Origin of the sequence: Lyngbya confervoides BDU141951 (genome assembly GCF_000817775.3) — a bacterium.
Taxonomy (GTDB): domain Bacteria; phylum Cyanobacteriota; class Cyanobacteriia; order Thermosynechococcales; family Thermosynechococcaceae; genus Lyngbya; species Lyngbya confervoides.
Window position 1 is genome coordinate 1 of the sequence record NZ_JTHE03000103.1, and the last position, 115,343, is coordinate 115,343.

The 115,343-nt window shown below is 54.2% G+C and carries 94 protein-coding genes, 3 tRNA genes and 1 pseudogene (1 of these 98 running past the window's edge); 42 read left to right on the forward strand and 56 right to left on the reverse strand.

The window, feature by feature from the left end; all coding sequences use genetic code 11:
* The 4 genes from QQ91_RS17605 to pglW form a co-directional block, all read right to left on the reverse strand.
* On the reverse strand, nucleotides 1-297 hold a 297-nt coding region (locus tag QQ91_RS17605), incomplete at its 3' end, for a hypothetical protein (RefSeq protein WP_250833390.1).
* A complete protein-coding gene (gene pglX / locus QQ91_RS17610) occupies nucleotides 294-2,324 on the reverse strand; it encodes a BREX-2 system adenine-specific DNA-methyltransferase PglX (protein ID WP_236095939.1) in 2,031 nt (676 codons plus the stop codon). The genes QQ91_RS17605 and pglX, both read right to left, overlap by 4 nt.
* Nucleotides 2,325-2,357: 33 nt before the next feature.
* The gene (locus QQ91_RS17615) at nucleotides 2,358-3,026 is read right to left on the reverse strand and encodes a Uma2 family endonuclease (protein WP_166276666.1); all 669 of its coding nucleotides are present in this window, start codon (nucleotides 3,024-3,026) and stop codon (nucleotides 2,358-2,360) included.
* A 47-nt stretch (nucleotides 3,027-3,073) separates the two neighbouring features.
* Complete coding sequence (gene pglW / locus QQ91_RS17620) at nucleotides 3,074-7,297, reverse strand: BREX system serine/threonine kinase PglW (protein ID WP_166276669.1); 4,224 nt, start codon at nucleotides 7,295-7,297, stop codon at nucleotides 3,074-3,076.
* 418 nt (nucleotides 7,298-7,715) lie between these two features.
* Here pglW and QQ91_RS17625 point away from each other — a divergent pair, with 418 nt between their 5' ends.
* The 6 genes from QQ91_RS17625 to QQ91_RS17650 all read left to right on the forward strand — a co-directional run bounded on the left by QQ91_RS17625 (nucleotide 7,716) and on the right by QQ91_RS17650 (nucleotide 13,553).
* Nucleotides 7,716-8,225, forward strand: a complete 510-nt coding sequence (locus tag QQ91_RS17625; protein WP_166276672.1) for a GNAT family N-acetyltransferase — start codon at nucleotides 7,716-7,718, stop codon at nucleotides 8,223-8,225.
* Nucleotides 8,215-9,345 (forward strand): GUN4 domain-containing protein, encoded by a 1,131-nt coding sequence (locus QQ91_RS17630; RefSeq protein ID WP_166276675.1) that lies wholly within the window; start codon nucleotides 8,215-8,217, stop codon nucleotides 9,343-9,345. Before QQ91_RS17625 ends, QQ91_RS17630 begins: the two co-directional genes overlap by 11 nt.
* 122 nt (nucleotides 9,346-9,467) lie before the next feature.
* Nucleotides 9,468-10,289, forward strand: coding sequence for a basic amino acid ABC transporter substrate-binding protein (locus QQ91_RS17635; RefSeq protein WP_201277169.1), 822 nt, complete (start codon nucleotides 9,468-9,470; stop codon nucleotides 10,287-10,289).
* Nucleotides 10,290-10,294: 5 nt separating this feature from the next.
* Nucleotides 10,295-10,996, forward strand: coding sequence for an amino acid ABC transporter permease (locus QQ91_RS17640; RefSeq protein ID WP_250833391.1), 702 nt, complete (start codon nucleotides 10,295-10,297; stop codon nucleotides 10,994-10,996).
* A gap of 344 nt (nucleotides 10,997-11,340) precedes the next feature.
* On the forward strand, nucleotides 11,341-13,254 hold the full coding sequence (locus QQ91_RS17645; protein ID WP_166276678.1) for a vanadium-dependent haloperoxidase: 1,914 nt from the start codon (nucleotides 11,341-11,343) through the stop codon (nucleotides 13,252-13,254).
* The gene (locus tag QQ91_RS17650) at nucleotides 13,251-13,553 is read left to right on the forward strand and encodes a hypothetical protein (protein ID WP_166276681.1); all 303 of its coding nucleotides are present in this window, start codon (nucleotides 13,251-13,253) and stop codon (nucleotides 13,551-13,553) included. Before QQ91_RS17645 ends, QQ91_RS17650 begins: the two co-directional genes overlap by 4 nt.
* Nucleotides 13,554-13,606: 53 nt before the next feature.
* Here the strand turns inward: QQ91_RS17650 and QQ91_RS17655 are convergent, their stop codons facing one another.
* Together QQ91_RS17655 and radA are read right to left on the reverse strand one after the other, a co-directional pair.
* The gene (locus QQ91_RS17655; RefSeq protein WP_166276684.1) at nucleotides 13,607-14,164 is read right to left on the reverse strand and encodes a CBS domain-containing protein; all 558 of its coding nucleotides are present in this window, start codon (nucleotides 14,162-14,164) and stop codon (nucleotides 13,607-13,609) included.
* 246 nt (nucleotides 14,165-14,410) lie between these two features.
* On the reverse strand, nucleotides 14,411-15,844 hold the full coding sequence (gene radA / locus QQ91_RS17660) for a DNA repair protein RadA (protein ID WP_166276687.1): 1,434 nt from the start codon (nucleotides 15,842-15,844) through the stop codon (nucleotides 14,411-14,413).
* Between the two features lie 335 nt (nucleotides 15,845-16,179).
* Here radA and rpaB point away from each other — a divergent pair, with 335 nt between their 5' ends.
* Together rpaB and QQ91_RS17670 are read left to right on the forward strand one after the other, a co-directional pair.
* The gene (gene rpaB / locus QQ91_RS17665; protein WP_166276690.1) at nucleotides 16,180-16,914 is read left to right on the forward strand and encodes a response regulator transcription factor RpaB; all 735 of its coding nucleotides are present in this window, start codon (nucleotides 16,180-16,182) and stop codon (nucleotides 16,912-16,914) included.
* Nucleotides 16,915-17,006: 92 nt separating this feature from the next.
* Nucleotides 17,007-17,079, forward strand: a tRNA-His gene (locus tag QQ91_RS17670).
* A gap of 91 nt (nucleotides 17,080-17,170) precedes the next feature.
* On the opposite strand, the gene QQ91_RS17675 is transcribed toward QQ91_RS17670, so the two are convergent.
* The 3 genes from QQ91_RS17675 to QQ91_RS17685 all read right to left on the reverse strand — a co-directional run bounded on the left by QQ91_RS17675 (nucleotide 17,171) and on the right by QQ91_RS17685 (nucleotide 20,704).
* Nucleotides 17,171-17,644, reverse strand: coding sequence for a low molecular weight protein-tyrosine-phosphatase (locus QQ91_RS17675; RefSeq protein ID WP_166276693.1), 474 nt, complete (start codon nucleotides 17,642-17,644; stop codon nucleotides 17,171-17,173).
* Nucleotides 17,645-17,722: 78 nt separating this feature from the next.
* Nucleotides 17,723-19,219: a carotenoid oxygenase family protein gene (locus QQ91_RS17680; RefSeq protein ID WP_166276696.1), complete on the reverse strand. Its 1,497-nt coding sequence runs from the start codon at nucleotides 19,217-19,219 to the stop codon at nucleotides 17,723-17,725.
* A 78-nt stretch (nucleotides 19,220-19,297) separates the two neighbouring features.
* Entirely contained in the window at nucleotides 19,298-20,704 is a 1,407-nt protein-coding gene (locus QQ91_RS17685; RefSeq protein WP_166276699.1) for a folate/biopterin family MFS transporter, read from the reverse strand.
* A gap of 163 nt (nucleotides 20,705-20,867) precedes the next feature.
* On the opposite strand from QQ91_RS17685, the gene QQ91_RS17690 reads away from it, so the two are divergent.
* From QQ91_RS17690 to QQ91_RS17710, 5 genes are all read left to right on the forward strand, one after another.
* Nucleotides 20,868-21,431, forward strand: a complete 564-nt coding sequence (locus tag QQ91_RS17690; RefSeq protein ID WP_166276703.1) for a hypothetical protein — start codon at nucleotides 20,868-20,870, stop codon at nucleotides 21,429-21,431.
* 105 nt (nucleotides 21,432-21,536) lie between these two features.
* Nucleotides 21,537-22,181 carry a transcription antitermination factor NusB gene (nusB, locus tag QQ91_RS17695; protein WP_166276706.1) on the forward strand — a complete coding sequence of 215 codons (645 nt, stop codon included), beginning with the start codon at nucleotides 21,537-21,539 and terminating at the stop codon, nucleotides 22,179-22,181.
* A 49-nt stretch (nucleotides 22,182-22,230) separates the two neighbouring features.
* A complete protein-coding gene (ftsY, locus tag QQ91_RS17700) occupies nucleotides 22,231-23,796 on the forward strand; it encodes a signal recognition particle-docking protein FtsY (RefSeq protein ID WP_166276709.1) in 1,566 nt (521 codons plus the stop codon).
* A 333-nt stretch (nucleotides 23,797-24,129) separates the two neighbouring features.
* The gene (locus QQ91_RS17705; protein WP_166276712.1) at nucleotides 24,130-25,584 is read left to right on the forward strand and encodes a PP2C family protein-serine/threonine phosphatase; all 1,455 of its coding nucleotides are present in this window, start codon (nucleotides 24,130-24,132) and stop codon (nucleotides 25,582-25,584) included.
* A gap of 258 nt (nucleotides 25,585-25,842) precedes the next feature.
* Entirely contained in the window at nucleotides 25,843-27,129 is a 1,287-nt protein-coding gene (locus QQ91_RS17710) for an FAD-dependent hydroxylase (RefSeq protein WP_166276715.1), read from the forward strand.
* Between the two features lie 120 nt (nucleotides 27,130-27,249).
* On the opposite strand, the gene QQ91_RS17715 is transcribed toward QQ91_RS17710, so the two are convergent.
* The 3 genes from QQ91_RS17715 to QQ91_RS17725 all read right to left on the reverse strand — a co-directional run bounded on the left by QQ91_RS17715 (nucleotide 27,250) and on the right by QQ91_RS17725 (nucleotide 29,943).
* A complete protein-coding gene (locus tag QQ91_RS17715) occupies nucleotides 27,250-28,158 on the reverse strand; it encodes a M23 family metallopeptidase (protein WP_250833392.1) in 909 nt (302 codons plus the stop codon).
* Between the two features lie 384 nt (nucleotides 28,159-28,542).
* The gene (locus tag QQ91_RS17720; protein ID WP_166276718.1) at nucleotides 28,543-29,157 is read right to left on the reverse strand and encodes a hypothetical protein; all 615 of its coding nucleotides are present in this window, start codon (nucleotides 29,155-29,157) and stop codon (nucleotides 28,543-28,545) included.
* Between the two features lie 138 nt (nucleotides 29,158-29,295).
* Entirely contained in the window at nucleotides 29,296-29,943 is a 648-nt protein-coding gene (locus QQ91_RS17725; protein WP_166276721.1) for a hypothetical protein, read from the reverse strand.
* Between the two features lie 365 nt (nucleotides 29,944-30,308).
* Here QQ91_RS17725 and QQ91_RS17730 point away from each other — a divergent pair, with 365 nt between their 5' ends.
* On the forward strand, nucleotides 30,309-32,639 hold the full coding sequence (locus QQ91_RS17730; RefSeq protein ID WP_201277171.1) for a GumC family protein: 2,331 nt from the start codon (nucleotides 30,309-30,311) through the stop codon (nucleotides 32,637-32,639).
* 48 nt (nucleotides 32,640-32,687) lie between these two features.
* On the opposite strand, the gene QQ91_RS17735 is transcribed toward QQ91_RS17730, so the two are convergent.
* The 4 genes from QQ91_RS17735 to hpf form a co-directional block, all read right to left on the reverse strand.
* On the reverse strand, nucleotides 32,688-33,179 hold the full coding sequence (locus QQ91_RS17735) for a hypothetical protein (protein WP_201277172.1): 492 nt from the start codon (nucleotides 33,177-33,179) through the stop codon (nucleotides 32,688-32,690).
* An 86-nt stretch (nucleotides 33,180-33,265) separates the two neighbouring features.
* Entirely contained in the window at nucleotides 33,266-35,071 is a 1,806-nt protein-coding gene (ilvB, locus tag QQ91_RS17740; protein ID WP_166276727.1) for a biosynthetic-type acetolactate synthase large subunit, read from the reverse strand.
* 146 nt (nucleotides 35,072-35,217) lie between these two features.
* Nucleotides 35,218-36,474: an MFS transporter gene (locus tag QQ91_RS17745; protein WP_166276730.1), complete on the reverse strand. Its 1,257-nt coding sequence runs from the start codon at nucleotides 36,472-36,474 to the stop codon at nucleotides 35,218-35,220.
* A 339-nt stretch (nucleotides 36,475-36,813) separates the two neighbouring features.
* Nucleotides 36,814-37,431 (reverse strand): ribosome hibernation-promoting factor, HPF/YfiA family, encoded by a 618-nt coding sequence (hpf, locus tag QQ91_RS17750; protein WP_166276733.1) that lies wholly within the window; start codon nucleotides 37,429-37,431, stop codon nucleotides 36,814-36,816.
* Nucleotides 37,432-37,557: 126 nt separating this feature from the next.
* Between hpf and lipB the strand changes: the two genes are divergently transcribed.
* Nucleotides 37,558-38,283, forward strand: coding sequence for a lipoyl(octanoyl) transferase LipB (lipB, locus tag QQ91_RS17755; RefSeq protein WP_166276736.1), 726 nt, complete (start codon nucleotides 37,558-37,560; stop codon nucleotides 38,281-38,283).
* A gap of 50 nt (nucleotides 38,284-38,333) precedes the next feature.
* On the opposite strand, the gene QQ91_RS17760 is transcribed toward lipB, so the two are convergent.
* Entirely contained in the window at nucleotides 38,334-39,329 is a 996-nt protein-coding gene (locus tag QQ91_RS17760) for a beta-ketoacyl-ACP synthase 3 (RefSeq protein ID WP_166276739.1), read from the reverse strand.
* A complete protein-coding gene (gene plsX, locus QQ91_RS17765; protein ID WP_166276742.1) occupies nucleotides 39,326-40,360 on the reverse strand; it encodes a phosphate acyltransferase PlsX in 1,035 nt (344 codons plus the stop codon). Before plsX ends, QQ91_RS17760 begins: the two co-directional genes overlap by 4 nt.
* A 90-nt stretch (nucleotides 40,361-40,450) precedes the next feature.
* Here plsX and QQ91_RS17770 point away from each other — a divergent pair, with 90 nt between their 5' ends.
* Nucleotides 40,451-41,734: a D-alanyl-D-alanine carboxypeptidase gene (locus tag QQ91_RS17770; protein ID WP_250833393.1), complete on the forward strand. Its 1,284-nt coding sequence runs from the start codon at nucleotides 40,451-40,453 to the stop codon at nucleotides 41,732-41,734.
* On the opposite strand, the gene QQ91_RS17775 is transcribed toward QQ91_RS17770, so the two are convergent.
* Nucleotides 41,698-42,402, reverse strand: a complete 705-nt coding sequence (locus tag QQ91_RS17775) for a tetratricopeptide repeat protein (protein WP_166276748.1) — start codon at nucleotides 42,400-42,402, stop codon at nucleotides 41,698-41,700. The genes QQ91_RS17770 and QQ91_RS17775 overlap by 37 nt on opposite strands.
* Nucleotides 42,403-42,780: 378 nt before the next feature.
* On the opposite strand from QQ91_RS17775, the gene lepA reads away from it, so the two are divergent.
* Both lepA and QQ91_RS17785 read left to right on the forward strand, forming a co-directional pair.
* A complete protein-coding gene (gene lepA, locus QQ91_RS17780; RefSeq protein ID WP_166276751.1) occupies nucleotides 42,781-44,592 on the forward strand; it encodes a translation elongation factor 4 in 1,812 nt (603 codons plus the stop codon).
* A 36-nt stretch (nucleotides 44,593-44,628) separates the two neighbouring features.
* Nucleotides 44,629-45,894: a glycosyltransferase family 4 protein gene (locus QQ91_RS17785; protein WP_236095940.1), complete on the forward strand. Its 1,266-nt coding sequence runs from the start codon at nucleotides 44,629-44,631 to the stop codon at nucleotides 45,892-45,894.
* On the opposite strand, the gene QQ91_RS17790 is transcribed toward QQ91_RS17785, so the two are convergent.
* The gene (locus QQ91_RS17790) at nucleotides 45,876-47,132 is read right to left on the reverse strand and encodes a lipopolysaccharide biosynthesis protein (protein WP_166276754.1); all 1,257 of its coding nucleotides are present in this window, start codon (nucleotides 47,130-47,132) and stop codon (nucleotides 45,876-45,878) included. The two genes, QQ91_RS17785 and QQ91_RS17790, sit on opposite strands and share 19 nt — an antisense overlap.
* Nucleotides 47,133-47,360: 228 nt before the next feature.
* Between QQ91_RS17790 and QQ91_RS17795 the strand changes: the two genes are divergently transcribed.
* Nucleotides 47,361-48,383, forward strand: a complete 1,023-nt coding sequence (locus QQ91_RS17795) for a glycosyltransferase family 2 protein (protein ID WP_166276757.1) — start codon at nucleotides 47,361-47,363, stop codon at nucleotides 48,381-48,383.
* On the opposite strand, the gene galE is transcribed toward QQ91_RS17795, so the two are convergent.
* Together galE and QQ91_RS17805 are read right to left on the reverse strand one after the other, a co-directional pair.
* Nucleotides 48,318-49,334 carry a UDP-glucose 4-epimerase GalE gene (gene galE, locus QQ91_RS17800; protein WP_166276760.1) on the reverse strand — a complete coding sequence of 339 codons (1,017 nt, stop codon included), beginning with the start codon at nucleotides 49,332-49,334 and terminating at the stop codon, nucleotides 48,318-48,320. The two genes, QQ91_RS17795 and galE, sit on opposite strands and share 66 nt — an antisense overlap.
* Before the next feature lie 125 nt (nucleotides 49,335-49,459).
* Entirely contained in the window at nucleotides 49,460-52,228 is a 2,769-nt protein-coding gene (locus QQ91_RS17805) for an amino acid adenylation domain-containing protein (RefSeq protein ID WP_166276763.1), read from the reverse strand.
* Nucleotides 52,229-52,534: 306 nt separating this feature from the next.
* Here QQ91_RS17805 and QQ91_RS17810 point away from each other — a divergent pair, with 306 nt between their 5' ends.
* From QQ91_RS17810 to QQ91_RS17835, 6 genes are all read left to right on the forward strand, one after another.
* The gene (locus tag QQ91_RS17810; RefSeq protein ID WP_166276766.1) at nucleotides 52,535-53,812 is read left to right on the forward strand and encodes a lipopolysaccharide biosynthesis protein; all 1,278 of its coding nucleotides are present in this window, start codon (nucleotides 52,535-52,537) and stop codon (nucleotides 53,810-53,812) included.
* 9 nt (nucleotides 53,813-53,821) lie between these two features.
* Entirely contained in the window at nucleotides 53,822-54,757 is a 936-nt protein-coding gene (locus tag QQ91_RS17815) for a glycosyltransferase family 2 protein (RefSeq protein ID WP_166276769.1), read from the forward strand.
* 114 nt (nucleotides 54,758-54,871) lie between these two features.
* Nucleotides 54,872-56,101, forward strand: coding sequence for an RNA-guided endonuclease InsQ/TnpB family protein (locus QQ91_RS17820; protein WP_166276773.1), 1,230 nt, complete (start codon nucleotides 54,872-54,874; stop codon nucleotides 56,099-56,101).
* The gene (locus QQ91_RS17825) at nucleotides 56,098-57,117 is read left to right on the forward strand and encodes a polysaccharide deacetylase family protein (RefSeq protein WP_166276776.1); all 1,020 of its coding nucleotides are present in this window, start codon (nucleotides 56,098-56,100) and stop codon (nucleotides 57,115-57,117) included. Before QQ91_RS17820 ends, QQ91_RS17825 begins: the two co-directional genes overlap by 4 nt.
* A complete protein-coding gene (locus QQ91_RS17830; RefSeq protein ID WP_166276779.1) occupies nucleotides 57,114-58,037 on the forward strand; it encodes a glycosyltransferase family 2 protein in 924 nt (307 codons plus the stop codon). Before QQ91_RS17825 ends, QQ91_RS17830 begins: the two co-directional genes overlap by 4 nt.
* Nucleotides 58,038-58,228: 191 nt before the next feature.
* Nucleotides 58,229-58,957 carry a DUF8692 domain-containing protein gene (locus tag QQ91_RS17835; protein ID WP_166276782.1) on the forward strand — a complete coding sequence of 243 codons (729 nt, stop codon included), beginning with the start codon at nucleotides 58,229-58,231 and terminating at the stop codon, nucleotides 58,955-58,957.
* Between the two features lie 53 nt (nucleotides 58,958-59,010).
* Here the strand turns inward: QQ91_RS17835 and QQ91_RS17840 are convergent, their stop codons facing one another.
* Genes QQ91_RS17840 through QQ91_RS17860 form a run of 5 tightly spaced genes read right to left on the reverse strand, consistent with a single transcriptional unit; the run spans nucleotide 59,011 to nucleotide 64,823 of the window.
* The gene (locus QQ91_RS17840; RefSeq protein WP_166276785.1) at nucleotides 59,011-59,982 is read right to left on the reverse strand and encodes a glycosyltransferase family 2 protein; all 972 of its coding nucleotides are present in this window, start codon (nucleotides 59,980-59,982) and stop codon (nucleotides 59,011-59,013) included.
* A 2-nt stretch (nucleotides 59,983-59,984) separates the two neighbouring features.
* Nucleotides 59,985-61,709: a DUF6798 domain-containing protein gene (locus QQ91_RS17845; RefSeq protein ID WP_166276788.1), complete on the reverse strand. Its 1,725-nt coding sequence runs from the start codon at nucleotides 61,707-61,709 to the stop codon at nucleotides 59,985-59,987.
* A gap of 40 nt (nucleotides 61,710-61,749) precedes the next feature.
* The gene (locus QQ91_RS17850) at nucleotides 61,750-62,757 is read right to left on the reverse strand and encodes a lysylphosphatidylglycerol synthase transmembrane domain-containing protein (RefSeq protein WP_166276791.1); all 1,008 of its coding nucleotides are present in this window, start codon (nucleotides 62,755-62,757) and stop codon (nucleotides 61,750-61,752) included.
* Between the two features lie 11 nt (nucleotides 62,758-62,768).
* Nucleotides 62,769-64,052, reverse strand: coding sequence for an FAD-dependent oxidoreductase (locus QQ91_RS17855; protein WP_166276794.1), 1,284 nt, complete (start codon nucleotides 64,050-64,052; stop codon nucleotides 62,769-62,771).
* Nucleotides 64,053-64,064: 12 nt separating this feature from the next.
* Nucleotides 64,065-64,823: a glycosyltransferase gene (locus QQ91_RS17860; RefSeq protein ID WP_166276797.1), complete on the reverse strand. Its 759-nt coding sequence runs from the start codon at nucleotides 64,821-64,823 to the stop codon at nucleotides 64,065-64,067.
* A gap of 456 nt (nucleotides 64,824-65,279) precedes the next feature.
* On the opposite strand from QQ91_RS17860, the gene QQ91_RS17865 reads away from it, so the two are divergent.
* On the forward strand, nucleotides 65,280-66,227 hold the full coding sequence (locus QQ91_RS17865; protein WP_166276800.1) for a polysaccharide deacetylase family protein: 948 nt from the start codon (nucleotides 65,280-65,282) through the stop codon (nucleotides 66,225-66,227).
* Between the two features lie 14 nt (nucleotides 66,228-66,241).
* Here QQ91_RS17865 and QQ91_RS17870 read toward each other — a convergent pair whose 3' ends face one another.
* The 5 genes from QQ91_RS17870 to QQ91_RS17890 all read right to left on the reverse strand — a co-directional run bounded on the left by QQ91_RS17870 (nucleotide 66,242) and on the right by QQ91_RS17890 (nucleotide 74,177).
* Nucleotides 66,242-67,522: an O-antigen ligase domain-containing protein gene (locus QQ91_RS17870; RefSeq protein WP_166276803.1), complete on the reverse strand. Its 1,281-nt coding sequence runs from the start codon at nucleotides 67,520-67,522 to the stop codon at nucleotides 66,242-66,244.
* Nucleotides 67,519-69,588 (reverse strand): response regulator, encoded by a 2,070-nt coding sequence (locus QQ91_RS17875; RefSeq protein ID WP_166276806.1) that lies wholly within the window; start codon nucleotides 69,586-69,588, stop codon nucleotides 67,519-67,521. The genes QQ91_RS17870 and QQ91_RS17875 overlap by 4 nt, the downstream gene beginning before the upstream one ends.
* Nucleotides 69,589-69,601: 13 nt before the next feature.
* Nucleotides 69,602-71,719, reverse strand: a complete 2,118-nt coding sequence (locus QQ91_RS17880) for a hypothetical protein (RefSeq protein ID WP_166276809.1) — start codon at nucleotides 71,717-71,719, stop codon at nucleotides 69,602-69,604.
* A gap of 65 nt (nucleotides 71,720-71,784) precedes the next feature.
* Nucleotides 71,785-72,951: a glycosyltransferase family 4 protein gene (locus QQ91_RS17885; RefSeq protein ID WP_166276812.1), complete on the reverse strand. Its 1,167-nt coding sequence runs from the start codon at nucleotides 72,949-72,951 to the stop codon at nucleotides 71,785-71,787.
* Between the two features lie 350 nt (nucleotides 72,952-73,301).
* Nucleotides 73,302-74,177, reverse strand: a complete 876-nt coding sequence (locus QQ91_RS17890; RefSeq protein ID WP_166276814.1) for an inositol monophosphatase family protein — start codon at nucleotides 74,175-74,177, stop codon at nucleotides 73,302-73,304.
* Nucleotides 74,178-74,457: 280 nt separating this feature from the next.
* Here QQ91_RS17890 and QQ91_RS17895 point away from each other — a divergent pair, with 280 nt between their 5' ends.
* From QQ91_RS17895 to QQ91_RS17905, 3 genes are all read left to right on the forward strand, one after another.
* The gene (locus QQ91_RS17895; RefSeq protein WP_166276817.1) at nucleotides 74,458-75,888 is read left to right on the forward strand and encodes a circularly permuted type 2 ATP-grasp protein; all 1,431 of its coding nucleotides are present in this window, start codon (nucleotides 74,458-74,460) and stop codon (nucleotides 75,886-75,888) included.
* Between the two features lie 73 nt (nucleotides 75,889-75,961).
* Nucleotides 75,962-76,948 carry an alpha-E domain-containing protein gene (locus tag QQ91_RS17900; protein WP_166276820.1) on the forward strand — a complete coding sequence of 329 codons (987 nt, stop codon included), beginning with the start codon at nucleotides 75,962-75,964 and terminating at the stop codon, nucleotides 76,946-76,948.
* Nucleotides 76,948-77,811 carry a transglutaminase family protein gene (locus QQ91_RS17905; protein WP_166276823.1) on the forward strand — a complete coding sequence of 288 codons (864 nt, stop codon included), beginning with the start codon at nucleotides 76,948-76,950 and terminating at the stop codon, nucleotides 77,809-77,811. The genes QQ91_RS17900 and QQ91_RS17905 overlap by 1 nt, the downstream gene beginning before the upstream one ends.
* A 26-nt stretch (nucleotides 77,812-77,837) precedes the next feature.
* Here QQ91_RS17905 and QQ91_RS17910 read toward each other — a convergent pair whose 3' ends face one another.
* The gene (locus tag QQ91_RS17910; protein WP_166276826.1) at nucleotides 77,838-78,632 is read right to left on the reverse strand and encodes a proteasome-type protease; all 795 of its coding nucleotides are present in this window, start codon (nucleotides 78,630-78,632) and stop codon (nucleotides 77,838-77,840) included.
* Nucleotides 78,633-78,763: 131 nt separating this feature from the next.
* Nucleotides 78,764-80,686, reverse strand: a complete 1,923-nt coding sequence (gene shc, locus QQ91_RS17915; RefSeq protein WP_166276829.1) for a squalene--hopene cyclase — start codon at nucleotides 80,684-80,686, stop codon at nucleotides 78,764-78,766.
* Nucleotides 80,687-81,174: 488 nt separating this feature from the next.
* On the opposite strand from shc, the gene QQ91_RS17920 reads away from it, so the two are divergent.
* Complete coding sequence (locus tag QQ91_RS17920; RefSeq protein WP_166276832.1) at nucleotides 81,175-81,930, forward strand: DUF928 domain-containing protein; 756 nt, start codon at nucleotides 81,175-81,177, stop codon at nucleotides 81,928-81,930.
* A gap of 17 nt (nucleotides 81,931-81,947) precedes the next feature.
* On the opposite strand, the gene QQ91_RS17925 is transcribed toward QQ91_RS17920, so the two are convergent.
* The 4 genes from QQ91_RS17925 to QQ91_RS17940 all read right to left on the reverse strand — a co-directional run bounded on the left by QQ91_RS17925 (nucleotide 81,948) and on the right by QQ91_RS17940 (nucleotide 84,805).
* Nucleotides 81,948-82,622, reverse strand: coding sequence for an energy-coupling factor ABC transporter ATP-binding protein (locus QQ91_RS17925; RefSeq protein WP_166276835.1), 675 nt, complete (start codon nucleotides 82,620-82,622; stop codon nucleotides 81,948-81,950).
* Entirely contained in the window at nucleotides 82,615-82,899 is a 285-nt protein-coding gene (locus QQ91_RS17930; protein ID WP_166276838.1) for a UPF0367 protein family, read from the reverse strand. Before QQ91_RS17930 ends, QQ91_RS17925 begins: the two co-directional genes overlap by 8 nt.
* 110 nt (nucleotides 82,900-83,009) lie before the next feature.
* A complete protein-coding gene (locus QQ91_RS17935; protein ID WP_166276841.1) occupies nucleotides 83,010-83,993 on the reverse strand; it encodes an aspartate carbamoyltransferase catalytic subunit in 984 nt (327 codons plus the stop codon).
* Nucleotides 83,994-84,097: 104 nt separating this feature from the next.
* Nucleotides 84,098-84,805 (reverse strand): TetR/AcrR family transcriptional regulator, encoded by a 708-nt coding sequence (locus QQ91_RS17940; protein WP_236095942.1) that lies wholly within the window; start codon nucleotides 84,803-84,805, stop codon nucleotides 84,098-84,100.
* A 256-nt stretch (nucleotides 84,806-85,061) separates the two neighbouring features.
* On the opposite strand from QQ91_RS17940, the gene QQ91_RS17945 reads away from it, so the two are divergent.
* Together QQ91_RS17945 and QQ91_RS17950 are read left to right on the forward strand one after the other, a co-directional pair.
* A complete protein-coding gene (locus tag QQ91_RS17945) occupies nucleotides 85,062-85,676 on the forward strand; it encodes a helix-turn-helix domain-containing protein (protein ID WP_166276845.1) in 615 nt (204 codons plus the stop codon).
* Complete coding sequence (locus QQ91_RS17950) at nucleotides 85,673-87,997, forward strand: single-stranded-DNA-specific exonuclease RecJ (protein WP_166276848.1); 2,325 nt, start codon at nucleotides 85,673-85,675, stop codon at nucleotides 87,995-87,997. Before QQ91_RS17945 ends, QQ91_RS17950 begins: the two co-directional genes overlap by 4 nt.
* A gap of 79 nt (nucleotides 87,998-88,076) precedes the next feature.
* Here QQ91_RS17950 and QQ91_RS17955 read toward each other — a convergent pair whose 3' ends face one another.
* Nucleotides 88,077-88,580, reverse strand: coding sequence for a COP23 domain-containing protein (locus tag QQ91_RS17955; RefSeq protein WP_166276851.1), 504 nt, complete (start codon nucleotides 88,578-88,580; stop codon nucleotides 88,077-88,079).
* 342 nt (nucleotides 88,581-88,922) lie between these two features.
* Between QQ91_RS17955 and QQ91_RS17960 the strand changes: the two genes are divergently transcribed.
* Nucleotides 88,923-89,813 carry a D-hexose-6-phosphate mutarotase gene (locus tag QQ91_RS17960; protein WP_166276854.1) on the forward strand — a complete coding sequence of 297 codons (891 nt, stop codon included), beginning with the start codon at nucleotides 88,923-88,925 and terminating at the stop codon, nucleotides 89,811-89,813.
* Nucleotides 89,814-89,943: 130 nt separating this feature from the next.
* On the opposite strand, the gene QQ91_RS21925 is transcribed toward QQ91_RS17960, so the two are convergent.
* The 5 genes and pseudogenes from QQ91_RS21925 to QQ91_RS17980 form a co-directional block, all read right to left on the reverse strand.
* Nucleotides 89,944-90,159 (reverse strand): zinc ribbon domain-containing protein, encoded by a 216-nt coding sequence (locus QQ91_RS21925; RefSeq protein WP_445974545.1) that lies wholly within the window; start codon nucleotides 90,157-90,159, stop codon nucleotides 89,944-89,946.
* Nucleotides 90,092-90,403, reverse strand: a pseudogene (locus QQ91_RS17965) (helix-turn-helix domain-containing protein); the annotation flags it as partial. The gene QQ91_RS21925 and the pseudogene QQ91_RS17965, both read right to left, overlap by 68 nt.
* A 144-nt stretch (nucleotides 90,404-90,547) precedes the next feature.
* Nucleotides 90,548-90,901: a DUF1257 domain-containing protein gene (locus QQ91_RS17970; RefSeq protein ID WP_166276857.1), complete on the reverse strand. Its 354-nt coding sequence runs from the start codon at nucleotides 90,899-90,901 to the stop codon at nucleotides 90,548-90,550.
* Nucleotides 90,902-91,031: 130 nt separating this feature from the next.
* A complete protein-coding gene (gene ycf46 / locus QQ91_RS17975) occupies nucleotides 91,032-92,555 on the reverse strand; it encodes a stress-responsive protein Ycf46 (RefSeq protein ID WP_166276860.1) in 1,524 nt (507 codons plus the stop codon).
* A 109-nt stretch (nucleotides 92,556-92,664) separates the two neighbouring features.
* Complete coding sequence (locus QQ91_RS17980; protein ID WP_166276863.1) at nucleotides 92,665-92,994, reverse strand: slr0373 family blue light stress response protein; 330 nt, start codon at nucleotides 92,992-92,994, stop codon at nucleotides 92,665-92,667.
* 227 nt (nucleotides 92,995-93,221) lie between these two features.
* On the opposite strand from QQ91_RS17980, the gene era reads away from it, so the two are divergent.
* The gene (era, locus tag QQ91_RS17985; protein ID WP_250833394.1) at nucleotides 93,222-94,157 is read left to right on the forward strand and encodes a GTPase Era; all 936 of its coding nucleotides are present in this window, start codon (nucleotides 93,222-93,224) and stop codon (nucleotides 94,155-94,157) included.
* A gap of 318 nt (nucleotides 94,158-94,475) precedes the next feature.
* Here the strand turns inward: era and cimA are convergent, their stop codons facing one another.
* From cimA to QQ91_RS18000, 3 genes are all read right to left on the reverse strand, one after another.
* Nucleotides 94,476-96,146: a citramalate synthase gene (gene cimA, locus QQ91_RS17990; RefSeq protein ID WP_166276869.1), complete on the reverse strand. Its 1,671-nt coding sequence runs from the start codon at nucleotides 96,144-96,146 to the stop codon at nucleotides 94,476-94,478.
* Nucleotides 96,147-96,245: 99 nt separating this feature from the next.
* On the reverse strand, nucleotides 96,246-96,797 hold the full coding sequence (locus tag QQ91_RS17995) for a late competence development ComFB family protein (protein ID WP_166276872.1): 552 nt from the start codon (nucleotides 96,795-96,797) through the stop codon (nucleotides 96,246-96,248).
* A 79-nt stretch (nucleotides 96,798-96,876) separates the two neighbouring features.
* Nucleotides 96,877-97,749, reverse strand: coding sequence for a M23 family metallopeptidase (locus QQ91_RS18000; RefSeq protein WP_166276875.1), 873 nt, complete (start codon nucleotides 97,747-97,749; stop codon nucleotides 96,877-96,879).
* A 627-nt stretch (nucleotides 97,750-98,376) separates the two neighbouring features.
* Here QQ91_RS18000 and QQ91_RS18005 point away from each other — a divergent pair.
* A complete protein-coding gene (locus tag QQ91_RS18005) occupies nucleotides 98,377-98,895 on the forward strand; it encodes a LabA-like NYN domain-containing protein (RefSeq protein ID WP_166276878.1) in 519 nt (172 codons plus the stop codon).
* Between the two features lie 14 nt (nucleotides 98,896-98,909).
* Here the strand turns inward: QQ91_RS18005 and QQ91_RS18010 are convergent, their stop codons facing one another.
* On the reverse strand, nucleotides 98,910-101,591 hold the full coding sequence (locus QQ91_RS18010; RefSeq protein WP_250833395.1) for a tetratricopeptide repeat protein: 2,682 nt from the start codon (nucleotides 101,589-101,591) through the stop codon (nucleotides 98,910-98,912).
* Nucleotides 101,592-101,859: 268 nt separating this feature from the next.
* Here QQ91_RS18010 and QQ91_RS18015 point away from each other — a divergent pair, with 268 nt between their 5' ends.
* The 3 genes from QQ91_RS18015 to QQ91_RS18025 all read left to right on the forward strand — a co-directional run bounded on the left by QQ91_RS18015 (nucleotide 101,860) and on the right by QQ91_RS18025 (nucleotide 104,211).
* Nucleotides 101,860-102,621, forward strand: coding sequence for a response regulator transcription factor (locus tag QQ91_RS18015; RefSeq protein ID WP_166276884.1), 762 nt, complete (start codon nucleotides 101,860-101,862; stop codon nucleotides 102,619-102,621).
* A 40-nt stretch (nucleotides 102,622-102,661) separates the two neighbouring features.
* The gene (locus tag QQ91_RS18020) at nucleotides 102,662-104,068 is read left to right on the forward strand and encodes a sensor histidine kinase (protein WP_166276887.1); all 1,407 of its coding nucleotides are present in this window, start codon (nucleotides 102,662-102,664) and stop codon (nucleotides 104,066-104,068) included.
* 70 nt (nucleotides 104,069-104,138) lie between these two features.
* Nucleotides 104,139-104,211: transfer RNA gene (locus tag QQ91_RS18025), tRNA-Glu, on the forward strand.
* A gap of 140 nt (nucleotides 104,212-104,351) precedes the next feature.
* On the opposite strand, the gene QQ91_RS18030 is transcribed toward QQ91_RS18025, so the two are convergent.
* The gene (locus tag QQ91_RS18030) at nucleotides 104,352-105,965 is read right to left on the reverse strand and encodes an AAA family ATPase (protein WP_166276890.1); all 1,614 of its coding nucleotides are present in this window, start codon (nucleotides 105,963-105,965) and stop codon (nucleotides 104,352-104,354) included.
* Nucleotides 105,966-106,099: 134 nt separating this feature from the next.
* Here QQ91_RS18030 and xth point away from each other — a divergent pair, with 134 nt between their 5' ends.
* The 3 genes from xth (at nucleotide 106,100) to QQ91_RS18045 (ending at nucleotide 109,495) form a co-directional block, all read left to right on the forward strand.
* Complete coding sequence (gene xth, locus QQ91_RS18035) at nucleotides 106,100-106,921, forward strand: exodeoxyribonuclease III (protein ID WP_166276893.1); 822 nt, start codon at nucleotides 106,100-106,102, stop codon at nucleotides 106,919-106,921.
* Between the two features lie 47 nt (nucleotides 106,922-106,968).
* Nucleotides 106,969-107,589 (forward strand): transcriptional repressor LexA, encoded by a 621-nt coding sequence (lexA, locus tag QQ91_RS18040; RefSeq protein WP_166276896.1) that lies wholly within the window; start codon nucleotides 106,969-106,971, stop codon nucleotides 107,587-107,589.
* Between the two features lie 115 nt (nucleotides 107,590-107,704).
* Nucleotides 107,705-109,495, forward strand: coding sequence for a sodium:solute symporter family protein (locus tag QQ91_RS18045; RefSeq protein ID WP_166276900.1), 1,791 nt, complete (start codon nucleotides 107,705-107,707; stop codon nucleotides 109,493-109,495).
* Here QQ91_RS18045 and QQ91_RS18050 read toward each other — a convergent pair.
* The 7 genes from QQ91_RS18050 to miaA form a co-directional block, all read right to left on the reverse strand.
* A complete protein-coding gene (locus tag QQ91_RS18050; RefSeq protein WP_166276903.1) occupies nucleotides 109,492-110,277 on the reverse strand; it encodes a pentapeptide repeat-containing protein in 786 nt (261 codons plus the stop codon). The two genes, QQ91_RS18045 and QQ91_RS18050, sit on opposite strands and share 4 nt — an antisense overlap.
* A 322-nt stretch (nucleotides 110,278-110,599) precedes the next feature.
* Nucleotides 110,600-110,932 (reverse strand): cytochrome c6 PetJ, encoded by a 333-nt coding sequence (gene petJ / locus QQ91_RS18055; RefSeq protein WP_166276906.1) that lies wholly within the window; start codon nucleotides 110,930-110,932, stop codon nucleotides 110,600-110,602.
* A 194-nt stretch (nucleotides 110,933-111,126) separates the two neighbouring features.
* Nucleotides 111,127-111,199: transfer RNA gene (locus QQ91_RS18060), tRNA-Phe, on the reverse strand.
* Nucleotides 111,200-111,307: 108 nt separating this feature from the next.
* Nucleotides 111,308-112,258 (reverse strand): DNA polymerase III delta subunit-related protein, encoded by a 951-nt coding sequence (locus tag QQ91_RS18065; protein WP_166276909.1) that lies wholly within the window; start codon nucleotides 112,256-112,258, stop codon nucleotides 111,308-111,310.
* Nucleotides 112,231-112,932 (reverse strand): dTMP kinase, encoded by a 702-nt coding sequence (gene tmk / locus QQ91_RS18070; RefSeq protein ID WP_166276912.1) that lies wholly within the window; start codon nucleotides 112,930-112,932, stop codon nucleotides 112,231-112,233. Before tmk ends, QQ91_RS18065 begins: the two co-directional genes overlap by 28 nt.
* A 14-nt stretch (nucleotides 112,933-112,946) precedes the next feature.
* On the reverse strand, nucleotides 112,947-113,465 hold the full coding sequence (locus QQ91_RS18075; RefSeq protein ID WP_166276915.1) for a DNA recombination-mediator protein A: 519 nt from the start codon (nucleotides 113,463-113,465) through the stop codon (nucleotides 112,947-112,949).
* Nucleotides 113,466-113,562: 97 nt separating this feature from the next.
* Entirely contained in the window at nucleotides 113,563-114,480 is a 918-nt protein-coding gene (gene miaA, locus QQ91_RS18080; protein ID WP_166276918.1) for a tRNA (adenosine(37)-N6)-dimethylallyltransferase MiaA, read from the reverse strand.
* A 219-nt stretch (nucleotides 114,481-114,699) separates the two neighbouring features.
* Here miaA and gyrB point away from each other — a divergent pair, with 219 nt between their 5' ends.
* Nucleotides 114,700-115,343: the beginning of a DNA topoisomerase (ATP-hydrolyzing) subunit B gene (gene gyrB / locus QQ91_RS18085; RefSeq protein WP_166276921.1), read on the forward strand. The gene runs 1,300 nt beyond the window's last position; the window shows 644 of its 1,944 coding nt (coding positions 1-644); its start codon is at nucleotides 114,700-114,702; its stop codon lies off the right edge, out of view.

Consider the following 115,343-nt stretch of genomic DNA (forward strand, 5'->3'; position numbering starts at 1 on the left):
CACCTTGCCTGAGCCCGGTCGCTTTTGCCCCGACTTTTCTTTACCCGTTGACTTCGAGTCATTCAGACGACTGGCTGTGATTTTCGGTCGCTTGTTGAGCTTCTTGTGCGTCTTGAGCTCTGTTTCCAACTGTTCAATCCGCTCTTGCTGCTGTTTCAGCTGCAGACCCATCGTTTCAATAGTTTGGCGTAACGCTCGAATCGTTTCCTGCTGCTCACGGACTAGCCGACGCAACTCCTCCTCTCCGTTAATGGCAGAGAGGCTTTTGTTTGGGAATGTCGGGTTATCAAGACTCATCTCTCTGTTAGACCAGAGTTTGACACTTTTGGCAACCCCTGGTGATCACTTCCCCAACTGTTATTGAGAAGTTGCTGTTGCATATAATCAAACCACTCAAGCCCAGCATCAGCCATAACACCCTGAAAAGTCGAACGATTGGCAAGAGAAGTACGCCATATCCATAGATGCCTGAGCATGTTGGATTCATCACGTCCTGTTTGATAGGGATACCAAACCCAGGTATGACAATTTAATGACCAGTCCCGAAGATTTTCTCCAATTAAATAGGCTCGAAATTCACATTCAGGGCACAAACTATTCTGCTTTCGAGTCTGAGTAAAAATAAAGCTCTCTTCTTCACCAATTCTGACAGCCCGCCCTACCGGGGATTCAATCATGTCAGAAAGACGATGTTTCGTGTTACTTTCCAGAAGCTCTTTTAAGTCAGAGGCACCACCACCGCCAATTGACCAAGGATGTTGATGAAATAATTCTCGCTGAGAGTCGGCAACACTAATAAAATCACTTTCAGATCCTTCAAGATCAATCTGACTTTTAATTGCTGACCAAACCAAACCATTCTCCGCCTTTTCAGGTGTACTCGGTTCTCCCCGAATCCCCATCACAGTCCGAATCACACTTGCCACAGGCGATCGATTCCGCCCAAATAAAATCACCGTCGGCGTTCCATGCCCAGGAATATAAGCCCCACTCGTATCAATCACATGGGTTAAATCTACTTTCGGGAAAAACGTCTCAATCAGCTTTTTCCCAAACTCCCGCTTCATAAACGAGTTTGCGGTAATCTGCCCCGTAAACCCTCCAGGCACCGCCAGCTTAAAAATCCGCTCCATAAACGGCACCGCCAGCGAATACTGACGATAACAAGCTTCATATCGCTCTCGATAGGCCGCATTTAACGCCTTATCCTTCGGCACAATATACGGCGGGTTCGCCACCACCGCATGATAAAACCCCGTCTTCAAAATTCCATTCAGCGCCCCAATATCCTCCCCCCGGAAATGATGGGCCATCGGGGCCCAATCCCCCATCACCAACTGACTCCCCTCCCCATGCAGCAACGAATCCCCACAGGCCAACTTAAACTTAAACCCCGGCGCATTCCTCAACGCCTCAATCCCACTTGCCTTCATTGCCGCCAACAGTAACCGAAACCGAGCGATCGCAATCGCATAGGGATTCACATCCACCCCATGCACCGCATCCAACGCCCGCTGCGCCAAATGCCGCACATTCCCCCCCGGCTCCCGACGTAACCACCGATCCAAAATCCGCTCAAACGCCCTCAACAAAAAGTGCCCACTCCCACAAGCCGGATCAATCATCCGAAACTCATCCAGCCCAAACTCCTCAATCGCCGGATCCAACGTCCGATCTAGAATAAACTCCTCCACAAAAATCGGTGTCTGTAACAACGCATATCGCTTCCGCGCCGACTCCGATAAATCCTGATACAAATCCCCTAAAAACCGCGTATCCCAACCCTCATCCGTAAAATCATGCACCAACGCCCCCGTCTCCGGGTCAATCCTCTGGAAAAACTGCAACAACTCCCCCGCCGCATCCCCACTCAACCAATTCGGCAACTCAAATACCGGACTGTAATCCCAAAAGATCGCCCCCATCCCCGGTAGCTTGCCCAGCTCTCGAAACACATCCAGTAAATACTCCCGATCCGTCTCGGTCGGATGCGCCCGAAAATATAGCTCATGCTCATCCCGCGATCGCTGCAAGCGCTCCCCCGGCCCCGCCAACCGTGGCAATGAAACCAGCTCATTATCCTCCAGAAACCGAGCAAACACCGCCCCCAAGACCCAAGCCACCGCCACCTGAGTCGCATAATCAGACCGCCAGTCTTCATAACTAAACGCCGTCCGCGCCGCCACCCGCGCCCGCGCATACTCCTCTTTCAGAGCATCACGAACCTCCGGCAACTCCGATAAATCACTCCGTGCTGCCAAATCAGATTCAAGCTGCCCCAGTAACTTCTGGAGATCCGAAAGTAAAAGACCGCGATCAATCATAAAAACTCAATCAAAAATAAAAAACATTTGTCTCTAAAGCCCCTCTCCCTCGGGAGAGGGGTTTGGGGTGAGGGCCGAACGTACCGCTCGAATCACCGTCAAATCCGTCCCCGTCTTCCGTAGCTCCAGCCACTCATTCAATAGCGCTACACTCACCACCGGAAACGCCACACTTTGTTCTGCCTCCCCATAGCCCCCCTCAGCCTGCAAAACCTGAATCGAGAGCTGTCCCTGCCGATATAGCCAGATTTCGGACACCCCCATCGCCGCATAAATCGCCAACTTTTGCGCCGAACCGCTGGCAATATCCACCTCCACCGCCAAATCCGGCGGTAAATCTGTCTCCATCACCATGCCTTGACCCGCCTGCGCCTGCTGAATATAAAAGCAACTGTCTGGCTCAATCCCCTTCGCCAAATCCGTACGATTCAACCGTGCTGAACCCAAATTATTAAACTCTAAATCTAAAACTTCTGCCAAAGTCGCAATAATCGCTGCTAAAACCCGATTGATTGCCTCATGTAGCTGCCCCGGCATCCGAATCTCCACCACCCCATCACAAAACATCAAACGAGTCGCCCGACTCTCCCCCAGCTCCTCCAACAGCAATAGGTATCGCTCCCAGCTCACATCCTTGAGCCGAATCGCACTCCCAGGCGCTAATTCAATTTCATCAATCGGCGTCGCTAAGGTTATGGCCATCGCAGCTGTCCCTCCTTCTTCCTCCAGTATGCGAGTCACGCAAAAATCTAGCTCTGAAAATCGACCTGTGAAGAGAGTTCCGCCCGATGACGATTGGCTAACCACGCCTCCGTAATTTTTGCCCGCTGTCCCGGACTCAACAACGGCACCGCCTGCCCATCAATCGTCGCCTGCTGCTCATTGGGTAGCAATAGCCAAAGCCCCGGAATTCCATCATCTCGGCCCACCTTCTCCCGCAACCTCTCTAACATCGTTATCTGATCATATCGAGCCAACAAACCCGGATAAATCATCAAAATCGTTTGCTTAGCCTTCAACAACTCAGCCTCCACCAAGGGCATTGCTCGCCCCACCAACAACATCAGCTTATCCCAGTCTCCCTGATGAGGCTTGGCATCGGTCTGGACCACCAACTCCCAATTCACCCTAGCCTGATCCGCAACCTGTCGAAGGGCGTTTAACAGCATCGCTTCAAAATCCACAACCTGCACCGGAAAGCGAGAACAAATTTCCTCCTTAGCCCTTTGATACCGTTTAGGATTAACCAGCAATGCCAAAAATGAACCGTCCTGAATTCCCCGTTGCAGCCGCTCCTCCAACACCCGAGCATCAGCTTCCTCCACTGTCATTTCCTGCCCTGTGTTAGAAAACGCCCCGGTCTGCACCCGAGCAAAACTTGTACTGCTGCTCAACGAAGAAAAATCCTGCACTTGATTCATATAAACCCCTCGGGCCGCATCCCAAACCAACGCCGGAATAAATTGTTGGAGCAGACCGTCCAAAGCAGGACGCGCGGGTAAATCCTCCGCCTCTGGGTAGCGACCACTAATCCGATCCTTCACCTGCTGGACCGTTAATGACTGCACCCCATAAAGCGCTCCTTGAGACAGCCGCAATGCTCGCTCTGCCTCCATCCCACGCGGATATAATTCCTGCCGACTTGACAACGCTGCATTCTGAGCAACTGCCGCCGCCGCTTGCAACAACCGTCGCTCCGGTAATGGACCCCCCTCACCCGGTACCTCAATCTCCTGAAGCATTTCGATCGCCCGCTCCGGTGACACTAATGGATCCGCTTGGGCTAATTGATCCGCTTGCTCAGCCAATCGACATCCGTAGGCAATCCAGTCCTTATCCAGCCCAATCAGCACTCGGGCAGCGACCCGACGCGCCACAAACTTTGGATTCACCAAAGTTCCTTCCACCTCAACCGCAATTCGCACAAGCGCCTTTGCCTGCTGGATCCGCAGTTGAGGATCGGCTGTTAACGCCCCTCGATCAATCAGCAGAGCTAACGCTAATTCTTCTAACTCCATCACCCCACTCGATTGCTGCACAATCTTAAGTACATCCTCACGCAGATTGGTAATGGCAGGTGTTTTTGCCCATCGACGCTGAAATTTTGTCCATAGACTTTCGATTTGTTTTTGCCGCTGCTTGAGCCGGAGGGCCACAGTTGTTGGATTTGGCCAAACATCAACCCATTCAACCTTTAATCCCAGCATTATCTCCAAGACCTGAGCAGCCACCTCACTGTTATCACTGGTGGGCTTTGTCACTTTTTGAAGCAGGCGATCGACACTCCACCGTCCAGTCGCTTCTAACAGACCCAAATCAGACTCCGAGGTTTCACCCCCAAAATCACTCAGCGTTGGTGTTCCTAATCGCTTGCGCAACACCTTAGTCACCGCCAAAATTTCACGACGGGTTTTATTCCCGACTCCTCGCAATCGTTGTAACTTACGGGGCGGCATTTTTAACAGGTTTTTCACGCTTAAAACATTGATTAAATCCAACGCATTTAGTGCCCGCGACCCCAACCCCAACTCTAAAATGGTCGTCTCAAACGTTACCTCAGCTAATCGACTTTCCAGATCCGCCTCATCCTCAGTCTCTAGAAACGCACCCGGTTCCTCGATCCCCTCAAAACACTGTCGCCATGCCCATAGCATTTCCTCCGAATTGTCAAATCGCGCTTCGATTTGGCGTCTGAAGGCTGTCTCAAAAAATGATGTCAACGACTCCCTCAACGCCACATCAAACCGCTCCGGCTCCAGAGTAATTTCACAATCCAAAAAGGAGGGATCACTGACACCATCGCCCCAAATCGGTAGGGTTCCCGTTGCCATTTCGTATAAGGTTGCCGCAGCCGCATATCGCTCAGCGTATAAATCCCACTGAGGAGGCTGGCGTAATCCTAGGAGTGGATCGAGATATCCGGTTGTACCAGCCTTAATATTGTCTAAAGGAGTTCCAGAAAGCGAAAAATCAAATAAAACCAGATGAAGCTTATCCCCTCTTCCCACTTGGCCTATTACGATATTGTCGGGTTTAATATCTCGGTGCTTTTCACCCTGCTCATCGAGAAAATTAACAACACCCAGCAAGTCCTCCCCAAACCGCTGCAGCATGTCGATTCGTAACGGCCCTTCCTTTCTTAATCGTTGCCCAAGGGTCTCAATCCGTCGCTTTTCACGATCGACTAAGACGGGTTGTAGTAAAAGGCCATAACGATTTCCCACTTGAACCACGCCTTGGAAATCCACGATATGGGAATGACGAAGACTTGAGAGCACTTCACCTTCCTTCTGCAATCGCTCATTATGTTCTGGATCGTTGGCAACCTTGAGTACATACTCGTGTTCCCCCTGACTCACAAGAAAAACAATAGAGCAGGCTCCCTGCCCTAACCGCTTGAGAATTTCAAAATTGCCCTCCAGGATATCTCCCTGTTGTGCCTCATTGGGGTTATCCACCAGAACGTGCTCTGGCTCAGTCAATGCTTGCTCAACTTCATCCAATAGGGCTAAAAAATCTGCCACTGTCTCGATCCGATCATCCACGTTCGGACGTGTGCTTTCCAGAATCAGATCTTGCAAACTTTCTGGCGTCCCATTGAGTACGGAGCTTATTTGCAAGCCATTGGTTTCTCGTAGCTTTTGAGTCAGCTCGAAACCATTGGCCGCAGGCGGCTGCCCCGTAAACAGAAAAAATGCGATCGCCCCCAGGGAAAAAATATCCAGGTGCTCTCCGATAAAATCGGAATCATTTAAAGCTTCTGGTGGTAGAAAAGCAGTGTCAGCATCCTCCACCAACCTATCAATATGGGAGGTTGCGGTCACCTCATGGTTCGCTCCTGCCAAGGACGAGCCCGCGCGATACCCCAATTGCCAATTGCTAATTTTGATCTTGAGAGAACCATTTTTTGACTCTATCAACAAGATACTTTTTGGCGTTAATCCGCGATGAATCACCCGTTGACCATGGGCAAACCGTATCGCCTCCGCAATTTGCCGAATTAAATCTAATGAGGCATCAATTTCCAAAGGCTGCGATCGCTGGGCTAAATAGTGATCTAAACGAATTTCGCCCGCGTGATGCTCTAAAGTTAAAGCTGGCCCTAACTCATGCTCGCTTAAGCCGTAGGCGCGAATAATTCCAGGGTGCTGCAAAGATTCCAAAAGCTGAAATTCTCGCTTTGCTGCACGCTCAATAATCTCCCTATCTTCTTTGGAAGCCTCCTTGCGAACCAGGTAAAATCTGATGCGACGAGTATTATTTTCAACCTGAGCATGTTTTGCTGACCAATCCTGGTATCTTAATCCCTCAGCAATAACATCGCCCAAAATATAGTCACTGACTCGTCGGGACTTTTGCGAGGGTCGAATGCCTGCCTGTTCCATCGCCTGACTGACAAGCTTGAGATGAGGACGACCGTAGACAAAATTAGAGGCCCTTAACCCCAAACAATCACGACTCAAAATGGCTGCCATAATCCCTGAGCGTTCACTTTGATCCTCTGATGGAGGGCGATCGCGAAGGCAAAGACGATAGCGGGACTCAGCAGAAAGCTGCAACTGCAATTTCTCTGCCGATAGAAAGACTAACGCATCAATATACGGAACACTTTTTCCACCTTTATATGCTCGCTGTGAAGCCAGAAGTGACCTGAGGCGCTTCGCCTTTAAATTTGTCAGTTTGATTGGGTTATCGCGGGTAAAAATTTTGCCGTTATTCTCCCAAATCCATGTTCCAGCATCCCCTGATAGGACACCGGGACGACTTTTGATTTCAATCAAAAACAGTCCTTGGGGTGTAAAGACAAGGAGATCAACCTCGTTGATGGAGCCATCTGGAGCAATAAACTCAAAATTCGACCAAGCTCTGTAGCGATCTGAATTTGGAAACTGTTGCCGAATAAAGTCTAAGGCTTCCCGCTCGTGGGCAAAATTCGACTCTGCTATGGTAATCCAGTTCTTTAACGTGTTCATAAACCCCAGCATCCAATGAAAGATAGCTGCAAGAAATATTCTCCTACCGAATAATCAGTACTATCCCCTCAAGCAACAAAATTATCGCTTATTTGCGACGAGGAGACATATTGTTTTGCTGATCGGCCTCCACCCAGCACCATTCGAAAACTCCTCGAATTCTCACTGACTCCTCAACGCCCGATCGCTTGATGTGGTTTGCGTCCTCTCCCCTGCAGCGGTTTCAGGAAAATCTCGCATGGATTTGCGCCGCGATTGCAATTCGGCCCCAGAATGCTTGGTTGGGGGATGGCGAGGATTTCGACGGTTTTAAGCCAGTCGTGGTGTTGGAGGGCTTGCCAGGTGATATCGGTGGGGTCATCGGAGGTGTGGTGGATCTCCTAGAATGTTTTGAAACTAGCCAACAGCCGTACCACCGATGTCCATCGCTTTGCAACGAGTGGATTACGACGATCCTCAACATCAGCGCGATCTCGTCACTCTGATGAATCTCTATGCCTCCAGCCCATCGGGTGGAGGGCAGCCGCTGTCGCTGCAGGTGCAGGCCTCACTGGCCCAACAGTTATCGAATATTTCCCATGCCTTTTCTGCTTTAGCCTATGCTGAGGCGATGGCCGTGGGGGTGGTGAACTGTTTTCAGGGATTTTCTACCTTTCGCTGTCGTCCTCTGCTGAATATCCACGATCTCATTGTGCATCCTGACTATCGAGGGCAAGGCATCAGCCAACTCCTCCTGGCTCACGTTGAACAAGAAGCGATCGCCCGCGGTTGTTGTAAGCTCACCCTTGAGGTTTTACAGGGGAACACCGCCGCCCGAGGGGCCTATACCAAATTCGGCTTCCAGGCCTATGAGCTGGATCCGGCCATGGGGCAGGCGATTTTTCTAGAAAAACGGCTTGGGGTTGACTCAGCGAATCATGCAGATTAAGACCATCGCACTGACGGTGACCAGCAGCTCCCTAGCTCTGCTGGCATCCACTGTTTCTCCTCAACGAGTGCAAGCAACACCCCTGCGCCTCAGTTGCGAGGCAGAGATTCCCCAGGCTTCGGGCACCAGTCTTCTCTATCGGCTCACGGGAATGGTGCCGGAGAGTACCGCAAAGACCCCTCAATCCTCCGGAACGAAGACTTTGAGTTTATCGGTGCAGCGACGCATGCCCAGCGGGGAACTGCGACCCCTCCTGAATCCGACTCTTCTGAGGGATGATGAACAGTTCCCCGCCGTGGACTTTTCCCAACTCCCCTTTACCACTAGATTTCGGAGCCAGCCTCAGGCGGGACCTCGACTTTACGGCGTCCCCAGTTCGGTCCACGGTCTCTACGTCAGTTTAGAGTCCGCCCCAGGTCCGCCCCAGCAGATGCAGATTCTACACTTCCTAGAGGCGGGGAAATTGGTGCGATCCCAGGCCGCTCCTTGCCGCGCCGTGGCAGGGGCGATCCCGCAATCTGCCCCCTCGCCAGTTCTGAACAGTGGCGGTTGCTCCCCAAAGGTGACTCAAACCCTGGTTCCGCTTCAGCAGTTCCTGCGCAGCCAGGATTGGGCTGCGGCGGATCGAGAGACGCGGCGGCTCCTGGCACCGAATTCGGTTTCCCCAAGCTCGTCCTCCTCTGCCACTCCCACGGCAGCGCTGATTCGTGCCATTGACCAGGCTTGGCTTACGGCCAGCAATGAACGGTTTGGCCTGAGCGTACAGCTGCGCCTTTGGCAGGTAGCCCTGGCGGAGCACCCCCAGGATCCAACGGCAGCAGTTCTGGCCTTCCGCGATCGCGTTGGCTGGACAATCCCTAGCCCCCGGCCTGAACCCGACTTTATCAGCAGCGACTGGCGTAATGAGACGGAACTCACCTATTCGCTGCAAGCACCGGCGGGTCATCTGCCCTGGGCCGGGGTTTCCGATGCCGTTGTCCAATCTGTGGCCATTCCCCCCCCGGAAGTGCATTGCGGTAGTTGTACCGTGGATGCCATGCAGCTCCGCAACGAGCGCTTTTTTAGCTATCTACCGGCGTTATTTACCCAGGTGCAGGCAGCGTTCTCGCCTCCTCCATGACCTGAATCCTTCCTCCCCGGACGAGTGCAAACTGTTGCAAACTTTTAGCGCACGCCGGTCGCTGCTGTACTAGAATCCCTAAATTTACCATTTAGCTTGCAGGGGTTTTGGGAGAATCGGCAATGAAGCGATCGCAGTTTTTGCAGTGGGTTAGTCTCAGCCTCGGGGGGACCCTGCTCTTGGCCGCCTGTGGTGCCCCAGCACCCTCCAGCTCGGAGGCCTCTAAAATTCTCAAGGTCGCCACAGAACCTGCCTTTGCACCCTTTGAATTTAAGCAAGGAGATCAGCTGACGGGCTTTTCCATTGATCTGATGAATGCAATTGCCAAGGCTGAAGGCTTGCAGATACAGTTTGAAAGCCTGCCCTTTGACGGCATCATTCCAGCTCTGCAGTCAGGTACCGTTGATGCGGCCATTAGCAGTATCACCATTACCCCGGAACGGTCAAAAACCGTTACCTTTAGCCGCCCTTACTTCAAAGCTGGACTGGCGATCGCGGTGCGCTCCGATGAGACTGAGATCAAACGCCTAGAAGATCTCGCGGGGCGGCGGATTGCCGTGCAGATAGGCACCACAGGCGCTAAAAAGGCTCAAGAGGTAACCAATGCCAAGATCTCCACATTTGATTCAGCACCGCTGGCCCTCCAGGAGTTAGCCAATGGCAATGCGGATGCCGTAATTAACGATGCCCCGGTTACGTTGTACGCCATTCAGACAGGTCAGCTCAACAACATAAGGGTAATAGGCAGCTTGCTTACCGATGAGTTCTATGGTATTGCCTTGCCCAAGCAATCTCAGTATCTTGAGACCCTAAATCGCGGACTGGGAACCGTCATTCAAGCAGGCACCTATGCCGAGATTTATCAGAAATGGTTTGGGGAGCAACCCCCTAGCCTACCGGAGCGCTACGATCCTGCCCAGTCCCTGCCCCAGCGATCGGAATAATGACCGTGGCAGAATCTTGGGCTGTCACTATAGATGCCCTACCGGCTTTGCTTCGGGGGGTTGTCACCACGCTGTTCCTGACGGGGCTGTCAGGTCTGTGGGGGATGGCCTTGGGATCGCTGCTGGGCATTGCCCGCTGCTCTAAATTTGTGCCGCTGCGCTGGATCACCCGCGCCTATGTGGACTTTTTCCGGGGAACCCCCCTGCTGGTGCAGCTCTTTATGATTTACTTTGGGCTACCGGCGATCGCGGTTCAATGGAACACATCGCTGACCTTTGATCGCTTTGTGGCTGGAGTGATTGCCCTAAGCCTTAATAGTGCCGCCTACATTGCCGAAATTGTGCGGGCGGGAATTCAATCCATTGAGCCAGGTCAACATGAAGCAGCTCAAGCCCTAGGCCTAAGGCCACTTCAGGTTTTGCGTTTCGTTATCTTTCCCCAAGCCTTGCGGCGAGTGATTCCACCGTTAGGCAATGAACTCATTACGATGCTCAAAGATACTAGTTTAGTGGCAGTGATTGGCCTAGAGGAGTTGTTTCGAGAAGGACAGCTGATTGTGGCCCAAAATTATCGAGCCTTTGAGATTTACACCGCTGTGGCCCTGATCTATCTAGTTCTTACCCTGCTGACGTCCCAGATTTTGAGCCAGGTCGAGCGCTGGACGTCACCGGCTTCAGCGGTTCATTCTCGGCGGAACAGTCGGTAGCCTTCCGGTCGGTCCATGTATCCTGAGGATAGATTCAGGTCTAGGGGTGATCTGCTGCTGTCAGTGATGACCCGCACCCCGTGATGTTTCTTAAATCACTGGCCTTCTCTGCCTAATTTCGGTAGGGTAAGGTTAGGCAAGGAACGTGTGTTCGCCGCAACGAAAGACTGTATTGCTGACTCTCCTCAACTCAAGGCCTTGACACAAGCAACCCTGGACTTTTCAGGCATCCATGGGGGAGAGAGGGCATTCGATTCTTAAGTTCATCAATTCCACCAGAGAATATCCTTGCCGTGGCATTATCAACACCCTTTGCTAAGGGGATATTCATTTTGGAGGCATCCATGAGCGATCGTCGTCAGGAGTCTTATGCGGTTCGACTAGAGGCCGCAGAGCTGGCTAGAAGTCGCAATCATCCAGATCAAAAGGCCAATGGAGAAGAGCAAAAATATGCTGGGGCGCAGTATTTTATGTCCTTTACGAAAGGGCTGCCCCACAATCCTGACACAGGGCTCTTGCAAGATCCGCAAGACTTTGTAGAATTTCGGCGAGCCATTGACGAAGGGTTTATTGATCCCTTTACCGAGCGGGTTCGCCACGGGGCGCGTTTTGAAGTGGTCCCCAGTGGGGGCGGATATGCCGTTCATCCGGTCCCTAACCCGACCGACAACTTTCGGCAATGGGAAGCTCCGACGGCTGGAACGGCCTTTGAGCTACAAGGCCCGGATGCTCAAGCGGTGACCATGGCCCCAGCTCCTGCCTTGCTTGATGACCAGGGCCAGCCCAACCCCGAGTTGGTGCTAGAAATGGCGGAAATGTACGAGCTAGCCCTGCTCAGAGACCAGCCCCTTCAGGATTTTGAGGCAGGGGCGACCAATGCATTGATAAATGGTTCCCTAGCGCGCTTAAATGCTCTGAGCTATATCTCCCAGCAAAAAGGTCGGCCTAGAAAAGTGAGCGCCATGGGGCAACTCGATCTGCAAACCGTCTTTCGGGGGGCTTCTCCGGGGGTTGAAATTGGCCCTTATCTGTCGCAGTTTATGCTCATGGGCAATCGTGACCTCAACCGAGGGGCTGCCGGAGAAGGCGGTGGCACCGTCAGCGAAGGGTTGATTAACTTTGGGGCGTTGCACATTGACCAGCGAGTTCCGATTGCTGAACCTCGACGAGACTATATGGTCACCATGACGGACTACGTTCAGGTTCAGCGAGGGATCCGCCCGCCTCGCGAAACCTATGGCCCAACTCATGGTGGGGCCGTGTTGTCGCCGAACCGACCGCCACGCCGGTTTATTTCAACCCCGAGGGATCTGGCCACCTACGTCCATTACGATGCCCTGTATGAAGCCTATCTCAATGCCTGTCTGATTTTGCTGGATATGGGGACTCCCTTTGATCCTGCCTTCGATCATCTTTCTGGCGTGGGGGGTGCCGCGGGAAGTGCCGCAACTCGTCGCCAAGCAGGAGGATTTGCCCTCTACGGAGGTCCCCACATCCTCAACCTGGTTACCGAAGTCTCGACCCGCGCGCTGAAGGCGGTGCGCTTCCAGAAATTTAACAACCATATTCGTCTCAGACCGGAGGCCCTAGCGGCACGCCTTGAACTCGACCGCCTCAGGGCCGCCGGTAGCTTGCCGTCCAATGCCACCGTTCCGCCAGAGCTGATTTCTGGCATCGGGGCATTTCGGCAAATCCTGGACAATAATCATGGAGGAGGAACCACTACCCTGGGCGCGATCGCGGCGGGACCTGGCGCCGGCACCTATTTCCTGCCCATGGCGTTTCCCGAAGGCTCACCCATGCACCCTGCCTATGGCGCGGGACATGCAACGGTGGCCGGTGCTTGTGTCACGATTCTAAAAGCATTTTTTGACACCAGCACAGTCCTAGCGCAAACCCCCAGTGGCGCGGTGGTGTTCCATCGCCTTGCCAGTGGGGATACGCCCGTGGCCTTTCGCCCACCAGATTTACCTGGTCCTGGTCCCGGAGAAGGTGTGCCAGCGGGGAACCTGGTTGTAGATCATTCGGGATCGTTTCTCACCCTGGAGGGAGAATTGAATAAACTGGCAGCCAATATCGCAATCGGTCGGAATATGGCGGGTGTTCACTACTTCACGGATTACTACGATAGTTTGCGCATGGGCGAAGCTATTGCCATTGGAATTCTGGAAGAGCAGGCCCTGACCTATCTGAGCGACCCGTTTGTGCTCTCCCTTCCCACCTTTGATGGTGATGTGGTGAGGATTGGACGGCGATGAATCCTACTCCCCGCCGCCCCCGTCCCTTGCCCTTGCCCCTGCGAGGGCGCCTTGCCGCTGAATCTACTCGGCGAGCGGAACCTGTGTTGCACATTATCCGCCAGCGACCGCCTATCTCCAGCAGTTATGGAGTTCGCGATCGCGCTAAACCCCACTGTGAAGATCTTCACCCGAGTTTCTACGCCTTTTATCAGCGGTGGAAATTTCTGTTTAAGATATTCGATCGCCCTGAGAAGTGGGTCGGAGCGATTGTACTGGTGGTGCTGCTGGCCTTTTTCTTAGGATTGTGGCTTGCTTGAGATCCTCTCCACCCATATCGTCTAGCCTTTGGGTGGAGAGGATCTCAAAGGTTCTAGGACTCCATCCAGTCGCCTGGTGTTGGAGCGGCTGTCTCCTGGGCCATGGCTTCAACAACATTCCAGGCGATCTCGGTTTCCTGGGCCATTCGCTCCTCTGGATTTTGTAGAACGCGAGCATGGCGCAGCGCTTCTTGAATCCTGCGCGAGAGGGGATCAACGGGCTGCTGCTGACCGACCTCCAGCTTCATGAGCAAATCGGTGGTAGAGATAATTCCCAGCAGCTCGTCCCCTTCAATGACTGGTGCTCTTTGGATCCCTGTTTCGGCAAAAATCTGGGCAATTTCCGAAAGGGTTAGCTCAGGTGTGGCACAAATGCAGGGTTTGCGCATAATATCACGAACGAGCACCGTTTCTGGGTCCACTTGAGGCGCAATAATATGATAGGCAATATCGCGCTCGGTGATAATGCCAAGGCTGGAGGAGTCTTCTGGGCAAATCACAATCAGCGATCGCACGTTCTCCATCTGCATTAAGGCAATGGCTTGAGCCACAGTAACGCTGCTGTGAATGCTCAGGACGTTCTCGGTCATTAAGTCGCGGGCGCGTAACATCTTCAGCCTCCTTAGCTCCGATCTTAAGCTCCGTTGAGAGGGCGTGCCTGCTATCCCTTGCGCTCCTTAGCAGGGAAAAGCTTTACCTCTATTATCGGATAAGCCTCTAGCCTCCTTCGCGAAAGCTTAGGATTAATTGATTTTTCCAAGAAAGAGGGTCGGGAAGATCGCTCCCTGGGAACTAGCAGAGGCGATCGCGGCTGGTTCATAGGGGTACCCCTACCTCTCCAGAACAAATCCTGGCCATCAGCGATCCTCAGGCGCGGGCCGAGTGGGGAGGGCCTCCACAATGGCATCGGCCACTCTCCCGACCGGAATGACCTCCAGATTTAGGGGAGGTAGAACCTGGCCCTGGGGGACAATGGCGCGTTTAAATCCCAGCTTTTGCGCTTCCTTCAGGCGCATCTCCAATTGAGAGACCGATCGCACCTGTCCCCCGAGCCCCACTTCCCCAATGATGACCGTCAGGGGATCGACCAAGCGATCGCGGAAGCTTGCTGCCACTGCCACCGCAACGCCCAGATCGGCGGCTGGTTCAGCCACGCTGAGTCCGCCGGAGGAGGCAACGTAGGCATCTAGCTTAGAGAGGGGAATTCCCAGCCGCTTTTCGAGTACCGCCAGGATTTGCAGCAGGCGGTTGTATTCCATCCCCGTGGCGGTGCGGCGGGGGGATGGATAGCTGGTGGGGCTGACAAGGGCTTGTAACTCCACTACGATGGGCCGGGTTCCTTCGCAGGCCACAATGGTGGCGGTTCCCGGTGCCACTGTGTCTCGGTCGCCCAGGAATAGGGCGGAGGGATTGGGCACCTCTGAAAGACCGCGATCGCGCATTTCAAAGACGCCAATTTCGTGGGTGGCACCAAAGCGGTTCTTAACCGACCGAAGCAAGCGGTGACTGGCAAAGCGATCGCCCTCAAAATACAGCACCGTATCCACCAAATGTTCCAGAACCTTTGGCCCGGCGATGGCTCCCTCCTTGGTCACATGGCCGACCACAAAAAGGGTGACGTGATCTCGCTTTGCCACTCTCATTAAGGCGGCGGTACATTCGCGCACCTGAGCCACGGATCCTGGCGCCGAGGTGAGGGCAGCTAAATACATCGCCTGGATACTGTCGATGACCACCACCTGGGGCTGGAGGGTTTCCATTTCCCTTAATACGGCTTCTAGATCCGTTTCAGGGAGAAGGAATAACGAGTCCGAAGGATCCGGTGGCGGACCATCTCCTGCGTCGCTTTCCAGTCTCTGGGCACGGAGTTTGACCTGCTGTCCCGATTCTTCAGCGCAGACATAGAGAACCCGGCGATCAGATCCTAAAAAGCGCATCATTTGCAGCAGCAACGTCGACTTTCCAATGCCGGGATCACCCCCGACCAGGACCAGCGATCCCGGCACAATGCCGCCTCCGAGCACGCGATCGAGTTCTCCAAAGCCCGAACTAAAGCGCACAAACCTTTGATCGCTGATTTCTGAAAGGGTTTGAGAGACGCGAGGGGAGGCCGGCGATCGCCGCTGATCAGGACGGTTGGCCACCAGTCTGGCGCCATCCTTGGGAGAGGAGGTCGCCATTACCTGCTCAACGAGGGTGTTCCAACTCTGGCAGGCCGGGCATCTGCCAAAATACTGAGCGGTTTCGGTTCCACAGCTGTTGCAAACATATTTGGTACGCGGTTTTGCCATGAAAAATATTAAGAGAGTTTTAAATTGAGGTCCGGCGTAAAATCCCTTTTTTTATTAAGATTTGCGAGATTTTTCCAAAGTTCTGTCATGCTACTTTATATAGTAAAGATTTAAAATTTAATCTTTGTACACCTTAGAGGTGATAGGTTGTAGGGCAATTACCCTCTGAAAGCCTGCTCCTCATGGGGCAAGCGGCGGGTTTTCCAGGGCAGTTTCCAGAGGGGATGTCAGGTTGAATCGCGATCATCTTTTGTAAAGTAACGAAAAAAACCGTCATACCCAATCTGGATTGCTGGATCACCGTCTGTTCATCGATATCAGGAGTTTAAAGTCCATTGGAAACCTATAAAGAACGGATTCTGGTTGTTGATGACGAAGCCAGTATTCGCCGAATCCTCGAAACTCGACTCTCCATGATTGGCTACGACGTCGTCACTGCGGCCGATGGTGAAGAAGCAATTACCACGTTTCACAATGAGATTCCAGACTTGGTTGTGTTGGATGTGATGATGCCCAAGCTCGATGGGTATGGAGTCTGTCAAGAATTGCGCAAAGAGTCAGACGTTCCGATCATCATGCTAACGGCGCTTGGAGATGTGGCCGATCGCATTACTGGGTTAGAGCTAGGTGCCGACGACTACGTTGTTAAGCCATTTTCGCCCAAAGAGCTGGAGGCTCGCATTCGCTCGGTGCTGCGGCGAGTGAGCAAAAATGGAGCCACTGGAATTCCCAGCTCCGGCGTGATCCACGTCAACACCCTGCGCATTGACACCAACAAGCGGCAAGTTTACAAGGGAGACGAACGCATCCGGCTGACGGGCATGGAGTTTAGCTTGCTGGAACTGCTGGTCAGTCGATCGGGGGAGGCCTTTTCTCGGGCTGAAATTCTCCAGGAGGTTTGGGGATATACGCCAGAGCGTCACGTGGATACACGAGTGGTGGATGTCCACATTTCTCGGCTGCGGGCCAAGTTAGAAGAAGATCCAAGTAACCCAGAGCTGATCTTGACCGCTCGGGGCACAGGATATCTCTTTCAGCGGATTATAGAGCCCGGTGAAAAGTCTGCCTAAGATGATGGGTAAGGGGCTTGTGATCGCGAGGCAGGATTCTGAGACTAGGTAGATTAACGTCTAGTTTAGGTGCTATAGTCATAAAGGCCTTGGCGGGCGTAGCCAAGAGGTTAAGGCAGTGGATTGTGGTTCCACCATTCGTGGGTTCGAGTCCCATCGTCCGCCCTGAATAAAAAATGAACCCCTCCTGGAAAATGTTTCAGGTGGGGCCTCCGTGACGCACCAGTGAGCGGTCATGGTGCTGAGCTAGGAATTTTTAGCCCTTCACGCGCATCTCCTGTAGTAGGCCACCGCAGGCATCGAGGAGGAGGTCAATCACGTAGCTAAAGCCAGAGGGGCCGCCATAATAGGGATCGGGTACCTCTTGATCGCGATGATGGATGCAAAAGTCACACATCAGCTTGACCTTTGCGTGGTACTGCCCTGTGGGATCCAAGCGCAGAATATCTCGGTGGTTGTCCCGGTCCATGGCCAGAATGAGATCAAATCTCTGAAAGTCCTGTCTCTCGAACTGACGACTGTGACCGGACAGGGCGATGCCGCGCTCCTTTGCGGCGGCCTGCATACGTCGGTCGGGAGCTTCCCCTAGGTGATAGCTGCTGGTGCCAGCAGAATCGCATTGAATCTCCCGCTCTAGGCCCGCTGCGTGAATCAAATGATTCATAATTCCTTCTGCGGATGGAGATCGGCAGATGTTGCCCAGACAGACAAATAAAAGTTTTTGCGCCATAGTGATGATCCGCGATCAATAGCAAGGAACTGGGGTCGGGGCAAGACTTTGTCTAGCCTACCGTTAGATCGACAAATTTTAGATAAACGTTTCTGGGGTATAGCAACCATGTAGGCCGTAGGGAATATGGTGCTTGAGCTTGAGGCGCGCGATCGCGCCTCGGCTGAGATCTTCTCCGTCAAGAATAACCAGTTCTGAGCGGTTGGCTGCGCCATCATAGATTAAGGTTAGCACCCAACCTGCGTCCTCTTGAGTGGTCTGGGCCTTAGGTATAAATAGTGGTTCGCCGATGAACCCTGAGGGCGCAGCGCTCCAGATCTGTGCAGGGTCTGTGGACTGGGAATCGGCCCGCAAGTCAAGCTTTTGAATGGCTTGGAGCGGTGCGTTGCCGGTGGCCTCATGGGTCACGCCCAAATAAAGGTACCGGTAGTCTTGTCCCATGGAACGAGGGTGCAGGGCCGGAAACTCGCAGCTCCTGCTCGCAAGCTGGTCACGATAAACCTGCTGTTGATTGAGATCAAGGGTAAAGCGATAGAGCTGTCCAGCCGGGTACTGGTCAAAATTAACGTTGCGATAGTCCTCCTCAGGACCCAGGGTTGGAAAGTGGGAGTAGCACACGGAATCCACCAGGATTTTGTGGTCCTGTTCAAAGGCATTGGCATGATGAAAGACAAAGCAGGCTTCGGTGTCGATCCGCTGCACCGGATCTTTGCCATTGCGGGGAATGATCCAAATGGTGGTGGGTTGGTCAGGTAAAAACTGGAGAGACTGTGCCGCGCCGCGTAGCCCCAACACAAACGGAATTGGATTCATCACTACTGGATTTTGGAAGAACAGGGTGAAGTTTGGCGTGAGAACAAAATCGTGGAAGAACCCCAGCCCTGGTATGGAATGGCTATATTGCTGGATGAGCTGACCGCCCAGGTCAAACTCAAACACAGTCAGCTTGGTGGATAGCCCAGATTCAACGCTGAAGTTAACGAATCGTGGGGGATGCTGTGCGTCGCCGGGGTCAAAGCGGGGATGGGCAGAAAAGGGCTGTCCGTCTCCCAGAACCCCACCGAGATTGTCGAGTCCTTCCGTTTCCAGGGTGGCTGGGTTGAGGCGATGGGGCATTCCGGCTTCCCAAAGGGCAAGCAGTTTGTTGCCCCAGTAAACGATGTTGGTGTTGGCAATGTTTTTAAAGCGTAAGTCAAACATATTGGCGAACCACCCCCCCGGCTTTTGGGTCCCAAAAACGCCGCGGTACAGAATTCTCCCTGCCTTTTGTTCGGCCAGGTAGCCCTCGGTGCGCACAAATCGGTTCTGAAAGTGAGCCTTGCCCTGGTGAAAGCTAAAGGCACAGATCATGCCGTCGCCGTCAAAGGGATGATGCAGGCGATCGCCATTGACATCCAGCAGTCCTGGACCATTGCGAAAAACGGTCCCCCTGAGATCCCCTGGAATTTGACCTTCAATATCGTCAATCCAATAGCTGTACTCTTCCTTCAAAGAGCGGTGCCCTCCCTGCCATTCGCTGACACAGTAGGAGGTTTGGGATGAGGTTGTTTTGGGTTGGGGGGAAGTTGCGGTCATGATGAATAGGGGGTTGAGGATTGATCAAAGGGTAAAGGGTAGCCCAGGATGATCTCCTAGGCCCTCAGCTTCCTGGGTCTAGGAATCGGAGCTGAGTTCGAGCAGTAGAGACTGCTCTGGGAGAGCAGGGGCGACTGCCGAGTCCTGTGGGGTGGCTTCCCCTGGACTCGGCAGGTCATGGGAGTCCACCTGTTCTGGCAGCCAGCGCAGTAGGGGCAAGGGCAAGAGCGTTGTTAAGTTGGTGATCAGAACCAGGAGCCAGAGGCGATCAAAGTTGGTTTCCGTCACGCCTAGCCCATGCATGAGTAACGCCCCGGACTCATGGGAGAGGACTCCTGCAAAATTGCTGAGGGCCATGAGGGTGGCGAACATAGTAGCCTCAATTCCTTTCGGACAAAGGCGAGCGGCCAGCACCAACACAGGCATGAAGGCAATCTGACCCATCACGGTCAAAATTAGGCTGTCACCCAAACTAAACCAGCGGTCGTCAATGCCCAACTCCCGATTGGCGTGGGTGACCAACAGTAAAGTGGTCATCCCCAGACCAGTCGCCAGTAGGGTGCTCCAGAAAAAGATCACCCGCACGGCGACGGTTTTCAGAAATCGCTGGAACACCCAAATCCCCAGGAGCGACGCGAAGCTGGTCACCAGCCTCACCCGACCGAGGAACTCGGGATTAAAGCCTAAATCGTTGGTGGTGAAGAAAAAGAATGCCGACTCAGAACTGGGGGTTGCTTGCCAGAGAAACAGAAAGGCAACGGGAAGCAGGATTGATTTTTGGGTCAGGGCGGCCCGGAGGCGCCTCATTTGTTCTCGTGGATGTGCTGCCTCAAGACGGTGGAGCACCTTTGGCTCCTGGATCAGCAGGGCGGCCAAGGCAACCAGGAGCGGGAAGGTGGCTGTAATGGCAAATAGGGTCCGCTGGCTCCAAATTTCGAGCAGACTTCCTCCCAGGTAAGCGGTGATCAACCCCCCCAGGGCCGTGGCAGACCAGCAAAGGGACTGTAACTCGCCGGCACTGCCCTGGGGTTGGGCCTGAATTCGCTGAACGACCACAGAATCCACAATGACGTCGCTGATAGCGATGGCCAGGGATGACCCGGCGATGGCCAGGGTAGCCTCCCAGGCATGATGGGTAAAGAGGGCCAGATAGAGCCAGGCTAAGCTGCCCAGGAGACCCGCCAGCAGGAGGTAAGACCGACGACGATACCCAGCGATGGGTAAGGTGTCCGATAAAAATCCATAGAGGGGCTTGATCACCCACGGCACCGTTGCAATCCCCATCAGGGCTGAAACTTGAGCGGGCGTCAGCCCCAGGTCGTCCTTTAAAAAGAAGCTGACGGCGAGTCGAGACAGGCCCAGAATTCCCTGAACAAAGTACACCAATAAAATGGCGAATAGTTCAGGGCTAGGCTCTTGACCAAACAACAAGCTTTTTTTGCAATAGGCTTTGAGCTGTTCGGTGACGACGGCCGATACAAACATTGATAATACTTAATATTTGATAATGTTTACATAATAACGACTGTTTCTTCTGGGGGCATGGGGGGTCGGCATAATCTCCGAGTGTCAGAGCCGATCCTTCTGTGTTCCGCAGAGACAAATCCCGTGAGCAGGACTCCTATTTCCTTCGATTGGTGCATCTTCTATGGCTGACTCCTCGACTACGTTCACTTGTGCCTCCACTTGCTTTCGAATTTCGCCCCTGATTGCCACTGCGCTCTGGTCGTTTTACCTGACCTTGACCTTCCCGCTGCCGCTGCTGGCATTCCAACAGCAGCAGGTTGTCTCGGGTTGGCTAGCCATAGGGGGCATTGCCTTGGGGGCGATCGCTCTACTGGGTGCCCTCAGTGAGCAGGTCCATCTTGATGACCAGGGAATTGAGGTGCGCTATCCCCGTTGGGTTCCCCGAGGGTTTCGTGCCAGCTGGCGGCTAGCCTGGGAGGACATTGTCGAGGTGCGATCGCGATCCACCGGTCAAGGCGGGCTGGTTTATTATTTGCTGAAATCCACTGGTCAGGCTTATCTGCTGCCGATGCGCGTGGCCGGATTTGCCGCGATGACGCGCCGAATTCAGGCGGAGACGGGGGTAGATCTAGCACTGTCTAAACCCCTGGCCCAGGTTTGGATGTATGGGCTACTGCTGGGGGCGAGTGTGTTGCTGGGATTGAGCGATGCTTGGGTGGTCTCCATGCTGTTGCAGGGTCAATAGGCGTTCTCCCAGATCCTTAGGGGGATAACTCCGCTTCCCGGTTGTGCGGGCGTAAAGCTTGTTACAATCGGTGAGCCCTATGCAGAACCTTGCCAAATTATTGCCATGCAACCTCGCCGCATTGCCCGTGAGTTAGCGCTGCTGAGCATTGGACAACTGTCCGCTGCTGCCCAGTTCTCAGAGTCTCAAGAAATCGAAGCTGCAATGACTGCGGCGATTCGCACCCTATCCGAAGAAATCCGCGAGACCCTTGAGGCGGCGGCAGCGGATCTTAATCGCAGTAGCGATCGCCTCCTGGAAAGCGAGATTAAGGCAACGGATGTCAACAGCGCTCGGGAAATGCTTAAGGATGCCATTACTCTCACCCAAACCGCCGTCAACCGCTTGGGCGCAACACTGGAGCTTCCAGAGCTGATTCAAGTGACTCACCTACCTGAAGTGCGCGAGTTTGCCTATACCCTGGTTAAGACCTGTCGCCAGCAGCGTCCGCAGCTCGATGAAATTCTCTCCAACGCCTTGGTGGATTGGCAGCTTTCCCGTCTCGCGAAGATTGATCGAAATATTTTGCGGCTGGCGATCGCGGAAATTCACTTCCTGAAGATTCCCGATCGTGTTGCCATCAATGAGGCCATTGAACTGGCGAAGCGGTATAGCACGGAGGACGGCCACCGCTTCATTAACGGAGTCTTGCGGCGTGTCACCCAGAAACGGGCCGAAGCGGCTGCCGTCTCAGACTCCCCCTTGACCTAACCCCCTGGGTCGCGAACATCCTAAGTGTATTGAATTGCTTGAGGGCACTATGGTTTTTAATTGGTTCAAACGTCAGTTTTCTCAGGAAGACACCCCCGACGTTGAGGATCAATCGGTTCCGGAACAAAGACCTGAAGAAGCGGAAGGGCAGACCGCTGAACAGACTGAGACTGCTGGGCAGCTTGAGTTGTCTGAATCCACCTTCCCTGTTGAATCGGCACCGTCTGAGCAGGCGGTGCCAGCTCTAGACTCCCCTCCAGCTGAATCCGCTCTGGAGTCAGCGGATTCAGAGGAAACTCCCAGGTCGGCGGAGGATTATCTGGCTTGGGCCAAGGCTGCCTTCGAGAGCGTACAGACCGTGGGGGAACCATTAGCGCCTAGGGCGGCTGACTCTGCTTCTGTTGACTCTGCTCCCGCTGAAGTGTCCTCGACTCTGAACCAAGAGGCCTTGGCAGATCCAGAGGTCGTTACAGAGGCCATGGAAGAAGCCGCCGCCTCCCCTGTCGAGGGAGAAGAGATTGCCCCTTCTCCGCCCCCAACTGCGTCTCGGGAGGTTGCGCGGGCCTCCTCCGAGTTGGATGCGTCCTCTCAACCCTCCCCTGAGCAGGACATGGACGAGGGCTTCCTGTGGTCTGCTGAGGTGTTGGCGGCTCAAGGTCGCCGCCCTGAGGAAATATCCGATGAAGAGATTACCTGGCTCAAAAAACTGAGACGGGGACTCGATAAAACCCGCCGGGGATTGGTGAACCAGCTCAAGTCAGTGGTGGGCCAAGGACCGCTCAATCAGGAAGCAGTGGATGAAATTGAGACATTACTGCTCCAGGCAGACGTGGGAATTGAAGCAACCGACATTATCGTTGAGGCCCTACAGGGGAAGATTCGTGAACAGACCCTACCCCCAGACCAGGCGATCGCCTATCTCAAGAGTCTGCTGCGAGAAATGCTGGATCGACCCTATCACAATGGCTACGTCCAAACCCTAACGCCGGTCAAAAACCAGCTCAATATTTGGCTGCTCACTGGGGTTAATGGCGTCGGCAAAACTACGACCATTGGGAAACTCACCAATGTGGCGACCTCCTCCGGGTATACCTGTTTAATTGCAGCGGCTGACACCTTTCGGGCAGCCGCGGTAGAGCAAATCAAGGTTTGGGGCCAGCGCAGCGATGTAGAGGTGATTTGTAATCCGGGAAAAAATACAGACCCTGCCGCCGTTGTGTTTGATGCCATCACCGCAGCCCAATCGCGGCAGACTGAACTGCTGCTGGTGGACACTGCCGGACGGCTTCAGAATAAGAAAAATTTAATGGATGAGCTGGCGAAAATCCGGCGAATTATTCAAAAAAAAGCTCCAGAGGCGCAAATTGAGTCTCTACTGGTTCTGGATGCCACCTTAGGACAAAATGGACTGCGTCAGGCCCAGGTGTTTTCCCAGTCTGCCCAGCTAACCGGGGTGGTGTTGACCAAGCTTGATGGCACCGCCAAGGGGGGAGTTGCCCTTGGCGTGGTGCAGCAGTTAGGGCTGCCGATTCGCTTCATTGGGGCTGGGGAAGGAATTTCCGATTTACGCCCCTTTTCTAGCTACGAATTTGTGGAGGCGCTGCTCAGTTCCTAGGGAGTTGTCAGCGCTTCAGGACAGGGGGGAACCCTAGTCTTGCCTGTGGTTCGGAAATCGGAATAAATTTTTTTGAGCTTTGCCCTATATTTTCCGGAATCGGTTACTATATAGCAGCTTTTGCTTTTCTCCTGAGGTTTGCATCCGCAAGGTCAGGCTGATTTCATCCGATTTTTCCGCCAGGATAGCTGTGGAGTGACCGCTTCAGGTGCCACCGAGGTTTAAATCCGTGACCGTGGGGAACGATAGGGTGATAAAGACGGCAAGGTTTCTCACTCTTCCTGACGACCGGGTTCCCATGACTTAGTTGCAGCTATTTTCCGACTTGCGTTCATGTCAGCAGTTCCTATTCCACCCCAGTCTTCCAGCGCCTTAGATGTTCCAACCACTGAAGCGCGGACCGACCAGGTGTCTAATCTGGCAAGACTCAAGCGTCTTGTGTCTCTGCTTCAAAAGGAGCAGAGCAAGATTCAAGATCTTTTAGGATCGCTGAGCTTTTCTCTACGGAGCTTTAATAACCTCAATCAGTTTTTGTCCCTTACGCCTCTGATTGCCAGTCGGGTTACTGAAGCTGATGCTGCGGCTTTAATTTTGTTCAATCCTCAGAGCCATGCCTCTCCAGAGCGGCTGTATTTTCATGAGGGAAATCCCTGTCCCCAACTGCGCTTTGTCCTGGATGTGGCTACTCGCAAGCTGTCCAAGCAGCCTTCTCAAGTTATCCCAGAGGCGTTTTTGCAGCAGCAGTTTGAGCAGCAGTTGGCCGATTATCGCTGGTTCAGTACGCCTATCCTCCTGCGCCATGTGAAGCCCCATGAGCGGGGCCGTCTCTATCTTTTTTCCCGAGATAACAATTACCTGTGGACAGAAACGCGGCAAAAGCTGGCTCAGCTTGTGGCGGATCAAACGTCGGTTGCCATTGAAAATGATGACTTGACCGCACGACTTCGCAAGCAAGAGCGGTTAGCGCGGGAGCTTGAAATTGGGGCTGAAATTCAGGCTCGGTTGCTTCCTGAGCACTGCCCTAATGTTGAAGGGGTAGAACTGGCGGCAGAATGTAAAACGGCCAGCCAGGTGGGTGGCGACTACTTTGACTTCATCCCCATCTATTTTAAGCCCCCCTCCCAGGAGCGTTTTGAACTAGACCAGGCCGATCGCTGGAGCATTGTTATTGGGGATGTGATGGGGAAGGGTGTTCCCGCCGGATTAATGATGACCATGACGCGCGGGATGTTGCGCACAGATATTTTAAATCGGCATTCTCCTTCGCGGATTCTGCGCGACCTCAACTATGTCATGTATGGGGATCTTGAAAGCTCTCACCGGTTTGTGACGCTGTTTTATTCAGAATATGATCCCAAGACTCGCACCCTGGTCTACAGCAATGCTGCCCACCACCCTCCCCTTCTGTGGCGATCGCGCACTCGTACCCTGGAGCGACTGGACACCGACGGGTTGCTGATTGGCCTGGATGTCAAGACCACCTATAGCGAAGCTCGGGTGCGTCTGTTGCCGGGAGATACCATCATTTACTACACCGATGGGTTTACCGATGCCGCTAGTCCTGATGGCGATCGCTTTGAGGAAGAGAAACTCATCGCTGCCTTCCAGTATGCCTGCGAACAGGGGTGTCGACCGCAGCAAATTCTCGACTATCTCTTTCAGCAGGTTTATCAGTTCACCGGCGATCCTGATAATCCCATTGATGACATGACCTTGATCGTATTTCAGGTGAAGTCATCGCCTTTAAAGCTGCCCACCTTTCCCCCCACCTCTCGTGAGCGAGGATAGACCGCGGAGCGGGGGGCTAACGAGGATGTGGCTGGCAATCTGCGGCACGCTCAAGCTAGCAGACTTGGAACCTCAGGCGGAGTAAGCCTTGCGCCCATGCTCCCCCCGATACTTAACGTTGTGTAACAATACAGATAAGGGTGAGACAGCCTGCCCCTCCCGTGGCGCGCCCACCACTGTTTGAGTGAAGGGCGATACATCGTAGCGCAGGGGAGGCTTTTTCCCGGTCCGTTGGGAATGGAGTTGTTAAAAATATCCATGTCGCTGTTGTCTGCTTCCGCCTCTGAATCTTGGCTAACGACTAAATCCGGTGCCGGGTCCGATCACAATCAGCTCGATTCCAACTCGTATGATTATGATGTTGCCATTGTCGGGGGGGGGATTGTTGGGACAACTCTGGCCGCGGCTTTAGGGGGATCGGCCCTGCGTGTAGCGTTGATTGAGGCCCAGCCAACGGCAACGGCGATCGCCAAAGGGCAGGCCTACGCCATTCATTTAAGCTCCAAACGGATTTGGCAAGCCATCGGTGTCTGGGATCAAATTGAGCCCAAGCTGGAGCCGTTTAGGCAGGTACGGCTCTCGGATGCTTGCTATCCCCACGTCGTTGAGTTTGCCTCCCAGGACTTAAACGCCCCCGCCCTGGGATACGTGGCTGAACATCGCCATCTTTTGCCGGAGCTGTTGGCCTTTGTGCAGAATTGCCCCAATGTCGACTATCTTTGCCCTGTGCAGGTGGGTGAGATTCTCTATGGTTCGCAATCGGCTCTGGTGCCCCTTTATCCAGGGAATGTTGGTAAAGATGACTTGCCTGTAGAGCCCCGGCAACTTCAGGTGCAGTTGGTGGTTGCCGCGGATGGTTCACGGTCGCGAGTGCGTGAATCAGCAGGAATTCCTGTGCGGGGACGGCAGTATGGACAGTCCTGTTTGGTTGCCACGATTGCGCCAGATCGGCATCATCAAAATATTGCCTACGAACGATTTTGGCCCAGTGGTCCCTTTGCCATTTTGCCCGCCAACGATCGAGAGTGTCGGATTGTTTGGACTGCTCCTCATCGTGAAGCACAGGCTTTGCTAAACCTGGACGATGCTGAATTTGAACAGCGGCTCATACACCGCTATGGATCTCAGATGGGACCTTTGAAAGTGGTCAGTCCTCGCTATATTTTTCCAGCCAGGATTCAACATGCGACGCGCTATGTGCAAACGCGATTAGCCCTGGTCGGAGATGCGGCCCACACCTGTCATCCCGTGGGGGGGCAAGGCTTAAACCTGGGTATCCGCGACGCGGCGGCACTAGCCCAGATTCTCAAGAACGCCGGGCCGCAGCAGGATCTGGGCGATCTACGAGTGCTGCGTCGCTATCAAGGATGGCGACGACGGCAAAATGTGGCCTCCCTACAGTTCACCCACCTGCTCAATCTGACCTTTTCTAATGAATACCGACCTGTGCAGATCATCCGCCGATTCGGGTTGAGATTAATGCGATGGGTGCCGCCGGTGCGCATCACCGCATTAAAGTTCATGGCAGGACTGTTGTCTTTCTGATGCCCATTGGGCCCCTGCCAGTTTAGCTGGCGTTTGCGTTACTCGCGTTTCCTGTACCGAACTCTAGATGGAAGCCGCCGAGTTTGCGAGAGGCTGGAGTACGGAAACTTGCCCGTATGTTTAGCGACTGGCGATCGCCGGCGATTGACACAGTCCAGAAACCGCAAAGGGAACCGTATCCTTGAATAGATTTGTGTCGCTGGGCTTTTGAACCTCTAAGTGAAGATGGGGGCCGGTGCTCCAGCCGGAATTGCCGCTGTAGCCAATGAGCTGGCCAGCCCGGACAGAATCTCCCTTTTTCAGGTTGACCACAGCATTGAAGTTCTGCTGCATATGCATGTACACCGAGCGGTAATCCCCATCGTGCCGGATCATGACGTAGTTAAACTTGGAGAAGCGAGAACGTCCGCCGCCGGTATCGGGATAGCGATCGCGAACCCCCACCACCACCCCATCGCGCATGGCATAGAGTGGTGTCCCAATGGGCATTGCCAGATCGTAGGCATAGGCCATGCGTCCCCGGTGGGTAATGCTGTTGTTGCCCTGGCTGAGATAGCCCTTGCCATTGGACGGATGGCAAAAGCCCACCAGAGGCGAGGCCACCGTTGGTTTCGGGTTACTGGTCAAAGAAACCCGCATAAAATCAGGAAGACGATCCTGGTTTGAGGGGCGCTTTCCGTAAGCGTCGGCAAGTTGTCCGCCCCCTATGGCCTGCTGCTTGCCGCTACTGGGAGTTCCAGGATTCACAGTGGCCGTAGACGTCAGCATTTGGGGCGCAGTGCTGGCTGTGGTCCCTGTTGCTAAAATTGCGGTGGCCAGCCACTTTAAAACCTTTTGTTCCCTCAAGACCCCCCGCAGCTGTTGCCGACTGATGGCGCCGGTGGCCACCAGCACCTCGCCTAGCTTTTGAGGGGATTTGCGTTGCGCTTCGATGGCCTGATTGAGCTGATATTGAGTAATCAGCCCTTTCCGCAATAGGATTTCGCCTAGTCGGGCTTGTTTGAATTGCTGCAAGCGGTTCTGAAACACAACTGTCTCCTGTGCTGAACTCAGGTCTAGAGGTCTTTGCCTTCCGGGCAAGGGAGATCAAACGACCCTGATGGCGATCCTGGGGGCTTGATTGACCGTAGCCTGGAATAAATCAGTGATAACAGGGGTGGGTCATTTTTCTCCTGAGGAAAAATACTGAATTTTTTCCGAGACAGAGGGGAGGACAGTTGGATGGGGGGCAAGCCTAGACTCCAGCAGGCCTAAAAATCAACCCCTTCCTTGAACACCTCAGGGAAGGGGTTGATTTTTCTAGGCATGCAAGCGTCTGTGCGATCGCGCAATGCTAGACAAGGACTTTATCTTCAGACTTTAAGAGTCTACTTGATGTTGAGACTCTACTTGTCTGAGCCTACTTGTCTGAGCCTACTTGTCTGAGCCTTTACTCCCAAGAAAACGCTTTCTTGCAAGAATTCCCACAATGCCTAAGGAGGAAAAGACAAAGGGAATCGCCGCAGGCTCAGGAACGGGGGTGCTGCTATCGTCACCGAAGCAAATTCCAGTGGCACAGACAAGGGCCGGAATCCCTGCTAGTGGATAGAGCGGAATTCCACCGCCACCGCCACCGATAGGCGGTGTGGCGGCGCACATGGAGTTGTCATCAATGATGGCGCCGGGGCTGCCTAACTGGGATGGAGGTGGAAACTGAGCAAGCTCGAAGCTCCCGGCACTGGCCACCAGGTTGGGACCTAAATAGGAGAGCGGTTGCTCCTGAAGCTGAGAGTTTGGATTACTGTTCTCCAGCAGGGCATCGCAGTTGAAGCCAGCGGTTTCAGATCCCTGAGCTGCAGTTTCCAATAGATCCGTTTCCTCTAAGGAGGATCCGTAGGGAACTCCAAAGCCGGAATCTTGGTAAGCCTCCCCTGAATCTTGAAGATAAAGCTGGGCTGCATTGACTCGCCAGCTCAAAGAAAGCCCTGAAGCTGCAATAACAGAGGCCGATAGCAATAATGGTGCAGTTTTAAATTTTAAGACGCTCATGGCAATTAACCTTTTATTCCCCCACACATCACAACTGCTTTAACGAATAAGATTAGAAAGCAGCTTAGCATGTAAGCGATTGAACAAATTGATAGGCATTTGGCCCGTTAATTAAACTCCTGGCCAAATGGACGCTTGTTACCACAGCCCCCGAATTTCTGGGGCGGGTGGAATGACTGGAGGAGGAGCCGGTTGAAAGACGGGAGGAGCCGGTACCGGGGGTTCCACGGCAGCTCGCTTAACCTTACAAACCGAGGTCAAACCCGCAATATTTTGAATGGTGGTGACCTTAACTTCGTCACCTGGAGCCAGCATGAGCTGATTGGCGATGGCTTCGGAAATGGGAACAGTTGCGCCCGCTTCAGTGGCGACTTCTAACCCATTTTCACCTCTAGAGACGGAGCCGTAGGTTACTTCGCCTGGAATTGCGGCATCGAATGCAGTAATTCGATCCGACCTGTCCGCATTCAGGGCCACCAGATCACCCGTTGCTACATTCAAGGAATCTCCACCCACATTCTCTGGAAGAAGAAATTGTTTAATGGTTCCGTCCGTTAAGCGAACAACCATGGAGGAACCGTCATAGTCCGTGACGTAGCCCACGTACTTGGGCGATTTTTTGGGATTGATGGACGGCAAGGTGGGGGTCAACACCGGCTCAGAAAATTGAGCAACTCGATACCCAGACTGAGCCGTCAGGGGGCGAGCCTCACTGGGTAATGCGCTTAGCGTGGCACTCAGGGCAGCGGTCAAGGCAGCGCCAGTGCCAAGAAGCAGTTTCTTCATGGGATCTATCTCACGCATTTAAAAGCAAATAAACGCCTAGTATAAGTCCCCCCGTCTAAAACTGAATCTCCTGAGGGGAGCGTGGCAATCAAATTTAGACACACGACACTGAGGAGTTCAGCCTTAGTCTTCGACTATCATACTAGGATAGTCACGCTTCCCTCAGAATGCAAGTGATTTGTCAAGAAAAGGCCGGATTGTTTGGGGCGGGGCCTGGCAAATGCGTTAGACCCTCGCTTCTGTTCCCCATTATGTTGAGTAAAGTCAAAAAATGTTTATAAAGGGAGAAAGTCCTCCTACCCTGATCAAAAAAGTGATGGGAACGGCGATCGCACCCAGCTATCGGTGGAGTTTGAGAGGTGAGCATGGGGTCTGAGCAAGAATTTTCGGCGCTCTCAGAAGGCAAGAATGCCTTTAGTGCGGAGTATTTGGGCTTGGAGCGCGAGTCTCTCCAGTCCAGGGCCTCCTCATCTCGATCCCCGGTGAGTTTGCCCTTGCGCTTTATCCGGCGCAATATTTTGCTGTTGCTGTTGCCAGCCCTAGCCTTTGGAGGGGCTGCCCTCATTTTGGCCCTGCGGACGCCGGCGCGCTACGTGGGCGAGTTCCAAATATTAGTCGAGCCCGTCACCTCTCCCGAATCTCTGCTTGCGCCTCAACCTGAAGAGCAGGCTCCGCAAACGCCCTTCGACTACGAGACCCTCACGCGCCTGTTGGTGAGCCCTAAGGTTCTTGATAGTGCGATCTCCGCAATCCGATCTCGAGGAGTGGATGTTTCTAGCCAGGATCTCCAGCAGAATCTGGAGGTTGAGCGGCTGGGTCGATCTGGCCAGAATTCTCAGCCGGATCAGGCCACGAAGCTGGTGGGGGTGACCTACGAAAGTCCTGACCCTCAGGCGATTGAGGTGGTTCTGGATGAGCTGGCGAAGCGCTATCTCAAGTACGGTGAAGAGGAGCGCAGCAATAGTCTGGGGGGCGGGGTGGAATTTATTGAAAAGCAGCTCCCCGAGGTGCGTCAGCGGGTTAATGTCCTAGAGGCTCAGCTGCAGCAGCTGCAGCAGCAGTACCGCATTAGCGATCTCGATGCGGAGGGCGCGGCCCTGGCGACGCGAGCTCGCGAGATTGAGGCCCAACGTCAGCAAATTCAACCAGCGCTGCAAGCAAAGCAGCAGCTGAAGCAAAGTTTGGAACAGCAGTTAAATTTGACCCCCAGTCAGGTGATTGCGGCTTCTCAAGTATCTGAAAACCCTAACATTCAGGCCTTTTCGAGTCAGCTGCAGCAGGTGGAGGCCCAGCTTTCAATTAAATCTGCTAGCTTGACCGATGGTCATCCAGAATTGGTGGCCCTGCAGGAGCAGCGTCGCAATCTGGAAACTGCCCTGCGTCGAGAGGTACAGAAGGCGGTTGGATCAAACCTGCCGCGCAATGCGGCACCCAATCAACCTCAAAGTGCCTTGCAGCGATCCCTGGGGGAGCAGCTCATTTCCACGATTAATGAGATTCAGGTGCTGAGAATTCAAAATCAAGCTCTGAACCAGGCGTCAACGGCCATTGATCAGCAGCTGCGGCAGTTCCCCGCTGTCAAGCGACAGGCCAGTGATCTCCAGGCAAAGCTAGCAACGGATCGCACGCTCTTAAATCAGCTGTTGTTGCAGCGAGAGGAGTTTCGAGTGAAGGCCGCCCAAAAGGGGGTGCCCTGGCAAATTGTGTCTAAACCCGCCCTGCTTCGAGATGCAGAGGGTGACTTGATCTCCACAGCAGATCGGGGGTGGTACAAAGTGGGGCTGGCTACGCTGGGAGGGTTGTTGCTGGGACTGGGCGCGGCACTCCTCAAGGAAAAACGCCAGGATATTTTCTATGGCTTGGAAGATTTGCAGGACCAGGTTGCCTTGAATCTCTGCGGCATTCTCCCCTTTGATCGCGAGTTAAGCCAGCTCAGTGGGGCCTCGCTTCCCAGCGAGCTGGATGAGGAGGCGCTCTATCGGTATGACTATCCCCGACGATTGCAAAAGTCGGCTGAGCAAATCTATGTCAATCTCAAGTCCATGATGGATGAACAGCCCTCCCACTCGCTGGTGGTGGGATCGGTGATGGAGGGGGACGGGAAGAGCACCCTGGCGCTTCATCTGGCTAAGGCTGTGGCAGCGATGGGCCAGCGCGTTCTTTTAGTGGATGCTAACTTAAACGCGCCCCATCTTCACAGTCGGTTTGGATTGCCCAACTATCAAGGGTTAAGCGACATTTTAGTTGAAAATATTGATCCCAATCAGCTCATTCAGCGATCGCCTCTCCATAGCGATTTGTTTCTGCTGACTGCGGGGCACATGAGCCGAAAGGCGACCAAGCTGCTGGCCTCCAATCAGATGAAGTACTTAATGGATCAGTTGCACCATATGTTTGATCTGGTGGTGTATGACACCTACAGTCTCCAAAATAGCAGCGGTGCTAGCTTTCTTGCCCTCAACGCGCGGGGGCTGCTCCTGGTGGTGGGCCTACAAAAAACGCGGCGATCGCGGGTTTTAAAGATGCTCAAGCAGCTGGAGTCTTCGCGAATTCCCGTGATGGGTCTGGTGGCAAATTTTGTGCGCGGCAGCGCGGCTACGGAGATGGAGGGAGACTGGCATGAGGGGCCAGCCTACTTGACTCTAGGACCTGAAGAAGATGACGAATTTGAGATCTTCCGCGTCAGCGATTCCTAAGCCCCTAGCCTGAGCGATGGACGCGCGGTGCCTTGCAAGCCTGGCAGCCTAAGCCCAATATTGGGGAGGCTGCGCGGAGGGATCCGTTTGGGGCAAGACTTGATCGATCTGACGCTGAATCAGATTCCTGAGGTCTGCCTGGGCAATTTCTAGGCTCTCGCTTGCTCCAGCCTGGGAACTGAGCACCAGCAGGCTATCGAGATCGGGAATGGCGATTAGCTGGAACAGCAGGGGAATGATGGGGATGCTTTTGGCCATTAAGTGAGCATCTTGACCCGCTCGGGTCGCGTCGGCCAGGGTGCTGTAAGCGTAAATGACTTTCTTTTCTAGCTGCGGTTGGGTACGATGCCGCAGCGTTGTGATTTGCCAGTTGCCCTCGAGGCTTTGCAAAATGAAATATTGTTCTTGGTGGAACTGCTCAGCCAGGTGCTTGAGAACCGGAGCGATCGCTTCCATGGCCTGGGGCATCAACCCTTCCTGGGGAGCCTCTGCCAGCAGGGTTTGAATTTGCTCATCTAGACTCACTGCTTTCCCCTCCATGACTCCTTCCTCCTGAGTTCCGAAGAGATTCGCAGGCGCAGCTCAACCCGTTGGGTTCCTGAGGCGAACCGACGCCCCTGCGAACCCTAGAGCTTGGCGCCACACTCAGGGCAAAACTTATTGTGCAACACATTCTTAGCGCCACAGGTGCCGCAGTAAACCAGCTCGGCCGCCTGCTCCAAACTGCGCTCGGGAAGTCCCAACATTTGAGCATTGCTCTTCCCTGGAGCCACCATGGGATAGCAATTTTCATCCCGAGTGACCTTTGCATCCAGGAGAACGGGACCGTCGTAGGCCAGCATTTCCCGAACCCCCTCCTGAAGCTGGTCGCGGTGGCTAACCTGCATGCCCTTAATGCCGAAGGCTTCTGCCAGCTTGACGAAATCGGGCATTCCCGGTTCCATATTGGAGTGAGAATAGCGTTCGCCGTAGAAGGATTGCTGCCACTGTCGCACCATTCCCTGCCAGCCATTGTTAATAATGATGGTTTTTACGGGTAAACGGTATTGGGCCAAGGTGGCAAGCTCTTGTAGATTCATCTGGAAGCTGGCGTCGCCGCTAATGCAGATGACGGGCTGATCGGCCAGGGCGACCTGGACGCCCATGGCAGCGGGAAGTCCAAATCCCATCGTGCCTAACCCTGCGCTGGAAATCCAGCGGCGAGGACCGTTTTTAAGGAACTGGGCGGCCCACATCTGGTGCTGACCCACATCGGTGGTGTAGTAAGCCTCAGGGGCCTGCTGACCCACTGCAACAATGACTTCTTGGGGAGAGAGGCGATGATCGGGCTGGGGTACCACCAGGGGATAATCCTGGCGCCAGCGGTCGATGCGCTGGCGCCAGTCTTGAGTGAGGGCGTTGTTGTCAGCGCTAGATTGCTGGGCCAGATCGAGCAGATCTGCCAGCACGGTCTGCACATTGCCCACAATGGGGACCTCTGGAGCGCGATTCTTGCCCACCTCAGCTGGATCAATATCAATGTGAATCACCTTGGCGCGGGAGGCAAACTCGTCTAGCTTTCCCGTTACCCGGTCGTCAAATCGGGCACCCACGGCAATGAGCAAGTCACATTCGCTGACGGCAAAGTTGGCGTAGGCTGTGCCGTGCATGCCTAACATTCCCAGGCCGAGGGGATGGTTTTCATCAAAGGCTCCCTTCCCCATTAAGGTGGTGGTGACCGGAATCTGAAAATACTCCGCTAGGGCCTTGATTTCACCATGGGCATTGGAAGTGACTGCGCCACCTCCCACGTACAGTAAGGGCTGGTGGGCCTGCTCAATGAGCTTCAGCGCTTCGGCAATTTTGCGATTGTTGCCGCGCACGGTTGGACGATAGCCTGGTGGCTGAACGCTTCCGGGTTCCACTGGGCTGTAGTCAAACTCCTCTAGACCCACGTCCTTGGGGACATCAATAAGGACGGGACCGGGTCGACCCGTCCCGGCAATGTAAAAAGCCTCCGCTACGGTTTTAGCCATATCCTGGGGATCACGCACTACGTAGGAATGCTTGACGATGGGCAAGGTGATCCCATAGATATCTGTTTCCTGGAACGCATCGGTGCCAATGGCGGCGCGGGTGACCTGCCCAGTAATCACCACCATTGGAATTGAATCCATGTGGGCTGTGGCAATCCCCGTGACCAGATTGGTGGCCCCTGGACCTGAGGTGCCAAAGCAAACGCCAACTTTTCCAGTGGCGCGAGAATAGGCATCGGCGGCGTGGGCTGCTCCCTGTTCGTGGCGCACCAGAATGTGTCGAATCCCCCCGGCTGCCTCGGCGCGATAAAGCTCATCATAAATGGGTAGGATTGCTCCGCCTGGGTACCCAAAAATATGCTGAACACCGTGGCGTTTTAGGCTATCAATTAGGGCAAATGCTCCAGTTGCGCGCACAGGGAGAACCTCTCTCAAACAGGTTACGGGGAAAAATGGTCGGATGGGACCAGGCTAGATTGGTTTGGCTAGAATCATTATTGTAGCGTCATCAGAGTGTGGGTGGCGGGAAACTTTTGGGCTGATCTGGGGCGTTTACCTTGGGACTAGGGCCTGGAAATGGATTGAACCTTTGGGGTCTGATGCCAGGTCCATAGCCCAACGCCCCAAAGGAGAACTCCCAGGCCGGTGAGAACGACCCGCAGGCCTACGGCATCGGCAAGCAGGCCTGCGATCGCCAGAGGTAAGCTCAAGGCGATGTTGACGACGTTATTTTGAAATCCAAACACCTTACCGCGCATCTCGGAGGGGGTTTCCACCTGAATGAGCGTTTGCATGGGCACCCCAATAAAGGCGGCTCCGATCCCCAGCAGCACGCTCAATGCAATGCCTGCCCAGAGCTGATGAATCAAACTAAATCCAATCAGCATAATGCCCATGCTGCAAAAGCCGACAAGGGGCAGGGGCAGATGATTGAACCGTCCGCCCCACTGTCCCAGAAAGGCAGCGCCAATGATCAGTCCCACCCCTGCGGAGGCGAGCAAGAAGCCAAACTGAGTTTCCTTCAGGCCAATTTCGGCGGCAAGACCGATGGCCAGTACAGAAAGGGCGGCAAAAACGCAGTAGAGACTGGTGAGCTGAATCATGGCGCTGCTAATTCGCTGGTTTTTGCGCAGATATTGCAGACCCTGCTTGAGATCTTGCCAGGGGTGCAGGCGGACCGAGGCCGGGTGTTTTTTTTCACGCATGGGGACCAGCGCCAAGATCAAGGCGGCCAGCACATAGAGCCCACCCACCAGTATTTCTCGACCGAATAACCCGCCAAAGCGATGGGCTGCCCCCAGAACTGGATCCCCAATGGCAAATCCCACCACCAGCGATCCCATCATGGTGGTCGTAAACAGGGCATTGGCTGCCATTAAATTTTGTTCCTCGACCAGGACGGGAATGGCGGCCTGTTCTGCGGGGGCAAAGAACTGGGTCAAAATGGATTCCATCGCTGCAATTAACAGCAGCAGCAAAAAATGGGTTTGGGCCAGGATGGGTATTAACAGAACCAGCGACCCTCGCATCAGGTTTGTGACCCAAAGAATTTGCTTCTTAGACCAGCGGTCCACAAACAGCCCCGCTGCCGATCCAAGAAAGACCGCCGGGAGCGTGTTGGCGATCATCACTGAGGAGCGCATGGAATTTTCTAAAAAGCGTGGAGGTTGATAATTAACCACCAGCGCAATGAGTAAAACAAAGAAAATTTTATCGGCAACTTGGGAAACGATCTGACCAATCCACAGCGTTAAAAAGGCATAGTTCCTAAAGAGCGATTGAAAACCACTTGTCGGGGGCTGAGCGTCAGTCTTTGGCATGGGGTGAGCATGAAAGGATGAGAGCCAGACGGGGCCAGATTGAGGGTTGACCAAAGCGCTGATCAAGCTCGTTGACCAAGCTTTGCTCCCCCTGACTGCTCGGCCAGCCTAGGCCCGTCAGTCCAATCCTGTGGTAAGACTGAACGATGCCAGATGGGAAGCCCTGGGATGAATCTAAACCGAGGTGGAAGGTGACTCAAGATACATTTTAACGGGATAGGGATGAATGGGATAGGGAACTACCGCCAGCCTTGCTGGTTCTGACCCCCGCGGTTTTCGGATCGCTAAAAAGGCTTGGAGAACAATCAGTCTCCAAGCCTAGATGAGTGCGATTGCCGTTTAGATCTGACTTGCCTTTGCCGCTTGAGGGTCAGGGGCCTCGACGCCATTGACTCGGGGTTGAATTAACCCGTAGCCCCCGTGGTTACGCTCATAGACGACATTTAATTCTCCTGAAGCCTGGTTCTGAAATACATAAAAGTCATGATCTACCATTTCTAGCTGTTCCAAGGCTTCCGATACGGTCATGGGAGGCATGGAAAAGTACTTGCATCGCACGACATTCTCTGGCAGCTCGACGGTGCGTTCTGCAACTAAATCTCCAATCAAGGGTTTATCCTCTGACCCGATGAGTTCCGTGGGTTTTGCCCGGCCGTTAGAATTCCGTTTTTCCTTATACTTGCGGAGCTGGCGGGCAATTTTGTCAGCCACAAGGTCAATGCTGGCGTATAGGTTCTCACTGCTTTCCTCGGCCCGAATTACCGATCCATTCACAAAGAGGGTGACTTCGGCCGTTTGGCTTGGGGTGATCCGGGGGTTTCGGGCAACGGATAGGTGGACATCAATTTCGGTCGTAAGATTTTTGTAGTGGTTGGCGGCCTTCTCAATTTTCTGATTGACATATTCACGAAGGGAATCGGTAATCTCAATATTTTTTCCGTGAATAAGTAGCTTCATAGGGTTGCCTCCCCTTAATCCATTGTTAACTCAACCCTAGCACTTTGTTTTGCTGGAGTCTGAGGGAACCCATGGGTCTTTAATATGCTTTGTAGTTCTTCAGGATTCTTCAATTTTTGAATCGTCATGCTGGAAAATTCTTCACACTTTTTAGACCAAAATCTGCGACAGAGGGGGCATACTGGTGTGTTGGTCCATACCATGGGCCGGGTTCCTTTTCTGGAGGTTTGGGCCTGGCAAAAGCACTGGGTTGATTGGGCTATTGCTCATCCTGAGAGCCCTGACCGACTCTTGGTGGTGGAGCACCCGCCGGTCTATACCCTGGGGACGGGGGCCACCCTAGATCACCTTCGATTTGATCTCAATCATCCCCCGGCGCCCTGCCATCGGATTGAGCGTGGGGGTGAGGTCACCTACCATGGGCCGGGGCAGTTGATCCTGTATCCGATTTTGGACTTGCGTCGTTATCGCCCGGATCTGCACTGGTATTTGCGACAGCTAGAGCAGGTCGTGATTCAACTGCTCCTGGAGTTGGGTCTAAGGGGCGATCGCATTTCTGGGTTGACCGGTGTGTGGGTGGCTGGGAAAAAGCTGGCGGCCATTGGCATTAAGGTGCGCCGCTGGGTGTCGATGCACGGGGTTGCCCTTAATGTGTGTCCTGATTTAAGGGGATTCCAGCAGATTGTGCCCTGTGGGATTTCAGACCGCCCCGTGGGGAGCCTGGCTGAGCTGATACCAGGAATTACTGTGGAACAGGTGCAGCCCCTGGCGATCGCGGCGTTTGAATCCGTCTTTCAAGTGTCTAGCCAGTGGGTGGCGGGGCCGCTGTGGGCAGATGCGTTTCCCGAATGAACTGCCCATAGCGGATTTTAAATGGCAGCGGTTGGGTGGGGCGAAGGGCGCTATTTCCATTCAAAAATGGCTGCTCCCCAGCTTAATCCGGCCCCAAAGCCAGCAGAGGCAATGAGATCGCCCGGTTGAATCTGGCCTTGACGAACCTGGGCATCCAGGGTGAGGGGAATAGAGGCGGCGGATGTGTTGCCATATTCGGCCATGTGACTAATCACTTTGGCTGCCGGGATGTGGAGGCGTTGGGCAACGGCGTCTAAAATCCGCTGATTGGCCTGGTGAAGCAGGAGCCAGTCCACCTGACCCACCTCTTTTTTGGCGTGGAACAAGGCTTTTTCTAAAATTTCTGGCACCCGCCGCACCGCAAAGCGATAGACTTCCTGCCCGTTCATGTAAATGGGTTGATAGGTGCCCTGACCGACCGCGGTTTGATCAACGAGGATCTGGGGGGTGGCCTGAAACGGTAGCGTGAGATGGCAGTTTTTAGTACCATCGCTTTGCATGGCAAACCCGTGGAGGCGATCGCGATCCGCTGCCTGCAACAGCACAGCCCCGGCTCCATCTCCAAACAGTACACAGGTCCGGCGATCGCGCCAGTCTACCCAGCGCGAGAGAAAGTCTGCCCCAATCAGCAGCACATTGCGGTAGACTCCCATGCGGATAAACTGCGCGGCATTCACCAATCCAAAGATAAATCCAGAGCAAGCAGCCGTCAGATCAAAGGCCACCGCATGGCAAGCGCCAATCTCCGCTTGCACTTGGCCTGCACTGCCAAATAAATCGTCGGGGCTAGAGGTGGCCAGGATAATTAAATCAACGTCAGTCGGATTGACCGCAGCCATCTCAAGGGCGCGACGGCCTGCCTCGGCCGCCAAGGTTGCCAGGGTGAGGTGGGGCGACGCTAATCGCCGACTTCGGATGCCGGTTCGAGTCGAGATCCACTCATCGGAGGTCTCCACAACCTGGCTCAACTGATCATTGCTCAGGGCCACCTCGGGTGTGGCTGATCCGCACCCCTGAAGAACTATCCCAATGTCAGGCAATCTCATTCCCCCGCCGCAACTGCGGTCACATTTTGCTGATAACAGGCTCGAATCTGGTCAGACACCCGCTTGTCTACCCCCTCTTTCGCTAGGCGAATCGCGTTAAAAATAGAGGGAGCCTGGGAACTGCCGTGACTAATGATACAGACCCCGTTAACGCCCAAGAGTAGGCCGCCGCCATGCTCGGCGTGATCAATTCGCTGCTTGATGCGTTTAAGATTCGGCCTCAAAAAGGCGGTGCCCACCTTTCCATGGGTGCCGCGGGGTAGTTCCTCCCGAAAGATTTGGAGAACGGACTCTCCAACCGCTTCTGCGAATTTTAAAAGAACATTCCCTGAAAAGCCATCACACACAATCACATCAAACTGGCCCGAGAGGACATCGCGTCCTTCCGCATTGCCCACAAAGTGAATTTGGGAGTTCTGCGCTAGGAGCGGGTAAGTATTCAGGGCCAAATCATTCCCTTTACAGGCTTCTTCCCCAATATTGAGCAGCCCGACCTTGGGACGCTCCACCCCCAGGACAGAATGACTGTAAATTGATCCCATCGTGGCAAATTGCTCAAGATACTTTGGGCGGCAGTCTACATTCGCGCCCACGTCCAGGATTAAAACGGACTGTCCGGCGATCACCGTCGGAAACACTGCCCCGATGGCGGGTCTGTCGATGCCCCGCAGGCGGCCCAATCGCAGCAGCGCTGAGGCCATTGCGGCCCCGGAATGCCCCGCCGAAACCACGGCGTCTGCCTGCTTACGCTTAACTAAATTCATGGTGACATTGATGGAAGCGTTGGGCTTGCGGCGTAAGGCGCTAATGGGCTCTTCCCCCATTTCAATCACCTCTTCAGCGGCAATGATCTCCAGCCGAGGCGTATTTTCCTGACTGCCCAGGGCTTGCCGAATCCGATCGGGGTCACCCACCAGTAAAATTTCGATGTCTAATTCATCTCGAGCTCTCAATGCTCCGGCCACAATCTCGTCCGGGGCGTGATCCCCTCCCATCGCATCAATTGCAATCCTTACGCTCGTTGATTCCATAGCCTAATTTCGTCGGATCTTTAAGAATTGTAGCAGATTGTTCCAGTCATTCCGTGGCATGGCCTTGACCAATCCATGGATTCTGCTACGGTGAACAGAACTTTGTCCGTCAGGTGCGGATGCTGGAACAAAACGCAGGAGGTCAAAACGTTGTTTGAGGTGGGCTTGCTTCCCCTTTGGCTGAAGGTGGCTGGAGTGATTGAACCGCGCTCCCCGGCGATTGCTTCTCCGACCGAAATGATCTCTCAGCAGCGGCTAGAACCGGAATCGGCGCAGATTTTAGCGTCCTACCTCAAGCAGCTGCAGGCCGCGGGCTTTGATCCCCAGCGGCAGGGGGTTTGGCTGCAAACGGAACAGCAGCTCCTCTTGTCGACCGGGGGTGACAAGCTCCATTCCGGTGCTTCCCTGACCAAGGCTGCAACCACCCTGGCCGTGCTCCATCATTACCCATTGGGCCATCGGTTTAGGAGCCAAATCAGAACCAATGGATCTCTCAAGGCGGGGATCCTTTCAGGCGACTTAATTGTGGAGGGGGGCCTGGACTTGGTGCTGATGCCCGCTGCTGCCATTGCTTTTGGGCAGAAGCTTCAGAATATGGGTATTCAACAGGTGAGGGGGGATTTAGTGGTGCAATTTCCCGATGCCAACGCCCTTGTTGATCCTGACTCCGTCGGAACCGTCCTGCGTGAAGGGATCAACGCCAATCAGTGGTCTGAGGAGATGCAGCGGCATTATCAGCAGCATCTTGCCGGGACGCCCAAGCCGACTGTTGTGGTGACGGGTACCTTGAAACCCTGGGCCAATTCTGGCCAGATGCGGGATCTGTGGACCCATCAGTCTCCCCCCATTTTGGACATGGTGCGCTATATGAATCTGCACAGCAGTAACGATTTGGCTGAGGCTTTTGTGGCGGATATGGGTGGGGTTGAGGTGTTGATGGATACGGTGTTGGCGCAAACGCAGCTTCCGCCGCAGGAGATTCAGTTGCAAAACGGATCGGGCCTGGGGGTGGAGAACCGCATGAGTCCGCGAGCGGTGACTGGGATTTTTCTGGCGATTCAGAACAAGCTGGCAGCGGAGCAGCGAGACTTGGGCGATGCGTTCCCGATTTCCGGGCAGGATATAGGCACCCTGGAGGACCGCGAAATTCCCTTGGGGGCCGTGGTTAAAACGGGAACGCTTTGGAACGTCAGCGCCCTGTCGGGCTACTTTCCCACGGCCCAGCGAGGTCGAGTTTGGTTCACGATCATGAATGATGGTGGGGACTTTGTGGAGGGCTTTCGCCAGCGTCAGGATCAATTGCTCGCTCGCCTAACGGCGGCCTGGTCTGAACCGTCTCAGGGGAGTCCCCGAGAGGGGTCGCCGCCTATGTAGAGCCGTGAAAACCCCTGCTGGTAATAGTGCTCTGCAATGAGAGGATTGAGCTGCTTTGCTTTTTGGTAATCCTGGCGCGCCAGGGTTTCGTTGCCTTGCAGGTAATAGGAGAGTCCTCGATGATAGTGGGCAGCTACAAAGGCAGGCGAGAGGTCAATGGCGCGGGAGAAATCCTGAATGGCTAGGGTTAAATTTTGCCGTTGATCGGCTGAAAGGGACGGTGCTGCGGGCTGGTTGACCTGGGCAATGGGAATCACGAGGCGCGACAGCCCGCGCTGGTAGTAGGCTGCGGCAAAGGTGGAGTCTAGGGCGATCGCCTGGGAATAGTTTCGGCGGGCCAGCTTATGATCGCCCAGGTCGCTGTAGGTCAGGCCCAGACTGAAGTAATAATCGGGATTGTCTGGATCGAGGACGATGGCTTGGCTGAACTGATCGAGGGCCTCTTCCAGGTCGTCTTCCCCATGAAAGAAAAGGCCGCGGTTGTAGAAATCCTCTGCCGTCACGGGGGGAGGAAGCACCAAGGCATCATACTCGGCGCGATTCAGGCTGGCTTGCAGCCAGGATGGCGGGGAAGCAGCTAGGACAGCTTTGAGGTTGCTGCCGACTGCTAAAGCCGATAAAACCAAAACCGTCGTCGCGGTGCTGAGGGACTGTTGCAATCTATTCATGGTGGGGGCATTCGCTCTGGGAGCGACAGAAATGCGTAGCTCAGGATCACTCGCTGCTGGATGACTCAATTCTTGAGGTACAAGAAAATAAATCGAGGGGGGACGCCTAAGCTTATTCCTATTCTAAGGTTGATGCCCCTGGCGCCTCCGGTTTCGATACATGTCTTTAATTTGACCTTGAGAACATATTCCTTGAGTTGTCCTAGAGTTGTGCTGGGATTCTTCCCCAGGATGTGGCAGGTCAGCGCTCTGAATTGCCCCTCCGTTAATTCCGGGTGGATTCTTCTCCCCGAGCGTTCTAAGTTATCTTTATAATCTGAGAGGAACACCCAATTCCGGCTTTTCCTCACATCCCCATCCCGCACCCAGAGTCTCCCTATGACCGATGTTCCTGTTTCACGGATTAGAAATTTTTCCATCATTGCTCACATTGATCATGGGAAGTCCACCCTGGCCGATCGCCTTCTCCAGGAAACAGGGACGGTGGCTGATCGGGACATGAAGGATCAGTTCCTTGACAGTATGGAACTTGAGCGGGAGCGGGGGATCACCATTAAGCTCCAGGCGGCCCGGATGAGCTATCGCGCTGCCGATGGCCAGGACTACGTGTTGAACTTGATCGATACCCCAGGACACGTAGATTTTTCCTACGAGGTTTCTCGGTCCCTGGCGGCTTGTGAAGGGGCGCTGCTGGTGGTGGATGCCTCCCAGGGGGTTGAGGCGCAAACTTTGGCTAACGTTTATTTAGCCCTGGAGCATGATTTGGAGATTATTCCGGTTCTCAATAAGATTGATCTGCCAGGGGCAGAGCCGGATCGCGTGATTCAAGAGATTGAGGAGGTGGTGGGCCTAGATTGCAGCAATGCCATTTTTGCCTCCGCAAAAACAGGGGTGGGTGTGCCGGAGATCTTAGCGGCCATTGTGCAGCAGGTGCCGCCCCCGGCTGATACCGTTCAAGATCCGCTCAGGGCGCTGATTTTTGATAGTTACTACGATCTCTATCGGGGCGTGGTTGTTTACTTTCGAGTGATGGATGGATCCCTGCGCAAGGGCGATCGCGTCAAGCTCATGGCCTCGGGTAAGGAGTATGAACTGGATGAGTTGGGGGTGCTCTCTCCCACGCAGGTGCAGGTGGAGGAGCTGCATGCGGGAGAAGTGGGCTATTTTGCGGCCGCCATTAAGGCGGTCACCGATGCGCGGGTGGGCGATACGATTACGCAAGTGAAGCAGCCTGCCGCCGAGCCACTGCCAGGTTATGTGGAGGCCAAGCCCATGGTGTTTTGCGGCATGTTTCCCACCGATGCCGATCAGTTTCCCGATCTGCGCGATGCCTTAGAGCGCCTCAAGCTGAATGATGCGGCCCTGCAGTTTGAGCCGGAAACCTCCAGCGCCATGGGATTTGGGTTCCGCTGCGGATTTTTGGGGCTGCTGCACATGGAAATTGTCCAGGAGCGGCTAGAGCGCGAGTATGACCTGGATTTGATCATTACGGCGCCCTCGGTGATCTATCGGGTCACCACCATTAAAGGTGAGGTGGTGATGATCGATAATCCCAGCGCCCTTCCAGACCCGCAACAGCGCGAAAAAATCGAAGAACCCTATGTGCGGGTGGAGATGATTACCCCTGAAGAATTTGTCGGCACCTTGATGGAGCTCGGTCAAAGCCGGCGCGGAGAATTTAGGGATATGAAGTACCTGACACCGGGACGTACCACCTTAATTTATGAACTGCCCTTGGCGGAGGTGGTGACTGATTTCTTTGACCAGATGAAATCGCGATCGCGGGGCTATGCCAGCATGGAATATCAGCTCATTGAGTATCGGGAGAATACCCTGGTGAAGCTAGATATTTTGATCAACGGCGATCCGGTGGATTCCCTGGCGGCGATTGTACATCGGGATAAAGCCTACTACACGGGGCGAGCGCTGGTGAGCAAGCTCAAGGAGCTGATTCCGCGCCATCAGTTTAAGATCCCCCTCCAGGCGGCTATTGGCACCAAGGTGATTGCCAGCGAGAGTATCCCGGCTCTGCGTAAAGATGTCTTAGCCAAATGCTATGGCGGGGACATTTCTCGCAAGCGAAAGCTGTTAGAAAAGCAAAAGGCTGGAAAGAAGCGGATGAAGTCGGTGGGACGGGTGGATGTGCCTCAGGAGGCGTTTATGGCGGTACTGCGTTTGAAGGAGGATTAGGGTTAAGCTTGGACCTGAGCTGGGGCTTGAGTTCTGATGATGAACGCTGGGCAATCGCGGCCGTCCCTGATGATTTTTTACCAGTTTGATCCCTGGCGGAGCAGCATTGGCGGGATTCAAACGGTCATTCGTAATTTTTTAAAGTACGCGCCCGCTTCCTTTGAGGTGGGTATGGTGGGAACCGGCGCGCCAGGGGATTTGCTAGGGCAATGGCAGACCCGGTTCTATGGCACTACGCCGGTTCAGTATTGTCCGATTATTGCCCTGGAGAATGACGATGTCCGCGGCCGAATTCCGACCACCCTGAAGTACACGGCGGCCTTACGTCGCTATCCAATGGCGGCTGATTTTTTCCACTTTCATCGCCTTGAGCCCTCCTTGGTGACTCGCCGCTGGCAGGGCGAGAAAACTTGGTTTGTTCATAATGATGTTGAAAAGCAGCTCAATCCTCGCTTGAGTCCCAACGCCATCCTCTGGCAGATGCTGCCCCAGGCCTATCTCTGGCTAGAACGATGGCTGGTACCGCAGTTTGATTATCTCTATTCCTGTAATCTGAGCGCAGCTCAGTTTTACCGTCGTCGCTTTCCCGCCCTCGCGCCCCGCATCCATCAAATTTACAACTCGGTGGATACGGAGATTTTTTATCCCCTGGAGGGAACCCAGGCGGATCAGCAGCGGCAGGCCCTGGCCCAGTCCTTGGGATTGTCGTCTCAAACCCAGTTTCTGTTGTTTGCGGGACGTCTCCATCCCCAAAAAGACCCCCTGCGTCTGCTTCAGGCCATGGCGCGACTCCACCGACCGCAGACCCATCTGTTGATGGCCGGAGAAGGTGAACTGCTTGCCCAGGTGTCTGACCAGATTCAGATCTTAGGCCTCGAAGCACAGGTGACGCTGCTCGGGCGAGTGTCTCAGGATCGACTGGCCCAACTGCAACGAGTGAGTCAGATTTTTGTGCTCTCCAGTGCCTACGAAGGACTACCCATTGCCGCTCTGGAGGCTCTGGCCTCCGGCACGCCCGTCGTCACCACTGACGCGGGGGATACGCCACGGCTTCTTACCGCAGCCTGTGGTCGAGTCTGTTTAGATCGCTCCCCCGAGGCGATCGCCCAGGCCTTGCAAGATGTGCTCGACCACTCAACGACTTTTTCCGTCGCGGCTTGCCTTGAGGCTGTGCAACCCTACACCGCCCGGTCCGTGGTGGCGCAGGTCTATCAGCAGATGTGGGACCGTTGGATCTCTCGTCGGACCTTGGGGGCAAGGGAAGGAAGTTTGAAAAAGGGAGATCAAGGGGCAGGGCGCTGAAAGCTATATCGATCTACCCAGAGGGTGAGGGGAATTAAGCTGCACAGATGGGTCGCTAAAACCGCGATCGCAACGCCCAGAAGGCCAAACTGCACCGCAATGGCCAGAGCCAGGGCAAACAGGAGAGTAAACCCCAGATCTGTCCCTAAGGTGAGATGGGTCTTATCCTGGGCATTGAGAAGGGCGGCTGCGGCCCACCCGTAAGCCCGAGGCAGGACCGACCCGCAGATGAGGATCAATATTGGAATAGCCGGGGTCCATTTTGCCCCAAATACAATGGGAACATAAAACGGTGCAAGGGTACTTTGCAGCAGCACCATGGCCCCAATGACCAGTGAAATCAGCTTCAGACTATCCCAGTAGCGCTGTCTGAGGCGCTGCAGGTCTGATCTGGCTTCGCAGAACTTGGGAAACAGGGGGCCGATGAGGGTATAGACCACGTTTGTGGTGATTCCAGATCCGGCGTTGAACGCAAAAAAGTAAAGGCCGAGCTGTTCCAGACCCAAGACCGGCCCCACAATCAGGTAGTCCAGGCTGCTTCGGATCTTGTGGAGTAGTTCCACAAGCAGCAAGTTGCCCCCAAAACTGACCACGCCCCGCCAGTTGGTAAAGGTAAGGGTTTGGGGGGGGCGCCAGGGATGACTTTTAAGGTGCACAATCATCCAAACGGGCGTTGAGAGAACCATGCCGGCAACGATGGACCAGATGCCGAATCCCAGCAGGGCCATGACAATCGTAACGCCATTGCTAATCAGCGACTGGAGGGCATTGCAGAGCGCCTTAACCTGCATACGATTTTCCCGAAGAATCAGGGCCGACTGGACCATAAAGGTGGGAAACATCAGATAGATGGTGGCGACGCCCCATAAAGGGCCAATGAGATGGGAGTCTCCTAACGCAGCGGCAATTGGAAATGCGGCGAGTCCCTGCAGTAAAAAAATGCCGATACAGGCAATCCAATTAAGCCAGTAAGCAGTCTTACAGACTTCCTCAAGCTGTTCTGGATCCGTTTGGATAATTTTGCCGCTGATGCCCTGTCGGAGGGTAAAGACCGAGGCAATTTCAAAGGTGGTGTAGATGATTGCCGTGAGGCCATAGTCTGTCTCTGTGAAGACGCGGGCCAGGGTTACGGTGGTTCCGAGGCGAAAGATACGGTTAAATAGCTCTGCAATGCCTAACCAGCCAACATTTTGCAAATATTGACTGGCTAGCTTATTCTGAATTCGCTGGAGTGCCACTGAGCTTACTGGTGGATAATGGGGATAATACAGTATAATCAATGGCTAGCATAGTTAAATTCGAAGTATTTTGCAATAAAATTTGATTTTTGCTTTATTTGTGGCTTGTTTTGTAAATTTTGGAAGATCTTGGGTCTAAGGGCTTCTCTTGTACTAGATACTGGGATCGACGGGGTGTGTTTTGTCTATCGTTCTTTCTGGGGCACAGCAGCCTGTTGACGTTCCTATATGCCAAAAGTCAGTATTATTATTCCTGCCTTCAACGCCATGCAGTTCCTGCCTGAGGCCTGGGGGTCTGTTCAATCGCAAACGTTTCAAAACTGGGAGCTGATCATCGTTGATGATGGCAGTTCCGACCATATCCGTAGCTGGGGGAATCATCTTTCGGACTCAAGGGTTCGGTTTATTCATCAGCCCAATCAAGGGAAGTCCTGCGCGAGGAACCGCGGGATTTTGGTATCCCGCGGCAGGTATATTGCCTTTCTAGATGCCGATGATCTCTGGGATGAAACCAAGCTAGAGAAGCAGGTGGCGGTTTTGGATCAGCGGGATGCGGTGGGCCTGGTTTACACCTGGACCATGCTCGTGAATGAGGGGGGCCAGCCTACGGGAAGGATGATCTGCTCAACGGCTGAGGGCAATGTCATGCGCCAGCTGATCTTAAAAAACCTACTGGGATGTGGCAGCACGCCCCTCGTGCGGCGGCGGTGCTTTGAGGTGGCTGGAACGTTTTATCCAGACTTGCCCCTGGCTCAGGATTGGGACATGTGGATTAGAATTGCAGCCTACTTTCCCTTTGCGGTTATCCCGGAACCGCTGGTGCGCTACCGGCAGCACGCCAGGAATACCAGCACCAATTGGAGCTTGATGGAATCTTGCCGGGATCGGATTTTGCAGCGCGCGATCGCCCAAAATCCAGATCAGCTGGCACCCTTAGAGTCAGAGGCCTGCGGACGCTCGAACCTTTATTTGGGATGGTTAGCCATCCGCACCTTTGAGGCTAGAGCCGCGTTCCACTTTTGGTGGAAAACCAGTCGGCAGTCTCTAGAACTGGGATTATCGCGCGATGCGCTTCGTCTGCTGTTAGCCGTGGTGATTCTGGCCCTATTGGGAGCGCAAAACTACACCCGGATGACTGACATCAAGCATCGATATCTGGTGGAGCTCTATGGATCTGTGAAGCCATCAGGGACGTTGAGCCCGATGCAGACGCTCCTCCCAGCGGAAAGCGGTGGTAATCATTTCCTTTAGATCCTCGTACTGAGGCTGCCAGCCAATTTTTTGCTTGATTTTGTCCACCTGGGCGATCACCGCCGGAGGATCGCCGGGGCGCCGGGGCGTGACCTGGGTGGAAAAATCCACCTGGGAAACTGCCTTGACAGCATCAATGACTTCCTGAACGCTATAGCCCCGGCCGTAACCGCAGTTAAACAGATCGGAGGGATGTCCCGCCTCCAGGGATTGCAACACCAGCACATGAGCGGCAACCAGATCACTGACGTGGATGAAATCCCGTACACCGGTGCCATCGGGAGTTGGGTAATCGTTGCCGAAAATTTTGAGCTGAGGGTGGAGTCCCAAGGCAGTTTGACAGGCAAGTTTGATCAGATGGGTGGCCTTGGGCGTACTTTGGCCCAGTCTTCCGGCTGGATCACCCCCGGCAACATTGAAATAGCGCAGAATTCCATAGCGAAACCAGGGCTCGGACTTGGCCAGATCCTGAAGCATCCATTCATCGATGATTTTGGTGCGGCCGTAGGGACTGATGGGATGCAGGGGCGTGGTTTCCACGACCGGATTGGTGTGGGGAATTCCGTAAACTGCGGCGGTGGAGGACAGAATGAAGTAGGGAACTCGGTATTTTTGAATAGCCTGCAGCAGGTTTAAGGTGCCCGCAACGTTATTGCGGTAGTAGTTGAGGGGGTGGTGCACGGATTCTGGGACCACCGAACTGGCGGCAAAGTGCATGACCCCCTGAAAGGTGTGGGTGGTAAATATCTCGTCGAGGAGCTGAGCATTGCTCACATCGCCTACGATGAGCTGTGCTGGCGCGAGTACCGCCTCTGCAAACCCTGTAGCCAGGTTATCCAGGGCGGTTACCCGATAGCCTGCTTCCGTCAGGGCCAGGACTGCGTGGGATCCAATATAGCCAGCGCCGCCGGTGACCAGAATGTGGGAGGGATGAGAAGGGGGAGAAGCCATAGTGGTGTTGCTATTAGGGAGTGGCCCTTATTGTGTGGCCCTTATTGTGTGGCCCCTAGTGTGGCCATGGGGATGGGGATGGGCGAGGGTGGGGGCAGCCATGACCCCTGGGACAGGGATAGCGCTTAGGAAATGACGGAGGGGGCCGGGGTAGCGGGTGTGCTTGGGCTGAGGCCTTGATCGATCCGTTGTTCCAGAATTTGGGCTATCTGGCTGACATTTTTCGTTGATAGCATGCTTGTATGTCCCCCTGCCACCGTAAAAATCTGGATCTCTCCGGTTGTGCGTTTGCCCCAGCCTAGGTCGGCTTCTGCATAGAGTTCCCCATAGGGTTGATCAAATCCTGTCCCCTGACTGGCCTTAATCAACAGGATTGAGCCTTGAAAGCGAGTGCTGGGTTGATAGGTTTTCTCTGCCTGCAGATAGAGAGTGCGAACGGAGACATTGTGAAGGATACCTGGAATGGGCCGCGGTCCATTGGCCCAATAGGTGATGAGAATCTGAGCCTTGCCCTGTTCAAGCCAGGTAGCAAGCTGGGCTTTGAACCGAGACTGGGTGCGCATCACTATAAACCGCATGGCCTGCTGAAATCCCTTGAGGCGGGAGGGGCTGGCCGCAAAAATAGCCTTGATTTTGGCGAAGGGCACACTGTTTTCAGGAGAGGCGATCGCAACGGCCTGCACATCTGGAGATTCCATCAGCGCCAGCAGGGCCACTGACTTCCCCTGAGCTTGCAGTTGCAAGGCCACTTCAAAGGCCAGCACTCCGCCCGCGCACAATCCTCCTAATAGATAGGGGCCATGGGGTTGAATCGCCTGAATGGCCTGACAATAGTCTGCGGCCATAGCCGTGAGGGATGAATAGACTTCCGGTTGGCCCTGAACCTGGCGAGCCTGAAGTCCGTAGACCGCGCGATCGCCTCTCATTTGGGCTGCTAGATTCAGATAAAGGGAGGTATCGCCATCGGCGTCATGGAGGAGAAAGAGGGGGGGGTGGGTTTGGCCGCCGCGCAAGGGGACCACCAGGGCCTGCCCCTGGGAGGGCGATGTGCGGGTTAAACGAGTGGCAAGCTCACGAATGGTGGGGGCCTCTAGGAGCAGGGTTAAAGGGGCGGAATGCCCTAAACTCGCCTCAAGTTCGCTAAAAAAGCGCGCCACCAGGAGTGAGTGTCCCCCGAGTTCAAAAAAATTGTCGGTGACGCCTATGGGGTGAACCCCCAAAATCCTCTGCCAGATGGAAATTAGCTGGGTCTCAAGATCATTGTCGGGTGGGGTGATCGTGCGCTGTCGGTCTGGTGCCGGAGCGCTTAGCCTGTGCCGATCCACCTTGCCGTTGGCATTGAGAGGCAGGTCCGTCATCAGGACAAAGCTGCGGGGCACCATGTAGTCAGGCAGCGTTGCAGCTGAAAAGTCGCGTAACCCCTCCGGGTCCAGCTGTGCTCTGGGTTGAGGCACCACATAGGCGACCAGTCTCGAGTTTTCGGCTGCATCCTGATGCACCGTGACCACGGCCTGGGACACATCCGGATGGCGCTCCAGGCAGGTTTCAATTTCCGCCGGCTCAATGCGGAATCCTCGAATCTTGACCCGAAAATCTTGACGGCCCACGTATTCTAAATGGCCGTCCGATCGCTGACGGACTAAGTCCCCCGTTTTATACAGCAATTGCTGGGGAGAAAGGGGATTGGGAATAAAGCGTTCTGCGGTTCTTGAGGGCAATCGATGATAGCCAACCGCTAGGCCCGCTCCCCCGATGTGGAGTTCCCCCACTTGACCAGGGGGAACAGGTTGGAGGTTTTCATCGAGCACGAAGGTTTCCACGTTGGGCAGGGGCAGGCCAATGGGAATTTCCTCCGTTTCCGGATCAACCTTTGTGGTACTGGGGTCAAAGTAGGTGGCGCTAACGGTGGTTTCGGTGGGGCCGTAGGTGTTGATCCAGCGCACGGAAGATCCGACTAAACTTTGCCAGCGCCGATAGGCCGATCGTCTGGCCTTTTCACCGCCAACGACCACCAGGCGAGTCCTGCGAGGCAGCGATCGCTGCAGTCGGTCCATGCTGTACACGAGCTCGTGCCAAAATGCAGTGGGTAAGTTCAGTACCGTGATCTGATGCTGATCTAGGTAGTCGAGAAAGACCTGGATGGAATAGATGAGCGTCTCAGGACGCAGCACCACGGTGGCACCGCTGAGAAAGCTGGGATAAAGCTCTTCCACGATAATATCGAAGCTCAGACTGGCAAACTGCAGGACGCGATCGCCCGGTGCCAGGGCAAACAGCTGGGCCATGGCCTGGGCATGGTTACTCAGGCCGCGATGGGGAATCAGCACCCCCTTGGGTTGCCCCGTCGATCCAGAGGTGTAGATCATGTAGGCCAGGTGATCGGGCGCAGGTGCCTGTTCCAGATTGGCCGTCGAATACTGCGCGATTGTCTCGGCGGCTTGCTCCAGACACAGAATCTGACCAGGATAGTGATCCAGGGACCTCGCCCAATCTGGTTGGGTAATGAGAAGGGGAGCCTGAGAATGATCCAGCATGAAGATGCGTCGTTCTGCGGGATAATCCGGGTCAAGGGGAATATAGGCTCCTCCCGCCTTCAGCGTGCCTAAAAATGCCACGATCAGATCCAGCGATCGCGGCAGGTAAATGGCCACCAGCGTATTTTCACGCACCCCGTTCAGGCGCAAATATCGAGCGATTTGATTGGCGCGTTCATTGAGCTGTTGGTAGGTGAGGGCAGAATCTAGACTAGAGACGGCAATCTCTCTGGGGGTCCTGCTTGCCTGCGCCTCGAACAGTCGGGTAATGGCGATGTCGTAGGCTGGGGATGCCGGGTGATTGAGCCAGGGTGCTTGCGAGGGGGAATCATCTGAGTGGGATTGTCTAGAACGCTTCATCGGCAACTTCACGGATAGGGGGCAGCCTTGGGGGGGAGAGGGCATCCTGAAGGCTTGAGGGTTCTCCTGGCTTCGTGCAACTGAATTTCAGGGATATCAGAAAAGAATGGATTAAACCGCTATTATGGTCCTCTCTTGCTCCCAATGGCAAATCATCATCGGCCAGGCTTTCTCAAGACCTGTGTTTCAAACTTGAAAGCATAGAGGTTGAAAGATCTCGAAGGCGATTGTCAAACTGGAGCAAAGTTATGTTCAATATTATTCCCAGGCCACTCGCTTGCGGACCCTGCTCTTGATTAGGAATGGATGAAGCCAAACGCGCTACCGCATACGTTGAATAAGCTGTTTGCGAATCCCTTTATTCGCAACATGAGTTGGTTAGGATCAGCAGAGCTGGTGAATCGGCTGTTCCGTCTGGGAACGACCGTCACCCTGGCCCGTATGTTTACTCCGCAGGACTACGGGTTAATGGCCCTTGTTTACACCATTTATGAGTTTGCCCTGTCCTTTTCCATGGTCATGGGCTTTGGTGCCAAAATCATTCAGGCCAAAGAATCAGAGGTGCGCGCCATCTGCGAAACCACTTACTGGTTAAACTGGATCTTCTGTGGAGCCATCTTCCTGGGGCAGTGTCTAGCGGCCTACCCCATTGCCCAATGGTACGACAATGACCAGCTCATCTGGCCCCTGTGCGTGAGTGCCCTGGTTTACCTGGTTTTTCCAAACTATCTGGTCCAAAATGCCCTGATCGAGCGACGCAATCAGTTAAAGATCACGGCCCTGAGCACGGTGGCTCAGTCTCTGATTGCCAATGTCTTGACGGTTATTCTGGCGCTGCTGGGTTTAGGGATTTGGGCTATTGTCATCCCGATGCTGGTTTCGGCGCCCGTTTGGCTGGTTTTCTCCTGGTCCCACTGTGACTGGCGAGCGCCCCGGACGGTGCGCTTTGATCAGTTCGCGGCGGTTTTTCGATATAGCAAAAATCTATTGGGAATTGAGCTGCTGAGTAAGGTGCGACTGTATGCGGACTATTTAATTGTGGGAAAGTTTTTGGGGGTTGGGGAACTGGGGCTGTACTATTTTGCCTTTAATGCCGGGGCTGGGATTACGACCAAGGTGGCTGATGCCTATATGACGTCTTTATTTCCGCATCTTTGTGCGGCCCGAGAGCAAGCGGGTGGGGTCAGGGATCAGTATGTTAAGAGCATTAAGATCATTGCGATGACTCTCGTGCCGCTGGTGTTGCTCCAGGCGATCGCTGCACCGTTTTACGTGCCGATTATTTTTGGGCAGAAGTGGGTTGAGGCGGTTCCCCTGTTAATTCTGGTTTGCCTTTCAGTTCTTCCCCGCACCTTTGGAGAGGCCTCGGCTGAACTTCTCAAAGCGGTGGATCAAACCCGACTGGCACTGATTTTAGAGTTTTGTTTTACGGTGATTTTTATGTCTGTTCTGTTTTTCACGGCTCGCCTTGGAGTTTTGGCGGTGGCGCAGTCGGTGCTAATCTGCCACGCCCTGATTTTGCCGATCATGGCCTTTGGGGCGCAGCGGTATGTCTTCGCTCGCCTGGCGAAGCAGTCATTGTAGGGGGCATTGATGGCAACGCTGTCCCCCCCGCATTCCCCCCTGGTGTCCTGCATCATTATTTTTCTCAATGAGGCGCAATTTCTAGAGGCAGCCATTGAGAGTGTGATGGAGCAGACCTACCCAAACTGGGAGTTGCTGCTGGTGGATGATGGGTCAACCGATGCCAGCCCCGAGCTAGCCCAACGCTACGCGGCACAGTATCCTGACCAAATTCGCTACCTGACTCATCCCCAGCGCCAAAACCTCGGGATGAGTGCCTCGCGTAATTTAGGAATCCAACAGGCGCGGGGAAAATACATTTCCTATCTTGATGGGGATGATGTGTGGGTGCCCCACAAACTGGCAGATCAAGTGGGATTGCTGGAGCAATATCCTGAGGCCGCGCTGCTGGACTGTCCGCTGCTGGCTTGGCATAGCTGGACCGGCAATCCCGAAGATCAGGACCTTCTCTATGGAGCCGGCGATAGCGGTCAGCATCCCTACGGGGATCGACTGGTGCCTCCTCCCCGGCTGCTCTGTTTATTTCTTGAAGATGAGCAGTTTGTGCCCAGTGGAGGACTCATCCGGCGCGATGTGCTGCTAGAGGTTGGGGGTGGCGAGACAGATTTTCGCGATAGTTATGAGGATGCGGTGGTGTGGGTGAAGGTGTGCCTGAATTGGCCCGTGTATATTGCCAATCAATGCTGGTATTGGTATCGGATTCATCCGAACTCCTGCGAACGCACAGCCTATCAACGGGGTCTAGCGGAATCGAAGCGGTTAAAATACCTGCGCTGGGTGGCACAATATTTACGGCGTCAGGCTGTTCAAGAGGCTGACGTTTGGCGATCGCTACGATTCGCTCTTTGGCGTGCCCGCTGGATATGGTTTAAGGCCCAGATCAAGCGTCAGCTCCCCAGAACTTGGGGAGGTGCCTATTCCAGGGCAGCTCATGAAGATGGCTAAGGTGTTTTCCTTATATACTCTGACCCAAAATAATGGGATACAAGCCTCGCCCTTTCAGGGCGATTTCCTCTGAATAAACGCATCATCATTTATTCAAGATGCTATAGTGCAACCATGCTAATCATCACCTACGAGTACAAACTTGAACCGACGCTAGCGCAGGAAGCGGTTATAGATGACTGGCTAGAGATCTGCCGGAAAGTCTATAACTATGCACTGGCTGAGCGAAAAGATTGGGTGCGTTCTCGTAAGTCTTCCATTCATGCTTGCAGTATCGACCGGGAATACATCATCCCTGTTGATGCGAAGCGTCCAACTTTTGCCAGTCAGTGCAAATCGCTGGCGGCAGCCAAGCAGGAAATCCCAGCGCTAAAGCGACCCCATGCCCATGTGTTGCAGCAAGTTCTTAGAACGCTTGAGGCGTCATTTGTGGCGATGTGGGAGCGGGGACACGGGTTCCCTCGGTTCAAGAAACGGATGCGGTCGTTTGCATTCCCTCAGCTCAATCAGGGCGTAGTCAGGGGGAATCGCGTTAACCTGCCTAAACTTGGATGGGTCAAGATGCGGCTTTCTAGGCCAGCGCCGGAAGGGTTTGCGGCAAAGCAGCTTCGTGTGGTGAAGCGGGCATCTGGCTACTACGTCATGATTGTGTTTCAGTCTGATGTGGAGGTGGCAGCTGTGCAACCCCATGGAGAGCCCTTAGGCATTGATGTTGGCATTGAGAGCTATCTGGCGACTTCCGCTGGTGAGCTCGTCGAAAACCCTCGATTTTTCGTGCATGGACAACGCAAGCTGAAATCGCTGCAAGGTCAACTGAAGCGCCGGAAGAAAGGGTCTAATCGCTGGCTTGCCCTCCAAAGGAAGATTGCTCGACACCATGAGTATCTAGCCAATGCCCGGAAAGACTTTCAGTTCAAACTCGCTCACCATCTCTGCGACCAGGCGGGAATGGTGTTTGTTGAGAAACTAAACCTTAAAGGTCTGGCGAAAGGGATGCTTGCTGGGCAATGCCTTGATGCAGCGTGGGGTCGCTACCTTTCAACCCAGGAATGGGTGTGCTGGAAGCGTGGAGTCTACTTTGCTGCGGTTGAGGCATCGGGCACCGGTCAGGAATGTCCAGGATGTGCAGTGGTCGTCAAAAAAGATTTATCTGTTCGAATCTATGAATGCCCTGAGTGTGGCTACACCACTAACCGAGATGTGGCGTCGGCTCAGGGAGTACGCAATAGAGGACTTGCAGCCGTGGGGCACACGGACAAGAAGCTCAGGGAGGGCAATGCCGAATGGGCACCCAGCGAACTGAGAATCCCTACGCCTCTGGGCCGGGGAGTGTCAAACGGATGAGATCTAGGCTAATCCGCAAGCTTCGTCAAGCGAAAACCTGGGCGCGTGAGCGCCTTTATCCCAGGGCTGTTATTTTGATGTATCACCGCATCGGGGATCCTGGTGTTGACCCCTGGTCCCTGTGCGTGAGTGCCGAAAACTTTGAGGCGCAACTGCGGGTGCTGCAACAGCAGGCCCAGCCCATCTCGTTGCAAGCTTTGGCGGCGGCTCATCGGCAGGGCTCGATTCCTGAAGGCGCTGTCGTGATTACCTTTGATGATGGCTACGCGAACAACCTGTACCAGGCTAAACCCATTCTGGAGCAGCTGGGCGTTCCGGCCACGGTGTTTGTGACCAGTGGCTACCTGGGATCGGCGCGAGAATACTGGTGGGACGATCTTGAGCAAATGCTGCTCCGACCGGAGGCCTTGCCAGACCATTTACCCGCTGACCTTGCTCCCCGTCATCGCCCTTGGTTCCTGGGAGACGCCGCTGCAGCCTGGCGGACTACGGGCGATCGCGCTGCTTTCCTGGAGGTGCCCGAGGTCAGGGCGCGGTTTTATCATCAGATGTGGGAATATCTAGCGCCCATGTCTGAATCGGAGCGAAATTCTCTTCTGGAGAAGATGCGCCACTGGTCGGAGGCCTCCGCGACGCCTCGGGAGAGTCATCGGCCCATGACCCCAGAGGAAGTTTGCACCCTAGCGGCGGGTGGGCTGGTGGAGATTGGTGCCCACACCCTGACCCACCCTCGTCTTTCGGTCCTGTCGCGAGAGCAGCAGCGCCAGGAGATTGAGGGGAGCAAGCAGGCACTAGAGGCAATTTTGCACCACACCGTTGCCAGTTTTGCCTATCCCTTTGGCAATTTTGTGCCCGAGACGGTGCCCCTGGTTGCCGAAGCAGGATTTACCCAGGCCTGTTCCACGGTGGATGAAACCGTGTGGGGGAACAGTAAGGCCCTCGAGCTGCCGCGATTTGAGGTTCAAAATTGGAGCGGGCCGGACTTTTCCCGTAAGCTTGCTCGCTGGTTGTCATGACAAACCTGCCCTTAATTTCCACCATCATGATTTTCTTCAATGGTGAGCGGTTTATGGACGCAGCCATTGAAAGTGTCCTCGGGCAAACCCATGAAAACTGGGAGCTGTTGCTGGTGGATGATGGGTCTACCGATGGCAGCACAGCCATGGCCCAGCGCTATGCCCAGCGCTATCCTGAGCGAATTCGCTATCTAGAGCATCCCCAGCATCAAAACCGCGGCATGAGCGCCACGCGCAATCTTGGAATTCAGCAATCGAGCGGTGAATATGTGGCCTTTCTCGATGCCGATGATGTTTGGCTACCCCATCATTTGCAGCATCAGCTGTCTATCCTGCTCCGGCAGCCTGAGGCCATGGCAGTATTTGGTCCCACGTTGTTCTGGTATAGCTGGGATGAGGACAATCCCAAACCCGATGTGATTCGGGAACTGGGGCTAAGGCCGGATTGGCTCTATCAGCCTCCCCAGCTTCTCCCGCTACTGCTGCAAGAAAAGGCCCAGACACCTGCAACCTGTAGCATTCTGATCCGTAAGACTCTATTTGAAAAAATTGGTGGATTTTTAGAGCAGTTTAAGGGCTGCTATGAAGATCAGGCCTTTTTCTCAAAGGTGTATCTCCAGGCTGCGGTGTACGTCGATAGTGAATGTTGCGATCGCTACCGACAGCACTCAGCCTCCCACTGCGCCATTGCGGTCCAGAATGGAACCTATCACCGCTTTCGAGCCAATGCGGCCCATCGAGCCTTTCTCCGTTGGTTAACGGACTATTTAATCCAGCAGCAGGTCAAGGATCCCCAGGTGTGGCAGGCGTTACAGCGGGCAAAGTGGCCCTATCGATACCCCTGGCTGTATCAAATTTGGTATCCCATCAAGCGCACCCGAGATGCCCTGCGGCGACGATTGGCGAGAGGTTTTTGGTGACTCAGGCACAGGATCGAGGGGGAGAATACCGTTGCTCGCTATCTGGTTCCCTTTATTCCATGGATTATTCCATCAATACATTTGCCTGAATTTCCTCGTTAAGCCTAAGTTAAGATGAGGGGCAGCATCGGGAGCTGATGTTGCGACGCTTTGCCCTGCTTCCTGCAACTGACTGATTGAAGCCGCTTTCTATGCATAGAATTTCCTTGAAATCAGGCAACGTTGCCATCTTTTTGGCCCAGTTTGTCCTGGGCCTCCATCTCATTAATTTAATGTTCCAGGTTAATCGCTTCTACGGCACTGGCTATGACGGGCACCTTTATTCATTGTTTCATGTTGGTTTTGATAGCAACATTCCGACCTGGTACTCATCCTGGTTGCTGTTTCTGGCGGCCCTGTTGTCTGTTTTAGTTTCCCTGGGGCGAATCCGTGGCCAAAATTCAGGATACCCTGCCCGAAAATCCTGGTTGGGTTTGGCCTTGCTGCTGTTCCTAATGTCCCTTGACGAGACTGCGATGATGCACGAGCGCCTGGGCGACATAATTGAAAAACAGGTTCAAAACCTGGGTGGTTTTTTTTACTATGGATGGGTGCTGTTTGGGATTCCACTGGGGGGGCTGCTGCTTGGGCTGGGCTATCGCATGGTGGTTGGTCTGCCCCAGCGGGTCAAGCGCTTTTGCATTTTAGCCGGGGTGATGTTTTTTACGGGCGCGCTTGGGTTTGAGATGCTCAGTGCCAATCAAGCCTATATCTACGGGCACGTCACCTTCTCCTTAGAGCTGCTGACTGCCCTTGAGGAGCTGTTTGAGATGAGCGCCGTGGTGATCTTAATCCACGCCTTGTTGATTTACGTGGAGCAGTATTTTGAGCCCATGCAATTGACCCTTGGGCGCTTGCCAGAGAAGGTGTCTCGGCCATGAGGGGCTGTTGGTAACTCCCTTGGCACAGCGGCAGCATGGAGGGTCTTCTATCCTTAGGTTCTGAGGGCGGGGCGAAGGGTGCGACGCAGCCGATAGCCAAGGCTGAGAATCCTGTGATATCCCACGGGGCCAAAAAGCCGCATCAGGGTCATTGCGAGCAGCAATCGCCCGTGTTCCCGCGAAAACCTAAGGCTGGGATCGTACTGGAGGGCCTGTCTTAAGAAGCGTCGGGCCTGTTTGTAGTCCTGGGCTTGGCTTTGGATGGGTTTCCAGGCCAAACAGTAAAGATAAAAATGACCGCAGCTTTTGGCCTGGAGGGTCAGATCCTCTGAGGCAGCTTGGGAAAAGGTCTTCTTCATCACGCGCTGAAAACTTTGGGCCATTGCGGTCCAGTTTTTAGAAGCGCTTTGGGGATGCTGGCGGTATTGGACTAACGGGATTGGAACCACCTGAAATGGATAGTGACGCGCCAAGCGAAGCCACATGTCCCAATCCTCTAAAAATGACCCAAGTTGAGTGTCAAAGACACCGCAGTGGTCAAAGCATTGCCGCCGCACCAGCGCCACGCTGCCGCATTCAACGATATTGTGCTGGGTGAGTGCTGGCCAGATCTTCCCCTGCAGCTGGTGCTGGTGAATTCGACCGGTGGGCTGACCCTGGGAATCGATATTGGCCACCCAGGTATACACTAAGCCCACCTCCGGTTCACGGTCTAAAACCTTGACCTGATGCGCTAGCTTTTCAGGATGCCAGAGATCGTCGGCATCTAAAAAGGCAATGTATTCCCCTGAGGATTCTCGAATGCCGGTGTTTCTAGCCCCGGCTAATCCCTGGTTGCTCTGTGAAATGAGCTGAACTTGAGGATGTGGATGCGATCGCACCCAGGGGATAATGCCATCGGTACTGCCATCGTCGACCAAAATAATCTCAAAATCGCGAAAGGTTTGACTGAGGGCTGAGGCCAGGGTCTCGGGGAGAAAGGCCATGGCATTATAGGCCGGGATGACGATGGAAACCTGGGGCATGATTAGGCTGGAGGGTAGGGCAAGGGGGGCGCTGTCTGAACTGTCTGAACAGCGCTGACATGCAAAGTAGGAACCGGAATCAGATCTGTTCTGGAGAGAGCTTGGAAATCGCAGGACTGGGACGGATTAATCTTGAGAGTTTGCAAATTGTAGAGAGAGTAGGGTCCAAACTGGTAAACCAACTGTGTCTGGAGATCCACCCGCGGCCTATCCACTGCGTAGAACTGTAGCTGATATTGCTCAGCCAAGCATTGAAGCCGGGCAGGAGACAGCTGGCGAAAGTTGGCCTCCACTTCCTGATCCGCTGCAAACCCACGCTGCTTGAATGGTTGGGCATTATTGGCCAGCCGTAGACGATATAGCCAATCCCAGGCTTGCTGATTTTGGGGAATGGCCTGGGTGAGCACAAAGGCCGGGCGTTGGGCCAGGATCAAAAAATTATTCCAAGTGGGCGGCACTAAAAAGCGACTCTCTGGGGGGCTGTTATGGCGGATCCAGGACATGATCTGATCCTTGGGGTTGCGCGGAGTAAGCTGCAGCGACTCCGCCCAGGGCCTCAGGGTGAGGATAGATCGCAGGGGCAAATCATTCACCCCTGCCAGCAGCAGACCTACGCTAATCAGGACGCCAACACAGAGAAGGCTGCTTTGGACCAGCGATCGCCGTAGGGGGTACTGCAGGGTGACCCACAACGCGATGGGCAGGAATAGATAGCAAAAGAGGGGCAAAAATCCGTCGGCAATGCGAAAGGGGTAGAGCTGCAAAAAAGCGTAGTGCCCCTGGATAAACGCCCCCACCCCCAGGCCAAACAGCACGAGAGTCCCGGTGGAAAAGCCCAGAAACAGCGTTTTCGCTGATTTAGAAATTGGCAACAGCACCAGGGCCAGGTAGGTGCCAAGGGTGATTAACCCCACGCGAATCAGAACCTTTGGGGGAAGAAACAGGGTGGGGTCAAGATGATGGGGGAACCGGAAGAGGGTCATCAACTGACCCAGACTCTGGTAGGGGGGAAGGGGACCTAATCCCGTAGCCTCATTCTGGCTTAGGGTCTGGATGCTGAGGATGACCGCCGGGAGCACCAGCAGTAAGGCCAAAGCTGCAGCCCGCCCATAGGCTCGGGGCGCGATCTGTCCAGGTTGAACCAGGAGAACCGAGAAGAGAATCAGTGCGCTCCAGCCTCCCACCAGGATATGCAGCCAAACCGCGAGGCTAAGGGCCATGGCCATGGCCATCCAGCGCGATTGGAGTGCAAAATACAGCCCCCATAGCACCGATAGGTAAGCAAAGGGTTTTTGCTCAGCACCGCCAATCACCCATTCCCCCGTAGCCCCAAACTGACCGGCAATGACCCACAGGGAAAGCCCCAGCCAGGCGGGTGTGCGGGGAAGCTGAAGATGACGCAAAATCAGGAGAACCACGCCTGCCAGAAGCAGCGTTTCCAGGGCGCGCAGAATTAAGGCGATCGCGATGGCATCGAGTCCGATCTTCCACAACGGGACAATGGCGATGGAAAAGAGGAGACCATGCACCTGGCCTGAGGCAGGTCCGGCGTACCAGTCAGTGGCTAAAAAACCGGGATTGGCCCACTGCTGACTTTTCAGTAGATAAATGCCTTCGTTAAAAATTAAGCTAGGGCCGCCGAAGGACAGGAACGCGAGGGTGAAAAACAGCCCCATTGCCAGGGAAGCAGACTGTTTTGGGTTAAGGGGAATCCATGACTTCATCATTGGGGGTAGCGGTGCAGGCGTTGGTCTTTCTCGGGAAAGATTACAAGTTCTGTCGGTAGAGCGCCAGGTGGATGAGATACCAAACCCCTGCGCCAATCAGAATCGGGAACGTCACAATGCTCAGATAAATCATAGAGGCTGCGATCGCCTGGTCATCGCTAATGCCAAAGGGAGATAACCCGGCGATAAAGCAAACCTGCATCGTCCCCAGGTAGGCTGGCGCTGAGGGCAGCGTCAGCCCCGCGATTGTGATAGGCAAAATTACCAACCCCGCCCAAATAGGCAGGTTCAGGCCAAAGGCCGCGAGGCTGCAAGTGATGCAGCCAGCCACCAGCACCCATTGCACCAGAGACAGCAGTCCAATGGGCAGCAGGTGGGCATGGGCAAAGGCCGCGCCTATGCCTGTCCCGATCTCCTTGAGCTGGTGACTCACCTTCTGGCTCCAGCGCTGGGGCAGCAGGTGGGCCAGCAGCCGAATCAGACTGCCCCGCAAGGGGTTTGGAACAGCCAGGATGGCCAGAGGGACCAAGATCACTAATCCCATCATGGCAAGCGCGACCAGGGCATCGCTCAGGATTTGAGGGGCCTGGGTTTGCAAGAGCAGGGTCCAGCCTGTGATCGCAATTACCGCGGCAAAATCATAGAATCGCTCCGCGGCAATGCTGCCCAAGATGGAGCTAACCGATAGTCCCAAGGGGCTGCGAGTTGTCAGGGCTCTTAACAGTTCGCCGGAATGGGGAATAACCGCATTAGCTGCAGTTCCCCAGGTTACGGCCCGCAGCAGGCTTAAAAACGGCCGCTGCTCAGTGCGCTCAGCCAGCAAAAAGCTCCAGCGCCATGTCCGAGCCAGCAAATAGAGACTGTAAATAAAAATACCGTAAAGAATAAATCGATGATCTACGGGCTCAATGGCGGAGACCACCGCGCGCCAGGAGGTGCGCCGGAAGGCCAGGGTGAGAAAAAAGGTGCCGCAGGCCAGGCCTAGGGCTAAATTACGGAAGGATCCCTGCAGGCCGCGACTGGAGGTTGGGGGGGTGGGGGTGGTCATGGGGACGCAAGTTAAAGATTGCGAAGGAGTTGGGTGACGCATGCAGCGGCGACGCGGATGCTGGAGTTCCAGGAGGTGATATAGGGATAAACCTGGGCGGTCGTCGCCAGATAAATCCGAGACTGCCCCAGTCGGATGCGAGGTTGATAGCGACTATAGCCGAGGGGATAGATGGGCTCGACGTAGGGGGTTCTAAATAGACGAGTATCCACGATATTGTCAGGGGTGATGCCCAGCGGCGCGTAGAGGTCCAAGAACTGTTCCAGCCATTCTTTTTCAAGGGTATTGGTGGCGCGTTGGTATAGGTCTGATTGAGGGTGCGTATATTTCATGAGGTAGGCGGCATGATACCCGCCATAGTGATCGGGCGCAATGAGTGCCGAGGACTCCACCATGCCGTCGAATCCGGTCTGAGATCGGAGGATGGGAGTCCAGTAGTAGCCCGTCACGGGCCGATCGAGAAAAATCAGAAGATTGATCACGCCCTGATAGGTTAGCTTGGGGAGGGTTGCGGCACCATCGATACCCTGGGCCATCTCAGCCAATAGGTGCAGAGGGATGGTTGAAATCAGCGCATCAAAGCTAAAGGTGCCCTGTTGCGTGGTGGCGATCACTGCAGAGTCGGACTGCTGAAGCTGAAGAACGGGCTGCTCCAAGACCAGATGTCCCCCATGGGCGGCGATCGCTTCGGCCAAGGCCTTAATAAACCCGTATAGTCCTCCTTGGAGATAGCCGCGCTCCCCCACATTGCTTTCGCGTCCCAGTCGCTTTTTCAGATAGAGACCGGGGAGTTCGCCAGCCTTGGCCCCAAACTTTGCGGCAAACAGAGGCTGCCAAAACAGGTCCCAAAGATCTGATCCGAACAGCTGCGTGAGCCAGTCGCCCATTGGGGTGTAATCCAGACGCTGATCGTTGCCCAGATATTTCAGCAGAAGCGACATGGCCCCCAAGCGAACCCGCTGCAGGAAGGAGAGGGGGGTAAATCTAAGCAGATCCAGGGCGCTGTTGAAGGGATAATGATGGCCCTGGTAGACCATTCCCATAAAGGTTTTTTGCCAGTAGAGCCGATCTGAGAGACCTAGATCCTCGATGAGCTGCAGGAAATAGTCGTCACTGGGCATGATGCAGTGATAAAAGCGGTCAATCTGCCGACCTTGATGCTCAAAAAAGGTGCCCAGACCCCCGAGCTGAGGGCTAGACTCCAGGACTGTAACCTGATGCCCTTGGGTGGCCAGCCGGTAGGCGCAGGATAATCCGGCAATACCGCCCCCAATGATTCCAATCTTGGCTGCCATGGGCAATTTCCTTTAAAGCTGATGATAGGGAGGCGGGCTGATGCGATCGCGCAGGGCCAGCTTTAGATACTGCAAGATGGTGCGTAGCACCTTAATCTTGCTGGTGCTGAGCTTGCGGTTGTACTGAAGCTGAAAGGGAACTTCCACAATTTGGGGATGGCAGTATCTCAGCTTGAGCAGCAGCTCCACCATGCAGGCAAAGCCACGCTCCTCAATCAGGCGCTCGCCCCAGTGTTTCACGGCTCGCTCCAGAATTGAAAGTCGATAGGCGCGAAAGCCACTGGTAAAGTCGTGAATTTCACGGTCTAGGGGCAGAACGGTTTTAAAACAAAGAGCCGCCCCCCGAGATAGCAAGCGTCGCAGCGGTGGTGCGGTACTATCGTCTCCTCCGGCCACAAACCGCGAGGCGATGGCAATGTCTGCCCCCTGCACAATGGCTTGAGCCAGCAGTGGCACCAGACGAGGATCATGGGTATCATCGGCATCCATCAGCACCATGACATCCTCCGGGCCGCCCTGCCGGATTGCCGCTTGAATCCCGGTCTGCACCGCCTGTCCCAGGCCTAAATTCTGGGGATGATCCAGGATCGTAAGATCTAGACCGGCTGCCGCCGTTTGGGCCACAGTTTTGGTGGCGTCCGTTGATCCGTCATTAACCACAAAAATCTTCAGATGATCTCGCTGCGTCGCTGGCAGGGCAGAAAAGCGCCCCAGTAAATTGGGCAGGGACTCTTCTTCGTTGAAAGCCGGTAAAATCAGATAAATGATCATGATTGTCAGGGTTAAAAAAGCTCTAGTGAAGAGCAGTGGCGTGAATCCGGGGGGACCGACAGAAGCCTTTCAAAATCTTGGACAGGAGGTTTTTCTTGCCCCTTGATGCTTTGCGACTGAATGGTGTCTTTTGACGTTTGATACTATCCCGGAATTTGGGAGGGCGGATTCAATTCAAACAAATTGTTATTCAAACAAATTGTTAGCGTTCTAAACGCGGACCGGCCTCTGTGCCTGGCTGTTCGGTCAGGGCGCATGGGCGAAGTTTTCCCGGAACAATTGGGCAGGGGGACTCCGCGCCTGGAGGCAGTGGAGCTAAATCCTAGGATGCCCCTGGGGGTCGGCCTACTGTTCTTCAGTCCTTGGAGTCTTGCTTGGGCAAGAGAGTTCTTTTTAAGATCATGGTTCTTGTTTCCCGCAACGGTGGCATTGGGTTGGATCCTAGGAGTGTTTGAAATGCCCCAACTTGCCAGCATTTCGCTGGATTTAGACAACCAGTGGTCCTACATGCGCGCTCAGGGTATTCCTGGCTGGGATCAGTTTCCCTCCTATTTACCGCAGCTGGTGCCCAAAATTTTGCAAGTCCTGGAGCAACTCGACCTCAGGCTGACGGTGTTTGTGGTGGGGCGTGACGCGGAAGTGGCCGAAAATATTCCCTGCCTGCGGGCCTTTGTGGCTGCGGGGCACAGCCTCGGGAATCACAGTTACCTCCATCAGCCCTGGATGCATGAAGCGTCCGTTGAAGCAATCCGGGCGGAACTCGAACAGGCGGAACAGGCAATCCAACAAGCCACTGGACAGATCCTCACTGGTTTTCGCGGGCCAGGATTTGCCGTATCTCGGGAGTTATTAGCCCTGCTCCAAGATCGGGGCTATCGTTACGATGCGTCTGTTTTCCCCACCTATCTGGGATCCATTGTGCGGCGAGCCTCGCTGCGCGGTGTGCCCTTGGCCCATCGGCCCCGACGGAAACCGCAATTTGGCACCTTTGCCGATGGCTTTCGTCCGCTAAGGCCCTATCGTTGGCAGGTGAATCGGCAGACGCTTCTGGAAATCCCGGTGACGACCCTGCCGATCCTGCGGATTCCCATTCATTTTACCTACCTTCACTTTTTGGCCCAGCGGTCTAGATCCCTGGCAACTGTGTACTTTCATCTGGCGCTGGGGCTTTGTCAACTGTTTCGGATGGAGCCTTCCTTTCTGTTGCATCCTCTGGATTTTGTGGGAGGGGACCAGGTGCCTGAGCTCAGGTCGTTTCCAGGGATGGGGATGCGAAGCGATCGCAAATGTGCGCTGACGGTTCAGTATCTCAAGACCCTGCAACGGCGCTATCGGCTGATGGCGCTCTCGGACTATGTGGAGGTGGTCGCTCAGCGGGACCGGTGGAGAACGGTGGTGTTGTAGGGTGATCCCTCTGCCTAGGCCCTGGATTCGGCGCTAATTTGACAGTAGGCTAGGCCCATGATTACCAGTCCGGGCCAAAAAATGTAGGCCAGGGATTCTAAATTTTCCCCCCAGCTAAAGCAGAAGAGAACTAGCCAAATGGCCACGGCGGTCTGGGCCAAGGCCGAGTCCCACAATCGCGGCAGAAGGGCCACCAAACTGCTCAAAAAGGCTAGAGCCAGTAGCCCGCAGCCCACGGCTCCATGACTGTAGAGGGTGCCTAGCCACTGATGATGAGTGCCGATGGGCATAAAGCCCACGGACTTAGGGCCAGTGGGTTCAATGGTGCCGTGGCCCCAGATCCGCGCTTCATTCCACCAGCGATTTAAGGCCAGCTGTTGAAGCATGAATCGGGTTTTGGAAGATCCAGCTCGCGCCTGAATCATGGAGTCCCTGAATCTGGCAAAGGCTGTGAGAATTTGGTGGGAAAAGAGCCCTCCCAGAAAGCTGGCGCTACCTAAGCCCATGAGCAGGAAGGGGCGATGTAGGTGCTTGAGCAGAAATATCAAAATGGCGACCAGCGGTAGGGTCACCATGCCTAACCGAGACACCGAGCTCAGGATCATGATCGTTGCCCCCAGCAGGCCCAGCCATCGCCAGCGGCGATCGCTCTCCTGCCAGGCCAGCCAAAAATAGATGTTGCCCGCCAGTCCTAGAGCGGGTGCCCAGGGCGCAAACAGCTCTAGACGGAAGCTGCCGGTATCGTACAGGCTACCGAATATTTTGACTTCGTAAAAGATTTCTCCGCCACCAAAGGCGCTAAATGGAGAGATAAATGCGATGTCTTCTAGCTTGAGGATAAAAACTACCGTAAAGGTGATACAGGTTAGGATAAAGCTCTGAAAAGCCAGGATACAGGCGGCTCGATAGATGATCTGGGGCCGGATGGGGAGACATCCCAGAAGCGGAAAGAGGGCGAACAAGGCCCACTGCCGTCCCCAGCGATTAATCAAGGATTTAATTGTCAGCCCCATGCCCAGGTCAAAGTTGACATGGCCAATGATCAGCGCCAGGGCAATCCCAGTCACGGCAATCAGCCAGATCCAAACGGGTCCCGGAATCCGAATTTGTTCCTGGCGAGGAATCTGCGGGGATTCTTGCCACCAGCGCCAGATCAGGTAACCGGTCATTCCCCAGGCCATCAGGGGCACCCAAACGAATTGGGCCCCCAGGTAGTACAGTCCATAGGTGCCCAGAATCGTAAACCAGAGGACTCGCTCCGGAAAAGTTTCAGGGCGTAGCGGAGTCGGATTCAAGGGAGGGAGGGGGGGCGAGGGGCGGAAATGGTCTGAATGGCAGTCGATTGTACAGGGGAAACCGTTCCCTCTGAGTGATCTCGGACCTGGCGACGAGTTCGCCAGATCAGCATGGCGATGGCTGAACAGATGAACAAACTTGACATGACTAAGCCCGCGATCGCCAGCTTGGTTTTGGGGGCACTGGGCTCATCGGGCAAATTGGGCGGAGCCACCACCGTAATGGGGGGATAGGTCGCAGATGGATTTGAATTGCTCAGATCAAGCCGGGTGGCAGTGGAGGAAAAAACTGCCTCTGCTCGCTGCACGTCACGCTGCAGGCTGGTCAACCTGGCTGCTTTTTGGTTCAAATCCTTCAGTCGAATTTCCAGACGCTGGATTTGGGTTTTCAGACCCTGGGCCTGAGCATTGAGGCCTCGCTCCTCGCTCTGAAGCTGGATGAGCTGCTGAAATAACTCTGAGCGTTCCGAAGTTCCCACCCCGGTTTCTAAACTCAGCTGAGATAGCTCTGGCAGGGAAATTAATCGTCCCAGAATTGTGCGGGCCTGTTCCTGAAGCCGGGCTTGAGCATTGGCTCGCTCCTCCTGCTTATTAGCAACGGAGGGATGGGCATCGGAATATTGAGCCGTTAAGTCAATCAGAGCTGAATTGGCATTACTGTAAGCTGATAAATATTTTTGAAACAGTGGATCGGACTTGAGCGCCACGGCATCCACCGCCTGTTGAGGAGAGAGGCCCAGGGCACTAGAGAGTTGTTGGGTATTGGCTGAAACTTCTTGTAGACGGGCAATCGTCTCAGATTCCTGGCGACGCAGCCCTTCAATATTGGTGGTGAGGTCGGTGATGGAGCCACTTGCCCCCAACCCCGATTGAGCCTTGAATGCAGCCAGTCGGCCTTGGGCTCGCTCCAGTTTTTCTTGAGCCTCGTCATAGGATTGCTGTAGAGCATTGCCTTCCTGATTGGTTTCAGTTTCCCGCAGCTGCTCAACTCTGGCTAGTAGGGCCTCTTGGAAGGCGACGGCCACCTGCTGGGCCTCAATTCCAGAGGGCCCCTCTATGGAAATCTGCATGAGGGTGGTGTTGGCCAGAATCTTCGCGGTGGGCGTCTCTATCGCTGAGTTGGGGCGGTTGAGCAGGGTGGCCACCATGCTGCGCACTTCGTCCGTGCCCAGCAGGAATTTATAGTTTTCCCGAGGATCGGAAACGCTGCTATTGAAGGGGGAGTCGCTTTGAGATCGGGCTTCACCCACATCGGGTAGCGAGACATTGGTGGAGCTAGAGGATGGAGGCAGAGAAAGGGTCCAGTGACTGGTGTAGGTGGGCGGTGTATTGATCAAATAGGCGAGTCCTGCTCCCCAAAATAGGCCATTCAAGAGCACCCCCAATCCCACATACCCTTTCCAGGAGATGGGGAGGGCGCGGGCCGGTTGCACTTCTTGTCCGGACACTGAAACAGTGGGTGGGGTGTGGCTTTGAATCGTGGGCGCATCGAGGGCATCCGCCAGCTGCGATCGCAGATCGCGCATGTTGCTGCCAAACAGCCACTCGTTATAGTTCGGCAAAAAGCTAGATCCTCCAGAAGCCCCCTCCTGGGAAGGATGGCCCTTCCCATTGACCGCAGCGGATTCAGGGTCAGAGGTGCCTTCTGCAACCGATTGGACGGGCATGACCTTCTCTACCACGCCGGGTCCAAACTGAGCATAGCCTAGATGGACAAAGCGAATGGACTCGCGCAGCTGATCTGCCGGGGTATTTTTTAGTAAATACCCCATCGCTCCCGCTTTCCAGGCTTTGGCGACATAGTCATCGCTATCATGGATGCTCAAGACCAGCACCTTTGTTTCAGGAAAGCGCTGACGAATGAGACGGGTGGCGCTCAGGCCATCGAGATCCGGCATTTCCATGTCGATTAATACGACATCGGGTTGCAGAATTTCAATTTGTTCCAGAGCCATGTGACCGTTGTTGGCGGTCCCCACCACCTGGATATCCGCGGTCGGTTTCAGCATGTAGCGCAGGCTTTCGCGGATTGTTTTTTGATCGTCAACAAGGAGCAGCCGAATCATGGTCTTAGGGTCCTTATGGCCGCACTTGCTTATAGTAAATCCCGCGGCCATTGGTTCCTATAAAGATTAACCCAATCTGTTGGGGACTCGCCTCCATGGTCCGGGGGCGAGCGCCAATGGGGGTCTTGGGTTCACTGATATTGGTCCAGGTTTGCCCCTGGTCGTTGGAGTAAAAAATGCCGGTTTCCCCCGTTGCCAGCGTGCCATAGAGATACCACAGGGGAAAAGAGCTGCCCTCTGGACCTGGACCGATGGTAAACAGGGCAGCTTCTGCAACAGATTGAACCTGATCGAGGGTCTGGCCTCCATCGTTAGACCGGTACAGTCCAGCGTCTCCCAGGCTCAGCCAAAGCTGATCCGGCTGGCCAGCAAGGGTATGCAGCGCTGCTGGGTCAGTCTCTGGTAGATTCTGCTGTATGGGGGCAAAGGAGGCTCCGCCGTCTTCACTGCGGTAAAGGGTGCCCGCTGCAAAGTAGTAAAAGCGATCGCCTCTGTCGCCATCGGCGGCCAGGGGTTGAGTCCAGGTCCAGGGGCCTTCCGGCCCGACTGGTAAACCTTGCACCTGCTGCCAGGATGCGCCGCCATTCCCGGTCAAGAGGGCATTCCCCTGACTGAGGACCACGATCATCCGTTCAGGGTTGTCGGCAGACATGGCGACCCTCAGCGGAAGTCCCTGGGAGGGGAAATTCGGCACCGTTGACCAGCTTTGTCCCCCATCGGCAGAGCGATAAATGCCAAAGGATTGATTCCAGCGTTTGCCGCCGACGCGCACGATTTCGAGGGGGTGATGGGCGCTGTAGGCAAAATCGTAGGTGTCGCCATCGACGGAATACAGTTGGGGGGGCCACCCCTGGGGACCCAGGCGTTGGCTGGGAAAGTGATCCAATCGGGGGTGGGCAAATCCATTAACATCGGCCACTCCGCTCAGTAGTAAGGGACCTTGAGGCGGAGCCAGCAGGGAGAACACCACCACTTGCTCATGGCCTTGCTGTTGGTTTTCCCATCGGGCTGGATGGGCCAGCAGGTTGGACGTTTTCCAAATTCCAAACCAATCGGTGAGCCAGACTTCCTGGGGACGACTGGGGTTGAGTTGCACCGCTGCCGTGTGGTCTCGGAAAAAACTATCGGGCCACCAGGGAACCGTATGATGGACTTGGTGTTGCGGCTGCTGCCAGGTTTGGCCTTGATCACGCGAGTAGAACAGTTCTGCGCTGCCGCGTTCGCCAACGCTGACCACAATCCAATTGGGGTCCCTTGGATGCACCGACAGACCGTTAAAGACCCGATCGCGGTATCCCTTTGGGGTAATGTCGCTCCAGCGATTTTGACGGGATTGACTCACCCCCGGAGCGCGATCGCTGGTGACGTACAGGGTGCTGTCGGAGGCGATGGCAAGCTTCATGGGATGGGAGGGACTCCCCTTCAGTCGGGTCCAGGTGAGTCCGCTGTCCCCAGACTCGTAAATCCCATCTCCATAGGCCCCCAGGACCACTCGCCCCTGAACCTGAGGATCAAAGGTCAAGGCCAGTAGCCCCACGTCTGGGTCAGCCTGAGTTTGGAGCGATCTGACGGGCTTCCAGGTGAGGCCACCATCTTGCGATCGCCAGAGCCCATCGGCGCGAGATCCAAACAATACCAGGTTCGAGTCATGGGGACTCACCACCAGGCGATGCCCGGCCCAACGCTTATCTTCATCGGACCGCATGCCAACACGGAGATCAGAGGCTTGCCAGCTCTGCCCCTGGTCCTGGGATCGGAAAACGGTGCCGGGACCTTCGGAGGAATATTGACCCGCGGCTATCAGAACCACGTTGGGATTGTTCGGATCAAGGCCCAGGGCTTCGCCGCCGTAGTAGTTTTGTTGATCGCGGGTAAAGTGATCGGTGATCGCCAGCCAGCGATGGCCAGTCCGGCGATAGAAGCCGCCGTTGTCGGTGCGGATATAGACCAACTCCGGAACCTGAGGATGAATGTGAAGCCCCGTGACGTAGCCCCCCCCGCCAATGGCAACATTCTGCCAGGTCTGGGGAAACTGGAGAGGTGGACGTAGCGTTGCCTCAGAGCTGCGGGAGCAGCCCCCCAACCACAGAGCAAGGACGGCGAATAGAAAGCTTCGCAGGGTCCGGGGCATGGATGAATCCTGAACGTCAACGTAAACCGGGAGCTTAACTTTAAAGAGGAGCCTATGACAGGAGCCTATGACTTGACCTGGGAGAGAGAGGGCTTCCGCGTTGGCCGTCGCGGTCGCGCTTTCCGATAGGCGGTCAGATTCTCCCCCACAATCCCCTCCCAACTGTGGTAATTCTTGACGTAGTGACGAGCGTTCTGTGCCATGAGTTGGGACTGTGATGGGTTGCCGAGGGCTTGATCGAGGCAACGTGCTAAATCCTCACAATTGCCCGCTTCAAAGAGCCAGCCTCGGTGATGATGTCCCAGGAGATACTGGTGGGGAGGAATGTTGCTCGCTAAGACAGGAATGCCTTCGCGCATGGCCTCAAGTAGCACCAGGGGCAGTCCCTCTAGATCGGAAGGGAGAACAAACAGGCCTGCGCCTCGCATCATTTCGGCCAGGCGCGCCCCCATCAACTCTCCGGTAAACACAACCTGAGAATCTTCGATGGACTGTTCAACGAGCTGGCGAGCAAAGTAGGCAGTGTCGCTTGTCCCGCCCACAAACACCAGCTTATATCCATGCGGACGTAGACGCTGGAAAGCTTTTAGGAGCAGATCAGGGCGCTTTTCAGGCACAATGCGACCCACGAATAGAATGTATCGCCCCACCTGTAGCCCCATCGATCGCACGTAGGGAAACTCTGGATCAGAGGGGGCATAGTGTGCTGGTGCTGTGGGAATGTAGCGCGTTTCGCGGTTATAGGTGGTCCAAAAATATTGATGAAGCGGCGGAGAGACCACAATCAGCTCATGGGCAAAGTGGACTGCCAGGCGTTCGCCCCACCTTAGGAACCGCTGTGAGAGTTGATCCCATTTCTCCCGCTGCCAATCTAACCCATGGCAAGTTACCACAACTCTGGCATTACTGAACAGGCGGGGAATAAAGCAAAAAAAAGCCGGTCCAAGGGCATGGTAGTGCACAATCTCATAACGGCCGAATAAACACAGGATCGAGGCCAAAAGGGCATTGAAAAAGGCGTCCATGCCCCCCCTGGGGACTGAGGGCAAGTTAATTACGCGGACGTCACGCTGGGTGTAATGCCATTGTGACGTTTGGGTATATCGCTGCCTGGCAAAGAGATGGACGCGATGCCCCTCCCTCGCCATTGTGGGGTATATTTCTTGACAATAGTGCTCAATTCCACCCTGAAAGGCAGGAATCCCCTTAGCGCCAATTACTGCAATTCTCATAAAAAGACTTATTTCGGACTGGAAAAATGAATCCGTGATCTACCCTACCCGCAAGTTGGCGACCTCTTGTGGAAAGAGTCAGCCCAAAGTCACCGTGTGATTTAGCTGTGATCTAGCTCATGTGGACCCTAGGATCTGAAAAAAAGGCAATGTGATTGAAGCGAATTAATCAGACTATAGCCTTTCTCGGGGGCAGCGTCCAGAGAAAATGCATCGTCATTATCTGGACTTATTGTCGTTATAATCTGGGCTTAATGATCTGGGTTTCATGATCTGGGCTTGTTGGGGTGAACCTGGCCGTGAATCCCTGACTGAATGCGGGAGATCCGTTTAAGGGATCCGACGTGATTCTAACTGGTGGTGCTGCGAATCGCTTCCAGAATTTGCTGATGTTCCAGGGGGGAGGTAGCAATGATAATTCCCTGAAAGCGTTTGTCTTTACAGTTACGCAAGGGGGGAAGCGGGTCTCCCTGGAGATCGCTCACCCAACAGCCTGCCTCCTGGGCTAAAAACGCGATCGCTCCCCCATCAATCCAGTTGCCTGCCGCCAACACCGCTGCGCTCAGTTCTCCTGATAGGATGCCGTTGACGTTAGGAATGGCAGTGTCTGCCCCATAGTCCTGGGCAATGGAAATAACCGTGAATTGATCTTGCAGACGCTCAGCTAGATGCTGCATCCCGACTCCCAACAGCACCGTTGCCGGGGGAGGGGAAAGCTGGAGAGGCTGGCAGGCCTCCAGGGGCTGATCTAGCGTGCCCTGACGGGTTCCCTGCCCATGAAAGCTGTAAAAATATTCTCCCTTGGCGGGGCTGATGGCTAAAACGGCCTGATATTTCACCGCGTCCAGGACTGCAAGAATGATCTGGAAATTGCTATGTCCGTCCAGGTAAAAGCGAGTTCCATCGATGGGATCAAGGGTTACCAGATAGTCATCGTCAAGGTTCGCTCCGAGTTCAATGGACCGAAAATAAGGGGTGTTAAAGCTTTGTTCATATTCCTCCCCGAAGAATCGCACCTCGGGAAATACACCGAGCAGAGCAACCTCCACCAGCGTTTGGATCGATAGGTCGGCGTCGCTAAGGGCGGCGGCAAAAAAGTTGGGCATGTTTCCCTTGTCTGGCTGCGCTTGAATTTGGGCCTGAATACGGCAGGCGTAGGCAGCAGCGGACTGGAGCAGGGGAAACAGGGTGGCCAGAATCCTTTGGGGAGTGGGAGAAAGAAGCATATGCACGCAAAGCGGTACCAACTACTGGGGCGTTAATTGTGACAGGTCGACAGTTGTAAAGTCGTTTGTAACGAATTATGGGGGAACGAATTGAAAGAACTCCAGTGATTTTTAGAAGGAGAGGTGATTCCTAGGGCTGCGGGAGGGGACGGCAATGAAAACTCAATCATATTTTTAGAATTAAGGTATCTCAGAATACAGTTACTGGGATCAATTTAATTCAAGATTCACACCTATCGGGGTTAAAGAACGTTCTCTCAGGTCTCAAGCAAAGGCGGATATGCGGTTCCAGGATTACGATACGGCAGACTTTTTTGATGAGCTTTTTCAGTGTAAGAGCCAGCCCCGGCCTGAGTTTTGGCCCCTAATCAATAAAATCCATAGCCTTCCAGAGGGAGAGCTGCTGCGCCGTCAGCAGTCTGCTCAGCGGGCGTTGTTTCGTCTGGGTGCGACCTTTAATGTCTATGGCGATGACCAGGGACGTGAGCGCATCTTACCCTTTGATATCATTCCGCGGATTATTTCTGCTTCGGATTGGGAGTTTTTAGAACGGGGGTTGAAGCAACGGATCGAGGCCCTGAACCGTTTTATCAACGATCTATATCACGAACAAAAAATTATCCAAGATGGAATTATTCCTCGCGATTTAATTGAATCTTCCCAGGGCTTTTTGCCCGCTTGTCAAGGCCTAAATCCGCCGGGAGGCGTTTGGTGCCACATCACAGGTACAGACATCATCCGCGATCGCGATGGCCAGTTTTATGTCTTAGAAGATAATTTGCGATGCCCCTCGGGCGTTTCCTACGTGTTGGAAAATCGCCGCGTGATGAAAAGCACCTTTCCGCAGATTTTCCAAGAAATGGCCATCCAACCGGTGGATCAATATCCGTCCCAGCTGTTGGAAACCTTGCTGAACTTGGTGCCTGAGTATATTTCCGATCCCACCGTGGCGGTTCTGACGCCAGGAATTTATAATTCCGCCTACTTTGAGCATTCCTACCTGGCGCAACAAATGGGGATTGAACTGGTGGAAGGACGGGACTTGGCGGTGGTGGACGGTTACGTTCAAATGCGGACCACCCAGGGCCTGAAGCGCGTGGATGTGCTCTACCGTCGCATTGATGACACCTTTCTAGACCCCCAGGTGTTCCGTCCGGATTCCACCCTGGGCGTGTCGGGGCTGATGGAGGTATACCGGTCCGGTCGATTGGCGATCGCCAATGCACCGGGCACAGGCGTTGCAGATGATAAGGTCATCTATGCCTACATGCCTGATATTGTGCGCTACTACCTGGGAGAAGATCCCATTTTGGCTAATGTGCCCACCTATCTGTGCTGGCGTGACCAGGATCTGGACTATGTGCTGAAGCACATTGACCAGCTTGTGGTCAAGGCTGCCAACGAAGCCGGCGGGTATGGCATGCTGGTGGGTCCACAGTCAACCCGCCTGGAGCAAGAGGAATTTAAGGATCGGGTCAGGTCTAATCCTCGCAATTATATTGCTCAGCCCACGCTGTGCCTGTCTCGGGTCCCCACCATTATTGACCAGCAATTCGAGGGCTGCCATGTGGATCTTCGTCCCTATGTTCTATTTGGGGACAGCATCTATGTTCAGCCGGGTGGCCTGACTCGGGTGGCCCTAAAGCGAGGATCATTGGTGGTGAACTCCTCCCAAGGGGGGGGAAGTAAGGATACCTGGGTGCTGTGTTAAGCGGGTCACGGGCCTAGGCGGGTCAGGGGCTAGGTGGGTATGGTGTTAAGGGATTGTTTGGGGATTACTTTTTATGCTCAGTCGGGTTGCAGACTCCATCTACTGGCTCAATCGCTACATTGAGCGGGCTGAGAACGTGGCGCGCTTTGTTGAGGTTAATCTCAATCTCCTGCTAGATTTGCCCATGGGATTACAGGAGCAGTGGCAGCCTCTGGTGACCACCACCGGCGATCGAGCCGTGTTTGAGTCTCGCTATTCTGAGTTCACCGCCGATGCGGTGATGCAATTTTTAACCTTTGACGCTGAATATGACAACTCGATTTTGTCCTGCGTGCGGGCAGCGCGGACCAATGCCCGTTCGGTCCGGGAAGCGATTTCTTCAGCCATGTGGGAGCAGGTTAACGATTTTTATCTGATGGTTACCGAGGCGGCCCGGTCCCAGGAATCTCACTGGTCCCTTTCAGCCATCTCGGATTTTCTGGCCCAGGTGAAGCGGGCCAGCCATTCCTTTAATGGCGTGATGGATGCGACCATGACCCACAGTGAAGGCTGGAACTTTGGCTGTATGGGGCGATATTTAGAGCGGGCCGATAAAACCTCTCGAATTTTAGATGTGAAATATTACCTGCTGCTGCCCACCCCTGATCACGTCGGATCGCCCCTTGACGAACTGGGGTGGATGGCCTTGCTCAAATCTGCCAGTGCCTATGAAATGTATCGCAAAAGTTTAAGCAGCTACCAGCATCGGATCACGCCTGCGGGGGTTGCGGCTTTTTTGATTTTAGATATCGCCTTCCCGCGATCGATTCGTTTTTGCCTGCTGGAGGCGGAGCGATCGCTCCATGCCATTACTGGCAGTCCCCTGGGGTTTTGGCAAAATGACAGCGAGCGCACCCTGGGACGGCTGCGATCGGAATTGGAATATGCCACCATTGAGGAAATTCTCCACCAGGGCATGCATGAATTTCTAGATCGGCTGCAACTCCAGATGAACACAGTCGATCGAACCATTTTTGAAACCTTCTTTTCCCTCGAGCCGATCATGGCTCAGTCCCAGTAGTGCGCTACCATATCCACCACACCACCACCTACACCTACAGCCAGGCGGTGATTCTGAATCCGCATCGGGTAAGGCTTCAACCTCGCTGCGACCCCTTTCAAGTGCTAGAGCAAACTAGCGTCACCCTGGACCCGATCCCCCTGGGGCAGTCTGTAATTCTTGATGCTCTGGGAAATTCAATCCTACGTTGCTGGTGGTCTCCCAGACCAGTGGAGCGATTAACGGTCATGGCTCACTCCGTGGTTGTGACCTCCTGCACCAACCCGTTTAACTACTTGCTGGAGCCTTGGGCTACCCAGTTACCCTTTGACTATCCGCGATCGCTCCTGCCTGCGCTCTCTCCCTACCTGGAGTCCGAAGAACTTGGGGGCAGCCCCTCCGTGGCTGAATTTGCCCAAGATTTGATGCTGGAGCATCGACGGAACCCGCAGGAATTCCTGTTTGGTCTCAATCAATATATTTACCACCACTGTCAGTATGTGAGTCGTTTGGAAGGTCCCCCCCAGCCGCCTTACTACACGCTGAAGCATCAATCGGGCTGTTGCCGGGATTTTGTCCTGTTGTTCATGGCAGCTTGTCGGGCCGTAGGATTAGCCGCCCGGTTTGTGAGTGGCTATGAACAGGGTGACCTCAAGCAGGAACAGACGCTCCATGCCTGGGCAGAGGTGTACTTGCCGGGGGCAGGATGGCGAGGGTATGACCCTACCCTGGGTCTAGTGGTGTGCGATCGCCATGTCGCGATCGCGGCTCATTACCGGCCCCTAGCGGCGGCTCCCATTGCCGGGACCCATCAAGGTCAAGCCAGTGCAACCTTGACCTCCAAGGTGCGGATTTTGACCGACGAGTTAGAGATCAAGGTCTAGGGCAGGAACTCATCCCTAAAGAAAAACTAAGCCGTGTAGATATTGCTGGGAGAAAGCCAGTTTCCCAGGTCATCCTCATCCTCAGCCAGCTCAATCCAGTCAATCTCAGGAAGGGACTGAAAGGCCCGGCGCAGCGACTTTTCCCAGGAAGTCCGAATTCTAATCAGGTAAGAATCTCCTTCCTTGAACTGACAGCGACGGGTGAGCTTCAAGGTGTCCGCCTCATAGAGAGCTAAGTTAATGGGCGGTCCTACGGAAATATTGGACTTCATGGTGGAATCTAACGAGAGTAAGGCACATTTAGCTGCCTCATCCAGTTGGGTTTCCTCGTATTCAATGGTCCGGTCTAAGATTGGCTTGCCGTATTTAATCTCGCCAATTTGCAGGTAGGGAGTTTCCTTGGTTGCTCGCAGAAAGTTGCCCTGGCTGTAAATCATATAAAGTTCGGGCGACTCTCCCCTCACCTGCCCTCCTACCAGAAAGGAGCAGCTGTAATCAATATTGTCTCGATTCATCCAGTGTCGATTTTGATCTAGCACCTCCCGCGTTTGGCGGCCAATATAGTCGGAGATGTCGTGAAGAGTTGACATGGCATTGAGATTGTCGGGCACCTGGTCCTTAATGTCGCGGCGAATCTTGGCCATAATCGTTTGGGTCATGGATAGATTTCCGGCAGTACAAATCAGGAGCACCCGCTCTCGAGGTAAGGACAAGTCGAAGAGCTTCTGTGCGCTGGAAACGTAATCTGCCCCCGCACTGGTCCGAGAATCTGCAGCCATTACCAGGCCAGCACGGGTAATGATGCCAAGGCAGTAGGTCATAAGTTGTGCCAATCTCAAAGAGGTCTGACCCTATCCTAAACGACCCTGAAGGATAAAAATGCCGGCCGAATGGACCCAAAAAGCGTCAACTGGGCCTAGCAATGAAAGAAGGGCGGAGAGCCAGGCGCGCGTTAAGGAGTCTGCTGCTGTTGCCAAGCCTGATAACGCGCCAGGGCCGTTAGGGGAAAGTGTTGCTGGTAAAGGTGATATTTCAGATAAAAGTGGCCAGGAAAGCCAGTTCCGGTGAAGTAATCCTCATTCCAGGTGCCCTCCTCAGCCTGGTGGTCTAGAAGATACTGAATCCCCCGGTCCAGTGCCTCAGTGGCATAGGTGCCGGTGGCCTCTCCCGCGGCTAACAGCCCTATGAGTGCCCAGGCAGTTTGAGAGGCTGTGCTCTCTCCCTGTCCCTTGAGACTGGGGTCATTGTAGGATTGGCAGGTTTCGCCCCAGCCCCCATCGGAATTCTGGCAGCGAACCAGCCACTGCGCCCCGCGAGAAATAGGAACCGTAAATCGCGCTGGTTCCAGCACGGAGAGCGCGGCCAGGACGCCGCTGGTGCCGTAGATGTAATTCACGCCCCAGCGACCAAACCAGCATCCTTCGGGTTCTTGCTCCTGGAGAAGATAGGCGATTGCCCGTTCCACACTGGCGCTACCGGTGGTGATCTCGGTCCGCCCGATCATTTCCAGAACTCGGGCTGTGACATCGGCAGTATTGGGATCAATCATGGCTTTGAGATCTCCGTAGGGGATGGCATTGAGCCACTCTTGATCATTGTCCACATCAAAGGCTGCCCAGCCCCCTGGCCTGCACTGCATGCCCTGAATCCAGCGAACAGCTCGCTCCATAGCCGTTTTTTTAGCGGATCCATCGGGCAGGACAATTTCCGCCAACGCCATCACTACGACCGCTGTGTCATCGACATCAGGATAAAAGCGATTTTCAAATTCAAAGGCCCAGCCGCCGGGTTCCCCCCGCTTATTTTTGATAGACCAGTCGCCGTAGTCCAAAATTTGCTTCTCCAGCAGCCATTGACCAGCCTTCACCAGGGCGGGATGCTCTCGATTGAGTCCAGATTCCGCCAGGGCACGGATCACTAGGGCTGTGTCCCACACGGGGGAGATACAGGGCTGCATCCAGTATTGATCGGTGCTTTCCAGGGCAAAATGATCCACCGCCCTCAAGCCGCGCTCCACCACGGGATCACTGAGCTTGTAATCTAGGGCCTTGAGGCATAGCAGAGAGTTGAGCATGGCTGGAATAATGCCCCCCCAATCTCCCGTTGCTTCTTGACGTTCGATGACCCAGCGCTCGGCGGCGCGGATACCCTCTTCGCGAAAAGGGACCAGTTGGGTCATTTCCGCAATTTTAAACAGACTGTCGCAGGCGAGGAAGATGTCGGTCCAGTCATGGTTGCGGGGCAGTTCAAACTTGGCATTGGCTCTGCCCTCTGCATAGAGCTCATCGAGGTTGATGGGGTGCGCCAGGGGAAAAATGGGCTTGCGATCCATGACTACCAGCAGGGGAACGGTGCTGCCCCTGGCCCAACTGGACATTTCATAGATATTCACTGGACTAAAGTCCGGCAGCAGCATCACCCAGGCGGGCAGCGAGGGCAGTCCCTGCCACTCGTAGCAGCCAATCAGAGCGAGATGTAGTTTTGTGAAAATGCGAGTTTGACTGATTCCACCCCGATGGAGGATAAATCGGCGGGCCTGGACCATCGCTGGATCGTCCGCCGGAACCCCCAACAGTTTGAGCGCCATGTAGGCTTCTACTGAAACACTCAGTTCACCGCCATCGCCGTAATAAAGTTCCCAGCCTCCGTGGGATCGCTGCTGCTGACGTAGATAGGGTTCAACCTTGTGTAGGGGACGCGGGCCATCGCTGCCCCAAATTTTATGAACCAGTACCGCCTCCGCCGTAATGGAGACGTTGGACTCGAGCGCTGCCCACCAATATCCCTGTTCGTGCTGGAGCGAGAGTAAGTAGTTCTGGCTTGCGGCAATGGCTGTTTCCAGCCTTTGAATTTCCGGCTTTACTTGAACTTGCATTAAACTGGCACCTCTCCCACAGTAAAACGTAACGATTTAAGCGGTCGGAATGGATGCGAACCGACCTGCTGGATCAAAAACCAGAGGGGAAAACAATGGGAGTCCTGGCTGAACCCTTAGGGCTCAGGAGTGATCCCAGTGGATAAAACCCTCGCTTACATTAGTTTACAAAGCTCCGAGAAGCAAGCGCGGCTTTGGAACTTAGCCTGGAAGGGAAGCGTCAGAATGCCTAGCTTCTTGCAGGCGTGAACTAAAATTTGGCTAGGCGCTGGCTTCCCACGATCTCCCGGCTAGTTCGGGTTAAGTCTGAGGGGCTTGATCTAGACAAAACCCTTGTCAATTGCTTCTCAGCCTAGAAAGAAATCAATGAAAAAGGCGTGATGATGATCACCCAATAATTGCGATTTTGTCACGGATGAAGCCAAAATGTTTCCCTAGTATGAAATAAAGCCTATATTGGTGTTGATATTGCTCGATAGGTGCTATCTATGAGACGCAAGGCTCGATTCTTCTCCCATAACTCTGGAATGCAGGCGATCGCCATCCTAGTGTTTCTTGGCGTTGCTGCCCAGCCCTTTGCGGCAATGGCAAGGTTTGTGCCAAAGGAGGGGATGGGTCGTGCTGGAAGACGCATAGGACTGGCGACGCGAACCCCCGCTTGTTCTGTGATGCCAGACTCGAAGGCTTTGACGGTTCTGGTGCCCCAGGATAACAATGGCCTGACCAGTCAGCCCTTCCCCACCTTCAGCTGGTTTATGCCCCGCCACAGCTTTCATGAGATTGAATTTCGCCTTTCCGTGGAAACGGAGGAACAGCAGCTGCAAACGGTCTACACAACTCTCCTAGATAATCAGGGGCAGAACCAGTATCTTAGTTTTACCCTTCCTGAGAGTGGAGAGGTCGCCCCCCTCGCAGAGGGAAAGAATTACAACTGGAAAATCATCCTGGTTTGTGATCCAGAGGATCCCTCCGGGAATATGTTTGCCGAAGGGTGGGTGCAGTATCAGGCAGCCCCGTCCCATTTAACAAGGCAGCTTGCCACGGCTCCGCCAGAGGCTCAAGCAGATCTTTTCCTGAGTTACGGCTATTGGTATGACGGGGTTCAGCGCCTGTTGCCCGGCGCGAACAGTCCCTCGAAGCGGCAAACCCAGTGGCAGGAGCTGATGACCCACGAAGCAGTAAAGCTCGACCATCTGCTGTCAACGCCGCAGTCTTCAATGAAAAATTGCGAGTCCCGGTTGTAGGGGCCAGGCCGTGGCAGCTAGTATGAGTCGGCGGTTTGAACCAGGCGATCGCAGATCTCTAGGGGCTTTCCCTGGGCAACGACCTGTCCTTTCTCCATCAAAATTGCCCCGTCGCAGTACTCTAACTCGTTGAGGCGATGGGTAACCCAAAGGGCCGTGAGTTGGCGCTCTCGCACCAGCGTTTGCACAGCTTGCACCAGATCAAGCTGACTTTCGGGGTCGAGCAAGGCGGTCGGTTCATCCAGCAGCAGCACCTCGCAATGGCGAGCGATGGCTCCGGCAATGGCGACCCGCTGCTTTTGGCCACCGCTGAGGGCATAGATGGGGCGCTGTTTTAGGGGAGCCAGGTTGACCGCTGCTAGGGCTTCGTCCACTCGTTTGCGAACCTCCACGAGGGTAAGATGCTCTTCCACCAGGCCAAAGGCGATGTCGGCGCCCACTGTGGGCATGACCAGTTGATGATCGGGATTTTGAAACACAAACCCCACGCGTTCAAAGCAGTGGATTTGTCCAGATTGCGGCGTAAGCAATCCCACCAGTAGTCTCAAGAGGGTGGACTTACCGCTGCCATTGGTGCCCAGCAGCATCCAAAATTCGCCTTTGGGCACCGACAGAGTGCACTGCCGCAAAATAGGCTGAGTCTCAGTCCAGCCAAAGCAGAGCTGTTGAACCTGGATGGCCGGATCAGCCATTGTCAGCCTGAGCCGTCAGTTGCCCAAAAAAACCCGGTCCCCGACCCGTTCCAGTTGCGCCAGCTTTATTTGAAATCTGTACCGCAATGACTTCGCTGATGATGACTGTAATTTTTTTCCCCTCATCGCGATCGCAGGTCAGCTCCAGAATTTTGGGTGTTCCCAGTTGCAGCGCATCGGTAATCTGCTTATGGGCCGCCTGGGCCGCCTCTTCCTCTTTCTTCTGGACTGAGAGGGACATCGGGGTGCCCCGTAACAAGATATCAATGGTATACATTCCGTCCCTGTGTTTATGAAATCAAGACCCGTCCATACTCTAGCCTACCTGGTTCAGTTGCACACAAGGACCTTTGCCTCTTGGCCTTCTTTGCCTTAAAAGGAAGGGCCTTACACTCCCAGGGGGGCAGACTGTCCGGTGCCGATAAGGTAGAGAAGGGCCATGCGCACCGCTACACCGTGGGTCACCTGCTGCGGCACCAGACTGATCTTCGTATCGTCCATTAAATCAGAACTGAGCTCAACGCCCCGGTTGACAGGGCCAGGATGTAACAGTCGCACTGCGGGGGCGCAGAATTTCAGGCGATCGCGGGTGATGCCAAATCGGTGTTGATATTCGCGGAAGCTCGGAATCAGGTTCTGGCTCATCCGCTCCTTTTGCAACCGCAGCGTCATTACGAAGTCAGCTTGTTCCAAAGCGGGCGGTAATTCCCAATGGAGTTGAACGCCATAGGCTTCAAATTCTCGGGGTAGCAAGGTGGGTGGTCCCGCTAGGTGAACCTGAGCACCGCATTTAACCAGGCTATGGAGGTTCGATCGCGCTACGCGCGAATGTAAAATATCCCCCACGATGGCAATTTTTTTTCCGCGCAGCAGTTCAGTTCGCGGTTGGATAGGATCCAGATGACTGCAGAGGGTGTACAGGTCTAAAAGTCCCTGGGATGGATGTTCATGGAATCCATCCCCGGCATTGAGAATGGAAACCTGGTCTCCGAGGCGATCCATTTCCGCTGCAATAAAGTTGGGCACCCCCGCATCCTGATGCCGAATAATCATGATGTCTGCGCCCATGGCCAGAAACGTTTTGGCCGTATCTAAAATCGTTTCTCCCTTGCTCAAGGAAGAGGTTCCTGGGGAAAAATTTAATACCTCCGCCGAGAGGCGTTTAGCCGCCAGCTCAAAGCTACAGCGCGTGCGGGTGGAGGCTTCGAAAAAGAGCGTTGCCACCAGTCGAGCCTGGAGCGCAGGCACTTTTTTATTGGGCCGACGCAGCACCTCGCTAAAGGAATTTGCCGTTTGCAGGACTGTATTGAGCGCATCGCAGCTAAAATCTGCCAGGGAAAGAATATGTCGATGATGCCAGGTGGTTGCCATGCCCTAGGGTCCTATCCGTCTTGCCAGAGTCTATGACCTCACTCAGACTCCGTTGCCTCACCTAGACTACACCACGACTACCCCCCACCTGGATCACTTTGACATCAGCTTTGGGCTGGTACTCGATTGGCAAGGGTTGCTGGATAGGCCACAATCCCGTTCAAAAAAACATCGGATAGGGTTTCCACAAAGGCCGTTTGCTCCTCTGGTGGGGATTGGAAGGCCGTGGGTTCCAGGCTAACCAGCATAAACAGGCTCAGAAAAATATGGGCTAGGTGGCGCGGGTTGAGATTGCGGTAAGTGCCCCGCGTAATGCCATCACTGATGTAAGCTTCCGTAATGCTGGTCATTTTGCTGAGAATCTCGGTTTGCACACGACTGCACAGATCGGGATGATATTGAATCTCCATCAGCGCAACTCGAAATAAATCAGATTGTGCCCGGAACTGCTGCAGCCAATGGTGCAGCATTAAATCGATGGCGCGATCGCTGGGCAATTCGCTCAGCTCAATCAGCAGATCCGTTAGCAGCAGACTCCAGCCCTGACTGACTAGGGTCACCAGGACATCTTTTTTATGTTCAAAGTATCGAAATAGGGTTCCCTCTGAGATGGCTGCCCCGTCCGCGATTTGCTTGGTGGTGGTGCGCTCATAGCCGCGCTGAGCAAACAGGTGTTCGGCTGCGTTCAAGATTCGGTCACGAATCGGCAGTCTATGGTTTAGGTGCCGGGAGGCAGCTTCTAAATCAGCATCACGGGGGGAAGGACTCATGCGGGCGGCTAGGGTAAGCGTACGGCGAAGATTCATCTTCATAGAGGGCTTTCCAGAATCAGGGTGAGGGGAAGCACCTGATTCTATTGTCGAATAAACCCTCTGAGAGTGAGCGAACCGTTGACCAATCTTCAAGAACTGAATCTCAAGAGCGGCCCGGAAGCTTTGGGTCACAGTTGTGGAGAAAAGTGAAGGGGTATCATAATTCGCTAGGTTGGATCTATGGGTCGGGCGGAGGCAAGGAAATCTGGACCGCTCGTAGTCCTAGCCAGGAGCGTATTGTGGTTGGGTTGTGTCGATGCTACCTTTTGATGTCCGTCTCAAGCAGTTGATGGGGGCTGTAAATATCTCAAGCTACCGTCAGCTGTCCCGCCAGAGTCAGGTGCCGCGATCGCAGATTTTGCGTCTGCGTCAGGGACAGCTGGATCGTCTGCCCTTGGGAAGCCTACAGCGATTGAGCCGAACCTTAAACCTCTCTCTGGGGGATCTCCTCCAGGTGTTTCAATCGCCAATGGACCCTGATCTCCCCCCCTATGAAACCCTGAACCTGGCCACAGAGGTTTCCCAGACGGCTGTCTCAGAGGAGGCGTTGCGTTCCTGGCAAGCCCAAGCCCTGAACATCTTGGAATCGCTCTTGCTGCAGTTGCCGACAGCGGCCTATGCGGCCCGACAAAATCCAGCGGCACCTGCTGTACGGCTGTTACCATTACTCAAGCCCATTGATCAACTGTTGGCCAGCTGGGGGGTTGAGACAATCGGACAGGTGGGCGAAACCTGTCCCTATAATCCCCAGGACCATCAATGGCTGGAGAGCGGACAACCGCCAGACCCTGGTGATGGAGTGCGAGTTCGCTACGTGGGCTATCGTCAAGGATCGCGCCTGCTGCATCGTGCCAAGGTGGTGGCTCCATGACATCCGGTGGATCTGTACCAGCCGTCTTTATCCACGAGGTGCGTTCTCTAGATCCTCAGGCGGGAGCCCATACGGCTCAGATTCTGTGGCAACGCGGCATCCGGGATCGGGCCACGGTGCCAGGATTTCTCGACCCTAACTGCTACAGTCCCACGGGACCCGATGAGTTTGGATCATCAATGCAGCAGGCCGTGACTCGCCTGAAACTGGCCTATGACCGTCAAGAGCAGGTGGTTCTTTGGGGAGATGATGAACCGGATGGGGTCCTAGCGACGGCCTTGCTTTGGGAGGGGCTAGGGAAGATTTTTGCGCCGCAGCGTCAGCTTTTTTATCGGATTGCCCCAGGACCGGGAGGCTCCTGCGGTTCCTGTGCTCCTGAACTGGAGAGCCTTGCTGCTGCAGGCGCGCGGTTGGTTATAGCCTGTAATATCGTCGGACGCAAGAGGGCCGATATGGACGAGGCTCAGGCCTTAGGCCTAGATTTTATTCTCCTTGAACCCTGTCCCTTAGCCCTTGATCCGCCTTCGGCAGCAATCTTGCTTTCTCCCCATCAGCTTGAGGCTACCCATCCCTTGGCTAGCCTGTCGGGGGTGGGCATGGCCTACAAGCTAGTGGAAGCAATCTATGGGGACATGCCCCAAATGCGCCAACAGTCCCTGGAAGATCTGTTAGATTTAGTTGCCCTCGGGGGGCTGACAGAGTTAGGCCAGATGCGTGGTGAGACTCGCTATCTGGTGCAGCGGGGAATGGCTCGACTGCAAACTTGTCTGCGCACAGGCGATCGCCCAGGGATTGCCAAACTGATCGCGCTGTGTCAAATGGCAGGCGATCGCCCAGGTGATCGGGTCTTTGGAATAGGGGCCCGGCTGGGATCTGTGATCCGTCTCTGGGATGATCCGACCCGTTGCATGGATCTATTGACGGGGCAAGACCCTCAGCAGGCCATAGAACTTGCTCGCACTGCGGAACTGACCCATTGCCGTTGCCAGGCTCTCCAGCAGTCTATCCAGGAACAGGTGTTGCAGCAGGTAGCCAGCCTGGATCTTTCAACCCTGCCCATGATTATGCTCTCGAGTCACCAGTGGTTCCCGCGGCTGCTCGGCCCTGTGGCCCAGGCGGTGGCTGATCAATATCAGCGTCCCGTCATTCTAGTGCGCATCTATGCTCCCCTCGAACCCACAGCGGCTTCGTCAACCATTGCCCTGGGGGTGGCCCGCACCGTTTCTGGTCTCGACCTGTATGCTCTAATGGCAAATCAAGCGACCCTCCTGGATCAGTTCTGGGGATCTCCCCATGGGGTGGATTTCCAATTACCCGGCGTCAATGTCTCGCTATTCCAGCAGGCCCTTAATCAGGCCCTGCGTCGACAATTGCAGGGGAATCTGCAGAGAAATCTGCAAAGGTCGGTAGACCTACAAGTAACCGTTCGAGACCTGGGTCAACCCCTGTTTCGAGAGTTAAAAAGGCTGGAGCCCTACGGATTGGGAAATCCCGTCCCCCAGCTCTGGATTCGCAACTGCTGGATTACCCAGGCCCGCTACGTTCCCCGCCGTGATCTCACCGGCCGAAAGGTGCGCTATGGTGGCACTCGCTTTGAACTGTGGGATGAGTCCAGCAAGTCGGGATTTCCAGGACTTTGGTGGGGCCACAACCGGCAAGATTTACCCACTGGTCGCTGTGATGTCTGGTGTGAATTGGTTTATCACAACGGCATCTACCAAATTCGCCTTCTCCAGGTGCTGCCCCACCTTCCCGATTCCCGCTATGAAAGACCCCGGCCTGCCATTGTGGATTACCGTGGGCAAGCGGGTGGGGAGGTTCCTCATCCGTCGGTTCAGGTGAGTCGCTGTCCTCTAAGTTGGGATGACTGGGGCCGGTGGTTTCAGCAGGCAGCACAGCAGAACCTCCCCCTGGTATTGACCTATGGCCCACCTGTCCTAGCCAGCGAATTTGACGTCTGGCGGCAATGGGTGGGCATGGCAAAGTATTTGGCCCGCACTGGTAAACCCATGGCGCGATCGCGTTTAGCCCAGGAACTTGAGATTTCCGGGGCTATGCTCATTCAGGGGCTCAGAGCCTTAGCGCCACTAGGGATTATCGGCCAGGGGGAAGAAATTCTCACCCTGGCCCCATCCGCCCGCGATTCCCACGGGACTGAGCATAATCCGGCCTTGCAGTCATTTTTGCGGGGGGTTCGGGAAATTCGGTTCCAGCAGCGCTACTTTCAAGAAGTTTCAGTCGCGGTGCTCCAAAGCTACCGAGAGGAGGGACTAGAGGATGACCGCCCGCATCGGCAGCCGTTGGCTCGATTAAAAAAGTAGCTTTTCATGAAGAAAAGCTACTTGCGAAAACCCCAAGGACTGCAGGACTCTTAAAGTGGTGGGCTACAATAGCGGGCTGCTACTCGACAATGGGATTCAGCGCGCTCTCGGGAAGACTAGGACCGCCCACCGGAGACACTCGGTAGCGGAAGCTTTCAAGCACGGTGTTGCTTCTCATGCGGTTTCCAGGCTTCAGGGTGAAAACCACCTCATCCCGAATGGGAATGCTATAGCGGGAATTGTAGATGACCCACTCGCCATTGACATATCCCAGCTTGCTCATCTCCGACAAGTTGTTGATGCCAATGGACTTGGCTAAGTTTGTGAGCCTGGTACTGACAGCATGACAGCGATTGCTGGGTGTATAGGCCCCGAGGGGATGGTCAGAGGCTAGGGTTTCGGTCCAAACAATCAGCGGGCTGTTGCTGCCTTCCATCACGGTGCTGTACTGTTGGCTGGAAGAATCGTAGTTACAGTTAAATTTCAAACTTTCCACCTGGGCATTAGCCTTCGGGGCCAGAGAAACCAGAAGGCCCAGCGCCATTGCGCCCATAGAAATGATTGCAAGGGAACGTTTCATCATTATTGTCTCCATTTCGATGTGAGAAATTCATCAGGTTAAAGATCCCCTGCGCTGAGAGGCTCGGTCTGGCCTAGCACCGCTGTTGGGGAGGCAAAACCTGATATCCGATACGTCCTCACACCGGATGAACTGCAATGGGAACAAACGTTTGGATCACGCCGACCTTGGCTCCCATATCCTGGAAGACCGCGAGTCCAAAAAACTGCACAGGAGCAAAGGGGATGGACTCTTCCTTTATTGTGAGGCGAGGAGGACATAACCTGGCTTTTTTTCAGGTTTTCTTAAGTGACTCTCCTGGTGGTTGCCCCTTACGATAAAGCTATTTGTGTCGTAGATTTCTCCATGGTTGAACAACTCAATCGCCGCTGTGGTCTGCCTGAACGCCTCACCTTTGTCGAGGATCCAGTTGGGTTTCCCATGGTGCAAATCCAGCACCCTGACGCAACGGCACGCATTTCCCTCTATGGAGGTCAGGTGCTGTCCTTTCAGCCTAAATCCCAAGCCGAAGATCTACTCTTTCTCAGTTCCCAGGCAATTTTTCAGAGGGGCACGGCCATTCGCGGCGGAATTCCCCTCTGTTGGCCGTGGTTTGGCCCAGACCCAGACCAGCAGGGGCGGCCTAGCCATGGCTTGGCTAGAACTCAGTTCTGGACGGTTTTAAAGACCGATTGCCTGCCCGAGGGGGCTATTGAGGTGCAGCTGGGCCTGACCAGTGATGACCACACCCTTGAAATTTGGCCGGTTCCGTTTCAGTTGAGATTGACTGTAACCCTCAGCCAAACGCTGCACCTGAGCCTGGAAAGCATGAACCTTGGCGATCAGACCTTGAGGATGACCCAGGCACTGCATACCTACCTGAGGATTGGAGGATTGCAGCAGATGCGAATCACTGGGCTAGCGGACACGGATTATTTAGATAAGGTAGACCAGTATCGGCGAAAGTTCCAAACCGGTGATCTGGTGATTGCGGGTGAAGTGGATCGCATTTACCTAACTCCTCCTCCAACGGTTCAAATTCACGATCCGGTGCTGAGGCGTACCCTTCGGGTGACTTCCAGTGGTGGTAACGCCGTTGTAGTCTGGAACCCTGGACCTGCGGGTCGATTGAAAGATTTAGGCTCTCAAGACTACGAGCAATTTGTCTGTGTGGAAACAGCGAATGCTGGGGGGAACCCCGTTGAATTGGCGCCCCGTGAGGCCTACACAATCTGCGCCCTCTATCAAGTCGATTGACATCCTCCCCCTCTGACCTTTCAGTTACAGAGAGAGATTCCCCGGATCGCTCCAAAGATTTCCTGCTTCAGTGCCAGTTGACTAGAGTTCATGACTGAACTCCCCGTCACCCCGACTCCCCAGGCATTTTCTATTCCCCGTTGCCCACGAAAATCACTTGAGCCGCAGCCCTGTCTCTTGGCTTGATTGACCCACATGCAAGACAGTGAGAGATTCTGACACTCAAGTCTTTTTTGACTGCGGCACCCCAATCAGGACAGTCCTGACTCGTCCCTCTTGGATAACTCCAGCTTTCGGATAACCTGCTGAAGCACCTGGGCGTTGACGCTCTTGAGCCTGGGGAAATCGGCCTTTGCTGCGGTTAACGACTTGCACTGCCGAGCATCACTTGGGAAGGGGGCATCCGCTGGCAAGATGAACGTTTGCTGAATTGAACAAGTATTTAGCGGAGACTTGCGAGAATCGAGCCAGTCTTTGCGTTCCCGCAGCGCAAAGTTCCAGGCATTGCGGCACACATCGAAGAATGTGCTCGACTCTGAAACCTGCTCGGCAGTTGGCTCTAGCTTAAATTCCCACGTCATGTTGAGCATGCGCGGGGTAGGTGGATCACTGCGGCGGATTTTGGTAGGCGGGAACCGATCAGATTCCATTGTGCTGGGCCCAATCAATGCGCTGGGCTCAATAAAAAAGGCTAATCGTTAGATTAGCCTCAAAACTCGGGAACGGAGCAAAGTTTAGTTGTGAACTAGCAGTCTGACATTGGCATTTTGGAGACCGGGCTGCTTTGCCTCTGCTAGGGTTTTGTTAATGGCATACTTTTGGTTGATTGAGTTGATGAGCTCGGTTTGGTTGTGCTTCTTCGCCACACCCCACAGATCAGCAATAAGGTCAAAGGTGCCGTTGGTGTTGCGGGACCAGCCGAGATCGTATTCTCCATCTAGAACAGCAACAATGTCGGCTCGGATGCGCTGACCATTATAGCCACGAACATCTGCCTCAGTCTTAACCTCAATTCCCAGATCTTTTAAAGAGTTCACTAAAAGTGCAGAATCAGAAATTTTGGTTCTCAAAGTACTAAAGTGAGACATTGGAAAGGTCCTCCTGAAAAAGTAGAGAGTTCAACGTAACGTACAAGGCAATCGCAAGTTGGGATTATTGCGATTTTTGGGAAACTAGCGATCGCTAGCTTTTTCCTCTGTTGGGAGCAGAAGAAAACTTTTAAAACTCCAGTCGCTGGTATTCAGCAACGGATGCAGCGGCAGGTCTTGCGCGCTGTCTTGCCCAGTCTCGAAGCGCCGCCACCTGCTCTGTCATCGTTTTTGATAATGGCAAAGTTGCACGGCTTGCAGCAATGATATCGAGCTGCGTAAACTCTCGATTTTGGGCAAAAGCTTCATACATGGCCGCAATGATGGCCTGTTCAATCTCAGCACCTGAAAACCCTTCGCAAACATTTGCTAACTCAGGGATATCAAAGCGTTCAGTACTATCGCGGCGCTTCGATAGGTGAATTTCAAAAATCTGCTCACGTTCCTTTTGGTTTGGCAGATCCACGAAGAAAATTTCATCAAATCGGCCTTTCCTCAGAAACTCTCCTGGGAGCCGATCCACGCGATTTGCCGTGGCCATGACAAAAACTGAAGACTGCTTTTCTTGCATCCAGGTTAGGAATGACCCGAAGATGCGACTGGAGGTGCCGCCATCAGAATCAGCAGAGCCGGCACCACCGGCAAACGCCTTATCCATTTCATCGATGAAGAGAATGGTGGGGGAAATAGACTCAGCGGTTTTGAGCGCATTCCGCAGATTGGCTTCCGAACGGCCCACGGTGGAACCATCATAGACGCGGCCCATATCTAACCGCAGCAGGGGAAGTCCCCAAAGGCGAGAGGTGGTTTTGGCGATGAGGGACTTGCCGCAGCCCGGAACTCCCAGCAGTAGCATTCCCTTGGGTTGGGGTAAACCATAGCTCCTGGCCTTTTCACTAAAGGCATTGGCTCGCTGCTGAAGCCAGTACTTCAATGCCTCTAGGCCACCGACGGATTGAAAGGTCTCATCCACCTCCATAAATTCTAGGATGCCGTTACGGCGGATAAGCTGCTTCTTTTCAGATAGGACAATGTCCACTTCAGCTTCCGTGAGCTTCCCGTTGGTTACTCGAGCTTTCCGATAAACCTTTTCGGCTTCGTCCACCGTTAACCCAAGGGTTGCCTTGACTAACTTTTCCTGGGAGTCTTCAGGAAGCTGACGCTCTACTGCTGTTGACTGGTGCTGTCTGAGCACCTCCTCCAGCTCTGCCATGCCTGGCATGGGGAAATCCAGGACTACAATGTCCTTCTCGAGTTCCAGGGGGATTTTCTGGACCGGGGACATTAAGATAATGCTTTTGTCCGTATTTTTAAGTGCGAAGATGGCGTCGCGGAGCCACCGCACCACCTCTGGGCTATCTAGAAACGGATGCAAATCTTTGAAAAGGTAAACCGACGGGTCGCGATCGCGAATGACTGCCTGAATGGCCATCTGCGGAGACATGGTGCTTGAAGATGTAGAGTAGGACTGATTCGCAGGTTCCTGCTCATGAACGGCTCGGAGGCCATGGGTCATTGTCCAAGCATAGACGCGCTTTTTAGCATCCGCTTCCGCAATTCTGACAATAGCTTGCTGCGCTCGGGATTCTTCCGATGTGACGAGATAGATAATCGGATATTGCGCTTTAATTAGGACACGGAGCTCTTCTTTCATGGCTTTCGGCTTTCTTGGAGCCTAGGAGATGAATCAATAGCGTCAAGCGGACATAGTGATAAATAGCTGACTGTAAACAAGTGAATGGAAAAAACTTAGGCTCTAGATCTTAGGAGTTGACTGATAGAACCGGATCTAGCTGGCAGGAACTGAGAGTTAAACTGTCGCTGGCTAGCACCGTTGGGCCTGGGGCTAAGGGGACTAACCCCTCAGGCTTGAGGACCACGGAGGTGGAACAAGCTGGGCAGGTGTGAACCTGATGGGAATGACCACAGGGAGAAGCCTCAACCTCGGCCACAATTTCGGCATGCTGAAGATAAAAGGTTAACGCTCGCTCAGTAATATCCGACATGGACTGTGTGTCAACTGCTGAACGAATCTTTAACTGCCGATGCAGTTCCGGTGGGATGTAAAGCGTAACTTTCTGTTTATCTTGCATATGCCTAACGTCAATCCAGTCCCTGGAAGTAATGCTACCGTAGCTAATATCCCCTTTGACGTCAAGCTGGTATGCCAGCTTGACGTCAAAATATTTACATAAATTAACAGCTAAAGAGTTCTGGTGCTGGTCAGGGGCCTCCTGCGCTTTATCCTAGGATAGGGGCAGGCGAGAGCCATGCTGCTCGCAGCAAGAGTCCCTGATAAAACTCGTAACCGCAATCGACAGTGACTGTAGATCTTCCCTTGATTCCCGCTGCCCCCGATGGCTTTCGGTCCGGATTTGTGGCCATTATTGGGCGTCCTAATGTGGGCAAATCAACGTTAATGAATCAGTTGATCGGCCAGAAAATTGCGATTACCTCTCCGGTTGCCCAGACTACGCGAAACCGACTGCGAGGGATTTTGACGCTGCCCCAGGCTCAAATTATTTTTGTGGACACTCCTGGAATTCATAAACCCCACCATCAGCTCGGGCAGATTTTGGTTCAGAATGCCCGATCTGCGATTGATGCGGTTGATCAGGTGTTGTTTGTGGTGGATGGGTCCGTCCCGATGGGAAAAGGCGATCGCTACATTGCTAGCCTGCTGGAAGCTGCAAAGACCCCCGTTATTTTAGGGCTCAATAAAATTGATCAGCAGTCTCCCCAGCAACGTCTGTCCCTTGAAGCAAGCTATGAGGATCTGGTGCCCGCATCCTTGCCATGGATCTTGACGCGCTTCTCGGCGATCGCCAACACTGGACTGGAGGATCTCCAGGATCAGCTTTGGCGGCAGTTGCCCTTGGGGCCATACTACTATCCACCTGACCTAGTGACTGATCAGCCAGAGCGTTTCATTATGGGAGAGCTGATTCGGGAGCAGGTTTTACTGTTGACTCGAGAGGAAGTTCCCCATTCTGTGGCGGTGGTCATTGATCGCGTTGAAGAGGAAGATCCGCTCACGCGGGTTTTAGCCACCATTCATGTTGAACGCAAGTCTCAGAAGGGCATTTTGATTGGAAAGCAGGGCAGCATGCTCAAGGCCATTGGGTCTGCGGCCCGGCAGCAAATTCAAAAGCTGATTGCCGGTCGGGTTTACCTGGAGCTTTTTGTTAAGGTGCAGCCTAAGTGGCGCTATTCTCGCCTCCGGCTGGCGGAACTAGGCTATCGGAATGATCCCTAGGGGCACGAGACCACCCCAGTGGGGTGGGCCATTGTGCTGTGGGCCAATATCTTGTTACCGCTGTAGTCTTGGGCACTGACCTAGGGAGAGTTTGACTGACAACTGCTCCAGGCTTCCATCATAGACTTCAAGGCCATTTCTAGGGGCAATTTCTCCAGGCTGCGGCGGTGGTGAAATTTTAGACTAATAATGAGCTGCTGTTGAATTTCGGCTAAAGCACGACTGTCTTCAGAGAGCCGGGATGAGTCGCGATTCATTGGCACCAGAGGTCTAATAAGGCAGTGGAACGAACGGAAGACGAAGCTTGAGCCATGATCTCTAGTTTATCAATTCTCTTTCCAAATGATTTGGAGAAGGCCAAGACTCTTGCTGTTTCAGCAGTAGTCCGTATTCAAAGCCTTCGGTGAGGGCTTGGTAGGAGGCCCCAATAATGTTGCTAGAAACGCCCACGGTGGACCAACGCTGCTGGCCATTGCTAAATTCAATCAACACCCGCGTCTTGGCTGAGGTGCCTCGTTCGCTATCGAGAATGCGAACTTTGTAGTCCTTGAGCTTGAGGGCCTCTAGGCCTGGATAAAAATTACGCAAAGCTTTTCGCAGGGATTGATCGAGGGCTTCCACGGGGCCGACTCCCTCGGCTGCGGTGAGCACCTCTTGGTCCTGTACCACCACCTTAACCGTGGCCATGGAGGTGGTGGAACATTCCGTGACGGTTTGATGCTGGCGCGCAACCACTTCGAATCCCAGCACGCTAAAAAAATGCGGTCGCTGCTGTAGAAACTGACGAATTAAAAGTTCAAAGCTTGCCTCAGCGGCTTCGAACTGATAGCCCTGATGCTCAAGCTGCTTGACCTGTCGAAGAATATGGCGGCTGGTGGGGTCTTGCTTGTCCAGAACAATTCCGTAGCGTTGAGCTTTTTCCAGAACGTTGCTCAGACCTGCCTGCTCGGAAATAACAATGCGCTGCTGGTTTCCCACTTGGCTGGGGGGAATATGTTCGTAGGTGGTGGCATCCCGCTGGACTGCGCTGACATGAATTCCGCCCTTGTGGGCGAAGGCAGAAGCCCCCACGAAGGGCGCGTGATCATCCGGAGCTAGGTTGACAATTTCGCTTACAAATTTGCTGACGGCTGTGAGCTGGGCCAGTTGAGACTCCTGCAGGCAAGGGTATTGGAGCTTAAGCTGAAGGTTGGGAATCACGGAGCATAGATTGGCATTTCCACATCGCTCTCCGTAGCCATTGATGGTACCTTGGACCATCTGGGCACCGGCTTGGACGGCTGCTAGGGAGTTAGCCACTGCGGTTTCTGAATCGTTGTGGGCGTGGATGCCGATCCTGGGCTGGGTAATGGTACCTGATTGCTCCGACAGTAACTGCTGGCAAACCTGCTTGGTAATGGCCCCAATGTGCGGGGGAAGGGTTCCACCGTTCGTGTCGCAGAGTACCAGCCATTCCGCCCCCGCTGCGATCGCGGTGTGGAGGGTTGCCATAGCATAGTCTGGATTGGCCTGATACCCATCAAACCAATGTTCAGCGTCGTAAATTACGCGGCGTTCCTGTCGTTTGAGAAAGCGGATCGAGTCCGCGATCATGGCTAGGTTTTCCCCCAGGGAGGTCTGCAGCGCCTGCCTAACGTGGAGATCCCAAGATTTGCCAAAAATGGTGACCCACTGAGTGTTGGCTGCTAGGACCGGCTGGAACATCTCTGTCCAGTTTGCCGGAGTGCCAGGACGCCGGGTAGAGCAAAAGGGAACGAGCTGGGCTTGGGACAGGGGCTGTCGTCTTAGCGCTGCGAAGAGATCATCATCTTTTGGGTTAGCACCGGGCCAGCCGCCCTCGATGAAGTGGATGCCTAGCTGGTCAAGGCGGTGAGCAATGCGCACCTTGTCTTGAACAGATAGGGAAATGCCCTCGCGCTGCGCGCCGTCCCGGAGGGTTGTGTCGTATAGACAGATGGCCTCTTGGGAGAGGAAGGGGGGGTGTGCCATGGCCTGGCTCCTGCCGCTAAACAGCGGCTGAAATGAGCGGGTGAGGTTCCCTCACATAGCCCCTAGCCTACCAGGTTCAAGCAAGACATCAAGGGAGCGTTACGCGACGTTAACAGGCTCAGCATAGTCAGGGGCATACTCCTGCAGCAAAGAGGTCATCTGATTGAGAATGCTTTTGGTCTCGTCCTTGGTGGTGAGTGCTTGGCGCTCAGGGAAGAATTCTGGCTGATCCAGGCTGCGGGCAATGGCTGACTGCACCTGCTCGGCAATCATGTCGATTAAATCATCTTGGGCCCGTTTGCGCTGATAGGTGGCACCCTCCTCCGTGGTGGCATAGAGGGGGGGCAGTCGATTGAGGGCATAGGCGGCAATATCCCCCAGATCCAGGGCAACGTTGTTGGAGGCTTCGATGGCCGACACCTTCGTAATCGCCTCGGAAAGCACCAGTTCTTCCATAACGTTAATGAACTGCTTGCGGGGAACAGCCGTCACTTGACCGGTGAGCAGGGCTCCCATTAAGCGATCTAAAGCTTGATACTCCTCTACCGCAAGCTCCGATGCTTTGTCGCAAATGCGACCCACCTCCGCTTCCATGGTTGGGGTCAGGTAACCATTGGTCATTGCTTGTTCGACAATCTCTTGAATCGTCATGGGAGATCGATACCTTAGCCTTGTTCCGATACGACTAGGTTTAGTTTGCCCAAGTCGATCGAGAAACGCACTTCAAACTTTACTCAAAATTTTGAGCTTGCCACTGGGCTGGATCCACTGCCTGACCGTTCACGTAGAATCCATAATGCAGATGGGGACCCGTGGATGCGCCGGTACTGCCAACGGTCCCAATTTTTTGCCCTGGGCTGACCATCTGCCCTTCCTGCACGGAAATATCCTGAAGATGGATATAAATTGTAATGACGCCTTGGCCGTGATCAATCCCCACAGAATTCCCATGAATCTCAAATCCGTTGGCCTCTCGGCCCACTAGCACGACCTTGCCCTGTGCTGCGGCCAGCACTGGAGAACCGGCATATCCAGCGTAGTCTAAGCCTCGATGATAGTAGTCATTGGCAAAGACACCGTTGTAGTAGCGTCGAACGCCAAATCCCGTGGAGAGTGGGCCGTTATTTGGACGAATAAAGGGGCCACTCCAGTGCTTAACGGGAGTTACCATGGCCTTCAAGGCATCCATGCGATCAAATTCGTAGTCGGTGCCTGTATCGTCCTGCTTGCTGGGGGGCAGCCAGATGCTCTGGGTCGGAAACCAGCGTTGACCAATCCAAAGCATTAAATTTCGCTGCTTCTGGTTCCCCTGAACCGTTAGGGGACGGCGTCCATACTGCTCAAGGGGAGTGGTGGGGATCAAGGCTCGCCAACGATTGGCTGCAATTTGGAAGGCCGGAAACTCTTTGCCGTTGACGCTGACGCTGGGGGCGGTGGTGAGAGATTCACCAGGATCGGGGGTGACAATGACAGAGAGCGTCTCGCCAAGGGTGGGCTGTTTGGGAGAAACCGTGACTTCTATTGCCTGGCTGGCACCGGTGCCCAGGGTGCTGAGTGCAAGGGTGGCGATCGCTGGAAGGAATCGTTGAAAAGGCTTCATCATGAATCGGGGAGAAAGTGAAACAGCAGTGGAACAGACGCAAGGAGCGGCTGGAAAATTTCAAGCCGGGGAGTGATGTTGCTCCTGAGAAAGTCCCCCGGAGTCTGATCGCACCTGATCAAAAGACTGGCGTAAGATACCACAAAATGCACAGACGCTGCGAAGCGCTTCGGGTTAACGGGTTAACCAGAGCCCATGAGCCAAGGCCCATGGTTTGCACTCAGGTGAAGGCCTTGGAACGCTCAACATCAAAAGCGCTGAGGATCTGCAATCCCGAGCGTCACCAAGGGATGACAATCTCCTAAAGTCCCGGGATTACAACCCGGATTACAACAGGGACTGCGGTATCATAAGCTCACCCATTTTCTTTGACCTAAAGCAGCAATCTGTGGTGAAGACGCTATAGACTGGGAGCTAGGGTTAAAAATTTTAAATATGGCTAAATCTTAAAAATATGAATTTCTACCATTGCCTAATATCTATGTTTCTAATCCATGATTTCTATACTTGATTCCTAAACTCTATTCATAATATTTATCTGCTAGCTAATTAAGTGCTTTTTTGGGGGCAAGTCTTCAGTACTTAACCCCTGACCCGGTGATCCAGTTCCCTATATTAACTTCTAAAATAATGCGTCCCTACTACGATCGGGTTTCCATCTTTGTTGATGGAAACAATATGTTTTATGCTCAGCAAAAAAACGGTTGGTTCTTTGACCCGAAGCGAATTCTTAAATACTTTACTCTGGAACCGGATGTGAAGTTGGTGAATGCTTTTTGGTATACGGGTCTAAAGGACTCCCAGGATCAGCGAGGTTTTCGAGATGCCCTGATCAGTTTGGGCTATACGGTGCGGACCAAGGTCCTGAAAGAATACTACGATGATAACTCCGGCCGTTATTCGCAAAAGGCCAATCTAGATATTGAAATTGTGATTGATATGTTCAATACAGTGGAGCAATATGATCGGGTAATTCTGTTTAGTGGGGATGGTGACTTTGAGCGGGCAATTGAGCTGTTGCGTTCTAAAAGCACCCATATTACTGTGGTGTCTACTGAGGGCATGATTGCTCGCGAACTGCGCAATGCCACGGATCAGTATATTGACCTCAATGACATTCGTGAATTTATTGAGAAAACTGAATTTTAAGCGCGATCGCTCAGCTAGCGGCCCACCAAGTCCCGAAACCAACCGTCTTCCCAGAGTGGGTAAAAGTCCGGATCCGATCGGGCCGTATCGCGGTAGCGAGGATTGAGTTCAATGGCGCGCTCTAGATTTTCCAGGCCTAGGTCAATTTTATCCTGAGCAATGTCGCTCACCGCCTGACTGTATAGGGTGTGAGGATCGTCAGGTTTAATGGCTAACGCCTGACGGAAACAGGTTTCGGCCTGTTCGAAGTCTCCTAGTTTGGCCTGAACATAGCCGAGATGGCTCCAGGATTTGTGGGCATTTGGGGAAAGATCTACCGATTTTTGGAGTGAGTCACGCGCCTCTTCGTAGCGTTCTAAAACTTCCAGAGCCAGTCCCCGATTAAGCCAGTTTACCCCTTCTTCCGGTTGGAGTTGGACGGCCTTATCAAAGGATTCGTAGGCCTCGGTGTGCTGTTGCAACATGCCGAATACGGCCCCGCGATTAATCCATGCTTCCGTAAAATCAGGGTCAATCTCCAGAGCTTTGTCGTAGGTGGCGATGGCATCTTCAAAACGGCGCAGCCGCTCCAGCATTAAGCCTCGGTTCATCCAGGTGGTGATATCGGTGGGTCGCAGCTTCAGCACCTTATTAAAGGACGCAATGGCTGCTTCATAGCGCCGCATTTCCTTGAGCCACAAACCACGATCATTCCAGCTGTCTGCCTGTTGCGGCTCTAAATCTAGGGCCTTATTGATGGCCGCAATTGCATCTTCATATTGCTGGAGAGCCGCCAACGCCTGGGCTTGCTCACGCCAAAGTTGAGGATTCTCAGGCTGTAGGTCCAGGGCCTGATCGTATAGGGCTACGGCCTGAGAATACTGCTGCTGGGCTGCCAGGGCCTGGGCCTGGTGAAGATAGTCGGAAATCTCTAAAAAGAGCTTTGGATGATTGCTCTTCAGTTTGTCCAGGGTTGTGTTGATCTGGCTAAATTTTTGTTCCAGATCCTCCAAGGCCGCTTGGGCAAAATCGGAGGGCTGGAGCTGGGCAATCTGGGTGAGAATCGTTTCCTTTTGGGCTTGTGCGTTCTGAGCTATCGCATCCAAGCGCTCCTGGGCAGAGGCTTCTAGGGCCTCAAGCTGAGATAGGGTTTGGCGCTGCGATGAGGCTAGATCTTGCTGAATCTCCTGGGTGGCCTGGGTGAAATTTGCGGTGAGCTGATCGAGCTGGGTGAAGGTAGTGGATTTTCTGAGATCAACCTCCTGCCCCAGGGATTCAAGGGTTTGATTGACCTGCTGCATCTGTCGCTCGATCCGACTCAGGGCCTCTTGCTGCTGCTGAATCAGCTGTTGGTCAGCCTGTGTCAGCTTTTGTTGTGCTTCACCTTGCAGGCGATCGATGACATCCTTGACCTGGTTATATTGGGTTTGCAGGGTGCTTTGTAGCTCAAGAGCTCGGGTGGAGAACTGGCCCGCGCTTTGGTAAAGCTCCTGGGTTTTAGTTTCCGCTTCGCGGGCATATTGCTCTTGAGTTTTGGACAGTTGAGCCACCAATATTGCGCCGGATTGCTCCAGATTCTGCAGCAGTTCCTGTTGAGCCAGGGAAGCTTTATCTGCAGCCTGCTGCTCAATTTCAGAAAGGTTGGGCACAAAGGTAGACTCAAGGCGTTTAAGATTATCTAAAATTTGACCCCACTGATTTTGGGCATTGTCTCTCAGCTGATTTAAATGATCCTGGTAATCTCGATTAACGGCCTCTAGTCCTTGCAAGAGGGCATCCTTTTTGCCGCGAATTTCCCCTTCAAAAATGGCAAGCTTGGGCTCAAAGGCGACCGAGAGTTGATTGAGATTTTGCAAAAGCTGATCTTTCTCGGCCTGCGCCTCGCCCTCTAGCTGGCGAAGCAGGGTTAGAAACTGCTGTTGGGCGCTTTGCAGAGATTGTTGCAGTTCTCCTTGCTCTTGGTCCAGTTCTGCTTCAAGGGTCTTCAACTTGGGCTGAAACTCTGCTGCAATGGCTCGGCATTCCAAAATAATTTGGTCCTGTTGGTTGCGCAGCTCATCATATAGCTCACTGACCTTGAGCTTGGCATCAGATTCGTACTGGGCCAGGGTTCGTTGAGACTTGTCCGTGAATTGTTTAAAAGCCTGAATACCCTCTTCCTGCATTTTGGCTAAACCAGCCAGCGATTGGGATAATGATTGACGCTTGCTGGTCAGATCCTGCCGAAATTCTCGACTGTGCTGGTCTAGATCTTGGGTCAAGACCTTAGATTTTTGTAAAACTCGATTGACCTCCAAATTTGCGCTAGCAATTTGTGCTTTCAGCTGCGTTAACTCCCGCAGTTGAGTTTCAACAATTTCGGTGACCTCTCGAATCACGGAGCGGCGCAACAGCCACAGGCTAATCACGGCTGTGACAAACAGCAGGGCTAGGACCGCCAGAAAAATATTGAATAAGGTCGTGGTTTGGCTGAGTTTCCGCAGTTCCGACAGCTCCTGCTGCTCGGGGGCTGTTAGGGTGGGGGCGGGGTCGGGTCGGGTTTGGGCCGCAGCTGAACGACTGGGCAGAGTGCTGAGGGGAAAGGTTGTGAAGATCAGCAGAACCAGCTTTGTCCCAAATGCAATAATGCCCCAGGGATAGGGGCGGGGCGATCGCGTTTCCCCGGAGATGGCCCTATCGACAGTGGCAATTTGGTTCATAGGAGCTGACGTAAACATTCCCTCATTTATGCCCATCATCTTCGTTTTGGTCAATGCTCCTTAGCCGAGTTCTATAGCTGAGTTCTCTTAGGATTTTGGGAGGCCCTGGTCCTGTGGGTCAATGGCCCCCGAGGGAGCCCCTTCTGAGTCCATCTTGGCCCAGGCTAGTTTGGATTGGTCTGAAACCCTCAGGGCAGGTTATGGTTTCATTAAGGTCTGGTGCGAGAGAAAATCCCGGAAGTCAACGATGGTAGGATTGCTCTGGCGCCGCAGTCAAACCCAATTTATGCAAGCAACGAAAAGTTCTCCAACCCAGCCTCTGGCCCCGGTGTCCTCTGTCGGGCAGATTCTTATTGTAGAAGACGAAGAAGTGATTCGCGATACGGTTTCCTTGGCGCTTCGAGATGAAGGCTACACCGTGATCACCGCTGTGGACGGTAAAATCGGGCTTGAGCTCATTCAGTCGGGAGAAAAGCGCCGACAGATGACTGGAGAATCACCCCTGGATCTGGTCATTCTAGACATTATGTTACCGGGTATCAATGGCTTGGATCTGTGCCGGTATATTCGGCGCGAGGGGTTTCCGATTCCCGTTCTCGTTCTCAGTGCTAAGGGGAGTGAGGCTGATCGAGTGGTGGGCCTGGAGGTGGGTGCCGACGATTATTTGGGAAAGCCCTTTGGAATGCGGGAACTTGTGGCTCGCTGTCGAGCGCTGCTGCGGCGTCAGCAGATGAATCAGTCCCACTCCAGTCAGGCGTTGAAATGCCGAGATTTAGTGCTCTATCCCCAGGAATGTCGAGCGACTAAGGCGGATCGAGATCTCAATCTATCACCGAAGGAGTTTAAAATTTTAGAGTTGTTCATGAGCTACCCACGTCGCGTTTGGCCTCGGGAGCAGATCCTAGAGAAGATTTGGGGAATTGACTACATCGGCGATAGTAAAACCGTTGATGTTCACATTCGGTGGCTGCGCGAGAAAATTGAGCGCGATCCTAGTCATCCAGATTATCTGGTTACGGTACGCGGGTTTGGCTATCGGTTTGGTTGATGCTTAATTCCCATCCCAAATAGGCGGATTATTCAGCTTTATGACTCCCCTGGTCGCATTTTTGGCAGGCTGCCTCCTAGGGCTAGGGGCGTTCGGCATGAGCCAGTGGCGCTTGCGTCAGCAGCTGCAGAGTCTATCGCAATTTCTGCCGGTTAACCCCTTGGACCGGTTAACCTTTCATCGCGATCTCAAACGTTGCTTCCAGGAACAGCAGGAGATCGCCCAAGACCTGGAGCAGCAGATCAAGAGCTATGAACAGGTGCTGGAGACCTTGCCGGTGGGGTTCTTGCAGGTGGACCTGGAGAATCAACTGGTTGGGTATAACGCTAGGGCACTGGAACTGCTCCATGTTGCCTCGGTGCCGGGTGTGCGTCAGGTGTTGGAGGTGGCTCGCTCTTACGAACTGGATCAGTTGATTGATCAGGTGAGGCGCACCCAAGCTCTGTGCCAACGGGAATGGGTGTTGTTGACGGTTCCGCCAGATCGAGAATCGGCGAATCACTGGCAAGAGTCTGCCCAGCCCTTGCGGGGAATTGGCTTCCCCTTGAGCAATCGTCATATTGGCGTAGTTCTTGAGGATCGTCGAGAAGTGTTAGCGCTAACCCAAGAGCGCGATCGCTGGACGTCAGACGTTGCCCACGAGTTTAAGACACCGTTGACTGCAATTCGCTTGGTGGCGGAAACCCTGGAGCATCGGGTAGAGGAGGATCTGCTTCCCTGGGTCAGTCGCCTGCAGTCTGAGGTGATCCGATTAAGTTCCCTGGTTCAAGACATTTTGGAGCTGAGTTACATTGCCCACAGTCCCAAGCAGGCTATGGCGAGAACTTCAGTGGATATCGCTCAGCTCATCCAACAGGCCTGGTTAAACCTGGAACTGGTGGCTCAACAGAAGGATTTGTCGCTTTTTTATCAAGGACCTGATCAGGTGGTGATCAAGGGAGATCCAGCTCGCCTCTATCGCGTCTTTCAAAATCTTTTAGATAACGCCATTAAGCATAGTCCTTGCCAGGAGACGATTGTTGTGGCTATTCATCCCCTGCCTGACTCTGCCGCGCGCGCGCAGACTAAACTGTTATCCCAATCCCAGAGCAGAACAGAGGCTCGTTCCGGAGGCTGGGTAGAGATTGAGGTCATTGATCGCGGCGCTGGATTTCCACCGGATGTGTTGCCCCATATCTTTAAGCGATTTTATCGAGGGGACGAATCTCGGGCGCGATCTCCCGAGAGGAATGCCGCTCTGGTGCCGCCGGAGTTTGAGGTTGGCGATTTTCGAGATTGGTCCTCCCAGAGCGCTCCTCCAGAATCTACTGTGAATCAGGGAAGTGGTCTGGGTTTAGCGATTGTTCAGCAGATTGTGGCTGCCCATGGTGGGCGGATTAGTGCCAGCAATCATCCCCAGTGGGGAGGGGGGTGGCTGCGCCTGCATTTACCGGTGCCGGAGAGATAGCCTTAAAAAAATCTCGAGAAGAATTGACTTTGCTGCCATCTTTAGCTAACTTAATAAATGTCCGAAACGCGCCCCCATCGTCTAGTGGCCTAGGACACCTCCCTTTCACGGAGGCGACAGGGATTCGAATTCCCTTGGGGGTATTTCTAACAGCCGACCTTTTCAAAAAGGATCGTGTCCTTGACCCCCGTCGCGAATTATTCTTGATTCTGAAGATGATCGCGACCAACGGGGTTGAGGGGGCTTGCCTGGGCGGGGATCGGCTGGATGGGGTCTGGGTGGCTTAGTTGGCGGGCTCGATTGGTGTCTCTCCTGAGCGGGTGGGATGTGCGTTGGAGAGAGGCGCATGCAACCGTTGGCTAACGTTGATGAAACGATCTTGGGCGATCGCTCTCAAATGTTCTAAATGCTCCCGTCGGGAGATGGACAGGGGGATGGTTTGGCTGATTGCCCTCAGTAAGATTGCTGTGCTCAGGGGCTGCTGTAGATAGAGGGCTTGGTATAGTCCGGCGACCACTACTTGTTCGATCTCGGCGCCACTGAATCCCTGGGAGGCTTTGACGAGCTGATTCAGATCAAACTGTTTGAGGTCCTGGCGATGATGGGTGAGATGAATTTGTAAAATGGCGGCGCGATCGCGTTCCTGGGGGAGGTCAACATAGAAAATTTCGTCAAAGCGACCCTTGCGTAGCAGCTCCGGTGGAATCTGGGAGATATCATTGGCGGTGGCCACCACAAAAACTTGCTGGGCTTTTTCCTGCATCCAGGTTAGAAATGAACCAAACATGCGCTGGCTCAGGCCGCCGTCGCTCACCTCGCTATGGCTTGACCCCAGGCTCTTCTCAATTTCATCAATCCAGAGAATGGACGGGGCCATGGACTCCGCGAGGCGGATAGCCTGCCGGAAGTTTTTCTCCGATTCGCCAACGTACTTGTCGTAAAGACGGCCGGCATCCAGCTTGAGGAGAGGCATCTGCCAGACCTGGGCGATGGCCTTGGCCGCCAGGGATTTGCCGCAGCCCTGGATGCCCACAATCAGAATTCCCTTGGGTGCTTGGAGATTGAGGGCGCGAGCAGCGGGGCTAAAGCCCACACTGGCGAGGTCTAGCCAGTCCTTAAGTCCCTGAAATCCTCCCAGGACAATGGCCCGATCGGAGGCGGGGAAATAGTCGAGGACCCCATCGGCGTGAATGATTTGGGCCTTGCGGTGCAGGATTCGCGCGATATCAGCTGCGGTGAGCTTGCCGTCATCAAGGGCGGCATAGGCAATAATCTGCCGCGCCTGCTTGAGGGTCATACCGCTGAGTGCCTGGACCAATTGGTCGCGTTCTGGATCCGTTAATTCCACTTGAATTCGTCGCTTGGCACTAAAGCTGCGAATCATCTGCTCGAGAATTTGCCGCAGTTCATCGCGTCCCGGCAGGGGCAGATCGTAGAATACGGCATCGTGGCTGAGATCGCTGGGGAGACGAATGGTTTCTCCGGTCAAAATGAGAGCTGAGGACTTTTGGGCAAACACCTGGGCCAGATCGCGAAAGTGGCGGGCTGTCTCGGGGTCTGATAGATGAGGGGCAAAATCCTTAAGCCAGAAAATTGCCTTCAGGCTCATGTCTTGAATATGTTTCAGAACCGCTAACGGCTCCTGGGTGTTGCCGATGGTCGTGGCTTGCAGCGTCCCCGGCGGTGCATATTCATTAATCCAAGGTGCATCGTAGGTGCCAGGCGATCGCACCAGTCCCTGGGAAAGACTCCATTCAAACAGGGGTAAGTTCATCTCCTGGGTTGCCGCCTTCAGTAGGGTGCTAATGCGCTCTTCTTCCACCGTTTCAATGGTGATGACTGGATGGTAGGAAAGAATTAGCGTTTGAATATCGCGGATGGAAATGGAAAGCGGCATGGATCCTGGCCGTGATGGTTTAGATTTAGCGTACCCGCCATCCTCCGTTTTTCTGTGGATCCCTTGACTCGTGATGCTGATCCGGCCAATAATTCATAGGCTTTGGCCCCATGCAGGAGTGTGCAGTTGTTGGCATGAAAATTACCACTTGGAATGTCAATTCGGTTCGTACCCGCCTAGATCATGTGACGGGCTGGCTTGCCGAAAACTCGGTGGAGGTGCTTTGTCTTCAGGAAACCAAAGTGGTGGATGCCGACTTTCCGCGATCGCCCTTTGAGGCGCTGGGCTATATTCCCTACGTTTTTGGCCAAAAATCCTACAACGGCGTTGCCCTGATTGCGAAAACACCCCTGAGTGAGGTTCAGATGGGTTTTACTCCTGTCTTCGCCCATGCTGGTCTGGAAACGAACGCTGCTGAACTTCTGGATCAACAAAAGCGGGTAATCACGGGTGTAGCCGAGTCTGGGGTGCGTGTAGTTAATCTGTACGTGCCTAATGGCAATGCCATCGGCAGTGAAAAATACGCCTACAAGCTGCACTGGTTTGAGGTGCTCTACCGCTATATCAAGGCGTTGCTGAGGCGATCGCCCCAGGGCATTGTCCTGTGCGGGGACTTTAACATTGCCCTGGAGGATCGCGATATTCATGATCCCCAGGGCCGCCAAACCCATATCATGTCCTCTGACGCAGAACGGGAGGCGCTTCGCACCTTGCTTGCTCTGGGCTTTGCAGATGCCTTTCGCAAGTTCACCACTGAGGCAGGACACTTTAGCTGGTGGGATTATCGCGCCGCCTCCTTTCGCCGTAATCGCGGCTGGCGCATCGACCATCACTACGTAACCGCAGAGCTCTACGAGCAGGCGATCGCCTGTACCATCGATTGCGGACCGCGTCAGCTGGAAAAGCCCAGCGATCATACCCCCGTTACCCTAGAGCTAGCCTGTGTTGGAGGTTAGCAGTACAATAGTTCCATTCAGCATTGAAAGCAATTGCTCCGACTGCCATGGAACCCCTCACGAAAGTTCAACAGGAACTCTATGACTGGCTGGTGGACTATATCCAAACCTATCAGCATGCGCCCTCCATTCGGCAGATGATGCAGGCTATGAAGCTGCGATCGCCTGCGCCGGTGCAAAGCCGCCTTGAACACCTGCGTCGGAAAGGCTACATCGATTGGGATCCAGGCCAAGCCAGAACCCTTCGCATCTTGCACCTTGAGGATTTGGGCCAGAATCAGGCACAGGTCCCCATTCTCGGGGAAATTGCAGCTGGGGGGCTGATCGAGCCCTTTGTGGATGATCCCGCAACGCTGGATTTACAGCGTTGCTTGGCGGCGCCTGACTGTTTTGCCCTGCGGGTGAATGGTGACAGCATGATCGAAGACCACATTGCCGAGGGAGACATCGTCATTATGCGCCCGGTATTGGATGCCAAGCGGGTGAAGAATGGTTCCATTGTGGCAGCCCATGTCTCTGGGCAAGGGACTACCCTGAAGCGCTTCTTTCGCAAAGGAGCAAGTGTGACCCTGGAGGCGGCAAACCTCAACTATGCTCCGATTAAGATCCCAGCTGCGCAGGTGGAGGTTCAGGGCATTCTGGTGGGCGTCTGGCGCGACTGCTTCTAGGGAAGGGAACGGGTTGCTGACGGTTGGGGCGAAAATCCATCAAAGCATTACAGTCCCCCGAAGCGGACTTAACCCTATGGCATGATGTCGGCAGATTAAAATAAACGCTGACATCATGCAAATAGTTGATTGGGTGATTGTGCTGCTCTACCTCTTGGCCACCATGGGGTTGGGCCTGTATTTGTCCCGCAAAGCGTCGGGCAGCATGATTGATTTTTTTATTTCTGGGCGATCGCTAACCTGGTGGTTAGCCGGGACCAGTATGGCTGCCACCACATTTTCAATTGATACGCCGCTGTACGTGGCCGGAGTGGTGGGCAAGCGCGGCATTGCTGGCAATTGGGAATGGTGGAGCTTTGGCATAGCCCATGTGGTGCTGATCTACGTTTTTGCCCGACTCTGGCGACGTTCTGAAATTGTCACTGACGCGGAGCTGACTGAACTGCGCTACGGGGGCCGAGCGGCCGCCCTGTTGCGAGGCACCAAGGCGTTTTTGTTTGCAGTACCCATTAACTGCATTGGTATTGGCTATGCCATGCTGGCAATGGTAAAGGCCGTGGATGCGCTAGAGCTGTGGCAAAGCCTGGGGCTGAACCCCGGCGAAGCTGGAAAACTCTGGAGTGTCGTCGGCGTGAGCATTCTGGTCTTAATTTATGCTGGATTTTCTGGGCTTTGGGGGGTGGTGCTCACGGATTTCTTTCAATTTTTCCTGGCCTTGCTGGGGGCGCTGATTGTGGCGGTACTAGCCGTGAACTCCGTCGGTGGGATGGGGCCGCTTCTGGAGAAAGTCCAAGCCGGAACAGACTTTGATGCCTTGAGCTTTTTGCCGATCCAGTTTGCCGGTGGGCTCCGCTGGTCCGACACCGCAGGCATCACTCTGAGCACTTTTAGTGCCTATGTCTTTGTCCAATGGTGGGCCTTTCGACGCAGTGATGGCGGCGGCGAGTTTGTGCAACGGCTCGCAGCGGCTAAGGATGAAGCCGAAGCTGAAAAAGCGGCCTGGTTTTTTAATATCTTGAACTATGTCGTGCGGACTTGGCCTTGGATTGTGGTGGCACTAGTAGCGCTGGTGGTGTTTCCAGACCTGGAAGATCCTGAGCTGGGGTATCCCAAGCTCATGCTTGAGTTTTTACCACCTGCCGTTCTGGGATTAGTGGTGGCCTCGCTGCTAGCGGCCTTCATGAGTACCGTTTCAACCTTAATTAATTGGGGGGCATCCTATCTCACAAACGACCTCTATGGGCGATTTTTGCACCCGGATGCGACTCAGTCAGAGCTGGTATTGGCGGGCCGCGTGGCCTCAGTTCTGGTGACCCTTCTGGGGGCTGTTGCGGCGTTCTTTTCCAAGGACATCACCACGGTCTTTCGTCTGGTCATCGCCATTGGGACCGGGCCAGGCCTGGTGCTGATTCTGCGCTGGTACTGGTGGCGAATTAACGCCGCAGCGGAGCTGGCCTCCATGGTGGGTGGTTTCATAATTGGACTGGTGACCAGTATTGACAATCCCATTTTTCAGCTAAAGATTGAGGACTTTGGTCAGCGTTTGCTGGTGACAGCTGCCCTCACCGCGCTTCTGTGGATTAGCGTCATGTTCCTAACCCCTCCGGAATCGGAAGAGACGCTGCGGCGCTTTTATACGAAGGTGAGGCCTGGCGGACCCGGCTGGCGACGGCAGGCAACTCAAACTGGACTTCTGCCCCTTCAGAATTTGGGCAAGGATGTCATGCGGGTGGTGGCATCGGTGTGCTTTCTCTTCGGCCTGATGTTCGCAGTGGGCGGGTTTTTACTGCTTAATTCCCTCACGGGCTTTGTCTCCTTGACCATTGCCGCTCTCGGGGGGCTTTGGCTGCGACAGTTGAATAAATCCCACACCCCACCCATGCCCCGTCCCGGCTTGAGTGACTAGAGTAGTCGCGTATCCAGCAAGATAGCCTTGTGTAGAGGGGTTTGGGAGAGTCGGCACTGGCGTAAATCGGCTCGAGATAAATTACTCCCGGTGAGATCGCTCTGTTGAAGGTGGGCCTGCCTGAGGATGCTTCCCTTGAGGCAGGCGCCCTGAAGCTGAGCCTGGGCAAAGTTGACGCCCCTTCCATAGATGCCACTGAGTCTGGCTCCCCGACAATCTAGCCCCTGCAGATCCAGTCCCGATAAGTCTAAGCCATTCATATAGGCTCCTCGCAGGATGGCTCCTTGCAGGTTAGCCCCCTGGAGCTGAGCCATACCCAGCCTTGCCTCTGATAGATCGGCCCAATTTAAGTTACACCCTCGGAGATTGGCCCCCCGTAGATTCGCGCCCATCAGCTTTACACTGCATAGATTGGCCTGTTCCAGGTTGGCATTTCGCAGGTTTGCCCCCCGGAGGTCGGCGCCGCTTAGCTTTGCTCCCCGAAGGTCGGCCTTGACCAGAAAGCTGCCCTTTAAATCTGCCTTGGTCAGGTCAGATTCAGTAAAGGAACCCTCGCTACATTTGACATACTGTAAATTTGCCCAGTTTAAGCTGGTCCTTTTGAGACTGGCATGGGTGAGAAAGGCGCGGCTCAGGTTTGTCCCCATTAAGTTTGCCCCTTCAAAATCCACATTCACGAGAACTTGGGCACTGAGGTTCAATCCCTGTAAATTTGTCCCTGAAAAGTTTTTATGTCCAAGCTGAACTAGTCGGTTGACTTGGCTTGCGTCTATCTTATTCATCCTGGTCGTTTCGCCAGAGAAGCTGGGCCCTCACGATTTGGCTATGCCCACATCTTAGAAAGGGATTTTGCCGGATGAATCGTTCATTAAGAAATTGTGACGAGACAAGATATTTCTTGATATTGATGCTCTAAACCGCAACAAATCCTGGCTTTACGGTCAGGGACAGCAGAAATCTTCGTCAATCTCCCGCAGTAACCCTAGAAAAAGACCCGGTCAAGGGAATCATTGACCGGGCCAGCATCCAATCGTCTCTGGACATTAGATGATTGGTAGAGTTGTAAGAGGCCTGAAAAAATTCAAAACTGACTAGCCTGGGGGGCTACCAACCTTTTGCAGCTTGATCTAAAACGTAGGCTGCAACGTTCTCAATATCTGATGGAGAGAGACGTCCCCCAAAAGCTGGCATGGCATTGTAGCCATTGGTGACCTGCGTGATGATGGCATCAGCAGTGTCCTTTCCGTTTGCTTCTAAGTCTTTTTGGGCAAGAGTTTTAGCGGGGTTAATGACGTTTCCTCCTCCGGCATGACAGGCTGCACAGTTGGCCGAAAATACCTGCGCTCCAGCCCCAGCATCAGCGGCAAAGGCGGGGGAGGACAGGAGCAGTAAGAAGGCCGGAATCAGGGCAAAGACGGCTGACAAAATACGCTTCAATGGAATTCTCCTCTCAAATACACGAAATCCAAATACCCGTATTGTCCAACAAAGCCTGGGAGTGCAGTCAACAAACTACAAGGATTGTAATGATATGTAAAACAACTGTTGCGCTGAAGAACTGGAGCCGTCAATTCAGAGCGGAATAGTAACGTAGGACGAGACTCAAACTTGAGCTGAAACGTGCAGTAAAATGCCAGGAGCCAGAATCGAACTGGCGACACGGGGATTTTCAGTCCCCTGCTCTACCGACTGAGCTATCCCGGCGAGGGTGTTTGAGGCAACTTCATTAATGTATCGAACTCTGAGTCCCTTTGCAACCTTTTGATGGGGTCAGGTCTCCAAAGAAGCTAGTGCAAAGAAGCTGCTCAGGATTCATGCTGCAGCCTGTTCTGCGATCGCAAACCAGGTGACCTCCCAGGTCAATTGGGGCTGCACATATTGCCGCAGGCTCATCTTTGTGTTTTCTAAGATACGCACGATCGAGATCTGGCCTTGCTCAAACCAGTAGTGCTGCTGCAGGTAGTCCACCAGCCATAATTGGGTTTCAAGATCCAGTTGCCGATCAATGTCCCGGGCAAGGGCGAGACTGGCCTCGTCATGGGGAGGGGGGCAGAGGCACCGGGCTAAAAGATCCGGGTCAAGATCTTGTCGTTTCTGCCAATGGGCGATCGCCGCGCCTGGACTCCCCTGGGCTAGGCGCATCAAGGTGGGGGAGTGGAGGATGTGATCGTACCCAGCCGCTGTGAGCACCTGGGCGAGATCGGCGGTGGATAACCCATAGAAGGGAATCTTCTGGCAGCGAGAGAGAATCGTGGGTAAGAGCGCCTCCGTGGTGGTGGCCAGGAGAATCAGACAGGCATTGCCCGGTTCTTCTAAGGTTTTAAGCAGCGCATTGGCCGCGGCCTCGCCCATCAGGTCTGCTTCATCGATGAGAACAAGCAGCCGGGTCGCTTCCAGGGGCGTTTGGTGGATAAAGCGCGTCAGCTCACGAATTTGCGCCACGCGAATTTGCGGTCGTGATTTCGGACGGCTGTCCGGGGTCTGGGAAAAGGCAGAGGCCGCAATCAGCTTGCCGTTTTTGAGATAGGTGGGTTCAAGACGTAAAATATCGGGGTGGTTCTCTAGCTGTGTGCGCAGGGGAGAACGCTGTTCCCGAGTTTGAATTAAAAGAGACAGGAATTCTAGGGCCGCAAGGCTGCGCCCCACGCCCTGGGGACCAATGAACACATAGGCCGGTGCAATGCGATGGGATGCGATCGCTCGGGTTAGGAGTTGAACGGCTTGGGGTTGTCCGACTAGCTGGGCAAAGGGCGAGGATACCATTGCTCAAAGTGCCTTTGGAGAATCGATCGAACTTGATCCGTCACCGTTTCTAAATTGGCATTGCCGTCGATCATGTGCGTGGCCGGATCCGCCTCGGCGATCGCGGCAAAGCCGTGGGCCACGCGCTGATGGAACTCCTCTTCGTTGGCCTCCATGCGATCAGGGCCAGCTTGGGCATTGCGCTGCTGTGCCCGCTGCAGGCCCACTTGAATATCCAGATTGAACCACAGGGTTAAATCTGGGCTTAGGCCGAAGGTGGCTAACCGATTCACCTGATCAATCAAATCCAAGCTGATCTGGCGGCCATAGCCCTGGTAAGCCAGGGTGGAGGCTGTGAAGCGATCGCACAGAACAATTTTTCCGGCGGCCAACTGCGGCTGAATCCACTGCACCACATGCTGGGCGCGATCTGCGGCGTAGAGCAGGAGTTCGGCCTCGGGAGTAATGGCCTCAGCTACGCTGAGACTGGGATCTAGGAGTAGCTGTCGCAATTGCTGCCCCAGCTTGGTGCCACCGGGTTCTCGGGTTACCACCGCCACCGGAGGCTGCAGGCCATAGGCCGCCATGATCTGCTGGGCCCACCCTGCCTCGGTAATCCAAGCCAGGGCCTGCTGGATCTGGGTCGTTTTTCCAGACCCCTCTACCCCCTCAAACACGATAAACTTACCCAGCATTCCAGAGCGTGAGCTCAATCAAAGTAAAACAGGGTGACCAGCTTGCGCAGATCCTCAGCCTCTCGACAGGTTTTCAGGAGGGTATTACTGTCATGAAAGGCGAAGCAAACCAATTGCTGGCAGCGAGAAATGATTTCTTGGTTACAAAGGGCGCTGGCCTCAGCCAGGGACATCTCGTCTTGTTCTGGTTTCTCCACCAGATGCATTACATTGTCCAGCTGTCGGCGGGATTCAGGGGGCTGGCGGTCTAAGCTTTGGGGGAGAACCACCGTGAGCAGATTGGGGTCGGCCCGCATGGCCCCGCGGATGGCAGCGGCGTTGGTTCCGGTGGATCCGGAGGTGAGGAGCTGGTTACCCGATAAAACCAAGGCATAGCTCAGCATTTCAATCATATTTTGGTGAATGATTGGAACGTGGCGGGAGCCGAGCAAGGCAATGCGCTTGGAGCCGGTTTGCTGAATTGAGGCAAGCTCCTGCAGAAACTCATCAACCTGAGGGTCTTGAACCTGGGGAAGATCGAAGGACTGAGTCAACGACATGCACCTAGACGACGCAGCTATTCTATCAAAAAGAGACTCGGGTTTTGCTTTTTCTGGCCCGTTTCAGGATCTGCGGATTCTGTCTACTGACTTACGCAGCGGTCGATTCCAAGAAAAGCGCAGCGGATTCCATCATTTTCTCAAAGGCACCGGGCGCGCTGGGGTCAAACCAGTGAATATCAGGGTTGGCTCGAAACCAGGTGCGCTGGCGTTTGGCAAATTGCCGGGTATGGCGCACGATGGCTTGCTGGGTTGTTGGGAGGTTGGCGCGGCCCTGAAGATAGTCGAGAATTTCGGCATAACCCAGAGTTTTGAGAAGTGGCAGGGCCGGGCCATAGCGTTCCACAATTCCTTTCACTTCTTCAATCCAGCCCAGGGCAAACATTTGGTGGGTGCGATCGCAAATGCGCTGGGTCTGCTGGGTGCGATCGAGCAAGTCAAGACCCAAAAAAAGAATGGGATAGGACACGGGCGATTCTCCCTGCTGCTGGGACAGCGGTTTTCCTGTTACGTAAAATACCTCCAAAGCGCGCAGGGTCCGAAGCCGATCGCGGGGATGAATCCTTTGGGCACTGGGAGAATCCACCTGCTGGAGCCAGTGGTGCAAGATGGCCTGATCCCACTGTCCCAGTTGGGATCGCAGCTGGGGGTGGGGGGCGACTCGTGGGATCTTAAGGTTGTGGGTAATGGACTTGATGTAGAGTCCTGTGCCGCCAGTTAACAGCGGGACAATGCCTTGATCCTGAAATTGCTGAATGAGGGATTGCGCCTGGCGCTGATACTGGGCGACGCTCAGAGTTGCTGTTGGCGCGACCAGGTCAATGAGAAAATGGGGAACTTGCTGCTGTTCCCTGAGGGTGGGTTTAGCCGTCCCAATGTTGAATTCCTGGTAAACCTGACGAGAATCGGCACTGAGGATGGGCAGCGAAAATTTTTGGGCGATGGCCATTGCCAAACTAGACTTCCCAGTGGCGGTGGGGCCACAGATCACAATGAGACCAGGGGACATGGACTAAAGAAGCAGGGAAAAGGACGAAGGATTAAAGATGGCGGGGAGGTGATCCGGCAGAGGGCGAGAAAAAAGGAAGGGTGGACCCCCCTGTTAATTAAGCCTCAATTTCCAATGAAATCGCTGATTAAGCTTTTGTGTTAGAATTTTTGTGCTGTTTTTTCATTTTGTGTCGCCAACAAAGCTTGGTGGCCCTTTCAGTTAGGAGTTCACGCCCCGATGACGACAACCAATTACGGTGCCGATCAAATTCAGGTATTGGAAGGTTTAGAGCCGGTTCGAAAACGACCGGGCATGTACATCGGCAGCACGGGGCCTCGGGGACTGCATCACCTAGTTTACGAGGTGGTGGATAACTCCGTCGATGAGGCTCTGGCGGGCTTTTGCCAAAAGATTCAAATTTTCTTAAACGAAGACGGGTCGGTTACCGTTGTGGATGATGGGCGTGGGATTCCCACTGAGATTCATTCCCAAACCGGCACCTCAGCCCTGGAAACTGTCATGACGGTGCTGCACGCTGGCGGTAAGTTTGGTGGCGGTGGGTACAAGGTTTCGGGTGGGCTGCATGGGGTTGGGATTTCTGTGGTCAATGCCCTGTCGGAGTGGGTGGAGGCCAAGGTGTGGCGCAATGGCAAGGAGCATGTGCAGCGATTTGAGCGGGGAGTTTCCACGGGAGATCTAACCGTTAAACCAGGAGATAAGAAGAAAACCGGAACTGCCATTACGTTTTTGCCAGATTCAACTATTTTTACTGAACAAACCCAGTTTGAATATAAGATCCTGGCAAGCCGGTTTCGAGAGTTGGCCTATCTCAATGCTGGAGTGCAAATTGTCTTTACCGACCGTCGGCTGAATCTTCTCGG

Bases quoted from the DNA above. Each gene is read 5' to 3' on its own strand.
- QQ91_RS17615 (WP_166276666.1), bottom strand. From the start codon at position 3,026: ATGGCCATAACCTTAGCGACGCCGATTGATGAAATTGAATTAGCGCCT.
- QQ91_RS17730 (WP_201277171.1), top strand. From the start codon at position 30,309: ATGGGGTCTGAGCAAGAATTTTCGGCGCTCTCAGAAGGCAAGAATGCC.
- QQ91_RS17995 (WP_166276872.1), bottom strand. From the start codon at position 96,797: ATGACGATTCAAGAGATTGTCGAACAAGCAATGACCAATGGTTACCTG.
- QQ91_RS17865 (WP_166276800.1), top strand. From the start codon at position 65,280: ATGCCCCAACTTGCCAGCATTTCGCTGGATTTAGACAACCAGTGGTCC.
- QQ91_RS17685 (WP_166276699.1), bottom strand. From the start codon at position 20,704: ATGTTTGTATCGGCCGTCGTCACCGAACAGCTCAAAGCCTATTGCAAA.
- QQ91_RS17860 (WP_166276797.1), bottom strand. From the start codon at position 64,823: ATGATCATTTATCTGATTTTACCGGCTTTCAACGAAGAAGAGTCCCTG.
- QQ91_RS17820 (WP_166276773.1), top strand. From the start codon at position 54,872: ATGCTAATCATCACCTACGAGTACAAACTTGAACCGACGCTAGCGCAG.
- miaA (WP_166276918.1), bottom strand. From the start codon at position 114,480: ATGTCCCCTGGTCTCATTGTGATCTGTGGCCCCACCGCCACTGGGAAG.
- QQ91_RS18005 (WP_166276878.1), top strand. From the start codon at position 98,377: ATGCGTCCCTACTACGATCGGGTTTCCATCTTTGTTGATGGAAACAAT.
- pglX (WP_236095939.1), bottom strand. From the start codon at position 2,324: ATGATTGATCGCGGTCTTTTACTTTCGGATCTCCAGAAGTTACTGGGG.
- QQ91_RS18065 (WP_166276909.1), bottom strand. From the start codon at position 112,258: ATGGTATCCTCGCCCTTTGCCCAGCTAGTCGGACAACCCCAAGCCGTT.
- QQ91_RS17980 (WP_166276863.1), bottom strand. From the start codon at position 92,994: ATGCAAGATAAACAGAAAGTTACGCTTTACATCCCACCGGAACTGCAT.
- QQ91_RS17835 (WP_166276782.1), top strand. From the start codon at position 58,229: ATGCATAGAATTTCCTTGAAATCAGGCAACGTTGCCATCTTTTTGGCC.
- QQ91_RS17920 (WP_166276832.1), top strand. From the start codon at position 81,175: ATGAGACGCAAGGCTCGATTCTTCTCCCATAACTCTGGAATGCAGGCG.
- QQ91_RS17655 (WP_166276684.1), bottom strand. From the start codon at position 14,164: ATGTTACGCGCCCGCGACTTAATGACCGAGAACGTCCTGAGCATTCAC.
- QQ91_RS17910 (WP_166276826.1), bottom strand. From the start codon at position 78,632: ATGACCTACTGCCTTGGCATCATTACCCGTGCTGGCCTGGTAATGGCT.
- QQ91_RS17930 (WP_166276838.1), bottom strand. From the start codon at position 82,899: ATGTATACCATTGATATCTTGTTACGGGGCACCCCGATGTCCCTCTCA.
- nusB (WP_166276706.1), top strand. From the start codon at position 21,537: ATGCAACCTCGCCGCATTGCCCGTGAGTTAGCGCTGCTGAGCATTGGA.
- QQ91_RS17735 (WP_201277172.1), bottom strand. From the start codon at position 33,179: ATGGAGGGGAAAGCAGTGAGTCTAGATGAGCAAATTCAAACCCTGCTG.
- QQ91_RS17775 (WP_166276748.1), bottom strand. From the start codon at position 42,402: ATGAATAGATTGCAACAGTCCCTCAGCACCGCGACGACGGTTTTGGTT.
- QQ91_RS17885 (WP_166276812.1), bottom strand. From the start codon at position 72,951: ATGAGAATTGCAGTAATTGGCGCTAAGGGGATTCCTGCCTTTCAGGGT.
- QQ91_RS17720 (WP_166276718.1), bottom strand. From the start codon at position 29,157: ATGAGCGTCTTAAAATTTAAAACTGCACCATTATTGCTATCGGCCTCT.
- ycf46 (WP_166276860.1), bottom strand. From the start codon at position 92,555: ATGAAAGAAGAGCTCCGTGTCCTAATTAAAGCGCAATATCCGATTATC.
- QQ91_RS17955 (WP_166276851.1), bottom strand. From the start codon at position 88,580: ATGATGAAACGTTCCCTTGCAATCATTTCTATGGGCGCAATGGCGCTG.
- QQ91_RS18010 (WP_250833395.1), bottom strand. From the start codon at position 101,591: ATGTTTACGTCAGCTCCTATGAACCAAATTGCCACTGTCGATAGGGCC.
- shc (WP_166276829.1), bottom strand. From the start codon at position 80,686: ATGCAAGTTCAAGTAAAGCCGGAAATTCAAAGGCTGGAAACAGCCATT.
- QQ91_RS17935 (WP_166276841.1), bottom strand. From the start codon at position 83,993: ATGGCAACCACCTGGCATCATCGACATATTCTTTCCCTGGCAGATTTT.
- QQ91_RS17810 (WP_166276766.1), top strand. From the start codon at position 52,535: ATGAAGCCAAACGCGCTACCGCATACGTTGAATAAGCTGTTTGCGAAT.
- QQ91_RS17960 (WP_166276854.1), top strand. From the start codon at position 88,923: ATGGTTGAACAACTCAATCGCCGCTGTGGTCTGCCTGAACGCCTCACC.
- QQ91_RS17895 (WP_166276817.1), top strand. From the start codon at position 74,458: ATGCGGTTCCAGGATTACGATACGGCAGACTTTTTTGATGAGCTTTTT.
- QQ91_RS17875 (WP_166276806.1), bottom strand. From the start codon at position 69,588: ATGATTCGGCTGCTCCTTGTTGACGATCAAAAAACAATCCGCGAAAGC.
- QQ91_RS18000 (WP_166276875.1), bottom strand. From the start codon at position 97,749: ATGATGAAGCCTTTTCAACGATTCCTTCCAGCGATCGCCACCCTTGCA.
- QQ91_RS17690 (WP_166276703.1), top strand. From the start codon at position 20,868: ATGGCTGACTCCTCGACTACGTTCACTTGTGCCTCCACTTGCTTTCGA.
- QQ91_RS17760 (WP_166276739.1), bottom strand. From the start codon at position 39,329: ATGAGATTGCCTGACATTGGGATAGTTCTTCAGGGGTGCGGATCAGCC.
- QQ91_RS18050 (WP_166276903.1), bottom strand. From the start codon at position 110,277: ATGAATAAGATAGACGCAAGCCAAGTCAACCGACTAGTTCAGCTTGGA.
- QQ91_RS17805 (WP_166276763.1), bottom strand. From the start codon at position 52,228: ATGAAGCGTTCTAGACAATCCCACTCAGATGATTCCCCCTCGCAAGCA.
- ftsY (WP_166276709.1), top strand. From the start codon at position 22,231: ATGGTTTTTAATTGGTTCAAACGTCAGTTTTCTCAGGAAGACACCCCC.
- plsX (WP_166276742.1), bottom strand. From the start codon at position 40,360: ATGGAATCAACGAGCGTAAGGATTGCAATTGATGCGATGGGAGGGGAT.
- QQ91_RS17950 (WP_166276848.1), top strand. From the start codon at position 85,673: ATGACATCCGGTGGATCTGTACCAGCCGTCTTTATCCACGAGGTGCGT.
- QQ91_RS17680 (WP_166276696.1), bottom strand. From the start codon at position 19,219: ATGACCGCAACTTCCCCCCAACCCAAAACAACCTCATCCCAAACCTCC.
- QQ91_RS17855 (WP_166276794.1), bottom strand. From the start codon at position 64,052: ATGGCAGCCAAGATTGGAATCATTGGGGGCGGTATTGCCGGATTATCC.
- QQ91_RS17745 (WP_166276730.1), bottom strand. From the start codon at position 36,474: ATGCCAAAGACTGACGCTCAGCCCCCGACAAGTGGTTTTCAATCGCTC.
- QQ91_RS18015 (WP_166276884.1), top strand. From the start codon at position 101,860: ATGCAAGCAACGAAAAGTTCTCCAACCCAGCCTCTGGCCCCGGTGTCC.
- lipB (WP_166276736.1), top strand. From the start codon at position 37,558: ATGCTGGAAAATTCTTCACACTTTTTAGACCAAAATCTGCGACAGAGG.
- radA (WP_166276687.1), bottom strand. From the start codon at position 15,844: ATGGCAAAACCGCGTACCAAATATGTTTGCAACAGCTGTGGAACCGAA.
- QQ91_RS18045 (WP_166276900.1), top strand. From the start codon at position 107,705: ATGCAAATAGTTGATTGGGTGATTGTGCTGCTCTACCTCTTGGCCACC.
- QQ91_RS17795 (WP_166276757.1), top strand. From the start codon at position 47,361: ATGCCAAAAGTCAGTATTATTATTCCTGCCTTCAACGCCATGCAGTTC.
- QQ91_RS17845 (WP_166276788.1), bottom strand. From the start codon at position 61,709: ATGATGAAGTCATGGATTCCCCTTAACCCAAAACAGTCTGCTTCCCTG.
- QQ91_RS17925 (WP_166276835.1), bottom strand. From the start codon at position 82,622: ATGGCTGATCCGGCCATCCAGGTTCAACAGCTCTGCTTTGGCTGGACT.
- QQ91_RS17970 (WP_166276857.1), bottom strand. From the start codon at position 90,901: ATGTCTCACTTTAGTACTTTGAGAACCAAAATTTCTGATTCTGCACTT.
- cimA (WP_166276869.1), bottom strand. From the start codon at position 96,146: ATGGCACACCCCCCCTTCCTCTCCCAAGAGGCCATCTGTCTATACGAC.
- lexA (WP_166276896.1), top strand. From the start codon at position 106,969: ATGGAACCCCTCACGAAAGTTCAACAGGAACTCTATGACTGGCTGGTG.
- QQ91_RS17900 (WP_166276820.1), top strand. From the start codon at position 75,962: ATGCTCAGTCGGGTTGCAGACTCCATCTACTGGCTCAATCGCTACATT.
- QQ91_RS17710 (WP_166276715.1), top strand. From the start codon at position 25,843: ATGTCGCTGTTGTCTGCTTCCGCCTCTGAATCTTGGCTAACGACTAAA.
- galE (WP_166276760.1), bottom strand. From the start codon at position 49,334: ATGGCTTCTCCCCCTTCTCATCCCTCCCACATTCTGGTCACCGGCGGC.
- QQ91_RS17890 (WP_166276814.1), bottom strand. From the start codon at position 74,177: ATGCTTCTTTCTCCCACTCCCCAAAGGATTCTGGCCACCCTGTTTCCC.
- pglW (WP_166276669.1), bottom strand. From the start codon at position 7,297: ATGAACACGTTAAAGAACTGGATTACCATAGCAGAGTCGAATTTTGCC.
- lepA (WP_166276751.1), top strand. From the start codon at position 42,781: ATGACCGATGTTCCTGTTTCACGGATTAGAAATTTTTCCATCATTGCT.
- QQ91_RS17725 (WP_166276721.1), bottom strand. From the start codon at position 29,943: ATGAAGAAACTGCTTCTTGGCACTGGCGCTGCCTTGACCGCTGCCCTG.
- QQ91_RS17635 (WP_201277169.1), top strand. From the start codon at position 9,468: ATGAAGCGATCGCAGTTTTTGCAGTGGGTTAGTCTCAGCCTCGGGGGG.
- QQ91_RS17650 (WP_166276681.1), top strand. From the start codon at position 13,251: ATGAATCCTACTCCCCGCCGCCCCCGTCCCTTGCCCTTGCCCCTGCGA.
- QQ91_RS17880 (WP_166276809.1), bottom strand. From the start codon at position 71,719: ATGCCCCGGACCCTGCGAAGCTTTCTATTCGCCGTCCTTGCTCTGTGG.
- QQ91_RS18030 (WP_166276890.1), bottom strand. From the start codon at position 105,965: ATGCCGCTTTCCATTTCCATCCGCGATATTCAAACGCTAATTCTTTCC.
- hpf (WP_166276733.1), bottom strand. From the start codon at position 37,431: ATGAAGCTACTTATTCACGGAAAAAATATTGAGATTACCGATTCCCTT.
- QQ91_RS17630 (WP_166276675.1), top strand. From the start codon at position 8,215: ATGCAGATTAAGACCATCGCACTGACGGTGACCAGCAGCTCCCTAGCT.
- tmk (WP_166276912.1), bottom strand. From the start codon at position 112,932: ATGCTGGGTAAGTTTATCGTGTTTGAGGGGGTAGAGGGGTCTGGAAAA.
- QQ91_RS17625 (WP_166276672.1), top strand. From the start codon at position 7,716: ATGTCCATCGCTTTGCAACGAGTGGATTACGACGATCCTCAACATCAG.
- QQ91_RS18020 (WP_166276887.1), top strand. From the start codon at position 102,662: ATGACTCCCCTGGTCGCATTTTTGGCAGGCTGCCTCCTAGGGCTAGGG.
- QQ91_RS17830 (WP_166276779.1), top strand. From the start codon at position 57,114: ATGACAAACCTGCCCTTAATTTCCACCATCATGATTTTCTTCAATGGT.
- QQ91_RS17850 (WP_166276791.1), bottom strand. From the start codon at position 62,757: ATGACCACCCCCACCCCCCCAACCTCCAGTCGCGGCCTGCAGGGATCC.
- xth (WP_166276893.1), top strand. From the start codon at position 106,100: ATGAAAATTACCACTTGGAATGTCAATTCGGTTCGTACCCGCCTAGAT.
- QQ91_RS17815 (WP_166276769.1), top strand. From the start codon at position 53,822: ATGGCAACGCTGTCCCCCCCGCATTCCCCCCTGGTGTCCTGCATCATT.
- QQ91_RS17840 (WP_166276785.1), bottom strand. From the start codon at position 59,982: ATGCCCCAGGTTTCCATCGTCATCCCGGCCTATAATGCCATGGCCTTT.
- QQ91_RS17945 (WP_166276845.1), top strand. From the start codon at position 85,062: ATGCTACCTTTTGATGTCCGTCTCAAGCAGTTGATGGGGGCTGTAAAT.
- QQ91_RS17940 (WP_236095942.1), bottom strand. From the start codon at position 84,805: ATGAAGATGAATCTTCGCCGTACGCTTACCCTAGCCGCCCGCATGAGT.
- QQ91_RS17785 (WP_236095940.1), top strand. From the start codon at position 44,629: ATGATGAACGCTGGGCAATCGCGGCCGTCCCTGATGATTTTTTACCAG.
- QQ91_RS17705 (WP_166276712.1), top strand. From the start codon at position 24,130: ATGTCAGCAGTTCCTATTCCACCCCAGTCTTCCAGCGCCTTAGATGTT.
- QQ91_RS17645 (WP_166276678.1), top strand. From the start codon at position 11,341: ATGAGCGATCGTCGTCAGGAGTCTTATGCGGTTCGACTAGAGGCCGCA.
- QQ91_RS17675 (WP_166276693.1), bottom strand. From the start codon at position 17,644: ATGGCGCAAAAACTTTTATTTGTCTGTCTGGGCAACATCTGCCGATCT.
- QQ91_RS17825 (WP_166276776.1), top strand. From the start codon at position 56,098: ATGAGATCTAGGCTAATCCGCAAGCTTCGTCAAGCGAAAACCTGGGCG.